Raw genomic sequence first — 114,131 nt, 5'->3', positions numbered from 1 at the left:
GGTGGGTCTGTACGCCGTCCTCGTCGCCGGCTGGCTCGCGGCCGCCTCCGGGACCGTACGCGGGCTGCTCAGCGGTGAGCTGCTCGCAGGGCCTCGCCCAGCACCCGTGGCGCCTCGGCCAGTGACGGTCCGTACCACGTCAGGTGCCGTCCGCTGACCAGTGCGCAGGGCAGCCCCGGGAACGCCTCCGGGCCGTCGGCGGCGGTGAAGCGGTAGGGCTCGTCCGGGAGGACGACCAGGTCGGGGGCCGCGTCGAGCAGTTCCCCGACCGGGATGCGGGGGTAGCGCTCGGGGTGGCCCTCGAAGAGGTTGCGTACGCCCAGCCGCGCCAGCACGTCCCCCGCGAACGTGTCCCGGCCCAGGACCATCCACGGCCGCCGCCAGATCGGTACGACCGCCGTCGTGCGGGGACCGGCGGGCAGCGGTGCGGACCAGGTCCGCTCCGCCTCGTCCAGCCAGCGGGGGCGGCCGGTCGCCCCGCACGCGGTGAGGACCCTGTCCAGCTCACGGAAGGCCTGCGGCACGTTTCGCGCCTCCGTGACCAGGACCTCCACGCCGGCGGTGCGCAGGGCGTCGAGGTCGGGGGCGCGGTTCTCCTCCTCGTTGGCGATCACCAGGTCGGGGGTGAGGGCGAGGATGCGGTCGAGGTCGGGGTTCTTGGTGCCGCCGATGCGGGGGACGTCGAGGTCGGCCGGATGGGTACACCAGTCTGTGGCGCCGACGAGGACTCCGGGGAGCGTTTCTGCGATTGCCTCGGTGAGAGAGGGAACGAGGGAGATCGCGCGTCGTGGTTCTCTGCGGGTGCGTGGGGGCTGGTCGCGCAGTTCCCCGCGCCCCTTTCGGGGCGCTTCAGCTCGGGGCGTCTCAGCCCGGGGCGCCTTGGGGCGGGGGGTTTCAGCGGGGGCGATCCTGGACCGCCTCGATGTGTTCTGCGACCGCCACCACGATCACCCTCGTGTCCGGGACCGTCGCGCGCCAGCGGTGGCGGACTCCGCCGGTGAGGTAGAGGGTGTCGCCGCGGCCGAGGCGGTAGGCGCGGCCCTCGGCCTCGATCTCCACGGCGCCGTCGGCGACGTACATCAACTCGTCGTTGCGGTGCTGGAATTCGCGGCCGGCGTCGTGGTCACCGGTGAACTCCGAGGCGTGCAGCTGGTGGTGACCGCGGACCAGGGAACGCACCTTGGGTGCGAAGTCCGGCTCGGTGGCGTCGTCGGCCCGTACGACGTCGACGCTGCACGCCGGGTCGGCGGCGGCGAGGAGTTCGACGGCCGTGGTGCGCAGGGCGTCGGCGAGCTTCTCCAGGGAGGTGCGGCTGGGGCGGGCCCTCTCGTTCTCGATCTGGCTCAGGAAGGGCACCGACAGGCCGCTGCGCTCGGCCACGGCGGCGAGGGTGAGCTCCAGCGCACGGCGGCGCCGCCGGATTGCCGCGCCCACCCGCACGGGCTGCTGGTCTTTGTGGTCGCCCATCGCTCCGGCTCCCTCCTTCGCTCGTCGTTCCGTCCTTCGGGCGCCCCGCTGCGGCCGGGCCCCTCCTGATGGGTTCTCTGCACCCTACGCATGTTCGGCAAACCGTTTCAGGCGGCCGTCACATCCCTGTCACGTCCGGTGAGCGCGACCCTCACAGTTCGCGCCAGTGCACGAGCTCGCCGGACACACCGGGCGCGGACTCCTCCTTCGGGATGAACACGCTGACCAGGAGGGCCGGACGGCCGTCGGGGTCGGTGATCGGCGCGGCCGGGGGACGGGTGAAGGACCGGCTGCCGCCGGGGGTGCTCAGGCTCGGCCGGAGGCGGGGTCGTAGGCATACGCCGACCGGCTCCCGAAGTCGTTCCGCGGGCGCGCCCCCTCGATCAGGACGAGGGGGCGGCCCGGGAGTTGAATGCGCGAGCGGTCGCCGATGTTCCCGGCGGCGCCCCGGGCGCGGAGTGCCTGGTCGAGGCGCTGCTCCGGGCGGGCCCGCCGGAGGGTGAAGTCCTGCGGGGCGGCCCGGAGTTGGCGGTCGATGGCGCAGTCGGCGAGGTAGTGGCCGGTCAGTTCCGCAGTGTCGCCGCGGAGCGCGGTGCTGTCGGGGGTGCCCCGGCACGGCGGGACAGGGTGCGAGGCGCGTCGAACGCGTGGTCGGCGGTTCCGCCCGGCAGGGCGGCAAGGCTTGGGCAGGGCCGTAGCGCTATGTGGTTGGCCGGATCCTTTTCGTAGGCGAGGAGACCCGGCCGCCGGCGCCCTGGGTGTGCTCGGCACCCGGTCGCCGTCAGTGCCGTACGGCATGATGCGTGGCGTGACCGCACGACTGATGCTTCTCGACACCGCCTCGCTGTACTTCCGCGCCTACTTCGGCGTCCCGGACTCCGTGAAGGCGCCGGACGGCACGCCGGTGAACGCCGTGCGCGGGCTGCTGGACTTCATCGACCGGCTGGTCAAGGACCACCGCCCGGACCTGCTGGTGGCCTGTATGGACGCCGACTGGCGGCCGCAGTGGCGGGTCGACCTCATCCCCTCCTACAAGGCGCACCGGGTCGCCGAGGAGCGCGAGACGGGACCGGACCAGGAGGAGGTGCCGGACACCCTCTCCCCGCAGGTGCCGGTCATCGAGGAGGTGCTGGACGCGCTCGGCATCGCCCGGGTCGGCGTCGCCGGGTACGAGGCCGACGACGTGATCGGCACCTTCACCGCGCGGGCCGGCGGTCCGGTGGACATCGTCACCGGCGACCGCGACCTCTACCAGCTGGTGGACGACGCGCGCGGGGTGCGGGTGCTGTACCCGCTGAAGGGCGTCGGGACGCTGCAGACGACCGACGAGGCGTGGCTGCGCGAGAAGTACGGGGTGGACGGAGGCGGGTACGCGGATCTGGCGCTGCTGCGCGGGGACCCGAGCGACGGTCTGCCGGGGGTGCCGGGCATCGGCGAGAAGACGGCCGCGAAGCTCCTCGCCGAGTTCGGTGACCTGGCCGGGATCATGGCCGCGGTCGACGACCCGACGGCGAAGCTCACGCCGTCGCAGCGCAAGCGGCTGGACGAGGCCCGGCCGTATGTCGCCGTGGCGCCGAAGGTGGTCCGGGTCGCCGGTGACGTACCTCTGCCGGATGTCGACACCGTGCTGCCGAAGACTCCCCGCGACCCGGCGCGGCTGAACGCCCTGGCCGCCCGCTGGGGTCTGGGCGGCTCGCTGAATCGCCTGCTGGTGACACTGGAGGCCTGACCCCGAAGGAATGCTTCCGGTAAAAGACGCTCATCGAGTGTTCATGGAAGAGGTGTTAACTGGACGGAGATGCTAACTTAGGTAAACCTAACCAACGGAGCAGGGAGGCCGGTCATGGCGGAGCGCCCGGGACGTAAGCCGCGTAAGCCCCATTCCGCCCAGGTGGTGCGCACCGAGCGGCTGAGCCCGCACATGCAGCGCGTGGTCCTCGGCGGTGACGGACTGGCCGACTTCGCCGCGGACACCTGCACCGATCACTACGTGAAACTCCTCTTCGGGCCGGCGGGCGTCACCTACCCGGAGCCGTTCGACCTGGAACGGATCCGCGCCGAGTTCCCCCGCGAGCACTGGCCGGTGACCCGGACCTACACCGTGCGCTCCTGGAACGCCGAACACCGGGAGCTGACCCTGGACTTCGTGGTGCACGGCGACGAGGGCCTGGCCGGGCCGTGGGCCTGCCGGGTCCAGCCCGGCGAGACGGTGCGCTTCATGGGTCCCGGCGGCGCCTACGCCCCCGACACGGGCGCCGACTGGCATCTGCTCGTCGGTGACGAGAGTGCACTGCCCGCGATCGCCCGCGCTCTGGAGTCCCTGCCGGCCGGGGCGAAGGCGTTCGCCTTCGTGGAGATCTCCGGCCCCGAGGAGGAGCAGAAGGTCGACTCCGACGTGGAGGTCGTCTGGCTGCACCGGGGCGAGCGGCCGGTCGGCGAGGCGCTGGTCGCGGCCGTACGGGAGCTGGAGTTCCCCGAAGGCCGGGTGCACGCCTTCGTGCACGGCGAGGCGAGCTTCGTGAAGGAGCTGCGGGCGCTGCTGCGCGTCGAGCGCCAGATCGCGCGCGAGGATCTCTCCATCTCCGGCTACTGGCGTCTCGGGCACAACGAGGACGGCTGGCAGGCCTCCAAGCGCGAGTGGAACGCCCGGATCGAGGCGGAGCAGGAGGGCGGCGCGGCCGCCGCCTGAGCAGACCGGCGGCATCTCACGAGAAGATGCCGCCGCCCCGCGTCGGTCACACCGACCGCTGATACGACCTGAAGGTCCTGATCGAGAGCCACACGGCCGCGACCGCCAGCGCGAGCAGCGCCCCGCCGCGGCCGAGCACCGCACCCCAGTCGGGGTCCGCCGACATCGCCGAACGGCCCGCCACCATCGCCCAGTCGAGCGGGTTGAAGTCGGCGATGTGCCGCATCCAGCCGGGCATCTGGGACGGTGCCATGAAGGCGCTGGACAGGAACGTGAGCGGCAGCAGCAGGAAGGTGTTGATCCCGATGATCGACTCCCGCTCCCGCACCAGCATGCCGAGCGCGTTGGACAGCGCGCCGAAGATCGTGCCGAGCAGTACGGCGGCCACCACCAGGATCGCTGTGCCCCCGATCCCGCCCGGGTAGTCGGCGCCGCCCAGCAGGCCGAGCAGCACGATGATCAGTGACTGGCCGGCGGTGACCAGACCGTTGTTCACCACGTTGCCGTTCATCAGCGCGGCCCGGCTGACCGGTGTGGTCAGGAAGCGGTTGAGGGTGCCGCGCTGGATCTCCTCCAACGTGCCCATGCCCGCCCACATGTTGGAGCTGAGGGCGCTCATCACCACCACGCCCGGCACCAGGTAGTCGAGGTAGGAGGTGGTGCCGAAGCCGCCCAGCTCGACGACCTTCTTGAAGAGGTTGCCGAACAGGAACAGCCAGATCACCGGCTGGATCAGAGTGATGACGGCGAAGGCGGGCTGCCGGGCGAACACCAGCAGCTGACGCTGGGTCATGTACCAGGTCTGGGACATCGCGTTGCTCATCGCGCACCTCCGGCCAGGGCGAGGGAGTCCGCGGTGTCGGCCTCCGCGTAACGGCGGCCCGCGTAGCGCAGATAGACGTCGTCGAGGGAGGGCCGGGCGACGGTCGCGGCCGTCACGGTCACCCCGGCCCGCTCCAGGGCAGCGAGCAGCGCCGGCATCGCGGCGGCCCCGTCGTCGGCGCGGGCGCTGATCCGGCGCCCGTCGAACAGCGCCTCGTGCACGCCCGGCAGCCCGGTCAGGGCGCCCGCGAGCAGGGTGCGGCCGGCTTCGCCGGGCGCCTCGCGCAGCTCCACGTGGACGGCGTCGCCGCGCAGTTCGCCCTTGAGGGAGTCGGGGGTGCCCTCGACCACGACCCGGCCGCGGTCGACGATCGCGATCCGCTCGGCGAGCCGGTCGGCCTCCTCCAGGTAGTGCGTGGTGAGCAGGATGGTCAGGCCCTCCTCGCCGGCCAGCCGGCCGATCTCGTCCCACATCGCGGTGCGGGCCTCGGGGTCGAGACCGGTGGTGGGCTCGTCGAGGAAGAGCACCTCGGGGCGGTGGACCAGGCCGAGCGCCACGTCGAGGCGGCGCCGCATACCGCCGGAGTACCCCTTGACCGGGCGGCCTGCGGCCTCGGTGAGGGTGAAGCGGTCCAGCAGCTCGTCGACCCGGCGGTTCAGCCCGGCCCCGCGCAAGCCGTAGAGCCTGCCCTGGAGTCGGAGGTTCTCCCGGCCGGTGGCGACCGGGTCGGCGCCGGAGTTCTGGGCGACCACGCCGATCGCGCGGCGTACCTGGTCGGGGTGGCGCAGCACGTCGTGGCCGGCCACGGTGGCGGTGCCCGAGTCGGGGCGGGCCAGGGTGGTGAGGATCTTGACGGTGGTGGACTTGCCGGCGCCGTTGGGCCCGAGGAGCCCGAAGACGGTGCCGGGTTCGACGGTGACGTCCATGCCGTTCAGCGCGGTGACGTCACCGGGGTAGGTCTTGATCAGCTGGCGCGCCTGCACTGCGGGCGCACGGGTGTTCATGACAGGGCTCTCCTGAATGAGCGGATGACAGTTGACAGGGGATGACAGCTGATCCGCCTGAGGAGCGCCGGGCTATCCTGGGTGTGCCGCACCTCGATCGCCCGGATCTGCCTCACGGCGGATTCAGCTCGGGGTTCGAGACCCCGGCGGAACTGCTGCAACAGCTCTGCCGGGGTCTGCTTCTCTCGCAGCTCTCGCTACTGCTGCTCCACCTCCGTGAACTCCGGCGGCAGTTCGCCGGTCTCGTGGAACTGGCGCCAGCCCTCGACGCCCGGCAGCGAACCGTCCTGCAGCTCCCGCACGAAGCCGCGGACCCATTCGGTCTGCGCCTCCAGCATGTGCAGGTGGTACTCGACCTCGACGACGAACAGCCGGGGCAGCGTCTCGTGCAGTTTCTCCAGCACGGCCCTGCCGCCGGCGACCTCCACCTCCAGGGAGCTCAGCCGCTCCTCCAGCAGGCGCTCGACCTCGTCCGGCGGCAGGGCGCCCATCAGCGAGAGCGCCGTCTCGAAGATCGGGTACTCCTTCGCCGGGACGGCCATCAGGTCGGACAGCCAGTGGATCATCTCCTCGCGGCCGGCGTCGGTGATGCCGTAGACCGTGCGCTCCGGGCGGTTGCCCTGCCGCTCCACGTCGGCCACCTCGACGAAGCCGTGCTTCTCCAGGTTCTGCATGACCGTGTAGAGCGAGCCGTAGTTGATCCGGGTGCTGGTGTCCTTGCCCTGACGGCGCATGGTCTGGGCGATCTCGTACGGATGCATCGGCTTCTGCCAGAGGGTCGTCAGCACGACGAGCGCCAGAGGATTGCTGAGCTTGCGCCGCTTCACCGCCACACCGACCACCTCGCTTCCGAATATCCGTGGCCGAACATATCGTGACTCGACTCCGACGGTCAATACACACGATGTATCGCGTCTGAGGGGACTCCGCAAGAGCGTGAGGACTTGGGCCCGCCCCGGACACGCCCGCGTGACGCTTCCGAAACAGCGCGTCCCTAATTTCTGTCGCCCGACAGGAAATCCGCGATTTCCGTCCTCGACAGGAAGTCCGCCTGACAGGCAGGTACCGCCGTGACGACACTCGACGACCACTCCCTGGAGGAGTTCGGCTACCGCCAGGAGCTGCACCGCAGCCTCGGCCGGTACGCCTCGTTCGCCGCCGGGTTCTCCTTCATCTCCGTACTGACGACCGTCTTCCAGTTCTTCGCCTTCGGGTACGCGTTCGGCGGCCCGGTCTTCTTCTGGGCCTGGCCGGCCGTGATGGTCGGCCAGCTGCTGGTGGCCGCGTGCTTCGCCGAGCTGGCCGGGCGCTACCCGATCTCCGGCGCCATCTACCAGTGGTCCTCACGCCTGTCGAACCCGACCTTCGGCTGGTTCGCCGGCTGGATCATGGTGATCGGGCAGATCGTGGTGGTCGCGGCGGCCGCGCTCGCGCTGCAGATGGTGCTGCCCGCGCTGTGGTCCGGCTTCCAGCTGATCGGCACGGATGCTTCGCCGACCTCGGCCGACGGGGCCGCCAACGCCGCTGTGCTGGGCGTCGTACTGCTGGTGCTGACCACCCTCGTGAACGTCCTGGACAACCGGGTGATGTCCGTGATCAACCGGGTCGGGGTGACCGCCGAGATCATCGGTGCCGTACTGATCATCGTGCTGCTGCTCACCCACTCCAAGCGCTCCCCGGGCATCACGTTCCACACCGGTACGGCCGCCGAGGGCGGTCTGCTGGGCGCCCTGCTGGTCGGTTCGTTCACGGCCGCGTACGTGATGATCGGCTTCGACAGCGCGGGCGAGATGAGCGAGGAGACGCACCAGCCGCGGCGGACGGCCCCTCGCACGATCCTCACGGCGCTGACCGCCGCGGGCCTGCTCGGCGGCCTGGTCATCCTGGGCGGCCTGCTGGCCGCGCCCAGCCTGACCGACGGGCACCTGGGGGTCGACGGGCTGAGCTACGTCCTGACCAGCAGCCTCGGGGACGGGGTGGGCCGGGTGCTGCTGGCCGACGTGGTGGTGGCGATCGCGGTGGCGACGCTCGCGATCCAGACCGCGGCCTCCCGGATGCTGTTCTCCATGGCGCGGGACGGGCAGCTGCCGTTCGCCGAGCGGCTGGCGCGGGTGAATCCGCGTACCGGGATGCCGGGTGCGCCGGCCGTGGTGGTGGGGGTGCTGGCCGGTGTGCTGCTGCTGCTCAACTTCGCCTCGCCGGACGCGTTCCTGGCGATCGGGACCACATGCATCGTGATGCTGTACCTCGCCTACGCGATGGTGACCGGGCCGCTGCTGGTGCGGCGGCTGCGGGGCGGGTTCCGGGTCGAGGGGACGGACGAGACCGGGGCACCGCTGTTCTCACTGGGGCGGTGGGGGGTGCCGGTGAACGCGGTCGCGCTGCTGTACGGGCTGGTGATGACCGTGAATCTGGCGTGGCCTCGGGGGGCGGTGTACGACCCGGCGGGGGGTCACTGGTACTTCAGGTGGTTCACCGTGTTGTTCCTGGTCGGGACTGTTGTGGTGGGCGGGGTTTGGCGGCTTGCGCGGGCGGAGTCCAGGAGCGCGGTCGCTTTGCCGGAACCTGTGGCGTAGTCGGTCGGGTGCGGGTGCGTGGGGGCTGGTCGCGCAGTTCCCCGCGCCCCTAAAGAAGGGGCGTCGCACTTACCCTTGGCTGCAATGAGACGTAAGACCTCTGTACCGCCCTCCCCCCTCCCCCAGCGGCAAGGGGTGGATCCCGTTCGGGTGCGGTTGCCCTTCTCCGGGGAGTGGGAGACCGTCGGTGAATACCTCGTGGCGCGGCTCTCCGGAGCCGCGCCCGGCGTCGTCGTCGAGATGCTGGACTCAGGGTCGGTGGTGGACGTCGACGGACACCCCGTCGCCGCCCACACGCCCTACACCCCCGGCCGCTACCTCTTCTTCCACCGCGACCTGCCCCCCGAGGTCCCCGTCCCCTTCCCCCTTGAAGTCGTCCACCGCGACGACCACCTCGTCGTCGCCGACAAGCCGCACTTCCTCGCCACCACCCCACGCGGCAGTCACGTCACCGAGACCGTCCTCGCCCGGCTGCGGCGGGAGCTGGGGATCCCCGCGCTCGGGGCCGCGCACCGGCTGGACCGGCTCACGGCCGGGCTCGTGCTGTTCACCGTGCGGCCCACGGAGCGGGGCGCGTACCAGAGGCTGTTCAGCGAGCGGCGGGTACGCAAGGAGTACGAGGCGATCGCGCCGTACGACCCGTCGCTGGCCGTTTCCCGGACCGTACGCAGCCGGATCCTCAAGGAGCGCGGGGTACTGGCGGCTCGGGAGATCGAAGGGGAGCCCAACGCGGAGACCCTCGTCGAACTGGTCGAACGCAGAGGAGACCTGGGCCGGTACCGGCTCACCCCGCGCACCGGGCAGACCCACCAACTGCGCGTCCACATGAACGCGTTGGGCGTGCCGATCCTCGGGGATCCCCTGTATCCCGAGGTGGCCGGCCCCGTGCCGGACGGTGACTTCCGGCGTCCGCTGCAACTGCTGGCGCGGCGGCTGGAGTTCACCGATCCGGTCACGGGGGTGGCGCACCGGCTGTGCAGCGGGCGAACGCTGCAGGCCTGGGAGTCGTACGAGGCGTGGGCCGGTCACCAGGTCCTTTAACGGCCCAGCCACCAGCGGCGCAGCCTGGGCCAGATGCCGCGCGGCCTGGCCGGTTCGGGGGCGGACACGGCCACGGGCGCGGCCGGCTGGGGCTCGGCGGCCGGTGCGGGCGCTGCCGGGCGGCCCGTGCCGACCTGCCAGTCGGTGCGCTGCGGGGGGACGAGGGCCGGGCTCGGCATGAGGGTGACGTCCTGCTTCGGCTTGGGGTCGAAGCGCACCGGGAGATCCACCAGGTGCCGGGAGGCGATCGAGGCGCGCCAGCGCAGCTCCTCCTCGTCGCAGTCGAGCTGGATGTCGGAGAGGCGGGTCAGCAGCTGGTCGACGCCGACGTCCGCGATGGCACGGCCGATGTCCTGGCCGGGGCACTCGTGCGGGCCGCCGCCGAAGGCGAGGTGGGAGCGGTTGCCCTGCATGTTGGCGTTGAGGTCGGGGCGGACGCGCGGGTCGACGTTGCCCGGCGCGGGCGCGTACAGCAGTCCGTCGCCCTTGCGGATGCGCTGGCCGCCGAGTTCCGTGTCCTGCTTGGCGAAGTAGGCGAAGACGGTGCTGAACGGCGGCTCGTCCCACAGGGACTGCTCGATCGCCTCGGGCACGGTCATCTGGCCGCCGTTGAGCTGGGCGCGGAAGCCGGGCTCGGTGAGAACCATGCGCAGCGCGTTGGCGAGCAGGTTGGCGGTGGTCTCGTAGGCGGCGTAGAGAACGACCCGCAGGTGCTGGGCGACCTCGTCGTCGTTGAGCCCGGCCGGGTGGTTGACGAGGTGGCTGGTGAAGTCGTCCTCGGAGCGGGCCCGGCGCCGGGCGGTGAGCCGCGTCAGGCAGCCCATGACGTACTCGTTGCTGGCGATCGCGGTCTCGGTGCCCTTGAGCGCGTCCCGGGTGGCCTCCACGATCCGGTCGTTGTACTCCTCGGGCATGCCGAGGAGTTCGCACATGACCGCCATCGGCAGGTGCTCGGAGTACTGGGAGACCAGTTCGGCGCGGCCCTTCTCGCAGAACTCGTTGACCAGCAGCTGGGTGTAGCGGCCGATCAGGCGGCGGATGCTGCGGTGGTCGATGGTGGTCATGGCGCCCTGGACCGCCGCGCGCAGCCGCAGGTGCTCGTCGCCCTCGGCGTGGGAGCAGATGGGCTGCCAGGCGATGTGCGGCATGAGGGGGTGGTCGGGCTTGACCATGCCCTCGCGCAGTGGGGTCCAGATGCGGCTGTCCCGGGTGAAGACGGCGGGGGTGCGGACCATCTGGAGGTTCTCGGTGAGCCCGAGGACCACCCAGATCGGTACGTCGTCGTGGAGCAGGACGGGCGCCACGGAGCCGTGTTCCTCGCGCAGCTTCTCGTACAGCTCGCCCAGGTGGTCCGCGTCGGCGCCGTAGAGCCGCTGGAGTCCGCCGGGGCCGCGGTCGTGCGCCGGACAGCCGGGCGGTGGAACGGGGTCCGTGCCGGCGCCGGCCGGGAAGGGGGATTCAGGCGTCACAGTGATCGCTCCGAAAAGATCTGAAAGAGTCCGAAAAAGAGTCTGAAAGAGGTGTCAGGTGAGCGCGCCGGACATGGCGAGCGAGTGCAGGAAGCGCATCAGGGTCATCAGGACGTCACGGCTGGAGGCCCGGCGGCGGGCGTCGCACTCGATGATGGGGATCTCGGGCGACAGGTCCAGCGCGGTGCGCAGTTCCTCGATGGGGTAACGGGGCGCGTCCGGGAAGGAGTTGACGGCGACGACGAACGGCACCCCGCGCTCCTCCAGCCGTCCCATGACGTCGAAGCTGACCTCCAGGCGCCGGGTGTCGATGAGGACGACCGCACCGAGGGCGCCTTCGAACAGGCCGTTCCACAGGAACCAGAAGCGTTCCTGGCCGGGGGTGCCGAAGAGGTAGAGGACCAGTTGGTCGGTGATGCTGATGCGGCCGAAGTCCATGGCCACGGTGGTGGCGGTCTTCGATTCGGAGCCGTAGTTGTCGTCGACCCCGATACCGGCCTGGGTCATGGTCTCCTCGGTGGTCAGCGGTCTGATCTCGCTGACGGAACCGACCATGGTGGTCTTGCCGACCCCGAAACCGCCCACGATCACGATCTTCACCGCGGCCTGGGCGGTGTGCGGCAGATGGTCCTCGGTGCGGGGGCCGGGGATCGTGTCAGAGCTTTTGAAGTCCATGCATCACCGCTTCGAGAAGTGACCGGTCGGGGAGCGCCTGGCGGACGATCGGAGCGCGCGCCTGCACCAGTTCGGCCGTGATCAGCTCGGTGATCAGCGCCGTCATCGCGCTGAACGGCAGGTTGAGGTAGGCCGAGAGCTCGGCCACGGACAGGGGGGCGAGACAGAGCCGGAGCAGCGCCGCCTGCTCCGGGGTGACGGAGGGCGGTGGGGCGGCGCGCGCCACGATTAAGGTGACCAGGTCGAGTTCGGCCCGGGCGCCGTCGGCACCGCTGATGACGTAGAGCCGTTCGGGGTTCTTGTTGTCGCCGTCCTCGCCGCCGCTCTCGGGGGTCGGCGGCGCGGACGGGACGGTGGGCGTGACGAGCTCCGGCCTGGGCTGGCGCCGTTTGCGTTGCGGAGGAGTCATACGGTCTGCCCGTTCCGCCGGGGCGGACTGGTGAGGTGGGCACCGATGCGGACGACGAGGTCGCGCATCATCTCGCTCATCCGGCCCGGCTCACACGTCACGTCGGCGAGCACCGCGAGGTAGGCGTTGGCGCCGGCGGACATGAGGTAGAAGTAGCCTCTGTCGATCTCGATCAGGACGAGGTTCATGTCGCCGTTGCTGATGGGGAGTTCCTGGGCGACGGCGCTGGCCAGGCTCTGCACGCCCGCGCAGGCCGCGGCGAGCCGGTCGGCGGCGTCGGGGTCGCCGCCGTGCCGGGCGATGCGCAGTCCGTCGGCGGAGAGCACGACGATCATCTCGACGCCCGGTACCCCGTCGGCGAGTTGCTTGAGCATCCAGTCGAAGTTGCCTCGCTGCTGGATCACTTGAGGTCCCCCTCGTCATCGGCCTCGGTGCCGGCCGGATCGTTGATCAGATGCAGGTACTTGGTGGGGTTCCGGGTGAAGTCGGTGGGGTGGACACCCGGGTTGTTCTTCTTGAGCCCCTCCCAGAACGCCTCGACCCAGAGGCCGGGCTCGCGGCGCTCCGGCTCCGGCTGCTCGGGCTCTGGTTCCTGGTGCTGCGACCAGATGGTCGGGGTGCCCTCGCGTTCGGCGCGCTCGATGGCCGCCTGCTCGGCGAGCCGCTGGCTGAGCGGCGTCTTCATCCGGCTGCGCCGCTGTGGCAGCCCGCCGGCCGTCCATTCGGTGACCTCGGGGACGTCGTCCTCCATGGAGATCCCGGCGGGGATGCGGGGGCTGGTGGGCCGGCGCTTCTTGGGCGGGCGCTTGGGGCCTTCGAGGGCGCCGAGTTCGGGCTTCGGGATGCCGGTGGCGCCGATGCCGTGGGCGATGCCGGGGGCGGGGTCGGTGGTCATCATGTCGCTGGGCACGATGAGCACGGCCCGGACGCCGCCGTACGCGGAGGCGCGCAGCGAGACGTCCATGTTGTACGTCTTGCACAGGCGGCCCACGACCGAGAGGCCGAGGCGCGGGTTCTCGCCGAGGACCTGGATGTCCTTGCCCTGCTTGGCCTTCTCCAGCAGGCCCTCCAGGCGGCCGCGGGCCTCCTCGTTGAGGATGACGCCGGCGTCCTCGATCTCGATGCACACGCCGGACTGCACCTCGACGGCGGTGACGTGCACCTTCGTGGAGGGCGGCGAGTAGCGGGTGGCGTTGTCGAGGAGTTCGGCGGCCGCGTGGATGACCGGCTCGACGGAGGTGCCCTTGATGTTGACCTGGCAGATGGAGTGCAGCTCGATGCGCCGGTACTCCAGGATCCGGGACATGGCGCCGCGCAGCACGCTGTAGAGGGCGACGGGGTTGGGCCACTGGCGGCCCGGGCGGCCGCCGCCGAGCACGGAGACCGAGTCGGCGAGGCGTCCGATCAGCGCGGTGCCGTGGTCGATGCGCAGCAGGTCGTCGAAGACCTCGGGGTTGCGGCCGTGGTCCTCCTCCATCTCCCGCAGTTCGTGGGCCTGCTGGTGGACGATGGCCTGGACCCGGCGGGCGACGCTGACGAATGAGCGCTCCAGGGAGTCGCGCTGGAGGTCTTCCTCGTCGACGATGTCGAGCATGATGCGGATCAGCCGGCGCTGCGACTCGGGGGCGTGGCGCATCCGCGGGTCGACGTCGAAGACCTGGCGAACCACCTCTTTGGGTGACTCGCCGGCCTTCAGCCGGTAGAGCGCGGTCGGGAAGACCTCCCTGCCGAGGCGGTCGATCTCCTCGTCGCTCGTGGTGAGGCGCCGTTCCAGATACGCACTGTGACGGTCGTGCTCGGCCCGGGCGTCCCGGAGCCTACGGCCGCGGCGCACCGCTTCCGCCGCCGTCGCGAGCACCAGCAGCATGCCGACGGCCCCGCACACGCCGACGGCGATCCGGGCGGATCCCGCCACCAGGACGACGGCGGCGGCGGTCGCCGCGGCCATCAGTATGGCGGGCAGCAACAGCACGCGCGCCAGGGAAAGTTCACGGCCATCGGGAGGCGATTGCACACTCACCATGTATGCCTTCTGAGACGAATCGGCTGGGTGTCGGGGGAGCTCGTGGGGGGAAGGTTCATGGAGCAGTCTGGATCTTCCGTATGTTTGGGAACAGGCGCACGAATTCACCTCAACTCGGTGCGCCGCGGGCGAGCTTAGTCCGACCGGATCAACGCCGTGTCATATTCGGCAAGCACCTGAAAACGCCCGAAGGACTGGAGTACCCTCGGTCGTTTTGCACAGAGGGCATTCATTCGAACACAGCCCGTCACGGCGCACAGACGTACGGGGTCACTCACCGTGACGAGTGAAAGGAGCCTCCGGAGCGAAACCTCCGCCGCCCCGCGAGACCCCTCAGACTCCTACGATCCGCAGCGCGGCCTCGGCCGTGGCGCGGGCGAACTCGTGGGCGGGGCGCTCCGGTTCGGAGCGGTGGACGAGGATGACGCCCTCGATCAGCCCGAAGACGAGATCGGTCCGCAGCTCCAGCTCCCCCTTGGCCAGCGCCCCGCCGGCCGCCGTGGCGGCGATCAACTGCCGGTAGGCGTCCTTGAGTTCGGCCCGTACGGCATGGAAGCCGGCGAACCGCTCGGTGTGCACCTCGGGCAGCAGGTAGAGCGCGCCGAGATTGTGCGGCCCGGCGCACAGCAGCTCCACGTCGGCCCGGCACAGGACCCGCAGCCGCTCCTCGGCCGGGGTCACATCGTCGGCGAGCAGCTCCCGCGCACAGGCCAGGGACGGCGTGACGGTGGACTCCAGCAGTTCGGCGAGCAGCTCCTCCTTGCCGGAGACGTAGTGGTACATCGACGCCTGCCGCATGCCCGCGCGCTCGGCGACGGCCCGGGTGGTGGTGGCCGCGTAGCCATGGGTGGTGAACAACTCGGCGGCGGCCGCGAGCAGTTCGACCCGCGGCTCAAGGCCGCTGTCCGGTCGCTGCGCGGCCCGCGGCCGGCCGACCCGGCGGCCACTGCTCGTCCCCATGCGTTCGATCCTCGCACACCACGTCGTACGGCGATCACGCCGACGCCCCGCCCTCCGGGCCGCCGGCCCCCGGTGAGCCCTCGGTAACCGGGCCGGAACGCCACGGCAACGCCGCCGACCCGGCCCGCCCCTAATTTCTGTCGAGCGACAGAAACCTCCCCGAGTCCAACCCGAGTCCAACCCCAGTCCAAGGAGCCGGAGGTCAGCGATGGCGACAGCGACCACGTACGGAGCCCGGGCGCACGCCCGCGCACAGGAGGGCACCCGCGCCGAGGCCATGCCCGTGGTACCGGCGGCCGACTGGCCGGACCCGCCCTGCGAGGCGGGCCACCTGGTGTGGGCCGAGACGGTGGCGGGCGGCAACTACACGCACCGCGTCCTGGCCCGCGGCACCGAGCTGCGGCTGACCGACCCGGTCGGCGACGCCTGCGCCCACCTCCTGCTGTACGCCGACGGGCGCCCCTGGGAGCGGCTGAACGTCGCCGACACCGTCAAGGTCCAGTGGAACGCCTACCTCGGCGAGGGCGTGCTGCTCCTCTCCGACCAGGGCCGGGTCCTCGCCTCGGTGGTCGCCGACACCTCCGGCCGGCACGACGCCCTGTGCGGCACCTCCACCCTGGTCCGCAACACCGACCGCTACGGCGACGGCACCCCGCAGTCGCCGTCCCCCGCCGGCCGCGAGCTCTTCAAGCTGGCGGCGGCCAAGAACGGCCTGGAACCGCGCGACCTGCCGCCCTCCCTGTCGTTCTTCCAGGGCGTGGAGGTGCGCGACGACGGCACGCTGGACTTCACCGGCTCGGCCGGCCCCGGCGGCAGCGTCACGCTCCGCGCCGAGCAGGACCTGACCGTACTGATCGCCAACGTCCCGCACCCGGCCGACCCGCGCCCCGACTACGTCAGCACCCCCCTGGAGGTCCTGGCCTGGCGCGCCGCCCCCACCCCGCCCGGCGACCCCCTCTGGGACGCCACCCCCGAAGGCCGCCGCGCCTTCCTCAACACCCACGAATTCCTCGCCGCGAGGGGGCTCGCATGAGCACGCAGACCGTCGTCCCGGCCCGCGCCGCCTGGTCCGCCGTGATCCGCGAGGGCGACACCCTCACCATCACCGACCTGCACGGCAACCAGGCCGTCGACTTCCTCGTCTACGACGCCCACGACACCTCGGTCCGCTACAGCGCCCCCGACACCATCCACGCCCAGGGCTCCATCTTCCTCACCACCGGCAGCGTGCTGCTCTCCAACGAGCACACCCCGCTGATGACCGTGACCGAGGACGAGGTCGGCCGCCACGACACGGTCGGCGGCGCCTGCTCCAAGGAGTCCAACACCCTGCGCTACGGCCACCACACCTGGTCCCAGCACGCCTGCGTGGACAACTTCCTCGCGGAGGGCGCCAAACACGGCCTCGGCAAACGCGACCTCGTCTCCAACATCAACTGGTACATGAACGTGCCCGTCGAGAAGGACGGCACCCTCGGCATCGTCGACGGCCTCTCGGCCCCCGGCCGGAAGCTCGCCCTGCGCGCCGAACGCGATGTCCTCGTCCTGGTCTCCAACTGCCCCCAGATCAACAACCCCTGCAACGGCTTCGACCCGACGGCCGTACAGATGACGATCACCGGAGCCGCGGGATGACCTTCGACACCCTGCTGATCGCCAACCGCGGCGAAATAGCCGTCCGCATCATCCGCACCGCCCGCGAGCTTGGCCTGCGCACGGTCGCCGTCTACTCCGACCCCGACCGCTCGGCCCCGCACGTACGCCTGGCCGACGAGGCGGTCCGCCTCGGCCCGGCGCCCGCGAAGGAGTCGTACCTCGACGCCGACCTGGTCCTGAAGGCAGCCAAGGACACCGGCGCGGGCGCGATCCACCCCGGCTACGGCTTCCTGTCCGAGGACGCCGCCTTCGCCCGGCGCTGCGAGGAGGCCGGGATCGTCTTCGTCGGCCCGACCCCCGAGCACCTGGAACTGTTCGGCGCCAAGCACACCGCACGGGCGGCGGCCGAGGCGGCCGGCGTACCCCTGGCACCGGGCACCGGGCTGCTGGCCGACCTGGCCGAGGCCCTCCGCGAGGCGTCCGCCATCGGCTATCCCGTCATGCTCAAGGCCACCGGCGGTGGCGGCGGCATCGGCATGTCGGCATGTCGATCGGCCGATGAACTGACCGACGCCTGGGACCGCGTCCAGCGGGTCGCCGCCGCCTCCTTCTCCTCCGCCGGGGTCTTCCTGGAACGCCTGGTCGAGCACGCCCGCCATGTCGAGGTGCAGGTCTTCGGCGACGGCGCGGGCCGGGTCGTCACCTTCGGCGACCGGGACTGCTCCCTCCAGCGCCGCAACCAGAAGGTGGTCGAGGAGGCCCCGGCCCCCGGCCTGCCCCCGCACATCCGGGCCCAACTCGCCACCTCCGCCCGCGACCTGTGCGCCTCGGTCGGCTACCGCTCCGCGGGCACGGTCGAGTTCGTGTACGACGCCGCCCGCGAGGAGGCCTACTTCCTGGAGGTCAACACCCGCCTCCAGGTGGAACATCCGGTCACCGAGGAGATCTACGGCGTCGACCTGGTCGCCTGGATGCTGCGCCTCGCCCGGGGCGAGACCGACGTGGTCCGCGACCCGGGCACACCGCGCGGCCACGCCGTCGAGGCCCGCGTCTACGCCGAGGACCCGACCCGCGAACACCGGCCCAGCGCGGGCCTGCTGACCCGGGTCGAGTTCCCGGAGGGCGTACGCGTCGACGGCTGGGTGGAGACCGGCACCGAGGTGACGACGTCGTACGACCCGATGCTCGCCAAGGTCATCGCGTACGGCCCCGACCGCGCCCAGGCGCTGCGCCGACTGGGCGAGGCGCTGGCCGGCACCCGCGTCGACGGCATCGAGACCAACCTCGGCCTGGTGCGCGCGGCGCTCGCCGACCCCGCGTTCCGCGCCGCCGCCCACTCCACGGCGACCCTCGCCACGGTCAGCGATCCCACCCCCCGGATCGAGGTCGTCGCCGCCGGCACCCTCACCACGGTCCAGGACTGGCCGGGCCGCACCGGCTACTGGCAGGTCGGCGTCCCCCCGAGCGGCCCGATGGACGACCGCTCCTTCCTCCTCGGCAACCACGCCCTGGGCAACCCGGAGAGCGCGCCCGGCCTCGAATGCACCCTCCAGGGCCCGACCCTGCGCTTCACCCACCCCACCACCGTCTGCGTGACCGGCGCCCCGGCCCCGGTGACCGTCGACGGCACCCCGGCCGCCCAGTGGGAGCCGGTGACGGTCCCGGCCGGCGGCCTGCTGGAGATCGGCGCCCCGGCCGGGCACGGCCTGCGCACCTACGTCCTGTTCGCCGGCGGCGGCCTGGACGTCCCCGCCTTCCTCGGCAGCGCGAGCACCTTCACCCTGGGCCGGTTCGGCGGCCACGGCGGCCGGGCCCTGCGCACCGGCGACGTCCTGCACGGCGGGGCGGTGACGGACGGCGAGCCGGTCGCCGACCGCCCGCGCTTCACCGCCGTCTGGCACCTCGCGGCCGTCGAAGGCCCGCACGCCGCGCCGGAGTTCTTCACCGAGGACGACATCCGCGACTTCTACGCGGCCGAGTGGAAGGTGCACTTCAACTCGGCGCGCACCGGCGTCCGCCTGGTCGGCCCCAAGCCGCGCTGGGCGCGCACCGACGGCGGCGAGGCGGGCCTGCACCCGTCCAACATCCACGACACCCCGTACTCGGTCGGTGCCGTCGACTACACCGGCGACATGCCGGTCCTGCTCGGCCCCGACGGCCCCTCCCTGGGCGGCTTCGTGTGCCCGGCGACCGTGCTCAGCGGCGAACGCTGGAAACTCGGCCAGCTCCGGCCCGGCGACACGGTCCGCTTCACCCCGGTCGACGTGACGGGCGCGCCCCGCCCCGAGATCGTCGACGGCGGTGTCCTGGCCCGGGACGGTGACGTGACCTACCGGCGCAGCGGCGACGACAACCTGCTGGTCGAGTTCGGCCCCATGCAGCTGGACCTCGCCCTGCGGATGCGCGTCCACGCCCTGATGGAGGCGGTGACGGCGGCGGACCTGCCCGGGGTCACGGACCTGACTCCGGGGATCCGCTCGCTCCAGATCCAGACCGACCCGCGCCTCCTCGCCCAGGCCGAACTCCTGCCCACCGTACGGGAGATCGTCCTCAGTCTGCCGCCCACCGACGAACTGGTGGTCCCCTCCCGCACGGTCCACCTGCCCCTCTCCTGGGACGACCCGGCGACCCGCGAGGCGATCGCCCGCTACATGGCGGGCGTCCGCGACGACGCCCCCTGGTGCCCCTGGAACATCGAGTTCATCCGCCGGATCAACGGCCTGGACTCGGTCGACGACGTCTACCGCACCGTCTTCGACGCGGAGTACCTGGTCCTGGGCCTCGGCGACGTCTACCTGGGCGCCCCGGTCGCCACCCCCCTCGACCCGCGCCACCGCCTGGTCACCACGAAGTACAACCCGGCCCGCACCTGGACCGCCGAGAACTCCGTCGGCATCGGCGGCGCCTACCTGTGCATCTACGGCATGGAGGGCCCGGGCGGCTACCAGTTCGTGGGCCGTACGACCCAGGTGTGGTCGGGCTGGCAGCAGCGCGGCGCGTTCGAACCGGGCATGCCGTGGCTGCTGCGTTTCTTCGACCGGATCCGGTGGTACCCGGTGTCCGCGGACGAACTCCTCGACCTGCGCGCCGACATCACCTCCGGCCGGTTCGTGCCACGCATCGAGGAGGGAACCTTCTCCCTCGCGTCCTACCAGGAGTTCCTCGCCACGAACGCGGACCCGATCGCCGGGTTCAGGGCACGCCAGCAGCAGGCCTTCGCCGCGGAGCGGGACGCCTGGGAAGCGGCCGGCGAGTTCGCACGGGCAGAGGCGGTGACGGCACCCGCCGCCCAGCCCACCGAGGTGGCGGTGCCGCCGGGCGGCCGCCTGATAGAGGCCGAGTTCGCGGCCTCCGTCTGGCAGCTGAACGTGGCGCCCGGCGACGAGGTGACCGCCGGCCAGCCCCTGCTCGCGCTGGAGGCGATGAAGATGGAGTCCAGGGTGCACGCACCGATGACCGGTGTGGTCACGGAGATCCTGGCGCGGCCCGGCGACCAGGTGGAGGCCGGGACCGCCCTGCTCGTCCTGGCGCCGGCCCGGAACTGACCCCGAGGAGCAAGACCATGTCCAGCACCGTCTCCCGTGTCCGTGCCGCCTACGCACGCATCGAGGCCGTCGACCGGCCCGAGATCTGGATCGACCTGCGCCCGCAGGAGGAGGCCGAGGCGGAGGCCCGCACGATCGACGAGCGGGTGGCCTCGGGCGAACACCTGCCGCTCGCCGGGCGGCTGTTCGCCGCCAAGGGCAACATCGACGTCCACGGACTGCCCACGACCGCGGGCTGCCCGGCGTACGCCTACGAACCGGAGGCCGACGCCCCGGTGGTGGCCCGGCTGCGCGCGGCCGGCGCCCTGGCCCTCGGCACGACCAACCTCGACCAGTTCGCGACGGGCCTGGTCGGCACCCGCTCCCCCTATGGCGCGGTCCGCAACGCCGTCGACCCGGCCAGGATCAGCGGCGGCTCCAGCTCCGGCTCGGCGGTCGCCGTGGCCCTGGGCATCGTCGACCTCGCCCTCGGCACGGACACGGCCGGCTCCGGCCGGGTACCGGCGGCCTTCAACGGCATCGTCGGCCTGAAACCGACCCGCGGCCTGGTGCCGACGGCGGGAGTGGTGCCGGCCTGCGCGTCGATCGACTGTGTGACGGTGTTCGCGCGGACGCTCGCGGAGGCGGAGCAGGCCCTGTGCTATGTCACATACCAAAGCGAGTGCCATGTGACATACCACCCGGACCGCCCCCTCCCACCCCTCCCCCAGCGCCCCCCAGGCCCCTGGCGCATCGCCGTCCCGCCCCTCCCCCAGCTCGGCGAGCTGGACGAGGGCTGGGCCGAGGCGTACGAGGAGACGGTGAACCGTCTGGCCGCCACCGGCGCCTCGATCCGCCCCATCGATCTGACCCCCTTCACCGAAGCGGCCGCGATGCTCTACGAGGGCGCGTTCGTGGCCGAGCGCTACACGGCGGTAGGCCCCTTTGTAGACAAGTTGATCTCGTCCGGTGGCGAGGGCCTCGACCCCACGGTCGCCGGCATCATCACCCGGGCCCGGGACATCCCGGCCCACCGGCTCTTCGCCGACCAGGAGCGGCTGACGGCCCTGCGCATCCGCGCCCTGGCCGAACTCGCCGACGCGGACGCCCTGCTGCTCCCCACCACCCCCGGCCACCCCACCCTCGCCGAGGTGGCGGCCGACCCCCTGGGTGCCAACGCCCGCCTGGGCCGCTTCACCAACTCCACGAACCTCTTCGACCTGGCGGCGGTGGCGGTACCGGCGGGCGAGGTGAACGGCCTGCCGTTCGGCGTGATGCTGGTCGGCCCGGCGTTCACGGACGGCCGTCTGGCCACCATCGCCCGCGCCCTGGAACCGAGGGTGAGCCTGGCGGTGGTGGGCGCCCACCTGACGGGCCAGCCGCTCAATCCCCAGCTCCTGGCCCTGGGCGGGGTACTGGACCGCACGACGACGACGGCCGCGGCGTACCGCCTCCACGCCCTGCCGACGACTCCGCCCAAGCCGGGCCTGGTGAACGTGGGAGCGGGCGGCGCGGCGATCGAGACGGAGATCTGGAGCCTGCCGGCCGAGGGCCTGGGCCGCCTGCTGGCCGTGCTCCCCCGTCCCATGGCCCTGGGCAGCGTGGAACTGGCCGACGGCACCAGCGTCCCCGGCTTCCTGTGCGAGCCGGGTGCGCTGGCGGGCGCCGAGGACATCACGCACCACGGAGGCTGGCGGGCCTTCCTGGCGGAGCGCTGACAGCCGCGTCGGGCCCTGGGAAAGCCCGGAAAACCAGTGGAGCGGCGCCGCTGTGCGCCGTTACCGTGCTGCCGGACCCAGTCGTCTGACCAAGGACGTGCCGTTGTACACCGTGTGAGACCTCCCGAGCGCTGATCGGTCGCGCGTCGCGCCTGTGCTGTGCGCCGCGCCTCTTTTTGCTGCGGATTTCTCACTGGAACCGGTGTACTTCTGTGCTCACCAACTGGGTGGTCATGCCCACCTGCCTGCCGCTTGTCCTGCGCCGTTGCCACACGTGCGCGTCGGAACGTTTCCGGGCGAGCGGCAAGTTCCGCGTCAACGCACACCACAAGCTCATCGACGCCTGGCTCCTCGTGCTCTGCACCGGGTGCGGGGAGACGGCGAAGCTGACGCTCCTGGAGCGGGCGAACGTGCGCTCCGTACGACCCGAGCTGCTGGACCGGCTGCATGCGAACGACCCCGGTCTGACAGCCGAGCTGCTCCAGGACCCGGTCGTGCGGCACCGTAACCGCATCGCCCTGGACTGGGGTGACGCCTGGCGGCTCGACACCGGCGGATCGGATCACCTGGACCGCGAGGTGATCGATGTCTCGGTCCGCTTCGCGGCGCGGATCCCGGTCCGGCCGGTGCGGCTGATCGCCGAAGGCTGCGGTCTTCCGCGGGCCGAGGTCGAGCGGCTGGTCACGGAGGGGAAGGTGGTGTCGGCGGTCCGGCTGAACAGCAGGCTCTCCGGCGACTTCACCTTCACGCTCAAGCGCTGAGCCCGTACCGAACGCGGGGGCCTGTCCGGCGGATCGGATCCGCCGGACAGGCCTCACGGGCTCACACCCGTCATCCCACCGACGAGTAGGCGACGACTCCGCGCAGCACCAGGTCGACCGCCTTGCGCGCGGTCTTCGCCACCGTCGAACCCTCCACCGGGGCCGCGGCCGAGATCTGGCCCAGCACGTCGATGACCTGCTTGCACCAGCGGACGAAGTCCCCGGCAGGCATCTCCGCCTCCCGCAGCACCTCGTCAAGGCCCATCCCGGTGGCCCACATGTACGCGGCCCAGGCGAACCCGAGGTCCGGTTCCCGTTGGCCGACGCCCTCGGTCTGCGTGATCCGGAACTCCTCCTCAAGGGCGTCCAGCCGTCCCCAGATCCGCACCATCTCGCCGAGTGCGGCCTTGGCCTTGCCGGAGGGCAGCTTCGGCGCCATCGCGTCGTCGCCGACCCGGGCCTCGTAGACCAGCGCCGAGACGCACGCGGCGAGTTCGGCGGGGCCGAGCCCCTCCCAGACGCCCTCCCGCAGGCACTCGCTGGCGAGCAGATCGAGTTCGCCGTACAGCCGCGCCAGCCGCTTGCCGTGTACGGTGACCTCCTCGCCGCGCAGGTAGTCCAGCTCGGTCAGCAGCGCCACGATCCGGTCGAAGGTCCGGGCGATGGTGTTGGTCCGCCCCTCGATCCGCCGCTCCAGCTGTGAGGTGTCCCGGATCAGCCGGTGGTAGCGCTCGGCCCAACGGGCGTGGTCCTCACGGTCGTTGCAGCCGTGGCAGGGGTGCGCCCGGATCGCCGTGCGCAGCCGTGCGATCTCCCGGTCGTCGGCCGCCTGCGACCGCTTCTTGCGGGCGCGCTCCGGTGGGATGTGCCCGGCCTTGGTGCGCAGCGCGGAGGCGAGGTCCCGGCGGGACTGCGGGGAGCGGGGGTTGAAGGACTTGGGGATCCGCATCCGCTCCAGCGCCTCGACCGGCACCGGGAAGTCGATGGCGGCGAGCCGCTTGACCTGCCGCTCGGCGGTCAGCACCAGCGGCCGGGGCCCGTCGTGCTGTTCGAAGCCGCGGTGGCCGTTGGACCGCCCGGCGGGCAGCCCGGGGTCCAGCACCAGGGCAAGGCCGGCGTACTTGCCGGTCGGCACATGGATGACGTCGCCCGGCTTGAGCTTCTCCAGTGCAACGGCGGCCTCGGCGCGCCGCTGGGACACGCCCTGCCGGGCCAGTTCGGTCTCCCGGTCCTTCAACTCCCGCCGCAGCTGCGCGTACTCCTCGAAGTTGCCGAGGTGGCAGGTCATGGACTCCTTGTAGCCGGCGAGCCCTTCCTCGTTGCGCTGCACCTGGCGGGAGATCCCGACGACCGACTTGTCGGCCTGGAACTGCGCGAACGACGTCTCCAGCAGCTCCCGCGAGCGGTGCCGCCCGAACTGGTCGACCAGGTTGACCGCCATGTTGTACGACGGCTTGAAGCTGGACCGCAGCGGATAGGTGCGGGTGCCGGCGAGCCCGGCGAGGTGCTCGGGGCTCATGCCGCGCTGCCACAGCACCACCGCGTGGCCCTCGACGTCGATGCCGCGCCGGCCCGCACGGCCGGTCAGCTGGGTGTACTCGCCCGGGGTGATGTCGGCGTGCTGCTCGCCGTTCCACTTGACGAGCTTCTCCAACACGACCGAGCGGGCGGGCATGTTGATGCCGAGTGCGAGGGTCTCGGTGGCGAACACGGCCTTCACAAGGCCGCGTACGAACAGCTCCTCGACGACCTCCTTGAAGGTCGGGAGCATGCCGGCGTGGTGGGCGGCGATGCCGCGCTCCAGGCCCTCCAGCCACTCGTAGTAGCCGAGGACGTGCAGGTCCTCCGGCGGGATCGACGAGGTGCGCTCCTCGACGAGCTCGCGCACCTTCTCCCGTGCCTCGTCGTCGTTGAGTCTGAGGCCCGCGTACAGGCACTGCTGGACGGCGGCCTCGCAGGCGGCGCGGCTGAAGATGAAGGTGATGGCGGGCAGCAGGCCCTCGGCGTCGAGCCGTTCGATGACCTCGGGGCGGCCCGGTGTCCACACCCGGGACCGCTGCCGGCGCTCCCGCTCGCGGTCGGCCTCGCGCATGGCTCGGCCGCGTCTGCGGTCCTGGAACGACGGACGCTGTGCCTCCATCCGGGCCAGCCGGGCGAGGTCGGGGTTGACGGCCTTCTTGTGGCCCTCGCCCTCCTCGAACAGGTCGTACATCCGGCGTCCGGCGAGCACGTGCTGGAACAGCGGGACGGGCCGGTGCTCGGAGACGATGACCTCGGTGTCGCCGCGGACGGTGTCGAGCCAGTCGCCGAACTCCTCGGCGTTGGAGACGGTGGCCGACAGGGAGACCAGGGTCACGGACTCCGGGAGGTGGATGATCACCTCTTCCCAGACGGCGCCGCGGAAGCGGTCGGAGAGGTAGTGGACCTCGTCCATGACCACGTAGCCGAGGCCGATGAGGGTCTGGGAGCCCGCGTACAGCATGTTCCGCAGGACCTCGGTGGTCATGACGACCACGGCGGCGTCCGGGTTGATGCTGTTGTCACCGGTGAGCAGGCCGACCATGCCGTCGCCGTAGCGGCGGCAGAGGTCTGCGTACTTCTGGTTCGACAGTGCCTTGATGGGTGTCGTGTAGAAGCACTTCTTGCCCTGCCTGAGGGCGAGGTGGACGGCGAACTCGCCCACGATCGTCTTGCCGGAGCCGGTGGGGGCGGCCACCAGTACGCCCTTTCCGGCTTCGAGTGCCTGGCAGGCCTCGATCTGGAAGGGGTCGAGGCCGAAGTCGTACATCTCGCGGAAAGAAGCGAGCGCGGTGGCCTGCTCGGCGGCCCGCCTGCGGGCCGCCGCATACCGCTCGGCCGGTGAGAGGTCCTCTGTCATCGTGCTTTCGAGCGTACCGGTCCCCACTGACAACAGGACGATCATTATCCGGAACATGGGACAACGGACGACGAAGAGGTGCCCGCGTCGTGGGACGCGGGCACCTCTCGGTGGCTTTGGTCGCCCTGTCAGGTCACGTCGTCGTAGCCGTTGACCCGGTCCGGGCCCTCGGGCAGCGCGCGGCTGGCGGAGACGGTCTCGATCTCGCCGACGTCCTCGGGGGTGAGGTCGAGGTCGGAGGCCTCGTCGTCGTCGAGTGCGTCGGCGTCGCGGCGGCGCTTGCGCCGGTCGTTGAGGAGGGAGAACGCGACCGCGCCGAAGTACAGCACCCAGATCGGTCCGGCGAGCGCCAGCATGGAGAGCGGGTCGGTGCTCGGGGTGGCGACGGCCGCGAAGACCGTGATGCCGAGGATCATCGCCCGCCACCAGCCGAGCATCCGCCTGCCGGTGATGATTCCGGTGAGATTGAGCATCACCAGCAGCAGGGGCAGCTCGAAGGAGAGGCCGAAGACGATCACCATGCGGGTGACCAGCTGGAGCAGGTCGTCCAGCGGCAGCAGGTTGGCGATGCTGCCGCTCGGGGTGAAGTCGATCAGCACCTTGGCGGTGGTGGGCAGCACCGCGTAAGCGAAGTACGCGCCGCCGAGGAACAGCGGGGCGCCGGTGAAGACGAACGCGTAGGCGTACTTCTTCTCGTTCCTGTGCAGACCCGGGGCGACGAAGGCCCACAGCTGGTACAGCCAGATCGGCGAGGCGAAGACGACGCCGGCCGTCAGGGAGACCTGGAGGGCGAGGGTGAAGGGGGCGAGCAGGCCGTCGATGGTGATCGTGGCGCACTTCTCACTGCCACCCTGGCTGTTGATCTGCGAGAAGGTCTGGTGACAACCGATCGAGTCGAGGATCGGTTTGGTCAGGAAGTTGATGATGTCGTTGTAGAAGAAGGCAGCGACCACCGTCACGATGACGATGGCCAGCATGGCCTTCGCGAGCCGGTTGCGGAGCTCACGAAGGTGATCCGCGAGAGGCATACGCCCCTCGGGATCCTTCTCCTGCTTGCGGGCAGACTTTGGCAACCCACGTCCTCATCTCGTGCGGCAGGCCGGGGACTACCGGCCTTGCGTCAGCGCTGGGTGGTGTCCGACGGCTCGTTGACCGGGCGGGAGCTGGTCACGTCGCCGGGGGCCGCCTGGATGGTGCGCTGGGCCTGGGACTGCTCGCCGGAGGCGGGCGCCTGAGCGGAGGTGGTGGTGTTGCCGTCTTCCTTCATCGCCTTCGCCTCGCTCTTGAGGATGCGAGCGGACTTGCCGAGCGAGCGCGCCATGTCCGGAAGCTTCTTCGCGCCGAACAGCAGGATGACGACGACAAGGATGAGAATGATCTCGGGGGCTCCGAGCCTTCCGAACATAAGTCTTTACCTTCTCACCGAGGCGGCTGGGTGGGGTGCTGTGCGATCCGTCGGACATGCGTCCGATTGATCGTGCTGTCAGCGATCGTAACGCTCAGGGGTAAACGTGAGGCAATCCCCGTGCGTACTCCCGGTCCGCGGAACGGGCCTCGTTCTCCGTGCCGCGTTCAGCAGCGTACCTGCCCCTGCGGGCACCGTGACAGGGCGAAGTGACGCAAACCGCTCGCGGCCCACTACTCACACCGCTTCCACAGCGGCGGTCACAGCGTGTCCACAGTACGGGCCGCGCTGGCGGCCGCCCGCTCCAGGTCCTCGGCGGCCCGGTTGATCCGCCGTGCCGAGTCCGCGACCTGCGCTCCCAGCCGGCGCGCCTCCAGGAAGACCCGGACGGCGAGCACGCCGAGCACGGCGAGACCCACGAAACCCACAGCTACCGCGACCATCGCCCAGAACATGGGCCCGAGCCTAGACGGTGGGGTGCAGCCGCAGCGTCCTGACCCCGCCGCCGGTGAGCAGCTCGACGATGCGCTCGCCGGCGGGCTTGCGGACGGCGGCCCCGCAGTCGGGGCAGGTGAACGAGTAGAACGTCGTCTTGCTGGTGGCTCCGATGGCCAGCCGCAGGGCGCTCGCGGTGAGCTCGAAACTGCCGCGGCAGTCCGGGCAGCCGGCTCTGAACACCACGGGGGCCACGCGTCTCATCCCGGCGAAGGCGGCCGCGACCGTCATCTCCCGCGCGCCTGCGCCGGCGGAACCCGAAGACTCGTTCAGAACCCCCGAAGACTCGTTCAAAACGGTTGCCCCTGCCCTTCCTGATCGCCGTGCACAACGTGGTCGTACGCCGCCAGTGCCTCGCGGGCCGCCCGGCGGGCCGCGTCGGCCAGCTCGGGCGGTGACACGATCCGGCCGTCGCCGCCGAGCCTGAGCGCCAGCCGGCGCAGGGAGGCCGGATCGGGGGTGCGCAGGGTAATACGCAGTCCGCCGTCGGGAAGCTCATCCGCGCTGTCGTGCGGGTAGTACTCGGCGACCCAGCGGCCGGCCGGGCCGACCTCGACGACCACCTCGGGGTCCTCGGCGGCCGGCTGCACCAGGGCCTCGGACAGGTCGCGCAGCTCGATCTCGGGGGGTGCGGACGGCTCGTCGAGGATCTTGATCTCGGCGACCCGGTCGAGCCGGAAGGTGCGCCGCGCCTCGGAGCGGCGGCACCAGGCCTCGACGTAGGTGTGGCCGACGCTGACCAGGCGGATGGGGTCGATCTCGCGCTCGGTGAGCTCGTCGCGGGCCGGTGAGTAGTAGCGGATCCACAGCCGGCGGCGCTCGGCGATCGCCCGGTCGACGTCGGCGAAGACGCCGCCCTCGGACTCGAAGGTCACCGACAGCCGGGCGCTGGCGTCGCCCGCCTCGCCGGCCGCGGTCTCCACCTTGGCGGTGGCCCGCAGCAGCGCCTGCCGGTCACCCTCGCGCAGCCCGGGGAGGGTGGCCACCGCGCGGGCGGCGACCAGGAGCGCGGTCGCCTCGTCGGCGGCGAGCCTGAGCGGTTCGGCGGCCTCCTCGCCGAGCGCGGCCGCGTTGTGCCACCAGATCCGCTCGCCGTCGGTGTCGATGTCCAGCAGGTCGCCGCCCCGGAAGCTGGTGCCGCACATGGGCAGCACGTCCAGGTCGGAGACCAGCTCGTCCTCGGTGATGCCGAAGGCGCGCGCCACGTCCGCGATCCGGGCGCCGGGGCGCTCGCGCAGATAGGTCACCAGGGAGAGCATCCGCCGGGTCTGGTCGATGGCGTTCACGGGCCTGACCGGTTTGCCTGCCACTGCCTTGCTCCGCTCCCCCATCAGTCCTTGGCCACGGCACGCAGCCGGTCCACGACGTCCGCCCGCAGCTCGGCCGGCTCCAGAACCACCACGTCCGGCCCGAACTCCACGAGCCAGGCGTCCAGCCCGTGCCCGTACGGAATCTCCAACTCGTCCCACCCGTCACCGAGTTCCCGCACCGCGGTGGCCTTCGACCGAAGGGGGTACCCGGACCCCGAGCGCAGCCGGATCAGCGCGGAGCGGTCGGTGATCTCTCCGGCCCAGCTCGCCACGGTCTCGCGGACGGTGACGACGTCCGGGACCGGCACGGTGAAGCCGGTGCCCCGGGAGCGGACCTTCCCGGTGATCCTGGACAGCCGGAACACCCGCTCGGCACCCCGGTCGCGGTCCCAGCCGGCCAGGTACCAGTGGCCGCGCCAGCACTCCAGGGCCCAGGGCTCCACGTTCCGGGTCCCGGGGTGGGCGGCGGTGGCCTTGCGGTAGTCGAAGACGACCGGGCGGCGGTCCCGGCAGGCCAGCATCAGCGGCTCGAACGCGGCCTCGTGCACGGGGATCCGCGGCTCCAGGGCGCTGTGGGCCTCGTACGGGTCGACGTCCTCGGGGAGGCCGGCCGCGCGCAGCTTCTGCAGGGCGCCGCTGGCGGCGCCGGCGAGCCGGGCCTGCTGCCAGACCTTGGCGGCGAGACCGAGGGCGGCGGCCTCCTCGGCGTCCAGGGTGATGGGCGGCAGGCGGTTGCTGTCGCGGCGTGCGAGATAGCCGACCTCGCCGTCCAGGTTCTCGACGGTCTCGATCACCAGTCCCAGTTCGCGGAGATCGTCCTTGTCCCGCTCGAACATCCGGCTGAAGGAGTCGTCGTTCCCCGCTTCGAGGTAGGCCTCGATGGATTCCCGCAGCTCGCGCTTGCTGAGCGGCCGCCGCGTCCCCAGCAGGCACAGCGCCAGGTTCATCAGCCGCTCGGCCTTGGCAATGGCCATCGACGCCCTTCGCCTTCCCTATGGTGCTTCTGACCGATGACCGTACCGCTCCGGAGCGTCACGGCAAAAGTCAGTACAAACAACGAGGACCGAAACGGACACGACACGACAAACGCCGAGGACCCGCGCGCACGGCACGGGTCCTCGTCCAGCCGGTTTCCGACCAGGAACGGTCAGCGCCCGACGGCGCCGACCAGGTACCGGGATCAGACCGCGATCAGGTCCACGACGAAGATCAGCGTCTCGCCGGGCTTGATCGCCGGCGTCGGGCTCTGGTTGCCGTAGGCGAGGTGGGCCGGGATGGTCAGCCGGCGACGGCCGCCGACCTTCATGCCCTGCACGCCCTGGTCCCAGCCCTTGATGACCCGGCCCCCGCCGAGCGGGAAGCGGAACGGCGCGCCCCGGTTCCAGCTGGCGTCGAACTCCTCGCCGGTGCTGAACGCGACACCCACATAGTGCACGGTGACGGTCTGGCCGGCCTGGGCCACCTCGCCGTCGCCCTCCCAGATGTCCTTGATCTCCAGGTCGGCCGGGGCCTCGCCCTCGGGGAAGTCGATCTCGGGCTTGTCGATGCTCACGTCTCTGGCTCCTGCTTGTGTACGACACGGAACCCGGACAGTCTTTCATCCCCGGCCCCGTGCCGCCCGCGCGACTACATCGCCGCAAGAATGTCCACCGTGAACACCAGCGTCGAACCCTTCTTCACCACACCACCGCTCGGCGGGTTGTTCCCGTAGGCCAGGTCCGGCGGGGTGACGATCATGATCCGGCTGCCCACCTTCTTGCCGGTGATCCCCTGCGCCAGCCCCTTGACGACCCCCTGCATCTGCTCGATCGAGAACTGGGCGAGCCGCCCGCTCTCGTACGTCTGCTCGAAGACCTTGCCGCTGTCCCAGACCTCGCCCTTGAACTGGCACAGGATGGTCTGCGCCGACTGCACCACCGCGCCGTCGCCCTCCAGCACGTAGTTCGACACCAGCTTCTTGGGCGGGTCGGCCTTGGGAATGTCGATCGACGGGGCCTTGCCGTCCGTGTTCGTGCCGACCTTGGGCAGCGCGGAGTCGCTCTGCGCGACCTCCTTGCCCGTGCTGGAGCTCTTCGAGTTGAACGAGTTCAGCACGTCGACCACGAACACCAGCGTGTCCGTGCCCTTGATCCCCGCCTGCGAGTTGCCCGCGCTGCCGTACCCCCAGGTCGGCGGCACGGCCATCAGCACCCGGCTGCCGACCTTCTTCCCGGCCAGCCCGTACCGCCAGCCGTCGATGATGCTGCCCGCGGCGAGCTGCATGAGCAGCGGCGTACGGTCGTACGACTGGTCGAAGACCTTCGCCGTGGACCAGATCTGCCCCAGGTAGTTGGCCTGGATGAAGTCGTTCTCCGCGACCGTCTTGCCGCTGCCCGCGATCACCGTCTTGACCGCCAGGTTCTTCGACGGGTCCCCGCTGCCCTTGGCGACCGTCGGCTTCTCGTCGAACTTCGTGCCCGCCGTGATCGCCGGCAACGGCCCGTCCACGATCTTCGGCGGGGGAACCGAGGCGGAGGCCGACGGCGAGGCGCTCGCCTTGCTGGAGGAGGACGACTTGCCGTCACCGCACCCGGCGAGCGTGACCAGTCCCGCGGGAACAGCGGCAAGGAGAAGAGAGCGTCGGCGCACGGAAGAGCCTCGTAATCGGTCGATCTTGCGGATGGCGTGCGCGCAACTCTACGACGTGACAAGGGCGCCGTACGGAAAACGTACGGCGCCCGTGTGGCGTTGTGTGGCGAACGCTCACATACCGGCGATGAGCTTCTCCACCCGGTCGTCGACGGAACGGAACGGGTCCTTGCACAACACCGTGCGCTGTGCCTGGTCGTTGAGCTTCAGATGCACCCAGTCGACCGTGAAGTCCCGCCGCTGCTCCTGGGCCCGCCGGATGAAGTCACCGCGCAACCGCGCCCGAGTCGTCTGCGGCGGCACCGACTTGCCCTCGAAGATCTTCAAGTCATTGCAGATCCGCGCGGCTTGACCCCTCTTCTCCAGCAGGTAATACAGACCCCGACGACGGTGGATGTCGTGATAGGCGAGGTCTATCTGCGCCACGCGCGGATGAGACATGGTCATGTTGTGCTTGGCCCGGTACCGCTCGATGAGCTTGTACTTCATCACCCAGTCGATCTCGGTGCCGATCCGGTCCAGGTCCTCGGCCTCGATCGCGTCCAGCGTCCGGCCCCACAGCTCCAGCACCTGCTCGACCGTGCCGGTACGGATACCGCGGCGCTCGCAGAAGTCCACGGCCTTCTCGTAGTACTCCCGCTGCACCTCGAGCGCGGAGGCCTCCCGGCCGCTGGCCAGGCGCACCTTGCGCCGGCCCGTGATGTCGTGGCTGACCTCGCGGATCGCCCGGATCGGGTTCTCCAGGGTCAGGTCCCGCATCACCGTGCCCGCCTCGATCATGCGCAGCACCAGGTCGGTGGCGCCGACCTTCAGCAGCATCGTCGTCTCGGACATGTTCGAGTCGCCGACGATGACGTGCAGCCGGCGGTAGCGCTCGGCGTCCGCGTGCGGCTCGTCGCGCGTGTTGATGATCGGCCGGGAACGCGTCGTCGCCGAGGAGACGCCCTCCCAGATGTGCTCCGCACGCTGGCTCACGCAGTACACCGCACCGCGCGGCGTCTGCAGCACCTTCCCGGCGCCGCACAGCAGCTGCCGGGTCACCAGGAACGGAATGAGAATGTCCGCGAGCCGGGAGAACTCCCCGTGCCGCGCCACCAGATAGTTCTCGTGGCAACCATAGGAGTTGCCCGCCGAGTCCGTGTTGTTCTTGAAAAGGTAGACGTCGCCCGCGATTCCTTCCTCGTGCAGGCGTCGTTCCGCGTCCACCAGGAGTCCTTCGAGAATGCGCTCCCCGGCCTTGTCGTGGGTGACCAGTTCGGTCACGTTGTCACATTCCGGTGTCGCGTATTCCGGATGTGACCCCACGTCGAGATAGAGGCGGGCGCCGTTCCGCAGAAAGACATTGCTGCTACGACCCCATGACACGACACGCCGGAAGAGGTACCGCGCCACCTCGTCAGGCGACAGGCGGCGCTGTCCCCTGAACGTGCACGTGACGCCGTACTCGTTCTCCAGCCCGAAAATGCGGCGGTCCATGACTGAACATTACGCCCGATCCCCTGAGCTGAAACGGGGTTCGGCAGCACGATTTGGATCATTTTCCGAACCGGCCGCAACCACCGCACCCCCAGCGGGAGCTGCGAGGACCCGCCCGGTGACCGCCAGGACCAGCAATGACACGCCCCCCGCCGCACCCGGTACGGCGAACCCCCACAGGGCCCCGCCCGCCTCGACCACCGGGCCCGCCAGGCCCGTTCCCACCGACGCCCCCACTGTGAACGTCGTCACAAGCCAGGAGAACGCCTCGGTGACCGTACCGCGCGGCGCATGCCGGTCCACCAGCACGAACGCACACGCGATCGCCGGCGCCAGGAACACCCCGGCCAGCACGGTGAGCAACACCATGGCCACCGCACCCGGCATCAGCATCAGCGGCAGGTAACACACCGCCAGAAGAGCCACCAGCACCCGCAGTCGCCGCGCCGGCTCCCCCGCCCACCGCAGCGCCCCGTAGACGGTGCCCCCCAGCAGCGCGCCGATCCCCAGGGCGGCCATCAGCCAGCCGTACACCGCGTCACCGCCGTGGCCGTCCGCGTACGGCACCGACGCGACCGTGATGGAACCCAGCGCGATCCCGACGAACAGGAACGCGGCCAGCAGGGCCCGTAGCCCGGACGAGCGCAGCGCGCCCAGCCAGTGCGCCTCGCGCGGCGCCGAACGCCACGCACGCGACGGCGGCGAGACCACGACCGAGAGCGCCCCGAGGACACCCACCGCGTTCACGACGAGCAGCGCCGCCTGCGCCGACCACAGCGACACGCACAACGTGACCAGCAACGGCCCAACGGTGAACATGACTTCCTGCGCCACCGCGTCCATCGCGTACGCCGTGTGCACCTGGTCCTCCTTCCCGAGGACACTCGGCCACAAGGCGCGCAGACCGCCCTCCAGAGGCGGCGCGAAGAGCCCGGCCGCCGCCACGGCGGCACAGGCGACCGGCAGCGGTTCGGTGCCCGTGAAGGCGAAGACGGCCATCGCGAGGGCCGACGCGAACGCGGCGGGCAACTGGACCCGAGGCTGCCCGCACAGGTCGACCAGCCGCCCGAGCACCGGCTGGCCGACGGCGTTGGCCACGCCGTACACCGCCGCGAGCGCACCCGCGAGGCTGTACGTGCCGCCCTGCGCCCGTACGAACAGCACGATCGCGATGGCGGCGGTCGCGTTCGGCAGCCGGCCCACCAGCGTCCCCGTCAGCAACCGGGCCGCGTGCCTCGCCCTGAGGATCTCCAGGTACCCCGCGGCCATGTCCCACCTCCACGTTTTACGTATAACCCCGCCTCCCATACGTACCATGTGCGCTGTTCACACGTCCAGACGAAGGAGCCCACCCCCGGTGCCACACAGCAGCACGCGCCCGACGAGCCGCGACGTCGCCCAGGCCGCCGGCGTCTCCCAGGCGGCCGTGTCGCTGGTGCTGGGCGACAAGTGGCGCGGCCGGGTGTCCGAGGCCACCGCCGAACGGGTCCGGGAAGCCGCCCGCGACCTGGGCTACCGGCCGAACCTCGCCGCCCGCAACCTCCGCCTCGGCCGGACCCGCACCGTCCTCCTGGTCGTCCCCGCGCTGACGACGGAGTTCTTCGCGGGCGTCTACACCGGCGCCGCCCGGGTCGCCTCCGCACACGGCTTCGGCGTGGTCCTCTACCCCTCCCCCGAGGGCATCGGCCCCGCCCGCGACCCCTTCGCCTCCGCCCAGGCCGCCCTCGACGGCGTCATCGCCTCCTCCATGGCGGCCGACGCCCTCACCGCCATCCGCGGCGACCAGCTTCCCCTCGTCATGCTCGACAGCGACCCGGGCGGCAGTCTGGGCGCCGCCACGGTCAACCTGGACATCGCCGACGGCGTTCGCCAGGTCGCCGACCACCTGCTGGGCCTCGGCCACCGCCGCTTCCTGCACCTGGCCGCGGACGTCGCGTCCTGGACCTTCGAGGTACGCGCGCGCGAACTGGCGGCCCGCACGGCGGGCGTGCCGGGCACCTCGGTACGCACGGTCCACGCCCCGATCTCGATCGAAGGCGCCCGCATCGCCACCGAAGCCGCCCTCGCCGCGCCCGGCCCCCGGCCCACCGCCCTCGTCTGCGACGACGACAAACTCGCCGCCGGCGCCTACAAGGCCCTGCGCCGCCAGGGCCTGCGCGTCCCCGACGACATCTCCGTCACCGGCCTCGACGACCTCGCCCTGGCCACCGCCCTCGACCCCGAGCTGACGACCGTGCGCCTGGACGCGGAACTCTTCGGCGAACGCGGTATGCAGGCCCTCCTCGCCGTCCTGGACGGCCGGGAACCGGAGCGCGGGGACATCCCTGTGGAGCTGGTCGTACGCGGCTCCACGGCGCCGCCACGGGCGTCATAGCCGGGCAGACGCCCGCGCCCCGTCCGATGGGTACACCGGACGGGGCGCGCAGAGCGGGGCCTGCAGAGCGCGGCGATGAAGCCGGGCGTTACTCGACGTCGCCGCCGGACTCCTCGGACTCCTCGGCCTCGGCGGCCGTGGCCGCACCGTCCGACTCCAGCAGCCGGCCCAGCTGCGGGCCGACGATCCGCTTGAACTTGCGCTTCTGGGGACGCGTGCGGTCCAGCACCGCGACCTCCAGACGCTCGGCGGGAATCTCCCGCTGCGTGCCGTTCGACTCCCGCGACAGAGCCGTCACAGCCAGCTTCAGAGCCTCCGCGAGGGTCATGCCGTCCCGGTGCTCACGGTCCAGATAGGTGCTGATCTGCTCCGCGTTACCGCCGACCGCGACCGAACCGTGCTCGTCCACGATCGAACCGTCATGCGGCAACCGGTAGATCTGGTCACCCTCCGGGGTCTCCCCCACCTCGGCGACGACCAGCTCCACCTCGTACGGCTTCTCCGCGGCCGACGAGAAGATCGTGCCCAGCGTCTGTGCGTACACGTTGGCAAGGCCACGCGCGGTCACGTCGTCACGGTCATAGGTGTAGCCACGCAGGTCGGCGTAGCGCACGCCGCCGATCCGCAGATTCTCGTACTCGTTGTACTTGCCGGCGGCCGCGAAACCGATCCGGTCGTAGATCTCGCTGAACTTGTGCAGCGCGCGGGACGGGTTCTCGCCGACGAACACGATGCCGTCGGCGTACTGGAGCACGACCAGACTGCGGCCGCGCGCGATGCCCTTGCGGGCGTACTCGGCACGGTCCGCCATGGCCTGCTGAGGTGAGACATAGAACGGCGTCGACACCGGTATCCGTCCCCTTCCTTAGGGTTCCGTCGAAGTCACTGGGATCACCTTGATAAGAACGCCGACGCGCTAGAGCAGCGCCGCGCGCGGGCCGTCGGGCTCCTCCAGGCGGCGCGCCAGCACCGCACGGGCGAGCCCGGCGGACTCGTCGTCGGTGAGCCGACGGAACCCGTCCTCGGTGATCACGGTGATGATCGGGTAGATCCGGCGGGCGACATCGGGACCACCGGTCGCCGAGTCGTCGTCGGCCGCGTCGTACAGAGCCTGCACGACCAGTGTGGTCGCCTGCTCCTCGGTGAGGTCCTCGCGGAACAGCTTCTTCATGGCACCGCGCGCGAAGATGGAGCCGGAGCCCGTCGCGGAGAAGTTGTGCTCCTCGGAACGGCCGCCCGTCACGTCGTACGAGAAGATCCGCCCCTTGGCCCGGTCCACGTCGAACCCGGCGAACAGCGGGACCACGGCGAGACCCTGCATGGCCATACCGAGATTGGAACGGATCATCGTCGACAGCCGGTTCGCCTTGCCCTCCAGCGACAGCTGGGCGCCCTCGACCTTCTCGAAGTGCTCCAGCTCCAGCTGGAAGAGCTTCACCATCTCCACGGCGAGACCGGCGGTGCCGGCGATACCGACGGCCGAGTACTCGTCGGTCGGGAACACCTTCTCGATGTCCCGCTGGGCGATCACGTTGCCCATGGTGGCCCGACGGTCACCGGCGAGCACGACGCCGCCGGGGAAGGTCACCGCCACGATCGTCGTCCCGTGCGGCGCCTCGATCACGCCCTGTGCGGGCGGCAACTGCCGCTTGCCGGGCAGCATCTCCGGCTGGTGGTCGGCAAGAAAGTCCATGAACGAAGAGGACCCAGGCGTCAGGAAGGCAGCTGGTAGACGCCCGGTGCTACGAGTGTTGGCTTCCACGGAGTTCCTTCCAGGTAAGCGGCTGCCCGACGAACAGCGTCGGGATCATCTCCCAACTTGCCGATGGCCGAATTGCAGTTGAAGCACAGTACGCCCGGACCCTACCCGTCTTGTGGCGGTGATCCACATGCGTGAGCGGGGCAGTCGGACAGATCTGGCGGAGTCCGCGGCGATACCGGAAACCATCAGGGTTCGACCTCTTTGCGGCGAAGGCCGCGCGCGGCTTGGTCTGCCCGCACCGCGCGCAACACTTCACGGTCGACGCCCCCGGCACTCCCGAACTCCATCCACCTTCGATTCGAAGGGAAAACGGACTTACTGCCCGCCCTTTTGCACGAAGGAGCGCACGAAGTCCTCGGCGTTCTCCTCCAGGACGTCGTCGATCTCGTCCAGGACGGAGTCCACGTCGTCCGACAGCTTCTCGTGCCGCTCCTTGAGGTCCTCCGAAGCCTGCGACTCCGCCGCCTGCTCCTCGGCCTCCTCGGTGGTGCGCGTGGCCTTCTGCTGTCCGCCGCCGGTGTCCTTGGTTGCCATAACCCTCACCCCGCTCAGTTCGCCCGACATGGGTCGACAGGTCGGCTTTCCTGCCGATCGGTGATGATCAGACCCTACAAGCCGGGTCCGACATCGGCCCCGCAGTTTCTCCAACGTACGGGGGCCACCTCGATGATTCCCGGGCGCCGGGGTTTTGACCCCGGTCGCCCGGTGTGGTCCGGGTAGCCGTTCAGCCGCCGGAAAGGACCCTGACCAGGTCTTCTGCAGTGCGACAGCGGTCCAGGAGCTCCTTGACGTGATTTCGCGTTCCGCGTAGCGGTTCCAGGGTTGGGACGCGCTGGAGGCTGTCGCGGCCCGGCAGGTCGAAGATGACCGAGTCCCAGCTCGCCGCGGCGACGTCGTCGGCGTACTGCTCCAGGCAGCGGCCGCGGAAGTAGGCCCGGGTGTCCTCGGGCGGGCTGGTGCGGGCCCGTTCCACGTCGGCCTCGTCCAGGAGCCGCTTCATGCGCCCGCGGGCCGCGAGACGGTTGTAGAGGCCCTTCTCGGCCCGGACGTCGGCGTACTGGAGGTCCAGGAGGTGCAGCTTGGCGGCGTCCCAGTCGAGGCCGTCGCGGCGGCGGTAGCCCTCCATGAGCTCCAGCTTGGCGACCCAGTCGAGCTCTCCGGAGAGGCTCATGGGGTCGTGTTCCAGACGGTTGAGGGTGTCCTCCCAGCGGGCGAGGACGTCCTTGGTCTGGTCGTCGGCGTCGGCGCCGTAGCGCTCCTCCACGTATTTGCGCGACAGCTCGAAGTACTCCATCTGGAGCTGGACCGCGGTGAGTGTGCGTCCGCTGCGAAGGGTGACCAGCCTCTTCAGCGTCGGGTCGTGGGAGACCTGGTGGAGGGTGCGTACGGGCTGGTCGACGGCCAGGTCGACGGCGATGAAGCCGTCCTCGATCATGGACAGGACCAGCGCCGTCGTACCCAGCTTCAGGTAGGTCGAGATCTCCGACAGGTTCGCGTCGCCGATGATCACGTGGAGGCGGCGGTACTTCTCGGCGTCGGCGTGGGGTTCGTCGCGGGTGTTGATGATGGGCCGCTTGAGGGTCGTCTCCAGGCCGACCTCGACCTCGAAGTAGTCCGCGCGCTGGCTGAGCTGAAAGCCGTGCTCATGGCCGTCCTGGCCGATGCCGACGCGGCCGGCGCCCGTGACGACCTGGCGGGAGACGAAGAAGGGCGTGAGGTGGCGCACGATGTCCGAGAAGGGGGTCTCCCGCTTCATCAGGTAGTTCTCGTGCGTGCCGTAGGAGGCGCCCTTGTTGTCGGTGTTGTTCTTGTAGAGGTGGATGGGCTGGGCACCGGGGAGCTGGGCGGCCCGTTCGGCGGCCTCGGCCATGATGCGTTCGCCGGCCTTGTCCCAGAGGACGGCGTCGCGGGGGTTGGTGACCTCGGGAGCGCTGTATTCGGGGTGCGCGTGGTCGACGTAGAGGCGTGCGCCGTTGGTGAGGATCACGTTGGCGAGGCCGATGTCCTCGTCGGTGAGCTGGCTGGCGTCGGCGGCCTCGCGTGCGAGGTCGAAGCCCCGGGCGTCCCGCAGCGGGTTCTCCTCCTCGAAGTCCCAGCGGGCCCGGCGGGCCCGGTGCATCGCCGCCGCGTAGGCGTTGACGATCTGGGACGAGGTGAGCATGGCATTGGCGTTGGGGTGGCCGGGGACGGAGATCCCGTACTCCGTCTCGATGCCCATTACTCGCCGTACGGTCATGCGGCCCTCCTTGCCCGGCGGAGCCCTCGGTCGTGGGCTCCGCTCGCGTACCGCTGGCGCTCCGGTGCGTGTGCGGTGCCCGTCCCCGCACTGCGCGACTCGGCGGTAGGAAAGAGCCTAGAACGCCTCTGCGCTGGTGGGGAGATCATTTGCGTCATTGCCTTGCTCGCCTCGGATCCGGTTTTGGCCGGAAAAACAGTCGGCTGCGGGTACCCGGTGAGGGCACCCGCAGCCGCCCTGTGTTTTACAGGTACTGTCCGGTGTTCGCCACCGTGTCGATGGAGCGTCCGGTGTCCGCGCCCTGCTTTCCGGTGATGAGGGTACGGATGTACACGATCCGTTCGCCCTTCTTTCCGGAGATCCGGGCCCAGTCGTCGGGGTTGGTGGTGTTGGGCAGGTCCTCGTTCTCCTTGAACTCGTCCACGCAGGCCTGGAGGAGGTGGGAGACGCGCAGGCCCTTCGAGTTGTGGTCGAGGAAGTCCTTGATCGCCATTTTCTTGGCACGGCCGACGATGTTTTCGATCATCGCGCCGGAGTTGAAGTCCTTGAAGTAGAGGACTTCCTTGTCGCCGTTGGCGTAGGTGACTTCCAGGAAGCGGTTTTCCTCGGATTCGGCGTACATGTGTTCCACGGCCGTCTGGATCATGCTTTCGACCGTGACCGACCTGCTGCCGCCGTGCTCTCCGAGGTCGTCGGCGTGCAGCGGGAGGCGTTCGGTGAGGTACTTGCCGAAGATGTCCTTGGCCGCCTCGGCGTCGGGACGCTCGATCTTGATCTTCACGTCGAGACGGCCGGGGCGCAGGATGGCGGGGTCGATCATGTCCTCGCGGTTGGAGGCGCCGATGACGACCACGTTCTGGAGGCCTTCGACACCGTCGATCTCGGCGAGCAGCTGCGGGACGATGGTGTTCTCCACGTCCGAGCTGACACCGGAGCCGCGGGTCCGGAACAGGGACTCCATCTCGTCGAAGAAGACGATGACGGGGGTGCCCTCGCTGGCCTTCTCCCTCGCACGCTGGAAGACCAGGCGGATCTGCCGCTCGGTCTCGCCGACGTACTTGTTCAGGAGCTCGGGGCCCTTGATGTTGAGGAAGAAGCTCTTGCCGGCGGCCTGGCCGGTCACCTCGGCGACCTTCTTGGCCAGCGAGTTGGCGACGGCCTTGGCGATGAGCGTCTTGCCGCATCCGGGGGGTCCGTAGAGCAGGACGCCCTTGGGCGGCCGCAGTTCGTGCTCCTTGAACAGGTCGGGGTAGAGGTACGGCAGCTCGACCGCGTCGCGGATGGCCTCGATCTGGCCGCCGAGACCACCGATCTGCTCGTAGCCGATGTCGGGGACCTCTTCGAGGACGAGCTCCTCGACCTCGCTCTTCGGAACGATCTCGTAGACGTAGCCGGAACGGGGTTCGAGCAGCAGGGCGTCACCGGGCCGGATGTTCACGTCCAGCAGCGGCTCGGCGAGCCGTACCACCCGCTCCTCGTCGGTGTGCCCCAGCACGAGGGCGCGCTCGCCGTCCTCAAGGATCTCCTTGAGGGTGACGATGTCACCGACGCGCTCGTACTCCATGGCCTCGACCACGTTGAGCGCTTCGTTGAGCATGACTTCCTGGCCGCGCCTGAGGTCGTCCAGGTCAACGCTTGGGCTGACGTTCACCCGCAGTTTGCGGCCGCCGGTGAAGATGTCGGCGGTGCCGTCCTCGTTCGCCGTGAGGAAGACACCGAAGCCGGCCGGCGGCTGCGCGAGCCGGTCGACCTCCTCCTTGAGGGCCACGATCTGGTCGCGGGCCTCGCGCAGGGTGTTCGCGAGTCGCTCGTTCTGGGCGGACACGCCGGCCAGGTTCGTCTGCAGCTCGACGATCCGCTCTTCGAGAATCCTCGTGTGTCGCGGAGAGTCGGCGAGCTTGCGTCGCAGGACGGCGATCTCCTGCTCAAGATAGGCGATCTGCTCGGACGGGTCGTCGGACCCTCGTCCCGGGCGGATGCCGCGGTTCATGTCGTCGTCGTGGGCTGCCACGGTCCTCACCTCCTCCAAGGGGAGCTGGACGCTTCCAGACCCTACCTGGGTGGGTGTCGATTGAAACCCCTAGATCACAAAGACTGTCAAGGTGTGTCGTCGGTCACCCATTGCGTTCTCCCTCGTGCCGGGTGGATACCCACTCAACGCGATTCAGAAGCGGCGTGTTCCAGGCCCGGAGTGGTCAAAACCCGTCGTGACTGACCGGAGTTGTCCGCTCCAGTGCCGGTTCAGGGGTTGTGCCCCGGTGGCGGATTTCTTACACAGAGCAACCGGTCGGATGTGATGCGTGATGAACGGGGCGGGTCGCGGGTTGGCTCAAGTCGATCGATCCGGTGGCCGGGCGCCGCCGTCCCGCGCGGCGGAAGGCGCCGTGCGCGCGGGCCCAGGGCGCATCGGGAGGGCGCACGAGGAGGGTGCGCGGGCCGTTGCGCGCCGGAGGTAGGGTCGAAGGCGTTCAACACCCGCCGGGGCGGGACCGGGTGACCCCCGGGTCCTGCCGTCCGGCGCTTTCGACGGCAGGAGAGATGACCGTGCAGCAGGAGGCCCTGGCCGGCGGTGAGGCACTTGAGGTCTGGATCGACCAGGATCTGTGTACGGGGGACGGGATCTGCGCCCAGTACGCCCCGGAGGTGTTCGAGCTGGACATCGACGGCCTGGCCTATGTGAAGGGCTCGGACGACGAGCTGCTGCAGGCGAAGGGGGCGACGGTACCGGTGCCGTTGCCGCTGCTCACCGATGTGGTGGACTCGGCGCGGGAGTGTCCGGGCGAGTGCATCCATGTGCGCCGGGTCGCGGACCGTGTCGAGGTGTACGGGCCGGACGCGGAGTGACTTTCCGGCCACTCCGCGTGGCGTCGGGCCCGCCGGGCCGGCGTGGCCGTCAGACGCTGTGGGCGGCCGCCGGCGTGGAGCGGACGAACGCGTGGCCGTCCCACTGCCACTTGGCGCTGGACTTCAGGTCCGGGCAGCAACTGGGCACATTGTCCGAGGAATAGCCGAGCAGGGTCGCGGTGACCGCTTTGCCGGAGACGGCGAAGTCGGTCACGGTGAACCGGTCCTTGGGGTCGACCAGGGTGGCGACGACGCGGGGACTGGTGGCGCCGGCGGCCTGGGTGAGGACGTAGACGCCGTCGGGCGGGGTGCCCATGGCCGAGTCGCAGTGGACCACCGCCACGGTCTCCGGCCTGCCGTCGCCGTCGAGGTCACCGGTGGCCTTCTTGACGACCAGCTCCTTCACGGGGCCGCAGTCGAGGGGGAAGTCCACGCCGGTGGTGCCGGGCGGCGCGGCGGCCGCGGGGGCGGGCTTCGTCTCGGTCCCGGCGGCGGGCTGCGCGGCTTTGGCCGAGCCCGGCTGGAAGAGGGACGACAGAGCGACGACACCGGCCACGGCAGCGGCGGTGGCAAGCCAGTGCATGGGGCGGGTGTCGGTGTGAGCGAGCTCCGGGACCACGGATTGCTGCACTAGGAGTGTCTCCTGCGAGGCCTGTGCCGGTGGGGGTGGCCTGCATCGTGCCACACGTCACAGCGGGGAGGGAACGGCGGGGTGGCCTTTCGAGGATGGCGGTGTTCCGCGGTCCTGTGATGCCGTCAACGTACGAGCGCCGCGGCCGAGTTCCGGTGGGGTCCGGGGAACTCGGCCGCGGCGCTCGTACGTTGACGCGGCAGCGGGGACCGGCTCAGCGGCCGGCGCCGCCGTCGGCGTTGGGGCCGTCGTAGTCCTCGCCGTAGGCGCCCTTGGCGGGGCGGCGGCGGCGCATGGGCGGCTCGACGCCGTCGGCGAGGCGCCGGGCGGTGAGCAGGAAGCCGGTGTGGCCGATCATCCGGTGGTCCGGGCGGACGGCGAGGCCTTCCACGTGCCAGTTTCGGATCATCGTCTCCCAGGAGGTCGGCTCGTTGAAGCAGCCGATCTCACGGATGGACTCGACGGTCCGGGCGAGCTGGGTGGTGGTGGCGACGTAGCAGCACAGGATGCCGCCGGGGACGAGCGCCTTGGAGACAGCCTCCAGGCACTCCCAGGGGGCGAGCATGTCGAGGATGACACGGTCGACGTCGGTGTCCGAGAGGTTGTCCTGCAGGTCGCCCACGGTGAGCTGCCAGGCCGGGTGCGGGCCGCCGAAGTAGCGCTCGACGTTCTGCTGGGCGATCTCGGCGAAGTCCGCGCGGCGCTCGTAGCTGTGCAGCATGCCCTGGTCTCCGATGGCACGCAGCAGGAAGCTGCTGAGCGAGCCGGAGCCGACGCCGGCCTCGACGACGCGGGCGCCGGGGAAGATGTCGGCGAAGGAGAGGATCTGCCCCGCGTCCTTGGGGTAGACGACTGCTGCCCCGCGGGGCATGGACAGGACGTAGTCGGGGAGCAGGGGGCGCAGCGCGAGGTAGGCGACGTTGCCGGTGGTGCGGACAACGCTGCCCTCGGGAGCGCCGATCAGTTCGTCGTGCGGGAAGGAGCCCTTGTGGGTGTGGAAGTTCTTCCCGGCTTCGAGCGTGAACGTGTAGTGGCGGCCCTTGGGGTCGGTCAGCTGTACCTGGTCCCCGACCTTGAAGGGCCCGCGCCTGCGGGCGGCACCGGTCGGTTCGGACATGTGAACAGCCTACCGGGGTTTGCGGAGGGCACCGACCACGGTGGAGGGGGCCTGGAACCGCCTCGTGAAGTCGCGGCGTCAATGCCGGGTGACGCCTGACGGGCCGACGGGAGGGTCCTCCGGACGGGCCGGCGGACGGGGAGGGGCGGATCATGGCGGACGGGGCCGGAGCCGGACCGGACAGAGGCTGGTCACAGGCCTCGGGCAGCGCACTGCTGATCGGGGCCGTGGTCGCGGCGTTCGCCTGCTTCTACCTGTTCACCGTGATGCTGCCGACCACCGTGCGGGAGTACCGGGAGTACCGGGCGGCCGAGGTCTGTTCGGGCTCCGTGCCGGCCGGGCCCGCGGAGGACTGCCTGCGCACCGTCGCCTTCACGGTGAGGGACACGGTGGTCGACGGGCAGGGGGGCTTCGTCCCGCGGCGGCACATGCGCTTCGAGGCGACCCTGTCCGGCACTCCGTACTGGAACGGCGTGGTCGCGTTCGGCGGCCCGGGACCGGTGCTGCGGCAGCTCCGGACCGGGGACCGCGTCGACGCCGTGGTCTGGCGCGGCGCGGTGATGCGGCTCGTCCGGTACGACGACGAGCAGGCCACCGCCGACGAGCCGCGCGACGAGCCGCAGATGTTCGCCGGGCTCGGCGTGACGGCGGCCCTCCTGGCGGCGCTGGCGGCGTGGTTCGGCCTGGTGCGGCTGGTCCGGCCGGACGACCCGGAGCCCTGGACCTGGCGCCCGCTGGGGCGCTGGCTGCTGGGCATCGTGCTGGTCGCCGGAGTCGGCTGGGCCTACGGTGCGCTCCTGCTCCATGTCCCGTGGCAGGCCGTGGCCCCGGTCGCCGTGGCGCTCACGGCGGTCATGTCGGCGGTGCTGATCGCCGTCCGGCGGCGGCAGCGGCGGGCGCCGGCCGCGGCCGGGAGCAGCTGAGCCCGCCTCGGGAGGGGGGTTCTCAGCTGGGCCGGGCCATGGCCCTGACGAAGGCCCGTTCGACGTCCGCCGCCGACAGGACGCCGTAGATCTCGCCGGTCTCCTCGACCACCAGGTACTCGGTGGCGGGGGTGGCGCGCAGGACGTCGAGGAGTTCCTCGCCCGCGAGTTCCGCGGAGACCCGCATGCCGTCGGTGAGGTCCTGGGCGAGGCCGCTGACGGCGACCCAGGGGCGGCGGTGTTCGGGTACGCCGACGATCGCGGCCTCGCGGACGAGGGAGAGGGGGTTGCCGTCGGCGTCGACGACGACCAGGGCGCGGGCACCGGCGGCGTTGGCACGGCGCAGGGCCTCGGAGAGCGGGGTGTCGTTCTCGACCGGGACGGCGCGGCGGGTCAGGGTGCGGGCGCGCAGTTCCGGGAGGTGTTCGCGGAGCCGGGCCATGCGCAGGCTGTTGCCGGCGCCGGTCCAGATGATCGCGGCGAGGATCGCGGCGAGCAGGGCGTCGGTGACGGCGTCCATGCCGTTGCTGTTCTCGGTGCCGCCGCCGAAGGCGCCCCAGTGGTTGAGCAGCGGAAGGCCGATGAGGACGGAGACGGCGAGGGCGCGGCCGACCCAGGCGGCGGCGACGGTGCCGCTCATGGGCCTGCCGGTGATCTTCCAGACCACGGCGCGGAGCATCCGGCCGCCGTCGAGGGGCAGGCCGGGCAGGAGGTTGAAGGCGGCGACGATGAGGTTGGAGACCATCAGGCCGGCCAGCAGGACGCCGGCGACCGTGCCGGGCTCGACGGGCTGCATGGCGAGGTAGAAGAGGCCGGACAGGACGAGGGAGAGCAGCGGGCCGACGAAGGCCAGCACGAACTCCCGGCCGGGGGTCTCGGCCTCCTTCTCGATCTCGGAGACGCCGCCGAAGAACTGGAGCTGGATGCGGCGGACGGGGAGCTTGAAGCGGATCGCGGCGACCGTGTGGGCGAGTTCGTGGACCAGGACGGAGGCGTAGAAGGCGATGGCGAAGAAGAGGGAGACGAGGTAGCGGGCGGCGCCGAGTTCGGGCAGCACGCGGTCGAGCTGGCCGCCGAAGACCCAGGTGATCAGCGCTGCGACGACGAACCAGCTGGGGGCGACGTACACCGGGACGCCGAAGGGCCGTCCCATGAGCAGTCCGCCACCGGGTTCCTTGGGCCGCTGCGGCGGCTGCCCCTTGGCCATACCGGACTGCACCTGGGCCGGCCCGTCGCCGTCACCGGGTGCACCGGCGGGCGCGTCCCCGCGGGCCTCGGGGTCGTCGGGGGCCTCACGGGGTTCCCGGGTCGCGGCGGTGCGCGGTACGGGCGCCGGCTCCGGCACCTCCGCAGTCCGAGGCGATTCCTCGGTCTCCGGCGTCTCCGGCGTCTCCGGCGTTGCCTTCGTCTCCGGTGCTTCCGGCGTTACCGCCGTCTCCGACGATTCCGGGGCTTGCGGAGCAGGCTCCTCGCCGGGTGTTTCCCGCGTCGGTCCGGTCGGGTCGGTGGGGGTGGTGGCGCGGGCGTCGCTCGGCTCCGGGCCTCCGTCGGTGGGCGGGGCCGTAGGACCTGCGCGGTGCTCGGTCGGTTCGGCGTTGTCCGACCGGGGCTGCCCGCTGCCGCCGCTCACGTCCACGGTGTCCCCTCGTTAGATGCGTCGTCTCTGGTCGATGGTATGCGGCCGTCGTGGCGTGTTTCGCCCCGGCACCCCCTGTGTTGGCCGGGCCGACGCGCGGGTTGGGTGACTGTCAGTGGCGGGCCGTATGGTCTGTGGTCATGGACAGCAGCATCGAGGACGCCGCGCAGGCTCAGGGCGCGGTCGTCGCGCAGGGAGAAGGGCCGGTCACGGCGGCGGAGGGGCCGACGGCCCGGCCGCCCGCTTCCCTGTCGCCCTCGCGGGCCAGTGACTTCATGCAGTGTCCGCTGCTGTACCGGTTCCGGGTGATCGACCGGCTGCCGGAGAAGCCGAGCGAGGCGGCGACGCGCGGGACGCTGGTGCACGCGGTCCTCGAGCGGCTCTTCGACGCGCCCGCGGCGGAGCGGACGGCACCGCGGGCCAAGTCGCTGATCCCGGGGCAGTGGGACCGGCTGCGGGAGTCCAGGCCGGAGCTCGGGGAGCTGTTCGCGGAGGATCCGGAGGGCGAGCGGCTGGCACGCTGGCTGGGCGAGGCGGAGCAGCTCGTCGAGCGCTGGTTCACTCTGGAGGATCCGGTCCGGCTGGAGCCCGTGGAGCGGGAGCTGTTCGTGGAGACCGAGCTGGAGTCGGGGCTGCGGCTGCGCGGGATCATCGACCGCGTCGACGTGGCACCGACGGGCGAGGTGCGGATCGTCGACTACAAGACGGGCAAGGCGCCGAGGCCGGAGTACGCCGAGGGCGCGCTGTTCCAGATGAAGTTCTACGCCCTGGTGGTGTGGCGGCTGAAGAACGTGGTGCCGAGGCGGCTGCAGCTGGTCTATCTCGGCAGCGGTGACGTGCTGACGTACGACCCGGTCCCCGCCGATCTCCAGCGGGTGGAGCGCAAGCTGCTCGCACTGTGGGAGGCGATCCGGCAGGCGACGGAGTCGGGCGAGTGGCGGCCGCGTCCGACGAAGCTGTGCGGCTGGTGCGACCACCAGGCGCACTGCCCGGAGTTCGGCGGCACTCCCCCGCCGTACCCGCTGCCGGTGAGGTCGGCCGGGTCCGGGGACGTGGCGCAGGGCAGAATGGGCGCGGACTAGCAGAAGGAGACTCACCGTGGCCATCCGCGTCCTACTGGTCGACGACCAGCCGCTGCTGCGTACCGGGTTCCGGATGATTCTGGAGGCCGAGCAGGACATCGCGGTCGTGGGCGAGGCCGGAGACGGCCTTCAGGCCCTCGACCAGGTACGCGCCCTCCAGCCCGATGTCGTGCTGATGGACATCCGGATGCCGCGGATGGACGGCGTGGAGGCGACCCGGCAGATCACCGGTCCCGGCCGGGACGGCCCGGCGAAGGTGCTGGTGCTGACCACGTTCGATCTCGACGAGTACGTGGTGGAGGCGCTGCGCGCGGGCGCCAGCGGCTTCCTGCTGAAGGACGCCCCGGCCAACGAGCTGGTGCAGGCGATCCGGGTGGTGGCGAACGGCGAGGCGATGCTGGCGCCGAGCATCACGCGCCGCCTGCTGGACAAGTACGCGACGCATCTGCCGTCCGGCGAGGAGCCGGTGCCGGACACCCTGCACACCCTCACCGACCGTGAGGTGGAGGTGCTGAAGCTGGTCGCGCGCGGGCTGTCGAACGCGGAGATCGCCGCCGACCTGTTCGTCAGCGAGACGACCGTGAAGACCCATGTGGGGCATGTGCTGACCAAACTGGGGCTGCGGGACCGGGTGCAGGCCGCGGTGTACGCGTACGAGAGCGGCCTGGTGCGCCCCGGCGCGCAGTAGGCCGCGGGTACGACAGGAAGGGCGCCCCTCTCCGTGGAGAGGGGCGCCCTTCCTGTCGTATGGCCGGACGTCAGCTGCTGGAGCCGCGGCCGAGCTCCCACAGCTGGAGGCTGGCGGAGGAGTTGAGGGCGTAGGCGACGCCCGTGATGTCGTCGCGGGCGGCGACGAACTGCTTGCCCTGCCACAGCGGGAGCACCGGGACGTCGTCGGCGACGTCGTTCTGGATCTCGGTCAGGCTGCTGGTGGCGCTCGCGCGGTCGGCCTCGCGGCGGGACTCCGGGATCAGCGTGTTGATGATCCGGTTGTTGACGTAGGGCGACTTCAGGAAGTTGTCCTTGTCGAGGAACGGCGCGAGGAAGTTGTCGGCGTCCGGGAAGTCGGGGAACCAGCCCATGCCGTAGACGTCGTAGTCGCCCTTGCGCTCGTTGGTCTGGTAGGCCGACCAGGGGGTGCCCTCGATGCTGACGTCGAACAGGCCGCTGCCGTTGAGCTGCTGCTTGAGGACCTCGAACTCCTGCTTGGTGGCCGGACCGTAGTGGTCGGTCGTGTAGTGCATCGTGAGCTTCACCGGGGTGGTGATGTTCGCCGCGGTGAGCAGGTTCCTGGCCTTGGAGACGCTGGGGTCGCCGTACTTGTTGAAGAACGAGTTGGAGTGGCCGGTGATGGAGGCCGGGACCAGCGAGTACAGCGGGTCGGCCTGCGAGCCGTACACCTTGGCGACGAGCTCGTCGCGGTTGATGACCTGGGCCATGGCCTGGCGGACGGCCTTGGACTTGACGGTCGGCGCGTCGGTGTTGAAGCCGAGGTAGCGGATCTCCAGGCCGGACATCTCGACGAGGTCGACGTTGGAGTCGTCACCGGCGTCGAGCTTCTTGATCTGGGACGGCGACATGGTGCGGGTCATCACGTCGATGTCGCCCTTGTCGATCGCCTCGCCCATGGCGGTGGCGTCCTTGTAGGAGCGCATGACGACCTGCTCGTTGTTCACCTTCACGCTCCCCTTGTAGTTGGGGTTCTTGGTGAAGGTGGCGGAGACGATCTCGTCGTTCTTGACGTCGGCCTTGAAGGTGTAGGGGCCGGAACCGTCGATGTCGAAGCCGTCGCGGAGCTTGTCCTTCTCGTAGTCCTTCGGGTTCACGAGGCCCGCGACCGGAGTGGACAGCTTGTACGGGAAGGTGGCGTCGGCGGTCTTGAGGTGGAAGATCACCTCGCGGTCGCCCTGGGTCTCGATGGTGTCGATGTTCGAGAGGAGGGCGTAGACGCCGGTGTCGGCCTTGATGCGCAGGGCGCGCTGGATGGACCACTTGACGTCCTCGGCGGTGACGGCGTTGCCGTCGGAGAACTTCAGGCCCTCACGCAGCTTGCAGGCGTAGCGCTCACTGCCGCTGTCGGTGAAGGAGCAGCTCTCGGCCGCGTCGGGGACCGGGTCGCCCTCGCCCTTGGGCTGGGACATGAGGGTCTGCACCGTCTGGCGCAGGATGTTCCAGCCGCCGACGTCGTAGGAGTACGCGGGGTCGACCGGCGCCGGAGCGTCCTTCGTGGCGGTGAACTGGTCAGTGGTGCCCACGACGATCGCGTCGCTACTGCTGCTCCCGCTGCCGGATCCACCGCACGCGGCGAGCACGGGAGTGAGCAGGCCGACCACGGCCGGCAGCACCAAAGTCTTGCGGTTCATGCTCGAAGTTCTCCAGAGCTGTTCGTGTCCGTGTATCCCGCATACATGGGGTGTCGAAGCGGATCACGGGGGATACGGCGATGTTCTCGCGACGAGATTAGTCCGCGCCCGCAGGAGGGTTGGCAGCGGCGTGAGTTGAGGTCCCATCACGCAGGGGAACCGGTTGTGGACAGACCGAAAACCCGACAGCGGCAGGATTAGTGCAGCCTCTCCCCAATCGGGACACAAGGTCGCCCCGTTTCCCCCCTAACGGGGGCGGGCTGCACAATCGGGCAACGTTGTCGAGCTCCTGACACGTGGGGAACGTCACACGTGCATTTCTGTGATGGGGTATCGGAATTCAGCCGGTTGAACAGTTGCGAATTCCGTTGAATGACCGGTGTCGGGATTTCGACCAATGAACTTTGCACGCTGGGTGAACGGCTGGCGCATTTCCGTCATCAGACCGCCATCAGGCCGCGCAGAAAAGCCAGGTCGACCTCTTCCAGGGAGGTCACCACGGTGCGCCGCTCGGCCGGGGCGATCGGCGCGACCGACGGGACGGCGACCACCTGGCAGCCGGCGGCCTCGGCGGCGGCGACGCCGGTCGCGGTGTCCTCGACGACCGCGCACCTGGCCGGATCCACCCCCAGCCCGGCGGCGGCGAGCAGGTACGGGTCCGGGTACGGCTTGGTGCGCGAGACCTCGTCGCCGGCGACGGACAGGGTGAAGTGCCGGGGGCCCAGCGAGGTCATGACCCGGTCGATGATGCGCCGGTGCGAGGCGGAGACCAGGGCGGTGGGGATCTGCTGCTCGTACAGCTCGGCCAGCAGCCGCTGTGCGCCCGGCATCAGCGGCAGGGCGGTGCCGATGCGTTCCTCGAAGCCGTCGTTGAGCAGCACGCTGAGCTCGGCGAGCGTGATGGCGGCGCCGGTGGCCTCGATGAGGAACCCGGCGCTGCGGGTCATGGGCCCGCCGACCACGACATGGCGCCAGGACTCGTCGAGGGTGTGGCCGAGGCGGGCGAAGATCTCGACCTCGACGTCCCACCAGAAGCCCTCGGTGTCCACCAGGGTGCCGTCCATGTCGAGGAGCACCGCTTGGAGGGCGGAGCCTTCCGCCGTACGGGTTCCGAGCGCGGGGACCGTGCTGGTCATCCACACACCTCCTTGAGGGACGACCAGGCCGGTTCCCGTACGGGGAACCGGCCTGCTGTGGACCGACCAGTGTACGACTTATCCGATCAGTGTGCTCTGTGGGACACGTCTCGGTGCCGGCGTACCGCTCAGCGCGCGTTGAAGTACTTCGCCTCCGGGTGGTGGATCACGATCGCGTCCGTGGACTGCTCGGGGTGCAGCTGGAACTCCTCGGACAGGTGGACGCCGATGCGCTCGGGCCGGAGCAGTTCGGCGATCTTGGCGCGGTCCTCCAGGTTCGGGCAGGCGCCGTAGCCGAGCGAGAAGCGGGCACCCCGGTACTTCAGGGCGAACATGTCTTCGATGTCACTGGGGTCCTCGCCGGCGAAGCCGAGTTCGGAGCGCACGCGCGCGTGCCAGTACTCGGCGAGGGCCTCGGCCAGCTGGACGGACAGGCCGTGCAGTTCGAGATAGTCGCGGTAGGAGTTGGACTCGAAGAGCCGGGCGGTCTGCTCGCCGATGCGGGAGCCGACGGTGACGACCTGGAGGCCGACCACGTCCGTCTCCCCCGACTCCTCCGGGCGGAAGAAGTCGGCGAGACAAAGCCGGCGGCCGCGGCGCTGGCGGGGGAAGGTGAACCGGGTGCGCTCGTTGCCCTGTTCGTCCAGGATGATCAGGTCGTCGTCCTTGGAGACGCACGGGAAGTAGCCGTAGACCACGGCGGCTTCCAGCAGGTTCTCCGTCTGGAGCTGGTCGAGCAGGCCGCGCAGCCGGGGGCGGCCCTCGGTCTCCACCAGTTCCTCGTACGACGGTCCCTCGCCGGTGCGGGCCTGCTTGAGGCCCCACTGGCCCTTGAAGAGGGCGCCCTCGTCGAGCCAGCTCGCGTACTCCTTGAGCTGGATGCCCTTGATGACGCGGGTGTCCCAGAACGGCGGGGTGGGCACCGGGTTGTCGACGGCGACGTCGGAGCGGACGTGGCCCTCCTCGGGCCGCTCCTCGACCTCGACGGCGGGGGTCTGCCGCACCCGGCGCTGCTTCAGCTCCGGGAGGCTGGCGCCGGGCACCCCGCGCTTGACGCCGATGAGCGCGTCCATCAGGCGCAGGCCCTCGAAGGCGTCGCGGGCGTAGCGGACCTCGCCCCCGTAGAGCTCGTACAGGTCCTGCTCGACGTAGGCGCGGGTGAGGGCGGCGCCGCCGAGGATGACCGGGTAGGTGGCCGCGAGGCCGCGCTGGTTGAGCTCCTCCAGGTTCTCCTTCATGATCACCGTGGACTTGACCAGCAGGCCGGACATGCCGATGACGTCGGCCCTGTGCTCGTCGGCTGCCTCCAGGATCGCGGAGACGGGCTGCTTGATGCCGAGGTTGACGACGTTGTAGCCGTTGTTCGACAGGATGATGTCGACGAGGTTCTTGCCGATGTCGTGGACGTCGCCGCGCACGGTGGCCAGCACGATGGTGCCCTTGCCCTCGGCGTCGGACTTCTCCATGTGCGGTTCGAGGTGGGCGACGGCCGCCTTCATGACCTCGGCGGACTGGAGGACGAACGGCAGCTGCATCTGGCCGGAGCCGAACAGCTCGCCGACGACCTTCATGCCGTCCAGGAGGGTCTCGTTGACGATGTCGAGGGCGGGGCGCTCGGCCAGCGCGAGATCGAGGTCGGCCTCCAGGCCGTTGCGCTCGCCGTCGATGATGCGGCGCTTGAGGCGCTCCTCCAGCGGCAGGGCGGCCAGTTCCTCGGCCCGGCCGGCCTTGAGGGACTTGGTGGTGGCGCCCTCGAAGAGCTGCATGAGCTTCTGGAGCGGGTCGTAGCCCTCGGTGCGGCGGTCGTGGATGAGGTCGAGGGCGGTCTGCACCTCTTCCTCGCTGAAGCGGGCGATCGGCAGGATCTTGCTCGCGTGCACGATCGCCGAGTCCAGGCCCGCCTTGACGCACTCGTCGAGGAAGACGGAGTTCAGCAGGATGCGGGCGGCCGGGTTGAGGCCGAAGGAGATGTTGGACAGGCCGAGCGTGGTCTGGACGTCCGGGTGGCGGCGCTTGAGCTCGCGGATCGCCTCGATGGTGGCGATGCCGTCCCCCCGGGACTCCTCCTGACCGGTGCAGATGGTGAAGGTCAGGGTGTCGATGAGGATGTCCGACTCGTGGATGCCCCAGTTCCCGGTCAGGTCGTCGATGAGCCGTTCGGCGATCTCGACCTTCTTCTCGGGGGTGCGGGCCTGGCCCTCCTCGTCGATGGTCAGCGCGATCAGCGCGGCGCCGTGCTCGCGGGCGAGCGTGGTGACCTTCGCGAAGCGGGACTCCGGGCCGTCGCCGTCCTCGTAGTTGACGGAGTTGATGACCGCACGGCCGCCGAGCTTCTCCAGGCCGGCCCGGATGACGGGGACCTCGGTGGAGTCGAGGACGATCGGCAGGGTGGAGGCGGTGGCGAAGCGGCCGGCCAGCTCCTCCATGTCGGCGACGCCGTCCCGGCCGACGTAGTCCACGCAGAGGTCCAGCATGTGGGCGCCCTCGCGGATCTGCTCGCGGGCCATCTCCACGCAGTCGTCCCAGCGGGCCGCCAGCATGGCCTCGCGGAACTTCTTGGACCCGTTGGCGTTGGTGCGCTCGCCGATGGCCAGGTAGGAAGTGTCCTGGCGGAACGGGACGGTCTGGTAGAGGGAGGCGGCGCCGGGCTCGGGGCGCGGGCTGCGCTCGGGCGGGGTCACGCCGTGGACCCGCTCGACGACCTGGCGCAGGTGCTCGGGGGTGGTGCCGCAGCAGCCGCCGATGAGGGAGAGGCCGTAGTCGCGGACGAAGGTCTCGTGGGCGTCGGCCAGCTCCGCGGGGCTGAGCGGGTAGCTGGCGCCGTTCTTGCCGAGGACGGGCAGGCCCGCGTTCGGCATGCAGGACAGCGCGATGCGGGAGTGCCTGGAGAGGTAGCGCAGGTGCTCGCTCATCTCGGCGGGGCCCGTGGCGCAGTTCATGCCGATCATGTCGATGCCGAGCGGTTCCAGCGCGGTGAGCGCGGCGCCGATCTCCGAGCCCAGCAGCATGGTGCCGGTGGTCTCCACGGTGACGGAGACGATGACCGGGACGTCCAGGCCGGCGATCTCGCGGGCGCGGTGGGCGCCGATCACGGCCGCCTTGGTCTGGAGCAGGTCCTGGGTGGTCTCCACGATCAGCGCGTCCGCGCCGCCCGCGATCAGGCCCTCGGCGTTCTGCTGGAAGGCGTCGCGGATCGTGGTGTACCCGACGTGGCCGAGGGTGGGCAGCTTGGTGCCGGGGCCGATGGAGCCCAGGACCCAGCGCTGGCGGCCGTCGCGGGCGAGATACCCGTCGGCGGTCTCCCGGGCGATGCGGGCGCCCGCCTCGGACAGTTCGAAGACCCGCTCGGGGATGTCGTACTCGGCCATCGCCGCGTAGTTGGCCCCGAAGGTGTTGGTCTCGACACAGTCCACACCGGCGTCGAAGTACGCCTCGTGGACGGAGCGGACGATGTCGGGGCGGGTGACGTTGAGGATCTCGTTGCACCCCTCGAGATTCTCGAAGTCCTCCAGGGTGGGATCCTGCGCCTGGAGCATGGTGCCCATGGCTCCGTCGGCGACCACCACACGTGTGGCGAGCGCCTCCCGGAGCGCGGACACACGGGTCCGGCTGTCGGCGGAAGGGGACGGCGGCAACGAGGCCATGAAGGGCTCCCTTGGATGCGACGGCTGTCGGCTATGCGGTTTCCCCGGGCGGGCCGGGCGTGGACGCACGGCGCCAGCGTAACCGGGAGTGGGCTTGGATGGGCAGGGCGTCCATGTGGCGGACGAGTGACCCGGCGGGCGGGCAGTATGACGCCGGCCATGGCGTTTCGGCCGCTCACCGGTCATGGTGCGGGGCGGACGAGTGTGGCCGGACGGCCAAGCGCGGGCCACGCGTGAAGCAACGGATGTCGACCGACCATTAGCGGGGAGTCGGCATGGACCGGTAGTGTTCGGCATTGCCGAACGACGGTTACGGCGGCGTGACGGTGAAGGTCACAGGGGACGGAGGCAGAACGGCGATGGCACGGAACATCCAGTCGCTCGAACGGGCGGCCGCGATGCTGCGGCTGCTCGCGGGCGGCGAGCGACGGCTCGGCCTGTCGGACATCGCCTCGTCACTGGGTCTCGCCAAGGGCACCGCCCACGGCATACTGCGCACCCTCCAGCAGGAGGGATTCGTCGAGCAGGACGAAATCTCGGGGCGCTACCAGCTGGGCGCCGAGCTGCTCCGGCTCGGCACCACCTACCTGGACATCCACGAGCTGCGGGCGCGGGCGCTGGTGTGGACGGACGACCTGGCCCGCTCCAGCGGGGAGAGCGTCTACCTGGGCGTGCTCCACCAGCAGGGCGTGCTGATCGTGCACCACGTCTTCCGGCCCGACGACAGCCGGCAGGTGCTGGAGATCGGCGCCATGCAGCCGCTGCACTCCACGGCCCTCGGCAAGGTGCTGTCGGCCTACGACCCGGTGGCGCACAGCGAGGTCCTGGAGGCCGACCGCAAACCCTTCACCGACCGCACCACCTGCGACCTGGACGCTTTCGAGCACATCCTCGACATCACGCGTGCGCGCGGGTACGCGGCGGACGTGGAGGAGACCTGGGAGGGCGTGGCCTCGGTCGCGGCCCCGATCCACGACCGGCGCCGGATGCCGGTCGGCGCGGTGGGCATAACGGGTGCGGTGGAGCGGCTCTGCAAGGACGGGGAGTTGCGGCCCGACCTGATAGCGGCGGTGCGGGACTGCGCCCGTGCGGTGTCGCGGGACCTGGGCGCGGGCCGGTTCTGACGGCGCGCCACTGATCGACGGCTGAGGCCGGTCCGCGTGTCGGCGGACCGGCCTCAGCCGTACCCTGAGATGAACAAAACAGGGCAAAAGCGCAGATCAGTGGAGCTACCGCAGGACACCCGGCGGACGACCCGACTCATCGACAACCCACAGCAATCAATAACGATCGCGCTTTCGATAACAGAACTCTTGACGCACGCGTAACGCCGGAGCAAGACTCCCGTCCATCGGTCGGCATTGTCGAACACCTACCGGCAATACGCGCTAGAGTGTGACAACGCCAAAGGCCGGCATCGCTCTCACCCCCGAGGGCGCCAACACCCCGAAGGGACTCGGGGTTCGGCTTCCCTGGACGAAGGACAAAGGAGTCGCGGGTGTCCAGCTCCGACATCTTCATCGGCGAGACCATCGGTACCGCCATACTCATCCTGCTCGGCGGCGGCGTCTGCGCCGCCGTGACCCTCAAGGCCTCCAAGGCCCGCAACGCCGGCTGGCTCGCCATCGCCTTCGGTTGGGGCTTCGCCGTCATGACGGCCGTCTACATCTCCGGACCGCTGTCCGGTGCCCACCTCAACCCGGCCGTCACCGTCGCTCTCGCCATCAAGAACAGCGACTGGAGCAACGTCCCGGTCTACTTCGCCGGACAGCTGCTCGGCGCGATGATCGGCGCGGCCCTGGTGTGGGTCGCCTACTACGGCCAGTTCCACGCGCACCTGACCGACAAGGAGATCGTCGGCGGTCCGGGCGCGCAGGCCACCAAGGTCAAGGCCGTCGAGGCGCAGGAGACCGGCGCCGGCCCGGTGCTCGGCATCTTCTCCACGGGCCCGGAGATCCGGAACGTGGCGCAGAACCTCGCCACGGAGATCATCGGCACCGTCGTGCTGATCCTCGCGGTCCTCACCCAGGGCCTCAACGACAAGGGCAACGGCCTCGGCGTGCTGGGCGGCCTGATCACCGCGCTGGTGGTCGTCTCGATCGGCCTCTCGCTCGGCGGCCCGACGGGCTACGCCATCAACCCGGCCCGTGACCTCGGCCCGCGCATCGTGCACGCGCTCCTCCCCCTGCCCAACAAGGGTGGTTCCGACTGGAGCTACGCCTGGATCCCGGTGGTCGGCCCGCTGATCGGCGCAGCCATAGCCGCGGGTATCTACAACGTCGCCTTCGCTTAAAGCAGCAGGCCTCGCCGAAGCAGCAGACGTACCGCCACACACCACGGATCTTCGAGGAGCACACAGTGACCGACGCTCACACCGCAGGCCCCTTCATCGCCGCGATCGACCAGGGCACGACCTCCAGCCGCTGCATCGTCTTCGACAAGGACGGCCGTATCGTCTCGGTCGACCAGAAGGAGCACGAGCAGATCTTCCCCAAGCCGGGCTGGGTCGAGCACAACGCCAACGAGATCTGGACCAACGTCCAGGAAGTCGTCGCCGGGGCCATCCAGAAGGCCGGCATCACCCGCGACGACATCAAGGCCATCGGCATCACCAACCAGCGCGAGACCACCGTGCTGTGGGACAAGAATACCGGTGAGCCCGTCCACAACGCCATCGTCTGGCAGGACACCCGCACCGACGCCCTCTGCAAGGAGCTCGGCCGCAACGTCGGCCAGGACCGCTTCCGCCGCGAGACCGGCCTCCCGCTGGCCTCCTACTTCGCCGGCCCCAAGGCCCGCTGGCTGCTCGACAACGTCGACGGCCTCAAGGAGCGCGCCGAGGCGGGCGACATCCTCTTCGGCACCATGGACACCTGGGTCATCTGGAACCTGACCGGTGGTGCCAACGGCGGCAAGCACGTCACCGACGTGACCAACGCCTCCCGCACCCTGCTCATGAACCTGCACACCATGCAGTGGGACGACAAGATCGCCGAGTCCATCGGCGTGCCGCTGCAGATCCTGCCCGAGATCCGTTCCTCCGCGGAGGTCTACGGCGAGGTCACCGGCGGCAAGCTGGGTGACCTGCTCGGCGGCATCCCGGTGGCGTCCGCGCTCGGCGACCAGCAGGCGGCCCTGTTCGGCCAGTGCTGCTTCGCCGAGGGCGAGGTCAAGTCGACCTACGGCACCGGCACCTTCATGGTGATGAACACCGGCGACAAGATCATCAACTCCTACGCGGGCCTGCTGACCACGGTCGGCTACAAGATCGGCGACCAGCCGACCCAGTACGCGCTGGAGGGCTCGATCGCCGTCACCGGCTCGCTGGTGCAGTGGATGCGCGACCAGATGGGCCTGATCTCCACCGCGGCCGAGATCGAGACGCTCGCGCTCTCGGTCGAGGACAACGGCGGCGCCTACTTCGTGCCGGCCTTCTCCGGCCTGTTCGCCCCGCACTGGCGCTCCGACGCCCGCGGTGTCATCGCCGGCCTGACCCGGTACGTCACCAAGGCGCACCTGGCCCGCGCCGTCCTGGAGGCCACCGCCTGGCAGACCCGCGAGATCGCGGACGCCATGGTGAAGGACTCCGGCGACGAGCTGGTGGCCCTCAAGGTCGACGGTGGCATGACCGCCAACAACCTGCTGATGCAGCAGCTCGCCGACGTCCTCGACGCACCCGTGGTGCGCCCGATGGTCGCCGAGACCACCTGCCTCGGCGCCGCCTACGCCGCCGGCCTCGCCGTCGGCTTCTGGTCCAGCACCGACGAACTGCGCGCCAACTGGCGCCGGGCCGCCGAGTGGACCCCCCGCATGGACGCGGAGACCCGCGACCGTGAGTACAAGAACTGGCTCAAGGCCGTCGACCGGACCATGGGCTGGATCGACGACGAGAGCTGACGAGAGCGCGCACGCTCTCACGATCGAGCTCTGACGAGGAGTAAGAACCCGACATGACCAGTCAGTCCACCCTGCAGTCCGTACCTGCCCTGGGGACGCACCCGGCCTCCGGCTCGCTTCCGAGCCGCGCCGAGACCAGGGAGCAGCTCTCCAAGGCGTCGTACGACCTTCTCGTGATCGGCGGCGGCATCCTGGGCATCTCCACCGCCTGGCACGCCGCGCAGTCCGGGCTGCGGGTGGCACTGGTCGACGCCGGCGACTTCGCCGGCGCCACCTCCTCCGCCTCCTCCAAGCTCCTCCACGGCGGTCTGCGCTACCTGCAGACCGGCGCGGTGAAGCTGGTGGCGGAGAACCACTTCGAGCGCCGTGCGGTCTCCCGCCAGGTGGCCCCCCACCTGGCGAACCCGCTCACGTTCTACCTCCCCGTGTACAAGGGCGGTCCGCACGGCGCGGCGAAGCTCGGGGCGGGCGTGTTCGCCTACTCCGCGCTCTCCGCGTTCGGTGACGGCGTCGGCCACCTGCTCTCCCCCGCGCGGGCCCAGCGGGACGTGCCGGAGCTGCGCACCGAGAACCTCAAGGCCGTCGCGGTGTACGGCGACGACCAGATGAACGACGCCCGCATGGCGCTGATGACGGTCCGCGCGGCCGTCGAGGCGGGCGCGGTCGTCCTCAACCACGCCCAGGTCACCGGGCTGCGCTTCACCCGGGGCCGGGTGACCGGCGCCGACCTGAAGGACGCGGTCTCCGGCGAGGAGTTCGGCGTCAACGCCCGCCTGGTCCTCAACGCCACCGGCCCCTGGGTCGACCACCTGCGCAAGATGGAGGACCCGAACGCGGCCCCCTCCATCCGTCTCTCCAAGGGCGCCCACCTGGTCCTGAAGCGGACCTCCCCGTGGAAGGCCGCGCTCGCCACCCCCATCGACAAGTACCGGATCACCTTCGCCCTCCCCTGGGAGGACATGCTCCTGCTCGGCACCACCGACGAGGAGTACGAGGGCGACCCGGCGGACGTCTCCGTCACCGAGAAGGACATAGCCCAGATCCTGGACGAGGCCGCGTTCTCCGTCCGGGACCAGCAGCTCCGGCGCGACCTGATCACCTACTCCTTCGCCGGCCTGCGGGTGCTGCCGGGCGGCCCCGGCAGCACCGCCAAGGCCAAGCGGGAGACCGTGGTCACCGAGGGCAGGGGCGGCATGCTGTCCGTCGCGGGCGGCAAGTGGACCACCTTCCGGCACATCGGCCGCACCGTGATGGAGAAGCTGGAGGCGCTGCCGGGCCACCCGCTCGGCGACGACTTCGAGCCGATCGCCTCGCTGCCGAAGAAGCTGCCGCTGCCCGGCGTCGCCAACCCCCGTGCCGTCGCCCACCGCCTGCTGGTGGACAGCCCGGCCCCCGGCCCGCGCATGGCCGCCGACACGGCCAAGCACCTGGCCACCCACTACGGTTCGCTGGCCTTCGACATCGCCCGGATCGCCAACGAGGACCCGCAGCTCGCCGAGCGCGTCCACCCGGACGCCCCGGAGATCTGGGCGCAGGTCGTCTGGGCCCGTGACCACGAGTGGGCCGAGACCACGGACGACGTGCTGCGCCGCCGTACCACCCTGACGATCCGCGGCCTGGCCACGGACGACGTCAGGGCCAAGGTCCAGGACCTGCTCGACAAGAAGTGAGCGACGACCGGCCCCGCCCCTGACCGGGGCCGGACATGAGAGGGGCGGCTCCCCCTCCCCTTGGGAGCCGCCCCTTTCGCATGCCCGCCGCGATCAGGGGCTTCATGCCGCTGCCATGTGCCCCTCGTATCTGCCCGGGCAGGGCGTCCGCGCCACCAACCGCCCCCCGAACACTCCCGCACGCTCCCTCACACGTGTTTCGAACAGCGGGTTTGCCGACGGTCCCGCGACTAGAACGGGTCGTTGCGGCACGACGGCAGGCGGTGCCGGCACGGCACGACCCGGGAGCGGCGTATGCACGGCGGATGGCACAGTGCCCGGGTGCGGCGGCGCCTGGGGTTATCGGCGTGCGCGGCGGCGCTCGCCGCCCTCACGGGCGTACTGCGGTTCTGGTGGGACGACGCCGCCACCGAGGGCGTCCTGGTCTCGGCGATCGGCACCCTGGTGTCGGTCGCCGCGCTCGTGGCCGACGTGCTGCGCGGCGACGCCGACCCGGCCCCGCGGTCGGCCGACGAGGACCGGCGGCGGGCCGCCGACGCGCTGGCCGAGGCCGTACGCGAGCAGTGGGCGGCGGAGGCCCGGCTGCGGCGGCTCCAGGACCCGGAGCCGATCGAGGTGGGCTGGGCGCCCGCGGACCGGCGGCTGGCCGACCATCCGGAGAACGTCGGGCGCGGCGGCCGGCTCCCCGCACCGCGGGCGTGGCGGGTCGAGGACCTGGCCGCGTGGTTCGCCGGTCTCCCGGGCAGGCGGCTGGTGGTCCTGGGCGGTCCCGGCTCGGGCAAGTCGGTGCTGGCGGTGCGGTTCGTCCTCGCCCGGCTCGCCGCCCGGCGCCCGGGCGGACCGGTACCGGTGCTCTTCCCGCTGGCCGGCTGGGATCCCCGGCACACCGGGCTGCGCGACTGGCTCGCGGACCGGCTGGCCGCCGACTACCGGCCGCTGGGCGCCGTCCTCGACGGGTCGCGCACCCTCGCCCGCGGCCTGCTGGACACCGGTCTGGTGCTGCCGGTCCTCGACGGCTTCGACGAACTGGCCCGGCCCGCCTACGGGGAGGCCGTACGGCGCATCAACGCCGAACTCGACGACGACCTGCCCCTGCTGCTCACCAGCCGCCGCGCGGCCTGGTCGGCCGCGGTGGCCGACGGCGACGTGCTCACCGCCGCCGAGGTGGTCGAACTCCGGCCCCTGGACCTCGCCCAGGCCTCGGCCCACCTGGAGCGGACCGCACGGCCGCTGCGCACGGCGGACGGGGCACCCGGCACCGTGTGGACGCCGGTGCTGCGGGAACTCGCCCGGCGCCCCCGCTCCGCTCCCGCCCGGGCGCTCACCACGCCCCTGATGGTGACGCTGGCCCGCGCGGTGTACGGCGACACCTCCCGCGACCCGTCGGAACTGCTCGACCGGGAGCGCTTCGCCTCGGCGGGCGCGGTCGAGGAGCATCTGCTCGGGGCGTTCGTACCGGCCGCCTTCGCGGACACCGACCCGCGCACGGCCTCGGACGCGGTACGGCGGCTCACCCTGCTGGCGCGGGCGCTGCACCGGCGGGACACCGGACGGCTGGCGTGGTGGGAGCTGGAGTCGCTGCTGCCGCGGGCGCTGCGGGTGTTCGGGCCGGGGCTGCTGTCCATGGCCGTGCTGTCGGCGCTGCTGCTGCCCGTCACGGTCACCCGCGCCGTACACCAGTTGGCGGGGGTGGAAGACGTCCTGTCGCTGGTCGCCGCGCTGGTGGGACAGACCCTCGGCTTCGCCTTCGGGGTGGCGCGGCTGCTGCCGGACGGCGCGGACGGGCCGGACGGCGGGCCGGCGGGCGAGCCGAACCGGCGGTTCCTCGTCCGGCAGGGGCTGACCGTCGTCGGGGTGACCGGGGCGCTGTGGGCGGCCGTCGCGTACGCCGACGACCTGCGGTTCGGCTTCCGCTTCGGCTCGGTGACCGACGGCTGGCTGCCCGATCTGCTCGGCGGGGCCCTGTTCTCCCTGCTGTTCACCCTGTTCTTCGGCACCGCCGGGCTGTCCCGGCGGCCGGTGCCGCTCGGTCTGCCGTGGAGCGGCGCCGGGGAACGCGCGACGGCCCGGCTGGGCGGGGCGGTCCTGCTGCTCGGCGGGGCGGGCACGGCGGGGACGGTGCTGCTGGGCAGGACCGGCGATCCGTGGACGGTGCTGGTGGGCGTCACGGCCGCCGGTGCGGGAACCGCCCTGCTGGTGAGCGCCACCCGCCGGGCCGGCCGGGAGGGCGCGCTGCCGGCCCGGCCCGGCCGGGTGGTACGGCGGTTCGCGGCGGGCATGGTCCGGGGCACCGCCGTCACGCTGCTGACCGGGGTCACCGCCTGCACGCTCGCGGGGCTCGCCGCCACGGGCGTGACCCTCCTCAAGTCCGGTGCCGCACCCGACCTCGCCGGACGGCACCTCGACGGCTGGCGGTTCACGGAACACGACGGGGTCAGGACCGCGGCCACGGTACGGCCGGTGCGGGGCACCCTGCTGCTTCCCGGTGCCGGGGCCCGGCCGATCGCCTACCCGCGGGGCGCGGAACCGCCCGACTGCACGATCCCGCTGGTCCCGGAGCGCAGATGCGTCGCCTTCCACTCCCGGGAGACGGAGTTCGAGTCCCGGGGCGGAGCGGTGACCGTGCGCCTCGCCGCGGCCGCCGCACGGCCCGCAGCGCATGAGCCCGCCCGGTCTTCGGCCCGCGGGCCGGTGACGGTCGCGTACGCGGCCAACCTGCGGTCGGTGCTGCCGCCGGACGCCCGTGCCTGGCTGACCCAGGGCCCGGCGACGGCATTCGCGGCCCGGTGCCTGCCGCCGTTCGTGGCCGCCGGGGCGCTGGTCGGGCTGGTGGGCGGGTGCGTGTGCGGGATCTACCGCGCACTGAGCGTGCCGTCCGACACCATGCGCGCGACCGGCCCCGCATCCTCCCTGCGCACGGACCGCACGGCGTCCTTCACCCGCGGCGGTGTCGTCGCCCTGCTCGTCGCCTGCGTCTGTGTGCCGGTGACGCTGCTGCCCGGCGACTGGGGCGGACTGGTGCATGTCGGCACCCAGTTGTGGCTCCCGCTGGGCACCACGGCGGTGGCCCTGAGCGCCTGGGGCCGGTTCGCCGTCGCCCGGGTCTGGCTCGGGGTGACCGGCGGGCTGCCCTGGCGGCTGATGGCGTTCCTCGAGGACGCCCACCGGCGTGGCGTCCTGCGCCGGTCCGGGGCGTACTTCGAGTTCCGGCATCTGCGGCTGCAGTCGCACCTGGCGCACGACGACATCCCCGCCTCCGGCCCGGCCGACGCCCCGCCCCGGCCCCGCGAGGCGCCCGGCGAACCGGCCGGGGAGCGAGGCGAGCGGGGCGACCGGCCCTTCCGGTAGCCGGCAGGCCACCGGCTGACACGGCCTGATCAGGCCGCATAATGGGGCTGAGACATCGGATGTCTGGGCGACAGGGAGGCCGGTATGGCAGTCACCGACGAGGCGATCGAGAAGATCAAGGACATGATCGTCTCCGGTGCGCTGCGCCCCGGTGACCGGTTGCCCAAGGAGAGCGAGCTCGCCGCCGAACTGGGCCTGTCCCGCAACTCGTTGCGGGAGGCGGTGCGGGCCCTGTCACTGATCCGGATCCTGGACGTCCGGCAGGGCGACGGCACGTATGTCACCAGCCTGGACCCGCAGTTGCTCCTTGAGGCGATGAGCTTCGTCGTCGACTTCCACCGCGACGACACGGTCCTGGAGTTCCTCGCGGTGCGCCGGATCCTGGAGCCGGCCGCGACCGCGATGGCCGCCTCCCGGATCAGCGAGCAGCAACTGGACGCGCTGGCCGCCCAGTTGGACGCGCTCGGCACCGCGCCCTCGGTGGAGGAGCTGGTCGCCTGCGACCTGGAGTTCCACCGGGGCATCGTGCAGAGCTCGGGGAACTCGGTGCTGTGCTCGCTGCTTGACGGGCTGTCCGGGCCGACCACCAGGGCCCGGATCTGGCGCGGCCTGACCCAGGAGGACGCGGTCGCCCGGACCCTGCGCGAGCACCGGGCGATCCTGGCCGCACTGCGCGACCGGGACGCGGAGGCGGCCCGGTCCTGGGCGACCGTGCACATCGCGAGCGTGGAGCAGTGGCTGCGCAGCAGCCTGTGAAGCGCTTACCGGCTTCCCGAGGTCAGGGGTGTTCGAGGGCTGCGAACGGGGCAGTGATCCGTTCACTCCCCCGTGCAAGGGGGCTGCGGGCGCCCCCGCCTCACGCCGTAAGGTTGGGGCGTACGCGAGGGCACGTCGGAAGGAGGCACTGGGTGATCGAGCTGGAGGGGGTTCCCGAGCTGATCGACCCAGTCATGGTGGCCGCGTTCGAAGGCTGGAACGATGCCGGCGACGCCGCCTCCACCGCGGTCGCGCATCTGGAGCGGGAATGGAAGGGCGAGGTGTTCGCGGCACTCGACGCCGAGGACTACTACGACTTCCAGGTCAACCGCCCCACGGTGTGGATGGACGCCGGCGTGCGCAAGATCACCTGGCCGACGACACGGCTGTCGGTGGTCCGGGTCGGCGGCGCGAAGCCGCGCGACCTGGTGCTGGTCAGAGGCATCGAGCCGTCCATGCGCTGGCGCTCGTTCTGCAACGAGCTGCTCGGTTTCGCCCACGAGCTGGGCGTCGAGCTGGTGGTCGTCCTGGGCGCGCTGCTCGGTGACACCCCGCACACGCGTCCGGTGCCGGTCAGCGGGGTGACGTCGGACCCGGACCTGGCCCAGCGGATGGACCTGGAGGAGACCAAGTACGAGGGTCCTACGGGCATCGTCGGCGTCCTCCAGGAGGCGTGCACGCATGCGGGCGTCCCGGCGGTCTCGCTCTGGGCGGCCGTCCCGCACTACGTCTCCCAGCCGCCCAACCCCAAGGCCACCATGGCCCTGCTCAACCGCCTCGAGGACCTGCTCGACCTGCGGATCCCGCTGGGCGAGCTGCCCGAGGACGCCCGCGCCTGGCAGGTCGGGGTGGACCAGCTGGCCGCGGAGGACAGCGAGGTCGCCGAGTACGTGCAGACGCTGGAGGAGGCCCGGGACACCGCCGAGCTGCCGGAGGCGTCGGGTGAGGCGATCGCCCGTGAGTTCGAGCGCTATCTGCGGCGCCGGGACGTAAGCCCGCCCGGCTCGCCCGGCGGTCACGCCACGGCGGACGGCAGCGACAGCGCGTCGTACCTGCGGGACAACCCCGGCGGCCGGACCCGGCCGCCACGGGCGCCGAAGCCCGACACGCCCGGGACCGCGGAGGACTCCGGGGAAACCGGCGATTCCGGGGACCCGGGCCCGGACGGCGAGGACACCTCCGAGGACTGAACAGGGGCGGTACGCGCAGTGCGTACCGCCCCCTTTTTTTGTTCTCAATTCGGTTTTCGGCGTCAGGCGCCGACCGCGGTGACGGAGTAGGTCGTCTCGGACGTCGGCGTGGTCGTGAAGCGCGCGTTGGGCAGGTAGAGCCGGCCGCCGTACGCGGCGACGGTGGTCGGGACGTCGAAGGCCGGGTCGGTGATCCGGCGCTGGAAGACACCGCTGCGGCCGTCCGCGGCCAGCCGGAAGACGTCGATGGCGTTCTGCCGGTTCTGTACGGCGTACAGCGTGCGGCCGCGGACCAGCAGGCCGTCGCCGTTGGTGAGCGGGGCCGCGTCGCCGAGGTCCACGGCCTCGGTGATCCCGGTGGCCGGGTCGACGCGGTGCAGCAGACCGACACCGGCCTGGACGACGAGGAGTGCGGAGCCGTCGGGGGTGCGGGCGATGCCGTTGGCGTTGATGGCGCCGTCGGCCGACTGGACCCAGTCGCCGGTCAGCGGCAGCCGTACGACGTCCCCGGCGGCCGGGAGTTCGCCGTTGCGGCCGAGCGGGAGGCCGTAGAGCACCGGCTGGTACGACTCGGTGAACCAGGCGGCGCGCGGGGTCAGCACGATGTCGTTGGCGAAGCTCGGGGTGGCGGTGGCGAGGGTGTAGGAGGCGAGGGTCTCGCCGCTGCGGGCGTCGACCACGCGGGCGCCGAAGCTGCGCGCGGCCACGAACAGGCGCCCGCGAGGGTCGAGTTTGAGACCGACGGCGGGGGTGCCGGGGCCGGTCGAGATCACCTTGCCGGTGCCGGTGCGCAGGTCGGCGCGGTAGAGGGAGCCGTCGACGAGGGAGCCGAGGTAGGCGTAGGGGCCGGCGCCGATGGTGATGCCCTCGGGCTGCCAGCCGTTGGGGAGGGCGAGGGAGGTGGGCGCCGCCGCTTGCGCGTGGGGGCCGAGGGTGAGGGCGCCGAAGGTTGCCGTGCCGAGGGTGAGCAGTCGGCGTCGGCTTAAGGGGTGGGCCACGGGGGTGCCTTCCGCGTGGGGGGGACCGGCAGTTGGCCGGTCCGTACGGTCAACTGACCGTGACAGCCCACCACATGTGTCACGTTGAGCACACTCGCGTGGGGTGATCGACAGGGTTTCGACAGTTGGGGGGTGCGCGTCGAAATTTGTCTGCGGGTGCGTTGTGGTTGCTCGCGCAGTTCCCCGCGCCCCTAGAAGAACAAAGACAGGGGTGCGGGGAAGCCGGCGCTTGCTTCGAAGAACCGCTCTAAAGAGCCACGCCCAGCAGGGCGTCCGCAGCACGCGACACGACGCCCGGTGCGCCTGTGTCCGTGCCGCCCTGGTCCTGCTGGAGCGCTGCCCAGCGGTCCACCGCGGCCAACGCGGCGGGCGCGTCCAGGTCGTTGGACAGGGCCTCGCGGATCTCCTCCACCAGGGACTCGGCGGGCGGGCCGTCCGGGCGGGAGACCGCCGCGCGCCAGCGGGTGAGGCGTTCCTGGGCGTCCCGCAGTACCTGGTCGGTCCACTCCCAGTCGGCGCGGTAGTGGTGGGACAGGAGGGCGAGGCGGATGGCGGCCGGGTCGACGCCGTCCTGGCGGAGCCGGGAGACGAAGACCAGGTTGCCCTTGGACTTGGACATCTTCTCGCCGTCGAGGGCGACCATGCCGGCGTGGACGTACGCCTTGGCCATCGGGAACTCGCCGGTGAGCACCTGGGCGTGCGAGGCGCCCATCTCGTGGTGCGGGAATGCCAGGTCGGAGCCGCCGCCCTGGACGTCGAAGGTCATGCCGAGGTGGTCCAGGGCGATCGCCACGCACTCGATGTGCCAGCCGGGGCGGCCGCGGCCGAGGGAGCCGCCGTCCCAGCTCGGTTCGCCCTCGCGGGCGGCCATCCACAGCATCGGGTCGAGGGGGTTCTTCTTGCCGGGGCGGTCGGGGTCGCCGCCACGCTCGGCGGACAGCAGCCGCATCGCGGCCGCGTCGAGGCCCGAGACCTCGCCGAAGTGGGGGTCGGACTCGACGGAGAAGTAGATGTCGCCTTCGAGTTCGTAGGCCGCGCCGAGCTCGCGCAGCCGCTCGACCAGCGGCACGATGCCGGGTATGGCCTCGACCGCGCCTATGTAGTGCCGCGGCGGCAGCATCCTGAGGGCGGTCATGTCCTCGCGGAAGAGGGTCGTCTCCTTCTCGGCGAGGGCGACCCAGTCGACGCCGTCCCGCTCCGCGCGCTCCAGGAGCGGGTCGTCGACGTCCGTCACGTTCTGGACGTAGTGCACCTGCCGCTTGGTGTCGAGCCACACGCGCTGAACGAGGTCGAACGCGTTGTAGGTCGCCGCGTGCCCCATGTGGGTCGCGTCGTACGGCGTGATGCCGCAGACATAGATACGGGCGACGGGACCGGGGTCAAGGGTGACCAGACCGCCGGTCGCGGTGTCGTGGATCCTCAGGTCGCGGCCCTGACCAGGCAGGGCGGGGACCTCGGAAGCGGGCCAGGCATGCATGTACATGAGCGTAACCGGACCCGAGTTCGGTATACGAACCGGACGGCCGGGAAGGCGGTCTTGATCTCGGACCCGGAATGTGCTGGTGGGGGCTATACGGGTGGCCAGGGGATGGCCGGCCACTCGCCGCTCGGTTCCGGGTGCTTGCCGGCGGTGAGCAATGTCTCGACACGGGCGCGTGTGGCGTCCAGCTCGGCCGCGGTGATCAGTTCGGCCAGCCGGGTCCCCAGCGGCCCGCCGAGGGCCTCGCGCAGCCCCGTGAGGACCTCGACGGCCTCGCCGGTGAGGTCCTCCCCCGCCCAGCCCCACAGCAGGGTGCGCAGCTTGTTGTCGACGTTGAAGGTGACGCCGTGGTCGATGCCGTAGAGCCGGCCGTCGGCGGTGGGCAGCAGGTGGCCGCCCTTGCGGTCGGCGTTGTTGATGACGGCGTCGAGGACGGCGAGCCGGCGCAGCCGTTCGTCGTCGGCGTGCACCAGCAGCGCGGTCCTGTCCTCGCCGACCTCGGCGAAGCCGATGGCTTTCCAGCCGGGCTCGGGCTCCTCCGCATCCACCAGGGCGAGCAGCTCGGTGCCCTCGGGGTCGACGTCGATCCACAGCTGGACCATGCCCTCGCCGTAGGGCCCGTCGCGCAGCACGGTGGGCGGGACCAGGTCCCAGCCGGTGGCCGCGGAGACCTCGTAGGCGGCCACCTCGCGCTGCGCGAGGGTGCCGTCGGGGAAGTCCCACAGCGGGCGCTCCCCGGCGACCGGCTTGTAGACGCAGGACGCCTCCGCGCCGTCGTGCGCGACCGTGCAGAACAGCGCCGCGTTGGAGGCGTCGCGGATGCGGCCGCGTACCTTCAGCTCACCGTGGGCGAGCAGCTCGGCGGCGGTCACGCTCCGCGGCGGTATCCGTTCTGGCGCGGACATACGTGTCCTTCCGGGTCGAGCGGGAGGCTGCACAGCGGGCACGGCGGCCGCCCGGCGTTGACGACGTCGAGGGCGCGCTTGCAGAAGGCCCTGGCCTGCGCGCCGGTCAGCCGGACCCGCAGCATCGGGGGCCCGTTCTCCTCGTCCTGGAGGAGCCGCTCCTCGGCCTCGGCGAGGTCTTCCTCGGAGTCGGCGTCCAGCTCCACGAGGGCCTGCGCCTCGACGATCATGCGCTCTTCCTCGCCGTCCCAGGCGAGTGCCATGGTGCCGACGCGGAACTCCTCCTCGATGGGGGTGTCCAGCGGGGCGCTGTCGGCGATCTCGTTGGGTGCGACGGCGGGGACGGAGGCGTTGCCGCCGCTGCGGCGCACGACCTCGTCGAGGAGTTCGTCCATGCGTTCGGCGAGCGCGGCGACCTGGGTCTTCTCCAGGGCCACGCTGGTCGTCCGGGGGCCGGCCGTGGCCTGGAGGAAGAACGTACGGCGTCCGGGCATTCCGACCGTGCCCGCGACGAAGCGGTCCGGCGGATCGTAGAGGAACACCTGACGGGACACGTCCTGTCTCCATGGGAATCGAGAGTGCATGGCATTGGGGGCGACGACACGACCGGTGAGGTCGCCTACGTGGATCGCTTCACCCTACTGCGGCTGACGATCACGGCGCGCCGGCGCCGCCACCGACCGCGGCGTCTTCCCCGGGAGGTTCCTCGCGAGGGGCGAGGGAGGCGAAATCCCCGGTGTCCCCGAGACGAACGAGAAACGGCCTGAGGCGGGTGTAACGGATCGCGGTGATCGAACACGGTTCGACGGAGATCCGCTGGAAGAGGTCGAGATGCAGACCGAGCGCGTCCGCGACCAGGGACTTGATGATGTCACCGTGCGAGCACATGAGGTAGACGGCGTCCGAGCCGTGGTCGCGCTCGACACGCGCGTTCCACTCGCGTACCGCCTCGGCGGCGCGGGTCTGCATGGCCCGCATGGACTCGCCGCCGGGGAACGCGGCCGCCGACGGATGGGCCTGGACGACCTCCATCAGCGGCTCGTCCTTGAGCTCGGCGAGCTTGCGGCCGGACCAGTCGCCGTAGTGGGCCTCCCCGATCCGCTCGTCGGTGTGCGCGGTGAGCCCGGGGCGGGCGTCGAGCAGCGGGCGGAGTGTCTCCTGGCAGCGTTGCAGCGGGCTGGTGACGATCTCGGAGATGGGCAGCCCGGCGAGCCGGCCGGGCAGCGCGGCGGCCTGGGCGGCCCCGCGCTCGTCGAGGGCGACGCCCGGCGTCCAGCCGGCGAGCACACCGGAGGTGTTGGCGGTGGACCGTCCGTGCCTTACGAGGATCAGCGTGGGCATGCGGCCCAGGGTAGGCGCACGCCGAAGTGCGCAGCTGGGCGGGCGACGGGAGAATACGCTCCGTGATCGTCGATTGCGCCATCTACCGGGACGGGGAGCGGACGGAGACGCCGCAGGACTTCTCCGACGCCCTCGCGGAGGCACGCGCGCGTGGCGACAGCTTTCTGTGGATCGGCCTGTACGAGCCGACGGAACGCGAGTTCGACCTGGTCACCGACGAGTTCGGGCTGCATCCGCTGGCTGTCGAGGACGCTCTCACGGCTCACCAGCGGCCCAAGCTGGAGGTGTACGACGACTCCCTGTTCGTCGTCCTGAAGCCGGTGACGTACGAGCCGAAGAGCGACACGGTGACCTCCGGCGAGCTGATGATCTTCATCGGGGACTCCTTCGTGGTCACCGTGCGCCACGGGACGCCCTCGCCGCTCGGCGACATCCGGCGGCACCTGGAGGAGCAGCACGAGATGCTGAAGCACGGTCCGACGGGGGTGCTGTACTCGATCTCCGACGCGGTCGTGGACCACTACCTGGAGGTCGCGACCGAGCTGCAGAACGACCTGGAGGAGCTGGAGGCGGAGGTGTTCTCGCCGAGCGGCGGCGGGTCCCGGCACACCGCGTCGCGGATCTACACCTTCAAGCGGCAGATCCTGGAGTTCCGCCGGGCGACGGTGCCGCTGGCCCTGCCGATGACCAAGCTGGCGGGGGTGGGTCCGTACGGCAGCGGTATGACGGTGCCCTTCGTGCAGGAGTCGGCCCGCCCGTTCTTCCGGGACGTCAACGACCATCTGATGCGGGTGAACGAGAACGTGGAGGCGCTGGACCGGCTGGTGTCGGACGTCCTCGGCGCCCACCTCGCGCAGATGAGCGTGCGGCAGAACGACGACATGCGGAAGATCTCCGCGTGGGCGGCCATGGCCGCCGTCCCCACGCTGATCGCGGGGATCTACGGCATGAACTTCGACCACATGCCCGAGTTGCACTGGATCTGGTCGTATCCGGCGGTGATCCTGTTCATGGCCTGCCTGGAGCTGATGCTGTACCGGCTGTTCAAGCGCCGCGGGTGGATGTGAGCGGTCTCCGCGCAGCGGTCGGGTCCGGACTCAGGCGAACTCGGGGGCGGTGGTCGCGGGCCCGCCCAGGGCGTTCCTGCGCTCCGGCATCCGCAGCGAGACCATGCGGCGCCAGCCGGCGGCGCGCTCGTAGGCGTAGACCGCGTGGATGCCGAACGCGAGGAGCGCGGACCTGGACCGCGGCCAGCCGAGGATGCGGCCCATGCGGGCCATGACGGCGAGGCTGACGTCCCGGTGGATGCGGATCTCGGCGAGGGCGCAGGCGCGGAGGGTCTGCTGGATGGCGCGGCCGTGCCCGGCGGCGGCGAGGCGCAGCAGTTCCTCGTGGCAGTAGGCGAGGTGGTTGTCCTCGTCACCGGAGATCGCGCGCACCGCGCGGCCCACGTCCTGGTGGTCGGCGAAGTACCGGCGCAGCAGCTCCATCTGCTCGGAGGCGCGCTGCTCGGTGACCCGGCTGTGGGCGAGGTAGGTGACGATGTCCGGCACGGTGAGCGGCCGGTCGGCCCGGAGCCGGTCGTGGGCGAGCCCGATGCCGTGCCGCTCCAGGATCATCGTGTAGTCGGTGTCGGCCGGCACCGGAACGGGCGTCAGCCCGCGCTTCCTCAGCAGGGCGTGGAAGATGCGCCCGTGCTTGTCCTCGTCGGCGCCATGGCGGGTGATCTTGGGGGCGAGGTCGCGTTCGCTCCGCGGTACCAGCGCGGCGATCCGCGCGTTCTCCCAGCCGCCCTGGGACTCCCCGCCGGCCGCGATGGAGCAGAAGAGCCGGAAGGACTCGTCGTTGTCGAGGATCTCCTGGAACAGACTCCTGGCCGAAAGCATCGTGGGCACCTCTCCGGAGGACTCACCAAACCCGCAAAGAACGAGTCAAATGCCGCTTCGGAGTGGCTGCAACAGGGGTGCGGGCGGACTCGGCCGAAAGGAGGAGCACCGGGGTCACACCGGGGGCGTAACCGCGCGGGCACCGGCGCGTTGTTCTGCGTGACGGCCGTGGCGGGGAAGACCCCCCGAGCCCCCACCACGGCCGCGGACTTCTCTCACCTCTCAGGTGTTCACGCGAGCCCGGCGCGCTCCAGGGCCTCGGCGCCGGCCCGCAGCGAGGCGAGCCGCTCGTCCAGGGCGAAGCCGGCGGGCGCGAGGGAGAGCGTGGTGACCCCGGCGGCCGCGTAAGCCTTCATCCGGTCGGCGATCCGGTCCACGGAACCCAGCAGCGTCGTCTGGTCGATCAGCTCCTGCGGTACGGCGGCAGCGGCCCCGTTCTTGTCCCCGGACAGGTACTTGTCCTGGATGTCGGCGGCCTCCCGCTCGTAGCCCATGCGCTGGGCGAGCTGGTTGTAGAAGTTCTGCTTGCGGCTGCCCATGCCGCCGACGTACAGCGCGGTGTAGGGCCGGAAGGTGTCGGCGAGGGTGGCCACGTCCTTGTCGTCGCCGACGGCGAGCGGCAGCGTCGGGCAGATGTCGAACCCGTCGAGGGTCTTGCCGGCCTTCTCCCGGCCCGCGCGCAGGTACTTCACGGCCGTCTCCTCCAGGTGCTCGGCGGAGGGGAAGATCAGCAGCGCGCCGTCGGCGATCTCGCCGGTCTGCTCCAGGTTCTTCGGGCCGATGGCCGCGATGTAGACCGGGATGTGCTCGCGCTCGGGGTGCACGGTCAGCTTGATCGGCTTGCCGGGACCGCCCGGCAACGGCAGCGTCCAGTGCTCGCCCTCGAACGACAGCCGTTCCCGGCTCATCGCCCGGCGCACGATCTCCACGTACTCGCGGGTGCGGGAGAGCGGCTTGTCGAACTTGACGCCGTACCAGCCCTCGGAGACCTGCGGTCCGGAGACGCCGAGGCCGAGCCGGAAGCGGCCGCCGGAGAGGGAGTCGAGGGTCGCGGCGGTCATCGCGGTCATGGCCGGCTGCCGGGCGGGGATCTGGAAGATGGCCGAGCCGACGTCGATGCGCTCGGTCTGGGCGGCGACCCAGCTGAGCACGGTGGCGGCGTCGGAGCCGTAGGCCTCGGCGGCCCAGCACACGGCGTACCCGAGCCGCTCGGCCTCCTGCGCCACGGCCAGATTGTCCCCGTCCATCCCGGCGCCCCAGTAGCCGAGGTTGATCCCGAGCTGCATGGCCGTTCCCCTTACCGATCAGTAACGTCGCTGTTGCGAAGACCTTAGCGCGGTCGATTTCCGGGTGGGAGATCGGTCGTGGTCCGACTGCGGGTCGTGGGGGCTGGTCGCGCCCACGCGGCGGAGCCGCAAATCGACAAGGCCCCGCGCCCCTTGGTTGGGCGAGTCCCGTCCCTTCGAAGTCCCCCCGCCCTGGGGTAATCGGTTATCCACAGGCAACCCAACGCACCAGCTCTGGCCAGTAATCTCGCGGGCATGGAGCAGAGGCATCTCGGCCGCACCGGCCTGCGCGTGTCCCGGATCGGACTCGGCACCCTCACCTGGGGCCGGGACGTCGACGAGCACGACGCCGCGGACATGCTGAAGGCGTTCTGGGAGGCCGGCGGGACCCTTGTCGACACCGCGGACGTGTACGGCGACGGAGAGGCCGAGTACCTCCTCGGGCAGCTCATAGAAGGGCTGGTGCCGCGCCGGGACCTGGTCATCTCGACGAAGGCGGGCAGCGTCCCCGACCCGGACCGGCGTTTCAACGGCTCGCGCGGTCATCTGCTCGCCGCGCTGGACGCCTCCCTGGCCCGCCTCGGCACCGACTACGTCGACGTCTGGCACGTGCACGCCTACGACCCGGACACCCCGCTGGAGGAGACCCTCCAGGCCCTCGACCTGGCGGTCAGCACCGGCCGGGCCCGGTACGCCGGGGTCTCCAACTTCTGCGGCTGGCAGATCGCGAAGGCGGCGACCTGGCAGCTCGCGGCGCCGGGCACACGCACCCGGCTGGCCAGCACGCAGCTGGAGTACTCGCTGCTCCAGCGGGGCATCGAGCGCGAGGTGCTGCCCGCCGCCCTCGACCTGGGCATCGGCCTGCTGCCGTCCTCCCCGCTGGGCCGGGGCGTGCTGACCGCCAAGTACCGGCACTCCACCCCCTCGGACTCGCGCGGTGCCTCCGAGCATCTGGCGCCCTTCGTCGAGCCGTACCTCGACGACACCGCGACCCGGATCGTGGACGCGGTGCAGACGGCGGCGGACGGGCTCGCGGTCACCCCGCTCCAGGTGGCGCTCGCATGGGTGCGGGACCGGCCGGGCGTGGCCGCGCCGATCGTCGGCGCGCGCAACGCGCAGCAGCTCGCGGGGGCATTGTCAGTGGAGGCGCTTACTCTTCCTGACGAGATCTGCCGGGCGCTCGACGACGTGTCGGCGCCCGTGCACCGCTATCCCGATCACGACTGGAGCACGCTGTGAGCACGGAGCCGGGGCCGGGCGCCAAGCCCGAGGCCGACGAGGACACGACGGCCGGGGGGACGGCGGAAGCCGGCGGCCCCACCGGCGACATGGCCGCAGCGGGCGACACGACGACTGCGGGGACCGGCGGAGCGGACGGCGACGACGACGCGGGGGCCACCGGATCCGGCGCGGTCGGCGCCACCGGTGCGGCGGGCGCGGGCGGATCGGGAAGTGCCGTGCCGGACGCGGGGACCGGCGAGGCCGCCGGGGGCGACAGCGCGGCTCAGTTGTCCGAGGCCGCGGCCGAGTTGGCTGCTCAGCGGGTCGAGCGGGAGCGGATCGCGCAGCGGAAGGCCGAGAAGAAGGGGCCCGTCGAGAGCGGGGCCAAACTCAGCGGGACGGCTGCTGATCTGCTCGCGGCGATCCGGGCGGTGGAGAGCGGGGAGAAGCCTGCGGCCACCGTGTTCGCGGACCCCGAGCCGGCCCCGCACCGGGCCCCGGCACCCGAGCCTGTCCACAGGCCCGAGTCGGCGCCTGCCACCGCCGCACCCCCCATGCCCGCCGCGGAGGCGGTCACGGCGGTACGCGGGGTGCTGGCCGACGGCGGTGCGCCCGAGTCGCTCGCCCCCCAGGTCGCCGCCGCTCTCGGCGAGGGCGCGGACACGCTGCTGCGGGAGGACCCCTGGCAGCTGCTCCGGGTCACCGGCGTACGGCCGGACCAGGCCGACGGGTTCGCGCGGGCGCTGCTCGGCGCGGAGTGCGGTCCGGACGACGAGCGGCGCGGCCGGGCGGTGACCGGCTGGCTCCTCGAGCAGGCCGCCGTGGCCGGGCACACCGCGCTGGAGATGCCGGCGCTGACGGCCGCGCTGGCCCAGCGGGCGGTGCCGGACCCGGAGGAGGCCGTGCAGAGCGCGCTCGCGGAGGGCGAGGCGCTGGTCTTCCAGGACGTCCTGGATCCGGGCGCCCCGGAGCCCGAGGACGACGAGGAGGAGCGGCCGGTCCGGGTCCTGGTCGGCCTGGAGCGGTACGCGCTGGCCGAGGAGAGCCTCGCCGACGGGCTGGCCCGGCTCGTCAACTCGCTGGCCAAGGACGCCTCGGAGCCCTGGGAGGCGGCCGCCGCGGCGGCCTCCGGCGGCGCGGCCGAGCTGGCGCGTGCCGTCGCCGGGCACGGCCTGGTGCTGCACACGGGCGGCGAGGCGGCCCGCGCCGAACCCGCGGCCCTGCTGACCGCCGCCCGCGCGGCCGGACTGCGCGCCTTCGCGGCCGCCCATGCCCCGGACGGGGGCCTGCGCCTCACGAGCGGCGAAGGAACCGTCGGCACCGTCGCCGACCTGCTCGCCGGCGTCACGGGTCCCGGCCGGGACGCGGACGGCGCCCTGGACCTCGACCTGCTCATCGTGCTGGACGCGCCCCAGCTGGACGTGGAGGGCGCGGCCGTGCTCGTGGAGGCGCTGCCCGACGGGGCCCGGCTGGTGCTGAGCGGGGATCCGGCGATGCTGTGGTCCTCGGGTCCCGGCCGGGTCTTCGCCGACCTGCTGGCGGCCCGTGTGTGCCCCCAGATCGCCTCCCGCACACCCGACCCCGGCCCGCTCGGCGAGCTGGTCTCCGGGATCGGCGTCGGCGAGCTCACCCAGGTCGAGGCGCCCGGCAAGGAGGTCGTGATCGTGCCGGTGCGGGACGCGGGCGAGGCGGTGCACCGGACGGTGCAGCTGGTCGCCGACTCCGTTCCGCGCGCGATCGGCGTCCCCGCCGAGCAGACCGTGGTGATCACCCCGGGCCACGGTGGAGCGGCCGGCACCCGCGCCCTCAACGCCGCCCTCAAGGAACGGCTCAATCCGGGCCCCGGCCGCTTCGGCGGCTTCGACCCCGGTGACCGGATCGCCTACTCCCCCGCGCCGGGCCGTACGGTACCCGGCCAGGTGGTGAAGGCGGACGCCGAGGGGCTGCACCTGTCGTGCGCGGGTGCGCCGGTGGTCGTCCCGAAGGAGCGGGTGGAGCAGTCCGTCCGCCACGGCTGGGCCCTGACCGCCCACCAGGCGGCGGGGAGCCGCTGGCCGGCGGCGGTCGTGGTGCTGCCCGGAGACGCGGTCCAGTCCCTGAGCCGCCCCTGGGTGTACACGGCGTTCAGCCGGGCGGAGCGCCATCTGTCGGTGGTCCACGGAGTGGACCAGGCCCTGGCGAAGGCGGTGGCCGAGTCCCTGCCGAAGCCGCGGACGACCCGCCTGCCGCTGCTGTTGAAGACACAGGTCCCCGCAGCGAACTGACCGTCTCCGCCCGCGGCTCTGTCCGGGCACGAGCCGACCCCGCCGCGCGATCCCTGTCCCGCCGGCGGTGCCCATCCGGTCTCAACCCCCGGAAGGCACCGCCGGCCGGCGGATCAGCGCTCTGCGTCCAATGGCTCCAGATCCTCGTCCTCGTCCAGGTCGAGGTCGTCGTCCAGCTCGTCGGCGCCTCCGGCGTCCTCGCCGTCCTCCGCGTCCTCGTCGTCGAAGACCGCGCTGACGTCGAAGCGGCACACCACCCGCTGCGGATCGACGCCCTCGAAGGGCGCCTCCAGCCACTCGCCGGGCTCGGCCGGCTCGTCCGCCGCGGTCACCCACAGCGTGGAGTCGCCCTCCTCCAGGCCGAACTCCTTGTGCCGGGAGGCGATCTCGTCCGGCTCGAACTCGCCGAACAGGACGCCCAGCGCCCCGTGGATCGTGCCGGCGGCGTCCTCGTCCGCCCCGGGACCGTCGTCGTACTCCGCCGCCTCGACCCGCTGGGCCTGGGCCAGCAGCCGCTGTGGTTCCGCCACGGCGTAGTCGCGGCGGATCAGCACGCTGATCGCGTTCGGTTCCTCGGGGCCCGCGTACGGTGGCAGCGAGTCGTCCGTACCGGGGATCTCGAAGGGCGTGACCTCGTCGTAGCGGTCGTAGAGAAGCTCGTCGTAGACCTCGGCGGCCGCGGCCAGCTGGTTGAACGCCTCGTATACAGCCGGGTCGTCCTCCCCCGACCTGCGTTCGACCGCGGCCAGATGGCGGTCGAGCGCGGTCTTGACCGCCTCGGCGGCGGCGCGTACCTCGGCAGCGGTGGGCTGCACAGCATCAGACATAGTGCAGACGCTATCCGTACCGGGCACCAGCCCGCACAATAGATGCGATGCCGGAATACGAATTTGTCGACGTGTACGTACCTCGCGGGGTGTCTCGCAAGGAGGCCACACGTCTACTGACGGACCATGCCGAGTACGGACACTGGGAGTTGGACCGACTGAGCCTCATGCGCGACGGCAGCCGCAGGGTGCGGTTGCGCCGGCGGATCATCCGCCAGGTGCGTGCCACATGGTGAGACTGGCCGACTGACGGAAGGGGCCCCGCGTCGACGGGGCCCGTCCCGTTCCACGCACCGGTTCGGGTGCGTCACCCTCCGTGCGCTACGCCGCGGCGCGCGCCCTGCGGTACAGCACGGCGCCCGCGAGCAGCGCACCGGCGCCGGCCGGGAGCGCGAGGCCCAGCGGCAGGTCACTGCCGGTGTGCGCGAGCTGCGCGGCGGTGACGGGCCGGCTCACGGAGGCGCTGCCCAGCGGGTGGACGAGGGTGGCGCCGCGGGCACCGGTCGGGACGGTCCTGCTCCCGGAGTGAGCGGGGGGCATGCCCGGGTGCACGCCCGGAGCGCCCGGGTGTCCCGGGTTCCCCGGCCTGCCCGGCGTTCCGGGGTTCCCCGGCTTCCCGGGCGGCGTGCTGCCGTGCCCGCCGTGCGCAGGAGGCGTGCCGTGCCCGCCGTGGCCGGGCGGCTGCGTGGGGTGACCACCGCCGGGAGACCCTGGGTGTCCCGGGTGTCCCGGGTGTCCTGGGTGCCCCGGGTGTCCGATGTGTCCGGAACCCCCGTCGTTGGCGCACTCGTTGCCCACGGCGGTGTTGCCGACGCCGATGACGTCGACGCTGTTGCCGCACACATTGACCGGAACGTCGACCGGCGCCTGCGCGGTGTTGCCCGAGCCGACACCGGGCGAACCTGCGGTGTGCCCCCCGGCGGGCGAACCCCCGTGGCCGCTGTGACCGCCGTTGCCGCCGTAGCCGCCGGGACCGCCGTACCCACCGTGGTCTCCGCTGTGGCCGTGGCCCGCCGAAGCACCGCCCCCGCCGCCGTGGTTGGCGCACTTGTTGCCCATCGACGGGTTCAGGGCGCCGACGACGTTCACGGTGTTGCCGCAGACGTTCACCGGCACGTGCACCGGCGCCTGCACCGTGTTGCCGGAGAGCACGCCGGGTGAGTCGGCGGCGGAGCCGACCGCCCCCGAGTCGGCGTGGGCGTATCCGCTTGCCGCGGCGATCACGCCGGTCGCCGCGGCCACTGTCATAAGGCCCTTACGGGTACCCTGTCGCATTTCTGAATTCCCCTGCCTCGGATCCTGACCTTGCATTCCGCACGGACATTCGTTCGGAAAAAGCCCGCGGAAAAACCGGTCGGCCCCGGAGCGCATGGCGCGCGCTCCGGGGCCGACGGGAAGACGCCCCTCAGGGAGTCGGCGTCACTTGTTGATGCAGGTGTTGCCGAAGGCGGGGTTCAGCAGCCCGATCACGGAGATCGTGTTGCCGCAGACGTTCACCGGGACGTGCACGGGAACCTGGATCACGTTGCCGGAGACGACACCCGGGGAATGCATGGCAGCGCCCTGGGCACCCGAGTCAGCGACGGCCAGGCCCGCACCCGCGAGAACCAGACCACCAGTGGCAGCCGCAGCAGCGACGACCTTCTTGAGCATTATTCCTCCTTGTTGGCAATGCGATTCGCAGTAGCGGATCACATCTGGAGTAACGAGGAGGGAGTAATGGAGCTACGAGCTTATCGTCGCATTCACTCTTCTCATTCGGCCTCGTACAGCCGCCCGATTATATGAAGCCAGGACTTTACGACGCGTCGATGAAACGGTCGAGCACACGCACCCCGAACTGCAGCCCGTCCACCGGCACCCGCTCGTCCACGCCGTGGAACATGCCCGCGAAGTCCAGCTCCGGCGGCAGCTTGAGCGGCGCGAAGCCGAAGCCGCGGATGCCGAGGTCGTCGAAGGACTTGGCGTCGGTGCCGCCGGAGAGCATGTACGGGATCGCCTTGGCGGTCGGGTCCTCGGCGAGCAACGAGGACTGCATGGCCTCCACCAGGGCGCCGTCGAAGCTGGTCTCCAGCGCCTTGTCGGAGTGCACGTCCGCGAGGACCACGTTCGGGCCGAGGATCCGGTCGAGGTCGGCGAGGAACTCCTCCTCGTGGCCCGGCAGGAAGCGGCCGTCGACGTGCGCGGTGGCCTCGCCCGGGATGACGTTGACCTTGTAACCGGCGTTGAGCTGGGTCGGGTTGGCGGTGTTGCTGAGGGTCGCGCCGATCAGCTTGGCGATGCCGCCGAGCCGGGCCAGCGTCGACTCCATGTCCTCCGGGTCCAGCTCGGTGCCGAGCGCGTCGCCCAGCTCGTCGAGGAAGGCCCGGGTGGTCTTGGTGACCCGCACCGGGAACTTGTGCCGGCCGAGCCGGGCCACGGCCTCGGACAGCTCGGTGATCGCGTTGTCGCGGTGGATCATCGAGCCGTGCCCGGCGGTGCCGGCCACCTTCAGCTTCATCCAGTGCATGCCCTTCTCGGCCGTCTGGATGAGGTAGAGCCGGCGCTGCTCGCTCACCGTGAAGGAGAAGCCGCCCACCTCGCTGATCGCCTCGGTGACCCCCTCGAAGAGGTCCGGGTGGTTGTCGACCAGGTGCCGGGCGCCCCAGGTGCCGCCGGCCTCCTCGTCGGCGAGGAAGGCGAGGACGATGTCCCGGGGCGGTTTCCGGCCGCTGCGCAGCCGGTCCCGTACGACCGCCAGGGTCATGGCGTCCATGTCCTTCATGTCGACGGCGCCCCGGCCCCACACGCACCCGTCCGCGACCTCGCCGGAGAAGGGGTGGTGGGTCCAGTCGTCGGCGTTGGCCGGTACGACGTCGAGGTGGCCGTGGATGAGGAGGGCGGGCCTGGACGGGTCCGCGCCCTCGATGCGGGCCACCGTGGAGGCGCGGCCCGGGTGGGACTCGAAGATCTTCGGTTCGAGGCCGACCTCGGCCAGCTTCTCGGCGACCCACTCGGCCGCCTTGCGCTCGCCGGGACCGGAGTGGTCGCCGTAGTTGCTGGTGTCGAACCGGATCAGCTCGCGGCAGAGGTCGACGACCTCGTCCTCGCCGGTGACGCCCCTGGCCGTGCCCGTCTCGCTCACGCTGCTTCCTTCCGCTGTCACTGCCGCCCGGTCCCCGCCATCCTCTCTCCCTTCCCGCTCCGGGCCCAAGGCCGGTCCCGGCCCGTCACACGCCGTTCACGCCCGCGGGCCCGGAAACAGGGTGTGATCGACCGCCCCCGAAAGCCTGGTAGTGTTTCCTTCGTCGCCGCGAGGGAAACCCGCACGGAAGACTTCGCACGACAGACACCTTGTCCGGGTGGCGGAATGGCAGACGCGCTAGCTTGAGGTGCTAGTGCCCTTTATCGGGCGTGGGGGTTCAAGTCCCCCCTCGGACACCACGAAGAAACCCCTGCTGAGCAGGGGTTTCTTGGTTTTTCTGGGCAGAGTGCCGACGGCGACCACCTTCCGGTGGGCGCCTCTCTCTCAGTCGAGGCCGCCTATTCGGCCGTCACCGAGGGCCACGGCGGAGGTGAACGCGCGGAGCGCGGTGCGGTCCAGCAGGAGCGCGGGCCCGTCGGGCCACTTGCTGTCGCGGACGGCGACCGTCACCTCGTCGACGATCCCGCATTCCACGCAGTCGGACTGTGATGCGGACGCCGAGGACTTCCACCAGATCACCGGCAGAGTCGACGCGTCGTCAGCGTGCTTCATTCCTTATTCGTTCTTCCTTATCTGGGTGATCAGTTCCACCGACGCCTCGACGGACTCGGCGGCAGACGTGAGGCGTTGCCACGCGGCCCGGTGCGTGGAGACCCGATCACGTTCCTCGATGTACAGGGCGGAGGTCAGCCCTTCCTGGTGGACGACGTCCAGATCGGTGTGCGGACCGAAGCCCAGGATGCTGAAGGTGCCGGTGAGCCCGGCGTGCAGGGGAGCGTCCGACCGCAACACCTGGATGTTGATGTTCGGGCGCCGCCCCATCGTAAGCAGGCGCCCCAACTGCTCGTACATCAGGGCGGGATCCTCGGTGGTGGAGCGCAGGGCCTGTTCGGAGATGATCGCCCAGAGCGCCAGCGGGTCGCTGTCCCGGGTGAGGACGGCCTGACGTGCCAGCCGTACCTCGACGAGCGCGTCGACCCGTGCCTCGACCGCCTCGGACATGGCGGTCGCCCGGATGATCTCGCGGGCGTACTCGGCGGTCTGGAGCAGTCCGGGGACCATGCCCAGCTGCCAGGTGGAGACCGTCTCGGCCTCCGCCTCCAGGCTGATCAGGTCCTCGTACACCGGGGTGAGGACACCTCGGTACGAGTGCCACCAGCCGCGCCGGCCGCCCTCCTTGGTGAGCGTGATCAGGGCCGCGCGCAGCTCGTCGCTGACGTCGCGGCCGAGGTCGCCGTACAGATGGAGCAGCGCCTGGATGTCCGCTGCCTTGGGGGCGGTCTTGCCGGTCTCCATCCGGGACAGCTTGGAGGAGACGAACGCGCCTTCGGAGTGCTCGGCGACCTCGTCGAGGGTGAGCTCGCCACGCAGTTCGCGCAGCTTCGCACCGAGCCGTCGCCGGCGCACCGTGGGCGTGCTCACGGATTCCCCCTTCTGTCCGGTGAACTGCCCGACAGTCTGCCCGTGCCGCCCGGGCCCTCGCCACCGACTGACGACTTGTGCCGCAAGTCTCTCGCGTCGATGCGCAATTTTTCACATCCCGTGGGACGTATTGCGATCGACTGTGCCGTGAAGGCACCATGAATCCGGGAAATACGACAGTGACCGCACTCGCATGGCGAACCACCGTGCCTGCGTTGGGACATGCCCGTGAGGGGATGCACATGATCGAGCGCCAGCGGAGCACCACGACCGAACCCCGCGCCCTGCAAGTCGCCCCACCGCCGGTCCTGTTACTGGCCAGCGAGCCCCAGTCGGCCAAGGCCGCACGGCTGTTCGTGAGCGACTTCATCGCGCACCACACCCCGGACGCCTCCCGTGACCACATCGACGCGGTCGCCCTGGTCACCTGCGAGCTGGTCACCAACTCCCTGCGCTACGAGACCGACCCGGACGACCCGGTCCGCCTCCTCATCGACACCGACGGCTCCCGGACCCGGGTCGAGGTGCACGACCCGCTGGGCCGCCATCCCCGGCTGCGGCCCATCTCGGTCGAACGGGACCGCGGGCGCGGTCTGCTCATCCTCGACGCGCTGTGCTCGGGCCGCTGGGGCGTGGGCAACCTGCCCTGGGGCAAGTCCATCTGGGCCGAGGTCAGCGCCGTGTGACATCCGGCGCCCGGTGACGTTTCCTCCGCCCCCCCCACGGCGACGGCCGGTTCCGCGGCGGCCCCTCTCCCCCTCCCCGCCGCGGCGCCGGCCGTTGCCGTACCGGCCGCCGGACACATGGAGTTGACCTGCCTCACGCTGTGTGGCCCATCTCTCGCCGTCCACGGAGAATCCCTGGTCAGGGGTTGCTTAAGATTCAAGGGACTACTCCGAACGGCTGCTTCCAAGTGGCCGTTGGATGAACGGGAGCCTAGCGTCGTACTAATATTTCCGGCTTGTTACCTAGCCGGAGCCGGACAACCCCAGGTGCACCTGCGGGCCCGCCGGCGCCCCGGAGGGTTCCGGGAACGAGACGCGAGGACCGGATGGCAGCCATTGACGAGAGCAGCGCTCTCGGCCTGCTCGACGAAGAGATCCGCGAGGAGTTCGGGAACACCGCACGTTTCTCGGCCGGGGCGGCGGCCTCGCCGCGCACCCTGGTGGACGTGTTCGAAGCAACGGTACGGGCCCACCCGGATGAGCCCGCGCTGGACGACGGCACCACCCAGCTCACCTACCGCGGGCTCGCCATGGAGGTGGCGCGGCTGCGGCGGCGGCTCGCCGAGGCCGGCATCGGGCTCGGCGACCGCGTGGGCGTTCGGGTGCCCTCCGGAACCAACGACCTGTATGTCGCCATTCTCGGCGTGCTCGCGGCCGGCGCCGCCTACGTCCCCGTCGACGCCGAGGACCCGGACGAGCGGGCCGCACTGGTCTTCGGTGAGGCGGAGGTGGCGGCCGTCCTCGGCGAGGGGCTGCACATCGACGTCCGCCACGAGTCCGAAAAGCCCTCCGGCCGCCCCGGCACCGAGCACGACGCCTGGATCATCTTCACCTCCGGTTCCACCGGCAAGCCCAAGGGCGTCGCCGTCACCCACCGCAGCGCCGCCGCCTTCGTGGACGCCGAGGCCGCGCTGTTCCTGACCGAGGAGCCGATCGGGCCCGTCGACCGGGTCATGGCGGGCCTCTCCGTGGCCTTCGACGCCTCCTGCGAGGAGATGTGGCTGGCCTGGCGCTACGGCGCCTGTCTGGTGCCGGTGCCGCGCTCCCAGGTGCGCAGCGGCGCCGACCTCGGCCCCTGGCTGGTCGACCAGGAGATCACCGTCGTCTCGACCGTGCCCACCCTGGCCGCCCTCTGGGAGCCCGAGACCCTCAACGACGTCCGCCTCCTCATCTTCGGCGGTGAGGCCTGCCCGCCCGAGCTGGCGCAGCGCCTGGTGACCGAGGGCCGCGAGGTCTGGAACACGTACGGGCCCACCGAGGCCACCGTCGTCGCCTGTGCGGCCCTGATGACCGGCGAGGAGCCGATCCGCATCGGGCTGCCGCTGAACGGCTGGGAGCTGGCCGTCGTGGACGACGCGGGCGTGCCCGTGGCGATGGGCGAGAGCGGCCAGCTGGTGATCGGCGGGGTCGGCCTCGCCCGGTACCTCGACGCCGAGAAGGACGCGGAGAAGTACGCGCCCCTGGAGTCGCTGGGCTGGGAGCGGGCGTACCGCAGCGGTGACCTGGTGCGGGCCGACCGCGAGGGGCTGGTCTTCCTCGGGCGTGCCGACGAGCAGATCAAGCTCGGCGGGCGCCGTATCGAGCTGGGCGAGGTCGACGCGGCCCTCCAGGCGCTCCCGGGCGTCGCGGGTGCCGCGGCCGCCGTACGGACGGCCCGCAGCGGCAACCAGCTCCTCGTCGGCTATGTCGTCACCCAGGACGGCTGGGACCACGCGGCCGCCGTCGAGAAGCTGCGCGCCGAGCTGCCCGCGGCCCTCGTCCCGCTGCTGGCGCCGGTCGCCGAGCTGCCCACCCGCACCTCCGGCAAGGTCGACCGCAACGCCCTGCCCTGGCCCCTGGAGGGCCTGGAGACCGGCGGCCCGGCCGAGCAGCTGTACGGCACCGAGGCCTGGCTCGCCGAGCAGTGGACCGAGGTCCTCGGCATCCCGGTGGGCAGCGCCTCCGACGACTTCTTCGCCATCGGCGGCGGCAGCCTGTCCGCCGCCCAGCTCACCACCCGGCTGCGCACCCGCTACCCCAGCGCGGCCGTCCTCGACATCTACCAGCAGCCGGTGCTGCGCAAGCTGGCCCGCCACCTGGAGAAGTCCGCGCAGGACGACGGCGCCGAGCGCACGATCGCGCCCGTGCCGCGCAGCGCCCAGTTGGTACAGCTGCTGCTCCTGCTGCCCCTGTTCACTCTCCTCGGGCTGCGCTGGACGGTGGTCCTCGCCGCCCTCGGCAATGTGCTGAGCGGCTACGGCTGGCTGCCCACCGCGCCCTGGTGGCTGGTCGGCCTCGGGGCCCTGGTCCTGTTCACCCCGCCCGGCCGGATCGCGGTCGCGGCCGGTGGCGCCCGGCTGCTGCTGCGGGGCGTGAAACCCGGCAGGTACGCGCGCGGCGGCTCCGTCCACCTGCGGCTGTGGGCGGCGGAGCGGCTGGCCGAGTTCACCGGGGCGACCACGCTGACCGGGTCCTGGCTGGAGCGGTACGCGCGGGCGCTCGGCGCCAAGATCGGTCCCGAGGTGGACCTGCACTCGCTGCCGCCGGTCACCGGCCTGCTCAGGATCGGGCGGGGCGCGGCCGTGGAGTCCGAGGTGGACCTGTCCGGCTCCTGGCTGGACGGGGACCGGCTGGTGATCGGCCCGGTCCGGATCGGCGCCCACGCGGTCGTCGGCACGCGCAGCATGCTCTTCCCGGGCGCCCGCGTCGGCAAGCGCGCCGAGGTGGCCCCCGGCTCCGCGGTCACCGGGCAGATCCCGACCGGCCAGCGCTGGGCCGGCGCCCCGGCGGTCAAGCTGGGCAAGGCCAAGCGGAACTGGCCCAAGCACCGGCCGCAGCGCGGCACGTACTGGCGGGTGATGTACGGCCTGACGGGCCTCGGGCTCAGTGCGCTGCCGGTGCTGGCGGGTGGAGCCGCGCTGCTGGTCGCCGGACGTTTCGTGGCCCCCGGGGACGGCCTGGCCGAGGCCCTGCGGGGCGCGGCGGTCGCACTGGTCCCGGCGACGCTGGCGTTCGGGCTGGCGTACGCCCTGCTGATCCTGGTCGCCGTACGGCTGCTGAGCCTGGGCCTGCGGGTCGGTACGCACCCGACGCACAGCAGGATCGGCTGGCAGGCCTGGACGGTCTCCCAGCTGATGGACCGCTCCCGCGAGACCCTGTTCCCGCTGTACGCGGGCCTGGTCACGCCGGTGTGGCTGCGGCTGCTCGGGATGCGGATCGGCAAGGGCGCCGAGGTGTCGACCGTGCTCGCGCTGCCGAGCCTGACGACGGTCGGCGAGGGCGCGTTCCTGGCCGACGACACACTGACCGCGCCGTACGAGCTCGGCGGCGGCTATGTGCGGATCGGGCGGGCGGAGATCGGGCGGCGGGCGTTCCTCGGGAACTCCGGGATGACCGCGCCGGGCCGCAGTGTGCCGGACGGCGGTCTGGTGGGGGTGCTGTCGGCGACGCCGAAGAAGGCCAAGAAGGGCACGTCGTACCTGGGGCTGCCGCCGGTGAAGCTGCCGCGCAGCGCGGCCGACGGCGACCAGAGCCGGACCTACGAGCCGCCGGCGCGGATGCTGTGGGCGCGGGCCCTGGTGGAGACGTGCCGGATCGTGCCGGTGCTGTGCTCGGTGGCGCTGGCCGGGCTGACGGTGGCCGCGCTGTGCGCGCTCGGTGTCTGGGCGCCGCTGCTGTCCGGCCTGGTGCTGCTCGGTGCCGGTGCGGTCGCGGGCCTGGTCTCCGTGCTGGCCAAGTGGACGCTGGTCGGGCGGCACCGCAGCGGGGAGCACCCGCTGTGGAGCTCGTTCGTGTGGCGCAACGAGCTGGCGGACACGTTCGTCGAGGTCCTGGCGGTGCCGTGGCTGGCCGGCTCGGTGCCGGGTACGCCGGTGATGACGGCCTGGCTGCGCGGCCTCGGCGCGCGCATCGGCAAGGGCGTATGGGTGGAGAGCTACTGGCTTCCGGAGACGGATCTGGTGACCCTGGAGGACGCGGCCACCGTGAACCGCGGCTGTGTGCTGCAAACTCACCTCTTCCACGACCGGATCTTGCGGACGGATACTGTGGTTCTCCGTGAGGGCGCCACACTGGGTCCTGGCGGGATCGTGCTGCCCGGCAGCACGATCGGGGCCCGTACGACTCTGGGGCCCGCGTCGCTCGTCATGGCGGCGGAGTCGGTTCCCGACGACACCCGCTGGCTCGGCAATCCGATCGAGGCATGGCGTCCCTGAGCGCGGGCCGCTCGGTGGCCGCGGGCATCGGTGCACCGAGAGACGGTTCGAGCACAGCGCAGGGAGCGAACGCGGAAGTGGCAGTGCAGCAGTCAGCGGGTCCGGACCCGTACTTCCCGGACAACGGCGATCCCCGGTACCGGGTGCATCGCTATGAGCTCACGCTGGACTACCGGCCAGGCCCCAACCGCCTGGCCGGCATGGCCCGGATCAACGCGATCGCGGGCCGTGCCGCGCTGCCCGAGTTCCAGCTGAACCTGGCCGACTTCAAGATCGGCCGGATCCGGGTGGACGGCCGCCAGCCGCACTGGACGCACCGGGGCGGCAGGCTGCGGATCAAGCCAGCGAAGCCGCTGCGGGCCGGGGCCGCCTTCACCGTGGAGATCCACTGGTCGGGCAACCCGAAGCCGGTGAACAGCCCCTGGGGCGGGATCGGCTGGGAGGAGCTGACGGACGGCGCCCTGGTGGCCAGCCAGCCGACCGGCGCGCCCTCCTGGTTCCCGTGCAACGACCGGCCGGCCGACAAGGCGTCGTACCTGCTCTCGATCACGTGCCCGTCGGCGTACTCGGTGGTGGCCGGCGGGCGGCTGCTCACCCGTACCACGAAGGCGTCCACGACGACCTGGGTGTACGAGCAGGCGGCGCCGACGTCGAGCTACCTGGTGAGCCTCGCGATCGGCAAGTTCCAGACCGTGCTCCTTGGCGACCCGGGCTTCGGCGGGGTGCCGATGCACGGGCACATACCGGCGCATCTACTCCCGGAGTTCTCCAGGGACTTCGCGCGGCAGCCCGCGATGATGGACCTGTTCCAGCGGCTGTTCGGGCCGTACCCGTTCGACGAGTACGCCGTGGTCGTCGCCGACGAGGAGTTCGATGTCCCCGTCGAGGCCCAGGGGTTGTCGCTGTTCGGCGTCAACCACGTGGACGGGGCCCGGGGTTCGGAACGCCTGGTGGCGCACGAGCTCGCCCACCAGTGGTTCGGCAACAGCGTGTCCATCGCCGACTGGCGGCACATCTGGCTGAACGAGGGGCTCGCCAAGTACGCGGAGTGGCTGTGGTCGGAGCGCTCCGGCGGCCGTAGCGCCCAGCAACTCGCCGCCCTCGCACACCGGTTGCTCTCCGGACTGCCCAAGGACATCCGGATCGCCGCCCCGGGCAAGAAGGCGATGTTCGACGACCGCCTCTACGAACGGGGCGGTGTCACGATCCACGCGATCCGCTGCGCGCTCGGCGACGAGCGGTTCTTCCACATGCTGCGCGCGTGGGCGGGGCTGCACCGGGGCGGGTCCGTGACGACCGCGACGTTCACGGCCCACGTCAACCGCTTCGCGGACGAGCCGCTGGACGGCCTGTTCGACGCGTGGGTGCACCGGACGGCGCTGCCCGCACTGCCCACCCTGGCCGTCCCGGCACGCCCGGCCCAGCCGCCCACCAACGCCGAGTCGGCGTAGGGGGCGGGCCGGTGACACCGAAGCGCACCTCCCGGCAGCAGCCTGCCTCCGCCTGCCCGTGCGGTCTCGCGGAGACGTACGAGAAGTGCTGCGGCCGGTTCCACCGGGGTGAGGCGGCCGCGCCCACGGCCGAGACGCTGATGCGTTCGCGCTACAGCGCCTTCGTGAAACGTGACGAACCGTACCTGCTGCGCACCTGGCATCCCCGGAGCCGCCCGGCCCGGGTCGACTTCGACCCGGGGATGCGCTGGACCGGCCTGGAGATCCTGGCGACGACCGGCGGCTCGGCCTTCCACACCACCGGCACGGTGACCTTCCGGGCGTCCTTCAGGGGCGGCTCGCTGCACGAGCGCAGCCGGTTCGAGCGGGTCGGGGGAGCCTGGGTGTATCTGGACGGGGAGTTCCTGGACTAGGGCGCCAGGACGTCCAGTTCCTGGAGGGCACCCGTGGTGATTTCGCGGGTCAGCCGTTCCGCGCGGGGCGCGTCGCCCTCGCGTACCGCCTCCGCGACCTGGACGTGGAGGGTGACGGCGGCCGGGTCGGGGTCCTCGAACATCACCTCGTGATGGGTACGGCCGGTGAGGACCTCGGCCACGACGTCGGCGAGCCGGGCGAACATCTCGTTGCCCGAGGCCGCCAGGATCACCCGGTGGAAGGCCACGTCGTGGACCAGGTACTCCTCCAGCTCGTGGCCGCGCGAATGGGCCACCATGCCGAGCGCGCACTCGGTGAGCTCGGCGCACTGGGCGGCCGTGGCGTGCCGCGCCGCCAGGCCGGCCGCCACCGGCTCGATCGCCGAGCGCAGCACGGTGAGCGAGCGCAGCTGGTGCGGGCGGTCGGCACCGGCCAGGCGCCAGCGGATGACCTGGGGGTCGTAGACGTTCCACTCGGTCTTGGGGCGGACGGTGACGCCCACCCGGCGGCGGGACTCGACCAGGTGCATGGATTCGAGGACCCGCACCGCCTCACGCATCACGGAGCGTGACACCTGGAAGTGCTGGGCCAGCTCGTCCGTGCGCAGGACGCTCCCCGGCGGGTACTCGCCCGCGGTGATGGCGGGGCCGAGGGTGTCCAGTACTCGGCCGTGCAGGCCCCGGCCCGGTGTGCTCATGCACTCAGCGTACCGAGCGGATCACTGAGCCAAAAAGTCAGACTTATATGTCACACACTCTTGAATTCGTCGTACCTAATGGGTTTCAGTGAGGCCGACACCTTCCGAGGAAGACACAGCGAGGCACTGATGCACACCCCTCATGTCGTCGTGGTGATGGGCGTCGCCGGCACGGGCAAGACCACGATCGGTCCCCTGCTCGCCGCCCGGCTCGGCGTCCCGTACGCCGAGGGCGACGACTTCCATCCGCCGGCCAACATCGCCAAGATGTCGGCCGGGCACCCGCTCGACGACGCCGACCGGTGGCCGTGGCTGGACGCCATAGGCTCCTGGGCGCACGGGCGGGCGGGGCTGGGCGGGGTGGTCAGCAGCTCCGCACTGAAGCGGTCGTACCGCGACCGGCTGCGGGCCGCGGCTCCCGGCATCGTGTTCCTGCACCTGACCGGCGACCGGCGGCTCATCGAGGACCGGATGTCGCACCGGCAGGGCCACTTCATGCCGACCGCGCTGCTGGACTCCCAGTTCGCCACGCTCCAGCCGCTGGGCGCGGACGAGCCGGGCGTCGCCGTGGACGTCTCGGGCAGCCCCGAGGAGATCACCGCACGGGCCGTACGGGCGCTGGACACGCTGCCCGGCCTCACCCCGCAGTAAGCCCCTCGGTAAGCCACTCCCCCGGATCCCCCCTACCTGTCCCCGTCACTGCAAGGAACCCCCGTGCCCAGACTCAGCGTCGAGATGCTGGCAGCGGACACCGTCGCGCCCATCACCTCGGCCGGACATGCCCGGCTCGGCATCGCCGTCCTGTTGGGCTTCGCCGTCATCGTCCTGCTCATCACCAAGTTCAAGCTCCACGCCTTCCTGGCGCTGACCATCGGCTCGCTCGCGCTCGGCGCGTTCGCCGGGGTGCCGCTCGACAAGGCCATCACCAGCTTCACCACCGGGCTCGGCGCCACCGTCGCCGGCGTGGGTGTCCTGATCGCGCTCGGGGCGATCCTGGGCAAGCTGCTGGCCGACTCCGGCGGCGCCGACCAGATCGTCGACACGATCCTCGCCAAGGCCGGCGGGCGTGCCATGCCGTGGGCGATGGTGCTGATCGCCTCCGTGGTCGGGCTGCCGCTGTTCTTCGAGGTCGGCATCGTGCTGCTGATCCCCGTGGTGCTGATGGTCGCCAAGCGCGGCAACTACTCCCTGATGCGCATCGGCATCCCGGCCCTCGCCGGTCTGTCGGTGATGCACGGTCTGGTGCCCCCGCACCCGGGCCCGCTGGTCGCGATCGACGCGGTCCACGCGAACCTCGGCGTGACCCTGGCCCTCGGCGTCCTGGTCGCGATCCCCACCGTGATCGTCGCCGGTCCGCTGTTCTCGAAGGTCGCGGCCCGCTGGGTGGACGTGCAGGCCCCCGACCGGATGCTCCCGCAACGCCCGTCCGAGGAGCTGGAGCACCGCCCCGGCTTCGGCGCCACCCTCGCCACCATCCTGCTGCCGGTCGTCCTGATGCTGTCCAAGGCGCTGGTCGACATAGTCGTCGACGATCCGGCGCACAAGGTCCAGCGGGTCTTCGACGTCATCGGCTCCCCGCTGATCGCCCTGCTCGCGGCCGTGATCGTCGGCATGTTCACGCTGGGGCGGCCGGCCGGGTTCTCGCGGGAGCGGATCTCGCAGACCGTCGAGAAGGGCCTCATGCCCATCGCGGGCATCCTCCTCATCGTCGGCGCGGGCGGCGGCTTCAAGCAGACGCTGATCGACTGCGGTGTCGGCCAGATGATCCTGGAGATCTCCAAGGACTGGTCGATCCCGGCCCTGCTGCTGGCCTGGCTGATCGCGGTCGCGATCCGTCTCGCGACCGGCTCCGCGACGGTCGCCACGGTCTCCGCGGCGGGCCTGGTGGCCCCCCTGGCGGCCGACATGTCGACGACCCACACCGCCCTCCTGGTCCTGGCCATCGGTGCGGGCTCGCTGTTCTTCAGCCATGTCAACGACGCGGGATTCTGGCTGGTGAAGGAGTACTTCGGCCTGAGCGTCGGCCAGACCCTCAAGACCTGGTCCGTCATGGAGACGATCATCTCGGTGGTCGGGGGCGGCCTGGTCCTGCTGCTGTCATTGGTGATCTAGGGGGCGGTACGCGAGTGGAGTCCGGTGGTGCGCATCGCTCGGCACCGCCGGACTCCGCCGTCTCGGCTGATCGCCGTCGCGGCGGGATGAGGAAGCCGACGGCCTCCACAGCTCACTCCACCGCAACGGCCAGCGGCCACGACGGCGAAGTCCGACGGTGCCTGAGCAAACCGACGGCCTCCACAGTTCACTCCACCGCAACGGCCATCCGCCACAACGGCGAAGTCCGGCGGTGGCTGAGGAAACCGACGGCCTCCACAGTTCACTCCACCGCAACGGCCATCCGCCACGACGGCCAAGTCCGGCGGCGCCTGACGAAAGCGACGGCCTTCGCAGTTCTCTCCGGCGCAACGGCGATCAGCCACGACGGCCGTGTTCGGCGGTGCCTGGTCTCCGGCGGAGTGCGTTCGGCAGGCCCCGCAGGGTTACGGCCGCCACAGCGGGTGTTCGCGTTTGGCCCACTCGCGGCTCACCGTGCCCGTGCGCAGGCCCCGTCTCGCCTCCGGGTCGCCGAGGGCCATGCCGATGTGGCCGGCCAGGACGACGCCGATCGTGAGGGCCAGCCAGTCGTGGACGAAGGTGGCCGAGGTGCGCCACATCAGCGGGGCGAGGTGGGTGAACCACATGAGGAGGCCCGTGCCGAGCATGACGAGGGTCGCGCCGGCGATCCAGTTCGCGTAGATCTTCTGGCCGGCGTTGAACTTGCCCGCCGGGCGGGAGGAGGGGCGCTTGTCGCGGCTCAGGGCGGCATGCAGCCAGAGCCTGTCGTGCGGGCCGAAGCGGTTCAGGAAGCCGAGGTCCCTGCGGAAGGCGCGGGAGGCGAGGCCCAGGAGGACCGGGACGGGGAGGGCGAGGCCCGCGCACTCGTGGATGCGGACGACCAGTTCACGGCGGCCGACGAGGACGGCCAGCTGCGGGATGTAGAGGCAGGCGGCCGTCGCGACGCAGAGGCCCATCAGCAGCGCCGTGGTGCGGTGGACCCAGCGCGCGGCGGCGGTGAAGCGGTGCAGCCGCTCCGTGGCGGCCGGGGCCTCAGCTCGTAGGCTCATCGTCACGTCCGTTCGAGCGGCCGACCCAGGCGTCGACGTCGTAGCCCAGCCTCTCCCAGTACCCCGGGTCGACCTTGTCGGTGACCGTGATGCCGGAGAGCCACTTGGCCGACTTGTAGAAGTACATGGGGGCGACATAGAGGCGGACCGGGCCGCCGTGGTCGTGGGAGATGACCTTGTTCTGCATGCGCAGCGCGACCAGGATGTCCGGCCGGCGGGCCTGGTCGAGGGTGAGGCTCTCGGTGTACGCGCCGTCGAAGCAGGTGAAGTGGATCGCCTTGGCCGAGTCCCGGACGCCCGCCAGATCCAGCAGGTGCGAGAGGCGGACGCCCTCGAAGGGCGTGTCGGGTACCCGCCAGCCGGTCACACACTGGACGTCCTTGACCAGCTTGGTCTGCGGCAGGGCCCGCAGGTCGGCCAGGGTGTAGGTACGCGGCTTGTCGACCAGCCCGTCGATCTTCAGCTGGTAGTCGGCGGCGGTCTTGTCCGGCACCGACCCGGTCACCGAGTAGTAGCGGAAGCCGCCGCCGTTCGGGAGCAGTCCGGTCAGGCCCGTGGGGTCCTTGCCGGAGAAGGTCCCGAGGACCGACTCGGTGACGCGTTGCAGCACCGGCGCGGTCACCAGGCCGAGCGCGCCGAGGCCGATGGTGCCGAGGAACACCCGGCGGCCGACCGGGCTGCCCTCCTCGGTGCGCCGTGGTTCCTCGGATTGTTCAGAGTTCACGCACTCATTCGAACACCATCGGGGCGGGCTCGGCCACGAAATCCGGCGGCCGTAAGGAATCCACAACCTCTTCTCATCAAGCTCCCCTCAACCTCCCAGCACCCGCTCCCGGGCCGCCCGGAACGCCTCGCACGGGTCGCGGTCCGGGTACGACCAGGGTGCCTGGGTGGCATGGCGGCCGATGCGCTGGAACAGGGCGGCGGCCTCGGCGTACCGGCCGGCGCCGAAGGTGGCGTGGGCGAGGTGGTTGAGGTCGATGTGGCGGCGGGGATGCTCCTCGATGCCCCACTCCAGCCACCAGTCGAAGGCGGCGCCCAGGGCACGCAGCGCGGACGGCTCGGTCCAGTGCCCGGCGGCGGCCGGGTCGGCGGGGGCCCGGCCGGTGGCGGCCAGCACCCGGTGGCGTTCGGCGTAGGCGACGACCGGCAGGACGGCGAGTGGGGAGTCGGCCGGTGCCTCGGCCCCGGCGCGTTCCGCGAAGGCGCACAGTTCGTACGTTCCCCCGGTCTCGGTCTCCGCGATCCGGGCCGCCATCAGGTGGTGGGCGTGGTGGTGTTCGGGGTGGCGGCGGCGCACCTCGGTGAAGGTCCGGCGCGTCTCCTCGTCGGTGCCCAGGTAGCGGGCCAGCAGGAGCAGGCCGAGCCATGGAGTGGGGTCGGCGGGGGCGAGCGCGGCGGCGCCGGCGCAGGCCTCACTGGCCCGCTCCGGATCCTCCTTGCCGCGCAGGGCGCGCCGGACCAGGGCCAGGGCGTACAGGGTGGCGGCGCCGGCGGAGCCGGGCTCGGCGAGCAGCCACTCGCGGGCCCAGGCGATGGCGTAGGGCTGGCGGGCGAGGACGGTGGCCCGGTGGCCGCGGCGGTCCCAGTCATCACCCGTATGGAGCAGCAGGGAGCGGGCGGACTGCCAGCGGCCCTGGGCCAACGCGGCGCGGGCGGAGATGAGTTCGGCGTCGTCGAGGGCGTCGTCGGGGCAGTGTTCGCACCCGGGGTGCGCTGCCGCGCGGGGACTTCGGACGACGGCCGGGCCTGGGTCCGAGACGGCCGGGCTTGGGCCTAAGAGGGGCGGGGTTGGGGGCACCGCGGAACTTCCTGGTTGTCGGGCTGCCATCGGCCGATCACGCACAGCAAACCCCCAGCCAAGACTTTGCGTCAAGCTGAACGGGGCTGGTACTCCGTTCAACTACCTTGCGCGAGGCGGAACTTGACGCGCGCCGGGGCCCGGTTGGCGTACCGTGGCCGTGGGGCTTCGGGTTCCGGCTGTGGCGTACGCCATGGCGCCTGCCGCCCGGGCGTCGGACCATGGCCGTAGGGTCTCGCCGCCGCCCCGATCCGCCCAGCGTGATCGACTCGGGCAGCGTGACCGAGTCAACCGCCCGGTTCCGGGTACCCCCGGAGCAATCCCTACCCGCGAGCGCTACAGTCGGCCACTACGCACTCCGTAACCCGGCCGCAGATCGAGGTACGCAGCGTGTCCGTTCTGGTTCTGGTTCTCGCCGTGAGCGCGGCCTGTTGCCTGGGCTTCGGGTTCGTGCTCCAGCAGAACGTCGCCCAGAAGGCACCGCTCAGCGACTTCCTCTCGCCCCGGCTGCTGCTCGACCTGATGAGGGTGCCGCGCTGGCTCGGCGGCATCGGCCTGATGGTGGCCGGCATGATCCTCGGCGCGATCGCCCTCGGCAAGGGCGAGATCTCCCTCGTCGAGCCGCTGCTGGCGACGAACCTGCTGTTCGCCCTCGCGCTCTCCCGGCACCAGACCAAGCATCCCCTCAGCCACCAGGGCTGGGCGGGTCTCGTCCTGCTCGCGGGCGGTGTCACCGCGTTCATCCTGGCGGGCCAGCCACGCGGCGGCGACGCCATCGCCAACCCGCTGCGGCACTGGCTGATCATCGGCGTGATGGTCGGCATAGCCCTGCTCCTCACGACCTACGCCAAACGCTCCCGCCTCAGCGCGGGACCGACCCTCCTCGCCCTCGCCGCCGGCCTGCTCTACGGCGTCCAGGACGCGCTGACCCGGGTCACCAGCACCCGCTTCTCCGAGGGCGGCATCATGGAGGTGCTGACCGGCTGGCAGCCGTACGGCGTGCTGGTCCTCGGGGTCACCGGGCTGATCCTCGTGCAGAGCGCGTTCGAGACGGCGGAACTGCGCAACTCGCTGCCCGCGCTCACCGCGGCCCAGCCGCTCGCCGGGATCCTCTGCGGGGTCGGCTTCCTCGGGGACCGGCTGCGCACCGACACCGGGGCGCTGGCCTGGGAGGCGGCGGGGCTCGCGGCGATCGTGGCGGGCATCGTGCTGCTCGGGCTGCATCCGGCGATGCCGCGCGGTGCGGCGCCCAAGGAGCCTTCGCTGGACCTCCAGCCGCGCTGACGCCGGCGGCCGTCCGCCTGCTTGGATGGCGGTATGAGCGCTGCTGACGAGATCCTCGACATCGTCGACGAGCACGACCGGGTGACCGGACAGTCCCCACGCGGCGAGGCGTACGCCCGGGGCCTGCGCCACCGCTGCGTCTTCATCCAGGCCCGCGACGCCGCCGGCCGCGTCTTCGTCCACCGCCGCACCGCGACCAAGCTGGTCTTTCCCTCCCTCTACGACATGTTCGTCGGGGGTGTGGTCGGCGCGGGCGAGTCCTACGACGACGCGGCGCTGCGGGAGGCCGAGGAGGAACTGGGCGTGAGCGGTCTCCCCCGGCCGACGTTCCTCTTCAAGTTCCTGTACGACGACGGCGCCGGGCAGAGCTGGTGGTCGGCGGTGTACGAGGTGCGCTGCGAGCTGCCGGTGCGGCCGCAGGTGGAGGAGGTGGCGTGGCACGCCTTCCTGAGCGAGGAGGAACTGGTGTCCCGGCTCGGGGAGTGGGAGTGGGTACCGGACGGGGTGGCGGCGTGGGAGCGGCTGCGGGAGTGGCGGGGCTGAGGGGGGACGCTTACCGGCGCCTCCCCAGCCTTCGGCCGGGGGGACCCCCAGCGCCCACCCGTGCCGCCCTGCGGCACGCCTGCCCGCAGCCATGTAGCTGACGCGACTGCAGCGCCCCGTAAGGGGCGCGGGGCTGTATTTGATGTGCGGCTCCGCCGCGTGGGCGCGACCAGCCCTCACACCCGCGGCCGGATGAGGTGGCGCGAGCGCCCGCAGCTGTGCAGGACGCGGCTGGGCGGCGCCCCGTAAGGGGCGCGGGGAACTGCGCGACCAGCCACCACCGGGCCCGCGGCCGAACGACCACGGCCCCCCACCCCCCCCGGGTAGGCTTCCGGCACGTGATCGAATTCGCTCGGAACGTCCGTTTGTGGTTCGCCCCCGAAGAAGTGCGCCAGGAGGGCACGACCCCCGACTACCGTTTCTCCCTCGCCAACGAGCGGACCTTCCTGGCCTGGCTGCGCACCGCCCTCGCCCTGATCGGCGGCGGCTTCGCCGTGGACCAGTTCCTGCCCGACCTCCGCTGGGGCTGGCGCGTCGGCCTCGCGCTCGCGCTCCTCGCCGCCGGCGTGCTCTGCTCGCTGCGTGCCGTGAACCACTGGATGCGCTGCGAGCAGGCGATGCGGCGCGGCGAGGATCTGCCGGTGTCCCGGTTCCCCGCACTGCTGAGCGTGGTCGTCGCCGTGGTCGCCGTCGCCATGGTCGTCGTGGTGCTCGTCGGGTGGGAGGGATGACGGAGCCGGCCCGCGACCCCGGGCTCCAGCCGGAGCGGACCCGGCTGGCCTGGCGCCGTACGACCCTCTCGGCGACCGTCGCCGCCATACTCGCGGCGAAGACCGCACTGCACGGCAGCACCTCGGTCGCCGGCGTGCTCGCCTGCGCCGCCTGCTGCGCCCTGTGGCTGGGCTTCCTCCTGGTCGCCAACCGCCGTATCCGCGCCCTCGCGGCCGCCGACCGCCCCACGGCGCTGCCCCCCCGGCAGGCGACCGGGGCGGTGCTGTGCACGATCGCCATCGCCCTGTGCGCCGCCGCACTGGTCGTATAGGCCCCGCTCAGCCCTCCTCCGGCCAGTCGACGGTGACCACCAGCTTGCCCCGGGTACGCCCCTCCTGGCTGCGGCGCTGCGCGTCGGCCGCCCGCTTCAGCGGGAACGTCTCGGCGACATGGACGGTGACCGCCCCCTGTTCCGCGAGCGCCGCGAGCCGGGTCAGGTCCTCGGCGTCGGGTCGCGCCCAGCAGTAGCGGCCGCCGAAGTCGACGACGTCCGGGTCGGCGATCGAGGCCATCCGGCCCTCGGGTGCGAGCAGGTTCGCCGAGGCGGTCAGGGCCTCCCCGCCGACGGTGTCGAAGACGGCGGCCACGCCCTCCGGTGCCAGCCCCCGGACGCGTTCGGCCAGGCCCGCGCCGTAGGTCACCGGTTCGCCGCCGAGCCCCCGGACGAAGTCGTGGTTGCGCTCGCTCGCCGTGCCGATCACCCGGGCACCGAGGTGGGCCGCGATCTGGACGGCGAGGGAGCCGACCCCGCCCGCGGCGGCGTGCACGAGGACCGTCTCGCCGCGCCTGACCTCCAGGGCGTGCACCAGCACCTGGTAGGCGGTGAGACCGGCCAGCGGCAGCCCGGCGGCCTGTTCGAAGGTGAGGTTGCGCGGCTTGCGGGCGAGGGTGCGCACCGGGGCGGCGACGTACTCGGCGCAGGTGCCCCGGGAGAGGAAGTCCTCGCGGACGTAGCCGATCACCTCGTCGCCGACCGCGAACTCGGTGACGGCGGGGCCCGGCTGGACGACGACGCCGGAGACGTCCCAGCCGGGGACCACCGGGAAGACGGCGTCCATGATGCCGTGCAGCTGGCCCTCGCGGCACTTCCAGTCGACCGGGTTCACGGCCGCCGCCCGGACCTTCACGAGCACCGAGTCGGGGCCGACCTTCGGGTCCTTGACCTCGCCGTACTCCAGCACGTCGGGGCCGCCGTACCGGCTGTAGCTGATGCCTTTCATGCAAACGACCCTCTGGGGTACTCGGACGCCACGCAACCGGGATGCCCGCATATGCGCCCTTTGCGTGGCAGCCTGTCCGTCGGCGTCACGCCACACTCCTGAACCCTGCACCCCCGAAGGCGAGCACCATGACCACCCTTCACCAGGAACACGTCTCGCACGGCCACAGTCACGGACCGGACTGCGGGCACGACCAGGTGCCGCACGGCGACCACGTCGACTACGCGCACAACGGGCATCTGCACCGCGAGCACGGCGGCCACTGGGACGAGTGCGAGCCCGACGGGCACGTCACCCACGAGGCGCACGAGCACCGGCACGGCGACGGCTGCGGGCACACCGGCGTCCTGCACGGCGACCACGTCGACTATCTGCACGACGGCCACCGGCACGCCGCGCACGACGGTCACTGGGACGACCACTGAGCCGATCCTCGCCGATGACGGTTCCCCGCTCCGCGCGCGGGGAGCCGTCACCCGCCGTACGGGTCGTAGGGTGGTCCCGGTCACGTTTGGCTCACGCGCTGGACGACATACCGACTGGTCGGCATCATAAGTCGGGTCCTGTTCATTCGTTCGTAGGAGCGATGCATGAGCCCCGACCACCCGCCCGGACTCGACCTCGACCGGCTGCGCGGCCTGCTCGACCGCGAGCAGCCCGGCCTGGTGACCGGTCCGCTGACCGGAAGGCTGATCGAGGGCGGACGGTCGAACCTCACCTACGCGCTCTCCGACGGCGCCTCGAAGTGGGTCGTGCGACGGCCGCCGCTGGGCCATGTCCTGGCCACCGCGCACGACATGAAGCGCGAGCACCGGGTGATCAGCGCGCTGTACCCGACCGAGGTGCCGGTGCCGCGCCCGGTGCTGCTGTGCGAGGACGAGGAGGTCCTCGGCGCGCCGTTCTACGTGATGGAGTTCGTGGCGGGCACCCCGTACCGCACCTCCGAGCAGCTCGTCCCGCTCGGCCCCGAGCGCACCCGTGACGCCGTGCTGTCCCTGGTGGACACGCTGGTCGAGCTGCACGCCGTGGACCCCGCGGAGGTGGGCCTCGCCGACTTCGGCCGCCCGGAGGGCTTCCTGGACCGCCAGCTGCGCCGCTGGGGCAAGCAGCTGGACGCCTCCCGCAACCGCGAGCTGGCCGGCATCGACGAGCTGCACGCGACCCTGGGCCGCCGCCTGCCGCAGTCCCCCGCACCCACGGTGATCCACGGCGACTACCGCCTCGACAACGTCCTGATCGGCGACGACGACCGGATCAAGGCGATCCTCGACTGGGAGATGTCGACGCTCGGCGACCCGCTGACCGACCTGGGCCTGCTGGTGATGTACAGCCTGCCGCTGGGCGCGCCGGACTCACCTGTGTCCACGACCGCCGAGGCGCCGGGCCACCCGGAGCCGCGGGAGCTGGTCGAGCGCTACGCCGCCCGCTCGGGGCGGGACGTCTCGCAGATCTCCTGGTACACCGCGTTCGCCTGGTTCAAGCTCGCCGTGATCCTGGAGGGCATCCACTACCGGTACACGCTGGGCCAGACGCTCGGGCAGGGCTTCGACCGCATCGGCGAGCTCGTCCCCGTCTTCATCGACCACGGACTGACCACTCTTCAGGAAGGCTGACCGGCCATGGACTTCGCGTTCGACGCGCGCACCGAGGAACTGCGCGCCCAACTGCTCGCCTTCATGGACGAGTTCGTCTATCCGGCCGAGACCGTGGCCGAGGAGCAGCGGGCCGCGCTGGCCTCGCCGTGGGACACCCCGGCCGTGGTCGAGGAGCTGAAGGCCGAGGCGCGCAGGCAGGGCCTGTGGAACCTCTTCCTCCCCGACGCCGAGTACGGCGCAGGGCTCACCAACCTCCAGTACGCGCCGCTCGCCGAGATCACCGGTCGCTCCCCGCACCTGGCGCCCACCGCGCTGAACTGCGCGGCACCGGACACCGGCAACATGGAGGTGCTGGCCCAGTTCGGCGACGACGCGCAGAAGAAGCAGTGGCTGGAACCGCTCCTTGCCGGTGAGATCCGCTCCGCGTTCGCCATGACCGAGCCGGAGGTGGCCTCCTCCGACGCCACCAACATCACCACGCACATCGAGCGCGACGGCGACGACTACGTCATCACGGGCCGCAAGTGGTACATCTCCGGGGCGATGAACCCGGACTGCAAGATCTTCATCGTGATGGGCAAGACCGACCCGGACGGCACCGACATCCGGCGCCAGCAGTCCATGGTCCTGGTCCCGCGCGACACCCCGGGCGTCACTGTGAAGCGGGCGATGAAGGTCTTCGGCTACGAGGACCACTCGCACGGCGGCCACGCCGAGGTGGTCTTCGACCACGCGCGCGTGCCCGTGACCAACCTGGTCGGCGAGGAGGGCGGCGGTTTCGCCATCGCCCAGGCCCGGCTCGGCCCCGGCCGTATCCACCACTGCATGCGGCTGATCGGCATGGCCGAACGGGCGATCGAGCTGATGTGCCGCAGGGCCGTCTCCCGTCAGGCCTTCGGCAAGGCGCTGGCCCAGCAGGGCGTGGTGCACAACTGGATCGCCGACGCCCGGGTGACGGTCGAGCAGCTGCGGCTGCTGGTCCTCAAGACGGCCTGGCTGATGGACACCGTCGGCAACCGGGGCGCCCACGCCGAGATCCAGGCCATCAAGATTGCCACGCCGCGTGCGGTCGTCGACATCATCGACCGGGCGATCCAGCTGCACGGCGCCGGCGGTGTCAGCCAGGACTTCCCGCTGGCCGACCTGTACGCCGGGGCCCGCACCCTGATGATCGCCGACGGCCCGGACGAGGTGCACCAGCGCTCGCTGGCGCGGCGGGAGCTGAAGAAGTACCTGTAGGCGTTGCGCAGTCGGGGCCGGTGCGGGCATCCTCATGCCCGCACCGGCCCCTCGCCGTCCGCCTCAGCCCGTCCGGCCCGCCACGAGCTGGTAGAAGATCGGCTCGCCGGTCGTCGTCACCCGGTGCTGGAACCGGGTCCGTTCCAGCAGTTCGAGACGTCCGTCGGCCACCAGCCGCTCGACGGCGACGCCGAACCCGTCCGGATCCGCTTCGTCCATCCACTGCTCGTGGATCGTGAAGGCCACGGGCGCGCCCGACGGCAGGACCCCGAGCGCGTTGACCAGCGCCCGCGGTGTGGCGTGCGTGCCGCCGAACGCGCCGGCCGACACCAGCCCGCCGAAGGCGTAAGGGCGCAGTGCCTCACGGAGTCCGTCGCCGAGCTGGAAGTCGCCGACCACGTAGTCGGCGTAGACGCCCGGCCGGTCGCGCAGACACGCCTCGCGCGCCGCCGGCAGCGCGTCGACCCCGACGACCCGGGCCGCGCCTGAGCCACGCACGAGTTCGCCGACCAGTCCGGTGCCGGAGCCGACGTCCAGCACCGTCATCGACTCCGGCTCCAGCCCGAGGCTCGTGGCCGCGCGCAGGAAACCCTCGGCCGCGACCTGCGGCGATCTGCACTGCAGCCGTTCCTGGACGACATGCTCGTAGAGGCCGGGCACGGCGTAGATCCGCGTGTACTCGTGCAGGTGCACCGTCTCGTGCTCGCTCAACTCGATGTACTCGCCGTCGGTCACTGGCGGGCCGAGCAGCCGGACGCCCGCAAACACATCTGCCATGCCGGCGAGACTATGCGCACGTGTCCGTGCGCCGCCACCAGTGACCCGGGCGGGCCGACTGCTCCCGCTTCCGGGGATCCGGTCAGTGGCCGTGGTCCGGTCCCGGTCCGGAACCCGGCACGGTCGACGGGGCCGCCGGCCGGCGCCCGGTACTGACGGCCGTCGCCTACTTGAGGATCTGGAGCAGCCGGTCCGCCAGGATCGCCGACGAATGGGGATTCTGGCCGGTGATGAGGTTGCGGTCCTCGACCATGTAGGGCTCCCAGATCGGACCGCGGCTGAAGTCGATGCCGGTCTTCTCCTTGAGCTCCGTCTCCAGGAGCCACGGTGCCCGAGGGGCCAGTCCGACGGCCCCTTCCTCCTCGTCGGTGAAGCAGGTGATGCGGTATCCGTCGAAGGGCGACCTGCCGTGAATCCTGGTGGCGAGGATCGCGGCGGGGGCATGGCACACGATCGCGAGCGGTCTGCCCGAGGCGAGCTGCGCGGTCAGCAGGCGGCCCACATCGGCGTCGAACGCCAGGTCCGCCATGGGGCCGTGGCCGCCGGGCAGGTACACCGCGTCGTAGTCCTCCAGGCGGACGTCCGAGAGCTGGAGGGGCCGCCGCATCACCTCGGCGGAGCGGATGATCGCCTCCAGTTCGAGGGCCATCTCCTCGCCGCCCGCCATCGACGGGCGCAGGCTCATCATGTCGACGTTCGGGGTCACCCCGCCGGGCGTCCCGACCACGACGTCATGACCGGCTTCCGTGATCTTCTTGTAGGGCACGGCGAACTCTTCGGCCCAGTAGCCGGTCGCGTACCTGGTGCCGTCCTTGAGAACCCAGTAGGTCGCCCCGCTGACGATGAAGAGGACTTTCGCCATCGCACTCGGTCTCCTTCCCCCCGAGTCGACTCGTAGAGGAATTCAGCCGTTCCAGCCTAGGCACATCAGGGGCGCAGTGCCCGCAGCAGCAGGTCGGCCAGGTGGTCGGCGACCTCCTGCGGGGCCATGGGGCCGTCGGGGCGGTACCAGGTCGACAGGTGGTGGACCGAGCCGAAGTGGTAGTCGACGACGAGGTCGGCCGGGGTCGCGGTGGAGAACACTCCCTCGCGCTGGCCCTCCTCGACGAGCGCGCGGAAGCGTTCGTGGTAGCGCCGGCGCTCGGCGCGCACCTGCTTGTTCTTCTCCGGGCTCAGGTGGTGCATCGAGCGGAAGAAGATCATCGCGTCGTCGAGATTCTCGATGGTCGTGACGACCACGTCCGCCGCCGCGCCCCGCAGCCGCTTCTCGATCGGCTCGTCCGCGTTCGCGAAGGCGTCGAGCCGTTCCTGCTGGACGCGCAGCACGCGCGCGTACACCTCGTGCAGGAGGTCGTCCTTGGAGCCGAAGTAGTGGTACAGCGCCCCCTTGGTGACACCGGCCGCCTCCACGATCTCCTGCACGGAGGTCCGGTCGTAGCCCTGCTCCGCGAAGAGCCGGGTGGCGGCGGCAAGAAGCCGCTGCGGAACAGGAGCCCCGTCTCCGTCCGTCGTCCTGGGCACTGCCGCCACCTGCCTTTCTCGTAGATCTACTGACTCTGTTGCGGTCGGGAACGAAGTTCCCGTCGGAGGATCTTCCCACTTGCCGTCTTCGGCAGGTCGGGCAGGATCTCCACCTGGCGCGGGTATTTGTAAGCGGCCAGTCTCTCCTTGCAATAGAGGGCGAGATCGTCCGGGTCGGTTGCAGCTCCGGGGCGAAGACTGATGTAGGCCTTGACGGTCTCCCCGCGGTACCCGTCCGGCACCCCGACAACGGCCGCCTCGCGTACCGCCGGGTGGGTGTACAGCACGTCCTCTACCTCACGCGGCCAGACCTTGAAGCCGGACGCGTTGATCATGTCCTTCTTGCGGTCGACGACGTACAGCCAGCCCTGCGGGTCCATGAACCCGATGTCGCCGGTGCGCAGTTCGCCGTCCGGGAAGGTCTCGGCGGTGGCCTCGGGCCGCCGCCAGTACCCGGGCACGACCTGCGGCCCGCGTACGGCGATCTCGCCCTGCTCGCCGAAGGGCACCTCCTGACCCTGGTCGTCGATGATGCGGACGACCGTGTCCGGGCCGGACACGCCGACCGCGAGGGTTCCGGAGACCGGGTCGACGGGCGCTTCCCGCTCCGGCGGCACGGAGGCGCAGGGCGCGGTGCACTCGGTCAGCCCGTAGCCGTTGCGGATGTACGGCCCGAACCCCGCGCGGAACTTCTCCACCAGGGCCGGCGGCAGCGGTGCGCCGCCCGACGAGATGTTGACGAAGGACGCGAAGTGCTCCGGGGTGACGTCCGGGTGGGCGGCGAGGGCCATGAAGGCGGTGGACGGGCCGACCGTGTACTGCGGGCGGTGCTCGGCGAACGCTTCCAGCACCAGGCCCGGCTCGAAGCGGTACGTCAGCACGAGCGTGCCCACGCTGGTGAGGCAGGCGCAGAGCTGGCAGACCATGCCGGTGATGTGGAAGAGGGGCGCGAGGGCGTAGTAGACCGGCGCGTCGGGCAGGGCGAGCCCGGTCCGCTGCCGCTCGGCGTTGTACATGATGTTGCTGTGGAGATTGGTGGCGCCCTTGGGCGCGCCGCTCGTCCCCGAGGTGTAGCTGATCAGCGCGATGTCGGAGGGCGCCGGGTCCCGCCCTTCGGGCGCCTTGCCACCCCTGCGCGCGACGGCGACCAGGTCCTCGGCGTCGGCGGCCTGCGGCAGCCGCTCGAAGGTCAGCACGCGCGCGTCGTCACGCGTCTGGAAGTCCAGCTCGCTCGCGGTGAGCACGATCCGCACCGGCGAGTCGGCGGCCGTGTCGCGCAGATACGACTCCCAGGCCCGCTGCGAGCAGACCAGCGCGGCCACCTCGGCGTCCCGCAGCACGTGCGAGACCTCCCCCGACTTGTACATCGGGTTGACCGGCACGACGGTCGCGCCCGCCTTCCAGGCGCCGAGCAGCGCGAGCACGAAGTGCGGCGAGTTCTGCAGGATCACGGCGACCCGGTCCCCGCGCTCCAGGCCCCGCTCGGCGAGATGCGCGGCGACCGAGTCGCTCAGCTCGTCGACCTCACGGAAGCTGAGGCGGGCGTCGAAGTAGGCGAGGCAGGTGCGGTCGGGCGCCTCGGCCACGGCGGTCCGCAGGGCGTGCACCAGCGAGGCGGGCGGATCGACCGGCCCGCGCTGGGCGTCGTTGAGCAGCGCCACCCAGGGCCGCGCAGCGTAGACGGACTCGGTCACCGGGTGGCCTCCCACTTCTGCTGGATGTGGTTCATGTTCGTCAGCCAGCGGTCCGGGTCGGTGGCCCGTGCCTGGTAGAAGTCGGCGACCTCGGGGTGCGGCAGGATCAGGAACCGGTCCTCCGCCATCCCCTTGAACAGCGCGTCGGCGACGGCCTCCGGTTCGATGGCGGTCGGCTGGAGCACGATATCGCCCGCGCTGCCGGTGGCGGCGAGCATGTCGGTACGGACGCCCTGTGGGCAGATGGCGTGCACTTTCAGGCCATGATGCCGGTACGTCAGCGACAGCCACTCGGCGAAGGCGTAGGCGGCGTGCTTGGTCACGCTGTAGGGCGCGGCGCCGATCATGGTGAGCAGTCCGGCGGCGGACACGGTGGACACGAACCGCCCGCTCCCCCGCTCCAGCCACTCCGGCACCAGCTCCTGGGCGGCCCGTACGTGAGCCATGACGTTGACGTCCCAGGCCGATTCCCACACGGCCGCGTCGGCCGCCTCGGACCCGCCGGAACCGAGCCCGGCGTTGGCGCAGTAGACGTCGACGCTCCCGCCGAGCGCGTCCCGGGCGGCGCCGACGATGCCGGACGCGTCCCCCGGAAGGGCGATCCCGCCGATCTCCTCGGCGACGGCAGCCGCCTTCTCCCCGTCCAGGTCGTTCACGACGACGCGGGCGCCTTCGGCGGCGAACCGGCGGGCAAGGGCGGCCCCGATGCCCCCTCCCGCCCCGGTGACGACGACTCGGGCATCTTGCACGGCTCCCACCATCGGTCTCCTTCGACACGACGCGACCAGACTCGGCTCAGCAACGACACACTAACCGGTCGGTATGTTGCAGGAAAGGGCCCACTGCAACGCGCCCCGAAAGGGGCGCGGGGAACTGCGCGATCAGCCACATCCGTCCCGCAGCCTGCAAAACTTCCCGCGGGAGCACTCGACGTGGAGGTCACCCCCATGCGCCTGTCCAGAAGAGCTCTGCTCACCGCCGCCACGGCAACCGCCTCACTCACGGGAATCGCGACGACCGCGGACGCCCGAGATCACCTCCGCACCGGTTTCGACCATCTTTCCGCCGACGGCTACACCCTCCTCGCCGCCCAGAAGGTCGGCATCGTCACCAACCCCACCGGCATCACCCCCGACGCCCGCCACATCGTTGACGTCATGCACGCCGACCCCCGGGTCAGGCTGACGGCGGTCTTCGGCCCGGAGCACGGATTCCGCGGCACCGCCCAGGCCGGCGGCTCCGAGGGCCGCTACGACGACCCGGCGACCGGCCTTCCCGTCTACGACACCTACCTCAAGAGCGGACAGCCTCTCGCCGACGTCTTCACCGCCTCCGGCGTGGACACCGTCGTCTTCGACATCCAGGACGTCGGCGCCCGTTTCTACACGTACGTCTGGACGCTCTACGACTGCATGGAGGCGGCCCGGCTGGCCGGCAAGCGCTTCGTCGTGCTCGACCGGCCCAACCCGGTGACCGGCCGCACGGCCCAGGGCCCGGTCCTGCACCGGGAGTTCGCCAGTTTCGTCGGCCGGCAGCCGATCGCGCAGGCGCACGGGATGACGGTCGCCGAGCTCGCGCGGCTGTTCAACGCGGAGTTCCTGGACCCGCCGGTCGCGCTGGACGTCGTACCGATGACGGGCTGGCGGCGCTCCCGCTTCTTCGACGCGTACGGGCTGCCGTGGGTGCCGCCGAGTCCCAACATGCCCACCCCGGACACCGCCCTCGTCTACTCGGGGACCTGCCTCTTCGAGGGCACGAACCTGTCCGAGGGGCGCGGTACCACCCGCCCCTTCGAACTGCTGGGCGCGGAGGGCATCGACGCACGCTGGGCGGCCGCCGCCAACGGGCTCGCGCTGCCGGGCGTGCGGTTCCGGGAGGCGTACTTCACGCCGACCTTCTCCAAGTTCCAGGGCAGGACCGTCGGCGGGGTGCAGATCCATGTGCACGACCGGGTCGCCTACGACCCGGTACGTACCGGAATCGCCCTTCTGGTCACGGCGAAGAAGGTGTGGAGCGGCTTCGCCTGGCGCCCGGACGACTGGATCGACAGGCTGACCGGATCCACGCGGGTGCGCACGATGATCGACGCCGGCGCGGGCCCGGACGAGGTGGTCGGCGCCTGGCAGGACGAACTCGCCGCATTCCGCCGGGTCCGAAAGGAATTTCTCCTCTACAGGTGAGGCGCGTTGTATGGCCAACCTTGCCCCGCAGCAGGACGATGCGCGCACATCGCACCGGTTCGGGGGACGAGGAGCCTGGCATGGCGGATCCTGGGATGAGTGTGGCTCCCTACTGGGAGCTGACCTTCGACGCGGACGGGGACCCGGACGGCGCCGAACGCGACCGGCTGCTGGGCGAGATCGGCGGCCACGGCGTCCATGACCTGATCGTCTTCGCGCACGGCTGGAACAACGACCGTTCGGGTGCGACCGCCCTGTACCGGCGGTTCTTCGCGCCGATCCCGAAGCTCGCGCCGAAGGCGAGGATCGGGTACGCCGGGGTGATCTGGCCGTCGATGCGGTTCTGCGACGAGCCGATCCCCGACTTCCCGAAGTCCGTGGTGGCCACGGAGGCGGAGGAGTCACCGGCACCCGCCCTCGACAAGGACACCCGGCACGCGCTCCTGGAGACGTTCCCGGGGCGGGCCACCGTGGTCGACCAGATCGCGCGGATGCTGGACCAGCGGCCGGCGAACGAACTGGCGGAGTTCGGACGCCTGGTACGGCTGCTGGTCGAGGTCCTCCCCGGCGGCCCGCAGCCGCTGTTCGCGGCGGACACGCTCGCGGAGGGCGTCCCGCAGAGCGACCCGGTGCTGTTCACCGGGGACACGACGGCCCTGTGCGAGGAGTTCGCGGCGGCGCTGGCCACTCTCCAAGGGGGCAGCGGCGCGGCCGGGTTCACGCTGCCGAACCCCTGGGACGGCGCGAAGGAGCTGCTCAGGCAGGCGACGTACTACGCGATGAAGCGGCGTGCGGGAACCGTCGGGGAGCGTGGGCTCGGGCGGGTGGTCGGGCAGCTGGCCGGGGCGGCGCCGGACGTGCGGGTGCATCTGGTCGGACACAGCTTCGGCGGCCGGCTGGTGTCGTTCGCGCTGCGCGGGCTGCCGGACGGGGTGCGCACGGTGAAGTCCGTGACCCTGCTGCAGGGCGCCTTCTCGCACTACGCGTTCGCCGCCCGGCTGCCCCACGACCCGCACGCCGGCGGGGTGCTCCAGGGGCAGCAGAACCGGATCGACGGCCCGCTGGTGTGCTGCTACTCCCACTTCGACGAGGCGCTCGGCACGATCTATCCGCTGGCCTCGCGGATGGCGGACGACTGCGAGTCGGCGCTGGGCGAGGACATGGAGCGGATGCTGGGCGACAGGTGGGGTGCGATGGGCCACGACGGCGTCCAGGAGGTGCCGGGCACCCGTTCGCTGGACCTCGCGGCGGCGCTGCGCGGCCCGCTCGCCGCGCCGGGCTGTGTGAACGTCGACGCGGCGGCGGTCGTCAGGAAGGGCGGGCCGCCGTCCGGGGCGCACAGCGACATCGTGCACCCCGAACTGGCCCGGGTGGTGCTGGCGGCGGGGCACATCGCGTGACCCCGCCGCCGTGGGGCATCAGCCCACCGGTGTGCGGCTCACCTGTGTGAGGTGAACTCCACGACCTGCTGGAAGGTCGGCCGGTTCTGCCAGCTGATGTTGTAGTGCTTGATGCCGCCCAGGGTGCGCTGGACGATCGAGTCGGCGCACCACTGGTCGCCCGCCGAGCACAGCGAGTCCCCGGGGTAGACGGTGGACGCGCTGGTGCCGGCCGCCGTCTTCAGGGTGCTGATGAGGATGTCCCGGCAGGCGCTGAGGCTGCCGCCGCCGCAGTACTGCTCGGCGAGCGGTCCCGACACGGTCTGCCCGAGCACCGACCGCATGTCCTTGTCGACATAACTCCACCAGCCGTACTGGAAGGAGCTGCCGGCGTGCGAGCCGGTGGGCCCGTGGGCGGCCGACGGGGTCTCGTCGATGTACAGGTTGTTGGTGAACGCGGTGTACAGGTCGTCACCGAGGCCTGGCTGGAACTCGGCCTTCACCAGCAGTGGCCACCAGGCGTCCAGGATCCGGATGGCGTCGGCGTTGGCGTACGTCTTCGAGCCCGCCGAGGTCTCCGTTCTCTTGCCGCCCGCGGTCAGCCAGGTCTGGAGCTTGGTGACGGCCGCGGCGGCCGTGGAGTCGGTCACCGTACTGCTGTTGACCACCTTCAGCAGGTCCGGCAGCACGTCCTCGGCACGCAGGTCCGTGAGCGATGCGTCTGCCATGGCCTTGACAAGCGCAGAGCGGGTGACACCCCCGGCGGCGACGAGTTTCTTGACCCGGTCGTTCAGCAGGTTGCCACGGTGGACCGAACCGTCGCCCCAGCTCGCGGTCGTGTAGTTCAGCGCCTGCTTGTTGTTCCAGGAGATGTAGTAGTCCTGGTCGATGGAGTTGGGGTGCGCGGAGGCCGGGGTGTAGTCGGCCGTGTTGGTGGTCGGGTCCCAGTTCTGCCACTCGTAGGCGGCCTGGCCCCAGACCGGGAACTCGGGGTCGACCCCGCTCGCCCGCACCGGGTTGTTGCCGCTGTTGTAGTACGCGGTGTGCGAGGAGTCGGCGTAGAACCAGTTGAAGGTGAAGTTGATGTGCTGGACCGCGCTCTGGAAGGTCTGCGGGCTCTTCACGTAGTCGGGGTCATTGAGCATCTGGAAGCCGATGATCGAGTCGGCCTCGTGCATGTAGGAGGATCTCAGGGTGGTGTAGGCGACCTTCTTCCCGCCGACGGTGGCCCGGTATTCGACAGGGCCGTACTTGGTTTTCCAGACTTTCATGGTGTACGAGCCGGCGGCCGTGCCGTCGGCGGTGGTCGGCTTCCAGGAGTTGGCCTGCTCGACCTCGTCCATGGCCGTGCAGGTGCCGTGGTACAGGTAGTGGTAGTCGTCCTGGCAGAGTTCGACCGCGTAGGAGTCGATGATGTCCTGCCCGGAGGTGGTGGCGGACCACGCGTAGTCCTGGCCGCGGCCCAGTTCGACGTACATGCTCAGGCCGGCGAAGGAGGCGCCGCGGGCGCTGATGCCCGGGCCCTGGATCTCCTGGAGCATGAGCAGCTGCGGGGCGAAGTAGCCGGTCTGCGGTCCGAAGACGGCGATGGGGTGACCGCTCGCGGTGTACTTGCCGCTGACGACCAGGGCGTTGGACATCCCTCGCTTGGCCGAGCTGAGGGCGGTCGCGGTCGCCGCCGCGGAGGCCGCGCTGGCGCTCTGGTCGGCGCCGGTGCCGGTGGCGTTGTAGACCAGTGGTTCGGTCGTCACCGTACCGGCGTCGGGCAGCGCCTCGCCCTGCGGGTTGTCGGGCTTGGTGCCGTAGGGGAAGCTCTCGCCGTTGTGGACGGTGAGCGCCGCCTCGGGGTCGTTGCGTTCGCGGAACGACTCCCAGACCTTGGTGCCCTCCGTCACGCCGTACTTCTCCTGGGCGGCGAGCAGCGAGATGGCGTTGTTGACCTCGCCGCCGCCGCCGGAGCCGAACAGCGTGCCGATCACGGAGGCCAGCGCCACCAGGTCGGTGATCTTGAAGTGGTCGATCGTGCCGGCGTTGGTGATCGAGTCCTTGTGTCCGGTCAGCACGTACTCGCCGGGGAAGTACCGGCCGCTGTCGGAGGCGTCGATGTAGGAGTTGATGCCGGCGAGGTAGGCGTTGGCATCGGCGAGGGCCTGCTGGCCGCGGGCGCCGTTGTTGGCGACGGCGTTGTCGATCTGCGCCTGGAGGTCGGCCTCGGAGTAGGGGGCGTTGCGGTAGAACTCCTGCTCAAGGCCCTGGTTGGAGGCGGCGCCACCGGCGAAGGTGGTGAGCTGGCCGCGGCCGACGTGCCGGAACACGTCCATGAGCCACAGCCGGTCCTCAGCGGCGGCATACCCCGCGCCGAACTCGGTGCCGTATCTGGTGGTACCGGTGATGTGCGGCACGCCCGTCTTCTTGTCACGGACGATCGTCACGTCACTGCGACCCGCCGGACTCTCCGTGGAGGCGACTTGATCGGAAGCGACCCCGAACGACGAGTCGTTGAAGAAGGTGTTGATCTTCGCGTCGGTGAGGGTGGAGTAGCCCGTGGCCAGGTTGTTGTAGGGGCCCAGCTGGTCCTCGGCATGGTCGGGCTGGGTGCCGAAGACCTGGTTGAGGAGGACCTGGGCGAGCGTGGCGTTGCCGTTCTCGCCGGGCGGCAGGATGTCGGAACACTGGCCGCCGCAGTAGTCGTTGGAGGCCGCGGCCGCCGCCGGGGTCCCCTGGACCAGCGGGGAGAGCAGGCCGGCTATGAGGACGCATACGGATGCGGCTTTCAGGAACCCGGGGAGCTTGCGGGGAGTTCTCAGTTTGTCGAACAACGCGTGATGTCTGGTGCGCCGGGGCATGGCGGCTCCTCACGACGGGGGTGGTGCCGGACGTTACCGCCGGTATCCCCGGGATTGAAGATGAACATGCGTCAAGTTTTGGAGTGGTCGCCCGCGTCGGTGGTGTCACCGGCCGTCGGTCAAGGCGGGCGGCCTTATGGGCGGCATCGGAAATCCGATGGAGCCGATTCGAGTGTCGATACGTCTATACGGCAACGCCGCGCGAAGCCGGTGCGGCGACGCCGAAGTGACCGAAGTACAGGTGCAGGTGTGACGGAGGTGCAGGGCGATGGCCGGTTTCCGGAGTCTGGCGAGACAGGCGCGAGACCCACGGTGCGATCTGGCGCTACGGCGTTACTCGCTGCGCAAGTGCCTGGAGCGGTTCGCTCCTTACGGGCACCGCGCGACCTGGGACCATCTCTGCTCGCGGGCCGGGTTCGGTCCCGAGGACCGGTCCCCCGATCCGGTGCGTCTCGTGGGCGCGCTGGAGGAGCTGGAGGAGGCACGGACGGTATGGCTCGCCTATGAGGGCGAGTTCGCCGAGCGCCGCAAGAAGGAGAAGCACGACGGGCTGCGCCGCCCGGGCAGCGTGGACGACTGGCACCGGCTGACCTGGGGCGGATTCGGAGTGGCCTGGTGCGACGACCCACGGGTCCATCCCGACGAACCACTCGCCGAGGTGCTGCGACGGCTGATCGCCGCCCTGGAGCGCGAGCCGGGCACAGTCTGCCCGGTGTGCGCGGGGGAGCGCCTCATCTGGAAGTACGACCTGGACCACGAGCCCTCCGCCGGTCCGGTCTGCACGGACTGCGGGATCCTGGTGCCGCGTCCGGTGCTCACCCCCGAGGCCCTGGCCTACGCCAGGCGCGGGCGACTGCTCATGTCGGCCTGACCACGTGGGGGTGCGCCGGGGATGCCGCACCCCCCAACTGCCCAGTGACCCCGGGCAGGCGGCCGCTCAGGGAGCGGTGGTCAGCTGGCCTTCCAGGTGTCCGCGAAGCTGCCGCCGGATATCGTGCCCGGCTGGGCGCGCACGGCGGAGCTGCTGCTCTTGGTCATCACGATCTCGGTCGGCGAGAAGCCGTCCAGGTTGGAGCCGTTCGCCTTCGCGCCCGTGAAGGTCACGGTGCCGAAGTTGGCGAGGCTCGCGACCGAGCCGCCGACCTCGGGGGCCTCCGCGACGACCTCGGCGGAGGCGTTCTTGAAGCCGGAGGAGCCGGCGTGCGTGGTGGTCTTCGTCCAGCCCTGGGTGGAGTCCGTGAGGGTCATGGCGAAGGTGCTGCCGTTGTAGGTCACGGTGGCGGTGAACTTGTCGCCGCCCTTGACGGTGACGCCGGAGTAGGCGCTCTCGGAGGCGGGCAGCACCTCCCACCAGGCGCCGTAGACGGCCGTGCCGTTGATGCAGTCGGCCTCCGTGCCGGTCTGCTCCAGCGCGGAGTTGCTGTAGCCGTCCAGGCCGACCCAGAAGGAGGAGTACGTGGTGGCCGAGCCGCAGCTGACGGACGGCTGGGTCCAGGAGGAGGTCACCGAGGTGTAGGCGCCGGAGGAACCGGTGGCCGCGTAGCCGGACCAGTTGGTGGAGGAGACGGTGGCGTTGGTCGTGCCGGGCTTCGACAGACCGCGCAGGGTGTGGCTCTCGTGGCTCGCGACGGCCTGGGTGAGCTGGGCGGGGGTGTGCGCGGTGAGGTGGGGGGCGGCGGCGAGCGCCGGGGTGGCGAGGGCGGCGCTGAGCGCGGCCGCGGTGGCGAGGACGATACTGGCGGAAGCTCTCGCTGACATGACTCTCCGTCACGGAAGGGAGTGGGGGACGCCTCCGGCGGTCCGGGCGATCTTCCACCGGGGACGACAGCAGCTTCCGCCCAGCTCATGACCATGACAAGCCCGTCAAGGGCGTTCAGTATTGCGGGATTTGACGCGGAAACGCAGCGGAAATTCGACAGGAGCCCGACAGGCTCACCCAAGTTCGATCAAATATCGGGCAACACTGCTCCAACATCCCGGCAACGGGGTTCCGCCCCCGCACACCCCCCGGCCAAGACTGGTGCATGTGACATCCAGACCCGAGGGGCCGTTTCCCGAGGCGCTGCGGGCCGCCATCGCCGCCAGCGGGCTGAGCCTCGACCGGATCCACCACCGGCTACGGCGGCGGGGCACCCCGGTGGCACCGGCGACGCTCAGCTCCTGGCAGTCCGGGCGCTACCGTCCCGAGCGCAAACAGTCGCTGGCCGCGCTGGCCGCCCTGGAGGACGTCCTGCGGCTGCCGCCGGCCGCGCTCAGCGGCCTGCTCGGCCCGCCCCGCCCGCGCCGCCGC

Annotated in this window: 100 protein-coding genes, 1 tRNA gene and 2 pseudogenes (1 of these 103 running past the window's edge); 44 read left to right on the top strand and 59 right to left on the bottom strand. The window is 71.2% G+C overall.

Features of this window, described 5'->3' with window-relative positions:
• On the top strand, nt 1–157 hold the end of the coding sequence (locus KVT45_RS22990) for a TDT family transporter (protein ID WP_217550371.1). Its footprint begins 962 nt before the window's first position; only the last 157 of its 1,119 coding nucleotides appear in the window; its start codon lies off the left edge, out of view; the stop codon is at nt 155–157.
• Here the strand turns inward: KVT45_RS22990 and KVT45_RS22985 are convergent.
• Complete coding sequence (locus KVT45_RS22985; protein WP_217550617.1) at nt 69–824, bottom strand: helical backbone metal receptor; 756 nt, start codon at nt 822–824, stop codon at nt 69–71. The genes KVT45_RS22990 and KVT45_RS22985 overlap by 89 nt on opposite strands.
• Nucleotides 825–894: 70 nt before the next feature.
• On the bottom strand, nt 895–1,467 hold the full coding sequence (locus KVT45_RS22980) for a helix-turn-helix domain-containing protein (RefSeq protein ID WP_217550369.1): 573 nt from the start codon (nt 1,465–1,467) through the stop codon (nt 895–897).
• A 799-nt stretch (nt 1,468–2,266) separates the two neighbouring features.
• Here KVT45_RS22980 and KVT45_RS22975 point away from each other — a divergent pair.
• Nucleotides 2,267–3,196, top strand: a complete 930-nt coding sequence (locus tag KVT45_RS22975; protein ID WP_254647218.1) for a 5'-3' exonuclease — start codon at nt 2,267–2,269, stop codon at nt 3,194–3,196.
• Nucleotides 3,197–3,310: 114 nt separating this feature from the next.
• Nucleotides 3,311–4,156: a siderophore-interacting protein gene (locus KVT45_RS22970; protein ID WP_217550365.1), complete on the top strand. Its 846-nt coding sequence runs from the start codon at nt 3,311–3,313 to the stop codon at nt 4,154–4,156.
• Nucleotides 4,157–4,202: 46 nt separating this feature from the next.
• Here the strand turns inward: KVT45_RS22970 and KVT45_RS22965 are convergent, their stop codons facing one another.
• The 3 genes from KVT45_RS22965 to KVT45_RS22955 all read right to left on the bottom strand — a co-directional run bounded on the left by KVT45_RS22965 (nt 4,203) and on the right by KVT45_RS22955 (nt 6,816).
• On the bottom strand, nt 4,203–4,979 hold the full coding sequence (locus KVT45_RS22965; protein WP_217550363.1) for an ABC transporter permease: 777 nt from the start codon (nt 4,977–4,979) through the stop codon (nt 4,203–4,205).
• Complete coding sequence (locus tag KVT45_RS22960) at nt 4,976–5,983, bottom strand: ATP-binding cassette domain-containing protein (protein WP_217550361.1); 1,008 nt, start codon at nt 5,981–5,983, stop codon at nt 4,976–4,978. Before KVT45_RS22960 ends, KVT45_RS22965 begins: the two co-directional genes overlap by 4 nt.
• A 197-nt stretch (nt 5,984–6,180) precedes the next feature.
• Nucleotides 6,181–6,816, bottom strand: coding sequence for a PadR family transcriptional regulator (locus KVT45_RS22955; protein WP_217550359.1), 636 nt, complete (start codon nt 6,814–6,816; stop codon nt 6,181–6,183).
• A 237-nt stretch (nt 6,817–7,053) separates the two neighbouring features.
• Here KVT45_RS22955 and KVT45_RS22950 point away from each other — a divergent pair, with 237 nt between their 5' ends.
• Complete coding sequence (locus KVT45_RS22950; protein ID WP_217550357.1) at nt 7,054–8,559, top strand: amino acid permease; 1,506 nt, start codon at nt 7,054–7,056, stop codon at nt 8,557–8,559.
• Between the two features lie 84 nt (nt 8,560–8,643).
• Entirely contained in the window at nt 8,644–9,600 is a 957-nt protein-coding gene (locus KVT45_RS22945; RefSeq protein WP_217550355.1) for an RluA family pseudouridine synthase, read from the top strand.
• Here the strand turns inward: KVT45_RS22945 and KVT45_RS22940 are convergent.
• The 6 genes from KVT45_RS22940 to KVT45_RS22915 all read right to left on the bottom strand — a co-directional run bounded on the left by KVT45_RS22940 (nt 9,597) and on the right by KVT45_RS22915 (nt 15,136).
• Nucleotides 9,597–11,069: a cytochrome P450 gene (locus KVT45_RS22940; RefSeq protein ID WP_217550353.1), complete on the bottom strand. Its 1,473-nt coding sequence runs from the start codon at nt 11,067–11,069 to the stop codon at nt 9,597–9,599. The two genes, KVT45_RS22945 and KVT45_RS22940, sit on opposite strands and share 4 nt — an antisense overlap.
• A 54-nt stretch (nt 11,070–11,123) precedes the next feature.
• Nucleotides 11,124–11,744, bottom strand: coding sequence for an ATP/GTP-binding protein (locus KVT45_RS22935; RefSeq protein ID WP_217550351.1), 621 nt, complete (start codon nt 11,742–11,744; stop codon nt 11,124–11,126).
• Nucleotides 11,725–12,153 carry a DUF742 domain-containing protein gene (locus KVT45_RS22930; protein WP_217550349.1) on the bottom strand — a complete coding sequence of 143 codons (429 nt, stop codon included), beginning with the start codon at nt 12,151–12,153 and terminating at the stop codon, nt 11,725–11,727. Before KVT45_RS22930 ends, KVT45_RS22935 begins: the two co-directional genes overlap by 20 nt.
• Nucleotides 12,150–12,557, bottom strand: a complete 408-nt coding sequence (locus KVT45_RS22925; RefSeq protein ID WP_089103096.1) for a roadblock/LC7 domain-containing protein — start codon at nt 12,555–12,557, stop codon at nt 12,150–12,152. The genes KVT45_RS22930 and KVT45_RS22925 overlap by 4 nt, the downstream gene beginning before the upstream one ends.
• Nucleotides 12,554–14,176, bottom strand: a complete 1,623-nt coding sequence (locus KVT45_RS22920; RefSeq protein WP_217550347.1) for an ATP-binding protein — start codon at nt 14,174–14,176, stop codon at nt 12,554–12,556. Before KVT45_RS22920 ends, KVT45_RS22925 begins: the two co-directional genes overlap by 4 nt.
• A gap of 333 nt (nt 14,177–14,509) precedes the next feature.
• Nucleotides 14,510–15,136 (bottom strand): TetR/AcrR family transcriptional regulator, encoded by a 627-nt coding sequence (locus KVT45_RS22915; protein ID WP_217550345.1) that lies wholly within the window; start codon nt 15,134–15,136, stop codon nt 14,510–14,512.
• Between the two features lie 208 nt (nt 15,137–15,344).
• Between KVT45_RS22915 and KVT45_RS22910 the strand changes: the two genes are divergently transcribed.
• The 5 genes from KVT45_RS22910 (at nt 15,345) to KVT45_RS22890 (ending at nt 22,735) form a co-directional block, all read left to right on the top strand.
• Nucleotides 15,345–16,169 (top strand): urea amidolyase associated protein UAAP1, encoded by an 825-nt coding sequence (locus KVT45_RS22910; RefSeq protein ID WP_217550343.1) that lies wholly within the window; start codon nt 15,345–15,347, stop codon nt 16,167–16,169.
• Complete coding sequence (locus KVT45_RS22905) at nt 16,166–16,771, top strand: urea amidolyase associated protein UAAP2 (protein WP_217550341.1); 606 nt, start codon at nt 16,166–16,168, stop codon at nt 16,769–16,771. Before KVT45_RS22910 ends, KVT45_RS22905 begins: the two co-directional genes overlap by 4 nt.
• Nucleotides 16,768–20,277, top strand: coding sequence for a 5-oxoprolinase/urea amidolyase family protein (locus tag KVT45_RS22900; RefSeq protein WP_217550339.1), 3,510 nt, complete (start codon nt 16,768–16,770; stop codon nt 20,275–20,277). Before KVT45_RS22905 ends, KVT45_RS22900 begins: the two co-directional genes overlap by 4 nt.
• A gap of 17 nt (nt 20,278–20,294) precedes the next feature.
• Nucleotides 20,295–21,974 (top strand): allophanate hydrolase, encoded by a 1,680-nt coding sequence (gene atzF, locus KVT45_RS22895; protein WP_217550337.1) that lies wholly within the window; start codon nt 20,295–20,297, stop codon nt 21,972–21,974.
• Nucleotides 21,975–22,186: 212 nt separating this feature from the next.
• Nucleotides 22,187–22,735 (top strand): DUF1062 domain-containing protein, encoded by a 549-nt coding sequence (locus KVT45_RS22890; protein ID WP_217550335.1) that lies wholly within the window; start codon nt 22,187–22,189, stop codon nt 22,733–22,735.
• Between the two features lie 70 nt (nt 22,736–22,805).
• Here KVT45_RS22890 and KVT45_RS22885 read toward each other — a convergent pair whose 3' ends face one another.
• From KVT45_RS22885 to KVT45_RS22835, 11 genes are all read right to left on the bottom strand, one after another.
• Entirely contained in the window at nt 22,806–25,658 is a 2,853-nt protein-coding gene (locus KVT45_RS22885; protein ID WP_217550333.1) for an RNA helicase, read from the bottom strand.
• Nucleotides 25,659–25,741: 83 nt separating this feature from the next.
• Nucleotides 25,742–26,686: a twin-arginine translocase subunit TatC gene (tatC, locus tag KVT45_RS22880; RefSeq protein ID WP_217550331.1), complete on the bottom strand. Its 945-nt coding sequence runs from the start codon at nt 26,684–26,686 to the stop codon at nt 25,742–25,744.
• Between the two features lie 47 nt (nt 26,687–26,733).
• Complete coding sequence (gene tatA, locus KVT45_RS22875; protein WP_089103088.1) at nt 26,734–27,018, bottom strand: Sec-independent protein translocase subunit TatA; 285 nt, start codon at nt 27,016–27,018, stop codon at nt 26,734–26,736.
• Between the two features lie 260 nt (nt 27,019–27,278).
• Nucleotides 27,279–27,473 (bottom strand): hypothetical protein, encoded by a 195-nt coding sequence (locus KVT45_RS22870; RefSeq protein WP_217550329.1) that lies wholly within the window; start codon nt 27,471–27,473, stop codon nt 27,279–27,281.
• Nucleotides 27,474–27,483: 10 nt separating this feature from the next.
• Complete coding sequence (locus KVT45_RS22865) at nt 27,484–27,744, bottom strand: hypothetical protein (RefSeq protein ID WP_217550327.1); 261 nt, start codon at nt 27,742–27,744, stop codon at nt 27,484–27,486.
• A gap of 59 nt (nt 27,745–27,803) precedes the next feature.
• The gene (locus KVT45_RS22860; protein WP_217550325.1) at nt 27,804–28,823 is read right to left on the bottom strand and encodes a YafY family protein; all 1,020 of its coding nucleotides are present in this window, start codon (nt 28,821–28,823) and stop codon (nt 27,804–27,806) included.
• A gap of 20 nt (nt 28,824–28,843) precedes the next feature.
• Nucleotides 28,844–29,797, bottom strand: a complete 954-nt coding sequence (locus tag KVT45_RS22855; protein ID WP_217550323.1) for a YafY family protein — start codon at nt 29,795–29,797, stop codon at nt 28,844–28,846.
• Between the two features lie 206 nt (nt 29,798–30,003).
• Entirely contained in the window at nt 30,004–30,375 is a 372-nt protein-coding gene (locus tag KVT45_RS22850) for an FKBP-type peptidyl-prolyl cis-trans isomerase (RefSeq protein WP_217550321.1), read from the bottom strand.
• Nucleotides 30,376–30,449: 74 nt separating this feature from the next.
• Nucleotides 30,450–31,451 carry an FKBP-type peptidyl-prolyl cis-trans isomerase gene (locus KVT45_RS22845; protein ID WP_217550319.1) on the bottom strand — a complete coding sequence of 334 codons (1,002 nt, stop codon included), beginning with the start codon at nt 31,449–31,451 and terminating at the stop codon, nt 30,450–30,452.
• Between the two features lie 114 nt (nt 31,452–31,565).
• The gene (gene pafA / locus KVT45_RS22840) at nt 31,566–32,927 is read right to left on the bottom strand and encodes a Pup--protein ligase (RefSeq protein ID WP_217550317.1); all 1,362 of its coding nucleotides are present in this window, start codon (nt 32,925–32,927) and stop codon (nt 31,566–31,568) included.
• Between the two features lie 9 nt (nt 32,928–32,936).
• Nucleotides 32,937–34,196, bottom strand: coding sequence for an MFS transporter (locus KVT45_RS22835; RefSeq protein WP_217550315.1), 1,260 nt, complete (start codon nt 34,194–34,196; stop codon nt 32,937–32,939).
• Nucleotides 34,197–34,284: 88 nt separating this feature from the next.
• On the opposite strand from KVT45_RS22835, the gene KVT45_RS22830 reads away from it, so the two are divergent.
• A complete protein-coding gene (locus KVT45_RS22830; protein ID WP_217550313.1) occupies nt 34,285–35,301 on the top strand; it encodes a LacI family DNA-binding transcriptional regulator in 1,017 nt (338 codons plus the stop codon).
• Nucleotides 35,302–35,389: 88 nt separating this feature from the next.
• Here the strand turns inward: KVT45_RS22830 and prcA are convergent, their stop codons facing one another.
• The 6 genes and pseudogenes from prcA to arc all read right to left on the bottom strand — a co-directional run bounded on the left by prcA (nt 35,390) and on the right by arc (nt 41,310).
• Complete coding sequence (prcA, locus tag KVT45_RS22825; RefSeq protein WP_217550311.1) at nt 35,390–36,148, bottom strand: proteasome subunit alpha; 759 nt, start codon at nt 36,146–36,148, stop codon at nt 35,390–35,392.
• 69 nt (nt 36,149–36,217) lie between these two features.
• Nucleotides 36,218–37,063 (bottom strand): proteasome subunit beta, encoded by an 846-nt coding sequence (gene prcB, locus KVT45_RS22820; protein ID WP_217550309.1) that lies wholly within the window; start codon nt 37,061–37,063, stop codon nt 36,218–36,220.
• A pseudogene (locus tag KVT45_RS22815) lies at nt 37,015–37,193 on the bottom strand (endonuclease domain-containing protein); the annotation flags it as partial. The pseudogene KVT45_RS22815 and the gene prcB, both read right to left, overlap by 49 nt.
• Before the next feature lie 185 nt (nt 37,194–37,378).
• Nucleotides 37,379–37,597: a ubiquitin-like protein Pup gene (locus KVT45_RS22810; RefSeq protein WP_089103364.1), complete on the bottom strand. Its 219-nt coding sequence runs from the start codon at nt 37,595–37,597 to the stop codon at nt 37,379–37,381.
• A 190-nt stretch (nt 37,598–37,787) separates the two neighbouring features.
• Complete coding sequence (gene dop / locus KVT45_RS22805) at nt 37,788–39,299, bottom strand: depupylase/deamidase Dop (protein ID WP_368857556.1); 1,512 nt, start codon at nt 39,297–39,299, stop codon at nt 37,788–37,790.
• Between the two features lie 244 nt (nt 39,300–39,543).
• Entirely contained in the window at nt 39,544–41,310 is a 1,767-nt protein-coding gene (gene arc / locus KVT45_RS22800) for a proteasome ATPase (RefSeq protein WP_089103077.1), read from the bottom strand.
• 527 nt (nt 41,311–41,837) lie between these two features.
• On the opposite strand from arc, the gene KVT45_RS22795 reads away from it, so the two are divergent.
• A complete protein-coding gene (locus KVT45_RS22795; protein WP_217550307.1) occupies nt 41,838–42,143 on the top strand; it encodes a ferredoxin in 306 nt (101 codons plus the stop codon).
• Nucleotides 42,144–42,192: 49 nt separating this feature from the next.
• Here the strand turns inward: KVT45_RS22795 and KVT45_RS22790 are convergent, their stop codons facing one another.
• Nucleotides 42,193–42,774, bottom strand: a complete 582-nt coding sequence (locus tag KVT45_RS22790) for a hypothetical protein (protein ID WP_217550305.1) — start codon at nt 42,772–42,774, stop codon at nt 42,193–42,195.
• A gap of 214 nt (nt 42,775–42,988) precedes the next feature.
• A complete protein-coding gene (locus KVT45_RS22785) occupies nt 42,989–43,891 on the bottom strand; it encodes a tRNA (adenine-N1)-methyltransferase (protein WP_089103073.1) in 903 nt (300 codons plus the stop codon).
• 152 nt (nt 43,892–44,043) lie between these two features.
• Between KVT45_RS22785 and KVT45_RS22780 the strand changes: the two genes are divergently transcribed.
• The gene (locus tag KVT45_RS22780; protein WP_217550303.1) at nt 44,044–44,814 is read left to right on the top strand and encodes a hypothetical protein; all 771 of its coding nucleotides are present in this window, start codon (nt 44,044–44,046) and stop codon (nt 44,812–44,814) included.
• A 22-nt stretch (nt 44,815–44,836) separates the two neighbouring features.
• Here the strand turns inward: KVT45_RS22780 and KVT45_RS22775 are convergent, their stop codons facing one another.
• Nucleotides 44,837–46,450, bottom strand: coding sequence for a site-2 protease family protein (locus KVT45_RS22775; RefSeq protein ID WP_217550301.1), 1,614 nt, complete (start codon nt 46,448–46,450; stop codon nt 44,837–44,839).
• A gap of 140 nt (nt 46,451–46,590) precedes the next feature.
• On the opposite strand from KVT45_RS22775, the gene KVT45_RS22770 reads away from it, so the two are divergent.
• The gene (locus KVT45_RS22770; RefSeq protein ID WP_254647215.1) at nt 46,591–47,532 is read left to right on the top strand and encodes a RecB family exonuclease; all 942 of its coding nucleotides are present in this window, start codon (nt 46,591–46,593) and stop codon (nt 47,530–47,532) included.
• A gap of 16 nt (nt 47,533–47,548) precedes the next feature.
• The gene (locus tag KVT45_RS22765) at nt 47,549–48,220 is read left to right on the top strand and encodes a response regulator transcription factor (protein ID WP_030608351.1); all 672 of its coding nucleotides are present in this window, start codon (nt 47,549–47,551) and stop codon (nt 48,218–48,220) included.
• A 70-nt stretch (nt 48,221–48,290) separates the two neighbouring features.
• On the opposite strand, the gene KVT45_RS22760 is transcribed toward KVT45_RS22765, so the two are convergent.
• The 3 genes from KVT45_RS22760 to metH all read right to left on the bottom strand — a co-directional run bounded on the left by KVT45_RS22760 (nt 48,291) and on the right by metH (nt 54,675).
• Complete coding sequence (locus KVT45_RS22760) at nt 48,291–49,895, bottom strand: ABC transporter substrate-binding protein (RefSeq protein WP_217550297.1); 1,605 nt, start codon at nt 49,893–49,895, stop codon at nt 48,291–48,293.
• Between the two features lie 440 nt (nt 49,896–50,335).
• On the bottom strand, nt 50,336–51,031 hold the full coding sequence (locus KVT45_RS22755; RefSeq protein ID WP_217550295.1) for an HAD family phosphatase: 696 nt from the start codon (nt 51,029–51,031) through the stop codon (nt 50,336–50,338).
• A gap of 128 nt (nt 51,032–51,159) precedes the next feature.
• A complete protein-coding gene (gene metH / locus KVT45_RS22750; protein ID WP_217550293.1) occupies nt 51,160–54,675 on the bottom strand; it encodes a methionine synthase in 3,516 nt (1,171 codons plus the stop codon).
• A 359-nt stretch (nt 54,676–55,034) separates the two neighbouring features.
• Here metH and KVT45_RS22745 point away from each other — a divergent pair, with 359 nt between their 5' ends.
• The 7 genes from KVT45_RS22745 to KVT45_RS22715 all read left to right on the top strand — a co-directional run bounded on the left by KVT45_RS22745 (nt 55,035) and on the right by KVT45_RS22715 (nt 65,536).
• Nucleotides 55,035–55,799, top strand: coding sequence for an IclR family transcriptional regulator (locus KVT45_RS22745; RefSeq protein WP_217550291.1), 765 nt, complete (start codon nt 55,035–55,037; stop codon nt 55,797–55,799).
• Nucleotides 55,800–56,173: 374 nt separating this feature from the next.
• Nucleotides 56,174–56,968 (top strand): MIP/aquaporin family protein, encoded by a 795-nt coding sequence (locus KVT45_RS22740; RefSeq protein ID WP_217550289.1) that lies wholly within the window; start codon nt 56,174–56,176, stop codon nt 56,966–56,968.
• A gap of 65 nt (nt 56,969–57,033) precedes the next feature.
• Nucleotides 57,034–58,572 carry a glycerol kinase GlpK gene (gene glpK, locus KVT45_RS22735; RefSeq protein WP_217550287.1) on the top strand — a complete coding sequence of 513 codons (1,539 nt, stop codon included), beginning with the start codon at nt 57,034–57,036 and terminating at the stop codon, nt 58,570–58,572.
• A 53-nt stretch (nt 58,573–58,625) separates the two neighbouring features.
• Entirely contained in the window at nt 58,626–60,242 is a 1,617-nt protein-coding gene (locus KVT45_RS22730; protein WP_217550286.1) for a glycerol-3-phosphate dehydrogenase/oxidase, read from the top strand.
• Between the two features lie 321 nt (nt 60,243–60,563).
• Nucleotides 60,564–63,590 carry an NACHT domain-containing protein gene (locus KVT45_RS22725; protein ID WP_308310845.1) on the top strand — a complete coding sequence of 1,009 codons (3,027 nt, stop codon included), beginning with the start codon at nt 60,564–60,566 and terminating at the stop codon, nt 63,588–63,590.
• Between the two features lie 84 nt (nt 63,591–63,674).
• Complete coding sequence (locus KVT45_RS22720; protein WP_089103061.1) at nt 63,675–64,346, top strand: FadR/GntR family transcriptional regulator; 672 nt, start codon at nt 63,675–63,677, stop codon at nt 64,344–64,346.
• Nucleotides 64,347–64,498: 152 nt separating this feature from the next.
• Nucleotides 64,499–65,536 (top strand): PAC2 family protein, encoded by a 1,038-nt coding sequence (locus KVT45_RS22715; protein WP_308310844.1) that lies wholly within the window; start codon nt 64,499–64,501, stop codon nt 65,534–65,536.
• 62 nt (nt 65,537–65,598) lie between these two features.
• Here KVT45_RS22715 and KVT45_RS22710 read toward each other — a convergent pair whose 3' ends face one another.
• The 5 genes from KVT45_RS22710 to KVT45_RS22690 all read right to left on the bottom strand — a co-directional run bounded on the left by KVT45_RS22710 (nt 65,599) and on the right by KVT45_RS22690 (nt 70,260).
• Nucleotides 65,599–66,534: an SMP-30/gluconolactonase/LRE family protein gene (locus tag KVT45_RS22710; RefSeq protein ID WP_217550282.1), complete on the bottom strand. Its 936-nt coding sequence runs from the start codon at nt 66,532–66,534 to the stop codon at nt 65,599–65,601.
• A 247-nt stretch (nt 66,535–66,781) separates the two neighbouring features.
• Nucleotides 66,782–68,011, bottom strand: coding sequence for a cysteine--1-D-myo-inosityl 2-amino-2-deoxy-alpha-D-glucopyranoside ligase (gene mshC / locus KVT45_RS22705; protein ID WP_217550280.1), 1,230 nt, complete (start codon nt 68,009–68,011; stop codon nt 66,782–66,784).
• A 92-nt stretch (nt 68,012–68,103) separates the two neighbouring features.
• Nucleotides 68,104–68,919, bottom strand: a complete 816-nt coding sequence (locus tag KVT45_RS22700; protein ID WP_217550279.1) for an SCO1664 family protein — start codon at nt 68,917–68,919, stop codon at nt 68,104–68,106.
• On the bottom strand, nt 68,883–69,473 hold the full coding sequence (locus KVT45_RS22695; RefSeq protein WP_089103058.1) for a DUF3090 domain-containing protein: 591 nt from the start codon (nt 69,471–69,473) through the stop codon (nt 68,883–68,885). The genes KVT45_RS22700 and KVT45_RS22695 overlap by 37 nt, the downstream gene beginning before the upstream one ends.
• Before the next feature lie 100 nt (nt 69,474–69,573).
• Nucleotides 69,574–70,260: a histidine phosphatase family protein gene (locus KVT45_RS22690; protein WP_217550277.1), complete on the bottom strand. Its 687-nt coding sequence runs from the start codon at nt 70,258–70,260 to the stop codon at nt 69,574–69,576.
• 62 nt (nt 70,261–70,322) lie between these two features.
• Between KVT45_RS22690 and corA the strand changes: the two genes are divergently transcribed.
• Nucleotides 70,323–71,327, top strand: coding sequence for a magnesium/cobalt transporter CorA (gene corA / locus KVT45_RS22685; RefSeq protein ID WP_217550275.1), 1,005 nt, complete (start codon nt 70,323–70,325; stop codon nt 71,325–71,327).
• Between the two features lie 30 nt (nt 71,328–71,357).
• On the opposite strand, the gene KVT45_RS22680 is transcribed toward corA, so the two are convergent.
• A complete protein-coding gene (locus tag KVT45_RS22680) occupies nt 71,358–72,146 on the bottom strand; it encodes a ferritin-like domain-containing protein (RefSeq protein ID WP_217550273.1) in 789 nt (262 codons plus the stop codon).
• Between the two features lie 230 nt (nt 72,147–72,376).
• Complete coding sequence (locus tag KVT45_RS22675; RefSeq protein WP_217550271.1) at nt 72,377–73,432, bottom strand: LLM class F420-dependent oxidoreductase; 1,056 nt, start codon at nt 73,430–73,432, stop codon at nt 72,377–72,379.
• 255 nt (nt 73,433–73,687) lie between these two features.
• Here KVT45_RS22675 and KVT45_RS22670 point away from each other — a divergent pair, with 255 nt between their 5' ends.
• A complete protein-coding gene (locus tag KVT45_RS22670; protein WP_217550269.1) occupies nt 73,688–74,671 on the top strand; it encodes an aldo/keto reductase in 984 nt (327 codons plus the stop codon).
• Nucleotides 74,672–74,760: 89 nt separating this feature from the next.
• Nucleotides 74,761–76,917 carry a helix-hairpin-helix domain-containing protein gene (locus KVT45_RS22665; protein ID WP_217550614.1) on the top strand — a complete coding sequence of 719 codons (2,157 nt, stop codon included), beginning with the start codon at nt 74,761–74,763 and terminating at the stop codon, nt 76,915–76,917.
• A gap of 113 nt (nt 76,918–77,030) precedes the next feature.
• Here KVT45_RS22665 and KVT45_RS22660 read toward each other — a convergent pair whose 3' ends face one another.
• Nucleotides 77,031–77,744: a hypothetical protein gene (locus tag KVT45_RS22660; RefSeq protein ID WP_217550267.1), complete on the bottom strand. Its 714-nt coding sequence runs from the start codon at nt 77,742–77,744 to the stop codon at nt 77,031–77,033.
• A gap of 47 nt (nt 77,745–77,791) precedes the next feature.
• On the opposite strand from KVT45_RS22660, the gene KVT45_RS22655 reads away from it, so the two are divergent.
• The gene (locus tag KVT45_RS22655) at nt 77,792–77,980 is read left to right on the top strand and encodes a DUF5703 family protein (RefSeq protein WP_046732800.1); all 189 of its coding nucleotides are present in this window, start codon (nt 77,792–77,794) and stop codon (nt 77,978–77,980) included.
• A gap of 85 nt (nt 77,981–78,065) precedes the next feature.
• On the opposite strand, the gene KVT45_RS22650 is transcribed toward KVT45_RS22655, so the two are convergent.
• The 3 genes from KVT45_RS22650 to KVT45_RS22640 form a co-directional block, all read right to left on the bottom strand.
• Complete coding sequence (locus KVT45_RS22650; RefSeq protein WP_217550266.1) at nt 78,066–79,019, bottom strand: chaplin; 954 nt, start codon at nt 79,017–79,019, stop codon at nt 78,066–78,068.
• Nucleotides 79,020–79,163: 144 nt separating this feature from the next.
• Nucleotides 79,164–79,397, bottom strand: coding sequence for a chaplin ChpH (gene chpH / locus KVT45_RS22645; RefSeq protein WP_089103050.1), 234 nt, complete (start codon nt 79,395–79,397; stop codon nt 79,164–79,166).
• A 145-nt stretch (nt 79,398–79,542) separates the two neighbouring features.
• On the bottom strand, nt 79,543–80,868 hold the full coding sequence (locus KVT45_RS22640) for a M20/M25/M40 family metallo-hydrolase (protein WP_217550264.1): 1,326 nt from the start codon (nt 80,866–80,868) through the stop codon (nt 79,543–79,545).
• 211 nt (nt 80,869–81,079) lie between these two features.
• Between KVT45_RS22640 and KVT45_RS22635 the strand changes: the two genes are divergently transcribed.
• Nucleotides 81,080–81,167, top strand: a tRNA-Leu gene (locus tag KVT45_RS22635).
• An 85-nt stretch (nt 81,168–81,252) separates the two neighbouring features.
• On the opposite strand, the gene KVT45_RS22630 is transcribed toward KVT45_RS22635, so the two are convergent.
• Nucleotides 81,253–81,480: a DUF397 domain-containing protein gene (locus KVT45_RS22630; protein ID WP_217550262.1), complete on the bottom strand. Its 228-nt coding sequence runs from the start codon at nt 81,478–81,480 to the stop codon at nt 81,253–81,255.
• A 3-nt stretch (nt 81,481–81,483) separates the two neighbouring features.
• Nucleotides 81,484–82,350, bottom strand: coding sequence for a helix-turn-helix transcriptional regulator (locus KVT45_RS22625; RefSeq protein ID WP_089103361.1), 867 nt, complete (start codon nt 82,348–82,350; stop codon nt 81,484–81,486).
• 242 nt (nt 82,351–82,592) lie between these two features.
• Between KVT45_RS22625 and KVT45_RS22620 the strand changes: the two genes are divergently transcribed.
• From KVT45_RS22620 to KVT45_RS22605, 4 genes are all read left to right on the top strand, one after another.
• Nucleotides 82,593–83,036 carry an ATP-binding protein gene (locus KVT45_RS22620; protein WP_217550260.1) on the top strand — a complete coding sequence of 148 codons (444 nt, stop codon included), beginning with the start codon at nt 82,593–82,595 and terminating at the stop codon, nt 83,034–83,036.
• A 365-nt stretch (nt 83,037–83,401) separates the two neighbouring features.
• Complete coding sequence (locus KVT45_RS22615) at nt 83,402–87,268, top strand: Pls/PosA family non-ribosomal peptide synthetase (RefSeq protein WP_217550258.1); 3,867 nt, start codon at nt 83,402–83,404, stop codon at nt 87,266–87,268.
• Between the two features lie 77 nt (nt 87,269–87,345).
• Nucleotides 87,346–88,719, top strand: a complete 1,374-nt coding sequence (locus KVT45_RS22610; protein ID WP_217550256.1) for a M1 family metallopeptidase — start codon at nt 87,346–87,348, stop codon at nt 88,717–88,719.
• An 11-nt stretch (nt 88,720–88,730) separates the two neighbouring features.
• A complete protein-coding gene (locus KVT45_RS22605) occupies nt 88,731–89,132 on the top strand; it encodes a YchJ family metal-binding protein (RefSeq protein ID WP_217550254.1) in 402 nt (133 codons plus the stop codon).
• Here KVT45_RS22605 and KVT45_RS22600 read toward each other — a convergent pair.
• Nucleotides 89,129–89,830 carry a FadR/GntR family transcriptional regulator gene (locus KVT45_RS22600; protein ID WP_217550252.1) on the bottom strand — a complete coding sequence of 234 codons (702 nt, stop codon included), beginning with the start codon at nt 89,828–89,830 and terminating at the stop codon, nt 89,129–89,131. The genes KVT45_RS22605 and KVT45_RS22600 overlap by 4 nt on opposite strands.
• A 129-nt stretch (nt 89,831–89,959) precedes the next feature.
• On the opposite strand from KVT45_RS22600, the gene KVT45_RS22595 reads away from it, so the two are divergent.
• On the top strand, nt 89,960–90,481 hold the full coding sequence (locus KVT45_RS22595) for a gluconokinase (protein WP_217550250.1): 522 nt from the start codon (nt 89,960–89,962) through the stop codon (nt 90,479–90,481).
• A 63-nt stretch (nt 90,482–90,544) separates the two neighbouring features.
• Nucleotides 90,545–91,942 (top strand): GntP family permease, encoded by a 1,398-nt coding sequence (locus tag KVT45_RS22590; protein ID WP_217550248.1) that lies wholly within the window; start codon nt 90,545–90,547, stop codon nt 91,940–91,942.
• A 425-nt stretch (nt 91,943–92,367) separates the two neighbouring features.
• Here KVT45_RS22590 and KVT45_RS22585 read toward each other — a convergent pair whose 3' ends face one another.
• The 3 genes from KVT45_RS22585 to KVT45_RS22575 form a co-directional block, all read right to left on the bottom strand.
• Nucleotides 92,368–92,991 (bottom strand): cytochrome b/b6 domain-containing protein, encoded by a 624-nt coding sequence (locus KVT45_RS22585; RefSeq protein ID WP_217550246.1) that lies wholly within the window; start codon nt 92,989–92,991, stop codon nt 92,368–92,370.
• Nucleotides 92,975–93,715 (bottom strand): molybdopterin-dependent oxidoreductase, encoded by a 741-nt coding sequence (locus KVT45_RS22580; RefSeq protein ID WP_217550244.1) that lies wholly within the window; start codon nt 93,713–93,715, stop codon nt 92,975–92,977. The genes KVT45_RS22585 and KVT45_RS22580 overlap by 17 nt, the downstream gene beginning before the upstream one ends.
• A gap of 87 nt (nt 93,716–93,802) precedes the next feature.
• The gene (locus tag KVT45_RS22575; protein WP_217550242.1) at nt 93,803–94,792 is read right to left on the bottom strand and encodes a hypothetical protein; all 990 of its coding nucleotides are present in this window, start codon (nt 94,790–94,792) and stop codon (nt 93,803–93,805) included.
• A 390-nt stretch (nt 94,793–95,182) separates the two neighbouring features.
• Here KVT45_RS22575 and KVT45_RS22570 point away from each other — a divergent pair, with 390 nt between their 5' ends.
• From KVT45_RS22570 to KVT45_RS22555, 4 genes are all read left to right on the top strand, one after another.
• Nucleotides 95,183–96,076, top strand: a complete 894-nt coding sequence (locus tag KVT45_RS22570) for a DMT family transporter (protein WP_217550240.1) — start codon at nt 95,183–95,185, stop codon at nt 96,074–96,076.
• 33 nt (nt 96,077–96,109) lie between these two features.
• The gene (locus KVT45_RS22565; RefSeq protein ID WP_217550238.1) at nt 96,110–96,619 is read left to right on the top strand and encodes an NUDIX hydrolase; all 510 of its coding nucleotides are present in this window, start codon (nt 96,110–96,112) and stop codon (nt 96,617–96,619) included.
• Between the two features lie 338 nt (nt 96,620–96,957).
• Nucleotides 96,958–97,350 (top strand): DUF202 domain-containing protein, encoded by a 393-nt coding sequence (locus KVT45_RS22560; protein WP_217550236.1) that lies wholly within the window; start codon nt 96,958–96,960, stop codon nt 97,348–97,350.
• Nucleotides 97,347–97,661 (top strand): DUF202 domain-containing protein, encoded by a 315-nt coding sequence (locus KVT45_RS22555; RefSeq protein ID WP_217550234.1) that lies wholly within the window; start codon nt 97,347–97,349, stop codon nt 97,659–97,661. The genes KVT45_RS22560 and KVT45_RS22555 overlap by 4 nt, the downstream gene beginning before the upstream one ends.
• A gap of 7 nt (nt 97,662–97,668) precedes the next feature.
• Here the strand turns inward: KVT45_RS22555 and KVT45_RS22550 are convergent, their stop codons facing one another.
• Nucleotides 97,669–98,610: an NADP-dependent oxidoreductase gene (locus tag KVT45_RS22550; protein ID WP_217550232.1), complete on the bottom strand. Its 942-nt coding sequence runs from the start codon at nt 98,608–98,610 to the stop codon at nt 97,669–97,671.
• Nucleotides 98,611–98,738: 128 nt separating this feature from the next.
• Here KVT45_RS22550 and KVT45_RS22545 point away from each other — a divergent pair, with 128 nt between their 5' ends.
• The 3 genes from KVT45_RS22545 to KVT45_RS22535 all read left to right on the top strand — a co-directional run bounded on the left by KVT45_RS22545 (nt 98,739) and on the right by KVT45_RS22535 (nt 101,444).
• On the top strand, nt 98,739–99,035 hold the full coding sequence (locus KVT45_RS22545; RefSeq protein WP_217550231.1) for a hypothetical protein: 297 nt from the start codon (nt 98,739–98,741) through the stop codon (nt 99,033–99,035).
• A gap of 165 nt (nt 99,036–99,200) precedes the next feature.
• Nucleotides 99,201–100,223 carry a phosphotransferase family protein gene (locus KVT45_RS22540; protein ID WP_217550229.1) on the top strand — a complete coding sequence of 341 codons (1,023 nt, stop codon included), beginning with the start codon at nt 99,201–99,203 and terminating at the stop codon, nt 100,221–100,223.
• A 6-nt stretch (nt 100,224–100,229) separates the two neighbouring features.
• A complete protein-coding gene (locus tag KVT45_RS22535; RefSeq protein ID WP_217550227.1) occupies nt 100,230–101,444 on the top strand; it encodes an acyl-CoA dehydrogenase family protein in 1,215 nt (404 codons plus the stop codon).
• A gap of 63 nt (nt 101,445–101,507) precedes the next feature.
• Here KVT45_RS22535 and KVT45_RS22530 read toward each other — a convergent pair whose 3' ends face one another.
• From KVT45_RS22530 to KVT45_RS22510, 5 genes are all read right to left on the bottom strand, one after another.
• Entirely contained in the window at nt 101,508–102,221 is a 714-nt protein-coding gene (locus tag KVT45_RS22530; RefSeq protein ID WP_254647212.1) for a class I SAM-dependent methyltransferase, read from the bottom strand.
• Nucleotides 102,222–102,387: 166 nt separating this feature from the next.
• A complete protein-coding gene (locus KVT45_RS22525; RefSeq protein WP_217550225.1) occupies nt 102,388–103,083 on the bottom strand; it encodes a type 1 glutamine amidotransferase domain-containing protein in 696 nt (231 codons plus the stop codon).
• Nucleotides 103,084–103,148: 65 nt separating this feature from the next.
• Complete coding sequence (locus KVT45_RS22520; RefSeq protein ID WP_089103029.1) at nt 103,149–103,742, bottom strand: TetR/AcrR family transcriptional regulator; 594 nt, start codon at nt 103,740–103,742, stop codon at nt 103,149–103,151.
• A gap of 26 nt (nt 103,743–103,768) precedes the next feature.
• On the bottom strand, nt 103,769–105,436 hold the full coding sequence (locus tag KVT45_RS22515; protein ID WP_217550223.1) for a class I adenylate-forming enzyme family protein: 1,668 nt from the start codon (nt 105,434–105,436) through the stop codon (nt 103,769–103,771).
• Nucleotides 105,433–106,197 (bottom strand): SDR family oxidoreductase, encoded by a 765-nt coding sequence (locus KVT45_RS22510; protein ID WP_217550221.1) that lies wholly within the window; start codon nt 106,195–106,197, stop codon nt 105,433–105,435. Before KVT45_RS22510 ends, KVT45_RS22515 begins: the two co-directional genes overlap by 4 nt.
• 186 nt (nt 106,198–106,383) lie before the next feature.
• Here KVT45_RS22510 and KVT45_RS22505 point away from each other — a divergent pair, with 186 nt between their 5' ends.
• Nucleotides 106,384–107,616, top strand: a complete 1,233-nt coding sequence (locus KVT45_RS22505) for an exo-beta-N-acetylmuramidase NamZ domain-containing protein (protein WP_217550610.1) — start codon at nt 106,384–106,386, stop codon at nt 107,614–107,616.
• Between the two features lie 80 nt (nt 107,617–107,696).
• Complete coding sequence (locus KVT45_RS22500) at nt 107,697–109,016, top strand: serine-threonine protein kinase (RefSeq protein WP_217550219.1); 1,320 nt, start codon at nt 107,697–107,699, stop codon at nt 109,014–109,016.
• A 38-nt stretch (nt 109,017–109,054) separates the two neighbouring features.
• Here the strand turns inward: KVT45_RS22500 and KVT45_RS22495 are convergent, their stop codons facing one another.
• Nucleotides 109,055–111,841: a penicillin acylase family protein gene (locus tag KVT45_RS22495; RefSeq protein WP_217550217.1), complete on the bottom strand. Its 2,787-nt coding sequence runs from the start codon at nt 111,839–111,841 to the stop codon at nt 109,055–109,057.
• A gap of 268 nt (nt 111,842–112,109) precedes the next feature.
• Here KVT45_RS22495 and KVT45_RS22490 point away from each other — a divergent pair, with 268 nt between their 5' ends.
• A complete protein-coding gene (locus tag KVT45_RS22490) occupies nt 112,110–112,712 on the top strand; it encodes a hypothetical protein (protein WP_217550215.1) in 603 nt (200 codons plus the stop codon).
• Nucleotides 112,713–112,792: 80 nt separating this feature from the next.
• Here the strand turns inward: KVT45_RS22490 and KVT45_RS22485 are convergent, their stop codons facing one another.
• Nucleotides 112,793–113,599 (bottom strand): G1 family glutamic endopeptidase, encoded by an 807-nt coding sequence (locus KVT45_RS22485; RefSeq protein ID WP_217550213.1) that lies wholly within the window; start codon nt 113,597–113,599, stop codon nt 112,793–112,795.
• Nucleotides 113,600–113,867: 268 nt separating this feature from the next.
• Here KVT45_RS22485 and KVT45_RS22480 point away from each other — a divergent pair.
• A pseudogene (locus tag KVT45_RS22480) lies at nt 113,868–114,131 on the top strand (hypothetical protein); the annotation flags it as partial.

Origin of the sequence: Streptomyces sp. GbtcB6, from assembly GCF_019091475.1 — a bacterium.
Lineage (GTDB): Bacteria > Actinomycetota > Actinomycetes > Streptomycetales > Streptomycetaceae > Streptomyces > Streptomyces hyaluromycini.
This window is presented reverse-complemented; position numbering and strand designations above follow the sequence as displayed.

Bases quoted from the DNA above. Each gene is read 5' to 3' on its own strand.
- KVT45_RS22980 (WP_217550369.1), bottom strand. From the start codon at position 1,467: ATGGGCGACCACAAAGACCAGCAGCCCGTGCGGGTGGGCGCGGCAATC.
- KVT45_RS22975 (WP_254647218.1), top strand. From the start codon at position 2,267: ATGCGTGGCGTGACCGCACGACTGATGCTTCTCGACACCGCCTCGCTG.
- KVT45_RS22970 (WP_217550365.1), top strand. From the start codon at position 3,311: ATGGCGGAGCGCCCGGGACGTAAGCCGCGTAAGCCCCATTCCGCCCAG.
- KVT45_RS22965 (WP_217550363.1), bottom strand. From the start codon at position 4,979: ATGAGCAACGCGATGTCCCAGACCTGGTACATGACCCAGCGTCAGCTG.
- KVT45_RS22960 (WP_217550361.1), bottom strand. From the start codon at position 5,983: ATGAACACCCGTGCGCCCGCAGTGCAGGCGCGCCAGCTGATCAAGACC.
- KVT45_RS22945 (WP_217550355.1), top strand. From the start codon at position 8,644: ATGAGACGTAAGACCTCTGTACCGCCCTCCCCCCTCCCCCAGCGGCAA.
- KVT45_RS22935 (WP_217550351.1), bottom strand. From the start codon at position 11,744: ATGGACTTCAAAAGCTCTGACACGATCCCCGGCCCCCGCACCGAGGAC.
- KVT45_RS22930 (WP_217550349.1), bottom strand. From the start codon at position 12,153: ATGACTCCTCCGCAACGCAAACGGCGCCAGCCCAGGCCGGAGCTCGTC.
- KVT45_RS22920 (WP_217550347.1), bottom strand. From the start codon at position 14,176: ATGGTGAGTGTGCAATCGCCTCCCGATGGCCGTGAACTTTCCCTGGCG.
- KVT45_RS22915 (WP_217550345.1), bottom strand. From the start codon at position 15,136: ATGGGGACGAGCAGTGGCCGCCGGGTCGGCCGGCCGCGGGCCGCGCAG.
- KVT45_RS22910 (WP_217550343.1), top strand. From the start codon at position 15,345: ATGGCGACAGCGACCACGTACGGAGCCCGGGCGCACGCCCGCGCACAG.
- KVT45_RS22905 (WP_217550341.1), top strand. From the start codon at position 16,166: ATGAGCACGCAGACCGTCGTCCCGGCCCGCGCCGCCTGGTCCGCCGTG.
- KVT45_RS22900 (WP_217550339.1), top strand. From the start codon at position 16,768: ATGACCTTCGACACCCTGCTGATCGCCAACCGCGGCGAAATAGCCGTC.
- atzF (WP_217550337.1), top strand. From the start codon at position 20,295: ATGTCCAGCACCGTCTCCCGTGTCCGTGCCGCCTACGCACGCATCGAG.
- KVT45_RS22885 (WP_217550333.1), bottom strand. From the start codon at position 25,658: ATGATCGTCCTGTTGTCAGTGGGGACCGGTACGCTCGAAAGCACGATG.
- tatA (WP_089103088.1), bottom strand. From the start codon at position 27,018: ATGTTCGGAAGGCTCGGAGCCCCCGAGATCATTCTCATCCTTGTCGTC.
- KVT45_RS22870 (WP_217550329.1), bottom strand. From the start codon at position 27,473: ATGTTCTGGGCGATGGTCGCGGTAGCTGTGGGTTTCGTGGGTCTCGCC.
- KVT45_RS22865 (WP_217550327.1), bottom strand. From the start codon at position 27,744: ATGACGGTCGCGGCCGCCTTCGCCGGGATGAGACGCGTGGCCCCCGTG.
- KVT45_RS22855 (WP_217550323.1), bottom strand. From the start codon at position 29,797: ATGGCCATTGCCAAGGCCGAGCGGCTGATGAACCTGGCGCTGTGCCTG.
- pafA (WP_217550317.1), bottom strand. From the start codon at position 32,927: ATGGACCGCCGCATTTTCGGGCTGGAGAACGAGTACGGCGTCACGTGC.
- KVT45_RS22835 (WP_217550315.1), bottom strand. From the start codon at position 34,196: ATGGCCGCGGGGTACCTGGAGATCCTCAGGGCGAGGCACGCGGCCCGG.
- KVT45_RS22810 (WP_089103364.1), bottom strand. From the start codon at position 37,597: ATGGCAACCAAGGACACCGGCGGCGGACAGCAGAAGGCCACGCGCACC.
- dop (WP_368857556.1), bottom strand. From the start codon at position 39,299: ATGACCGTACGGCGAGTAATGGGCATCGAGACGGAGTACGGGATCTCC.
- KVT45_RS22795 (WP_217550307.1), top strand. From the start codon at position 41,838: ATGACCGTGCAGCAGGAGGCCCTGGCCGGCGGTGAGGCACTTGAGGTC.
- KVT45_RS22785 (WP_089103073.1), bottom strand. From the start codon at position 43,891: ATGTCCGAACCGACCGGTGCCGCCCGCAGGCGCGGGCCCTTCAAGGTC.
- KVT45_RS22780 (WP_217550303.1), top strand. From the start codon at position 44,044: ATGGCGGACGGGGCCGGAGCCGGACCGGACAGAGGCTGGTCACAGGCC.
- KVT45_RS22770 (WP_254647215.1), top strand. From the start codon at position 46,591: ATGGACAGCAGCATCGAGGACGCCGCGCAGGCTCAGGGCGCGGTCGTC.
- KVT45_RS22760 (WP_217550297.1), bottom strand. From the start codon at position 49,895: ATGAACCGCAAGACTTTGGTGCTGCCGGCCGTGGTCGGCCTGCTCACT.
- KVT45_RS22755 (WP_217550295.1), bottom strand. From the start codon at position 51,031: ATGACCAGCACGGTCCCCGCGCTCGGAACCCGTACGGCGGAAGGCTCC.
- metH (WP_217550293.1), bottom strand. From the start codon at position 54,675: ATGGCCTCGTTGCCGCCGTCCCCTTCCGCCGACAGCCGGACCCGTGTG.
- KVT45_RS22745 (WP_217550291.1), top strand. From the start codon at position 55,035: ATGGCACGGAACATCCAGTCGCTCGAACGGGCGGCCGCGATGCTGCGG.
- KVT45_RS22730 (WP_217550286.1), top strand. From the start codon at position 58,626: ATGACCAGTCAGTCCACCCTGCAGTCCGTACCTGCCCTGGGGACGCAC.
- KVT45_RS22720 (WP_089103061.1), top strand. From the start codon at position 63,675: ATGGCAGTCACCGACGAGGCGATCGAGAAGATCAAGGACATGATCGTC.
- mshC (WP_217550280.1), bottom strand. From the start codon at position 68,011: ATGCATGCCTGGCCCGCTTCCGAGGTCCCCGCCCTGCCTGGTCAGGGC.
- KVT45_RS22700 (WP_217550279.1), bottom strand. From the start codon at position 68,919: ATGTCCGCGCCAGAACGGATACCGCCGCGGAGCGTGACCGCCGCCGAG.
- KVT45_RS22690 (WP_217550277.1), bottom strand. From the start codon at position 70,260: ATGCCCACGCTGATCCTCGTAAGGCACGGACGGTCCACCGCCAACACC.
- KVT45_RS22680 (WP_217550273.1), bottom strand. From the start codon at position 72,146: ATGCTTTCGGCCAGGAGTCTGTTCCAGGAGATCCTCGACAACGACGAG.
- KVT45_RS22675 (WP_217550271.1), bottom strand. From the start codon at position 73,432: ATGCAGCTCGGGATCAACCTCGGCTACTGGGGCGCCGGGATGGACGGG.
- KVT45_RS22670 (WP_217550269.1), top strand. From the start codon at position 73,688: ATGGAGCAGAGGCATCTCGGCCGCACCGGCCTGCGCGTGTCCCGGATC.
- KVT45_RS22665 (WP_217550614.1), top strand. From the start codon at position 74,761: ATGGCCGCAGCGGGCGACACGACGACTGCGGGGACCGGCGGAGCGGAC.
- KVT45_RS22660 (WP_217550267.1), bottom strand. From the start codon at position 77,744: ATGTCTGATGCTGTGCAGCCCACCGCTGCCGAGGTACGCGCCGCCGCC.
- KVT45_RS22655 (WP_046732800.1), top strand. From the start codon at position 77,792: ATGCCGGAATACGAATTTGTCGACGTGTACGTACCTCGCGGGGTGTCT.
- KVT45_RS22650 (WP_217550266.1), bottom strand. From the start codon at position 79,019: ATGCGACAGGGTACCCGTAAGGGCCTTATGACAGTGGCCGCGGCGACC.
- chpH (WP_089103050.1), bottom strand. From the start codon at position 79,397: ATGCTCAAGAAGGTCGTCGCTGCTGCGGCTGCCACTGGTGGTCTGGTT.
- KVT45_RS22630 (WP_217550262.1), bottom strand. From the start codon at position 81,480: ATGAAGCACGCTGACGACGCGTCGACTCTGCCGGTGATCTGGTGGAAG.
- KVT45_RS22620 (WP_217550260.1), top strand. From the start codon at position 82,593: ATGATCGAGCGCCAGCGGAGCACCACGACCGAACCCCGCGCCCTGCAA.
- KVT45_RS22615 (WP_217550258.1), top strand. From the start codon at position 83,402: ATGGCAGCCATTGACGAGAGCAGCGCTCTCGGCCTGCTCGACGAAGAG.
- KVT45_RS22600 (WP_217550252.1), bottom strand. From the start codon at position 89,830: ATGAGCACACCGGGCCGGGGCCTGCACGGCCGAGTACTGGACACCCTC.
- KVT45_RS22595 (WP_217550250.1), top strand. From the start codon at position 89,960: ATGCACACCCCTCATGTCGTCGTGGTGATGGGCGTCGCCGGCACGGGC.
- KVT45_RS22585 (WP_217550246.1), bottom strand. From the start codon at position 92,991: ATGAGCCTACGAGCTGAGGCCCCGGCCGCCACGGAGCGGCTGCACCGC.
- KVT45_RS22565 (WP_217550238.1), top strand. From the start codon at position 96,110: ATGAGCGCTGCTGACGAGATCCTCGACATCGTCGACGAGCACGACCGG.
- KVT45_RS22555 (WP_217550234.1), top strand. From the start codon at position 97,347: ATGACGGAGCCGGCCCGCGACCCCGGGCTCCAGCCGGAGCGGACCCGG.
- KVT45_RS22550 (WP_217550232.1), bottom strand. From the start codon at position 98,610: ATGAAAGGCATCAGCTACAGCCGGTACGGCGGCCCCGACGTGCTGGAG.
- KVT45_RS22545 (WP_217550231.1), top strand. From the start codon at position 98,739: ATGACCACCCTTCACCAGGAACACGTCTCGCACGGCCACAGTCACGGA.
- KVT45_RS22540 (WP_217550229.1), top strand. From the start codon at position 99,201: ATGAGCCCCGACCACCCGCCCGGACTCGACCTCGACCGGCTGCGCGGC.
- KVT45_RS22535 (WP_217550227.1), top strand. From the start codon at position 100,230: ATGGACTTCGCGTTCGACGCGCGCACCGAGGAACTGCGCGCCCAACTG.
- KVT45_RS22530 (WP_254647212.1), bottom strand. From the start codon at position 102,221: ATGGCAGATGTGTTTGCGGGCGTCCGGCTGCTCGGCCCGCCAGTGACC.
- KVT45_RS22525 (WP_217550225.1), bottom strand. From the start codon at position 103,083: ATGGCGAAAGTCCTCTTCATCGTCAGCGGGGCGACCTACTGGGTTCTC.
- KVT45_RS22510 (WP_217550221.1), bottom strand. From the start codon at position 106,197: ATGGTGGGAGCCGTGCAAGATGCCCGAGTCGTCGTCACCGGGGCGGGA.
- KVT45_RS22505 (WP_217550610.1), top strand. From the start codon at position 106,384: ATGCGCCTGTCCAGAAGAGCTCTGCTCACCGCCGCCACGGCAACCGCC.
- KVT45_RS22500 (WP_217550219.1), top strand. From the start codon at position 107,697: ATGGCGGATCCTGGGATGAGTGTGGCTCCCTACTGGGAGCTGACCTTC.
- KVT45_RS22495 (WP_217550217.1), bottom strand. From the start codon at position 111,841: ATGCCCCGGCGCACCAGACATCACGCGTTGTTCGACAAACTGAGAACT.
- KVT45_RS22490 (WP_217550215.1), top strand. From the start codon at position 112,110: ATGGCCGGTTTCCGGAGTCTGGCGAGACAGGCGCGAGACCCACGGTGC.
- KVT45_RS22485 (WP_217550213.1), bottom strand. From the start codon at position 113,599: ATGTCAGCGAGAGCTTCCGCCAGTATCGTCCTCGCCACCGCGGCCGCG.